The organism is Bradyrhizobium sp. STM 3561 (assembly GCF_045571455.1).
GTDB lineage: Bacteria > Pseudomonadota > Alphaproteobacteria > Rhizobiales > Xanthobacteraceae > Bradyrhizobium > Bradyrhizobium vignae.
On sequence record NZ_CP120695.1, the window covers coordinates 4,649,292 to 4,761,936 of the forward strand.

The window sequence follows — 112,645 nt, forward strand, 5'->3', positions numbered from 1 at the left end:
CGTTCAGCGCCCTCCAACCCCAACGCATTCGAAGGTGACGAAATTGCGACCCACGATCGCGCAGCGGTTTTGATTCCGCCCCTCGCAACCGACACCGGACCAGACTAACCTTCCGCTGCGGCCGGGCATGCGCGGGTGACCTGGAAAAGTCCTCCTCGGAACGAGGACCGTAAGGCTGGGATGAATGGGCAATATCTTCATCAGTCACTCGAGCAGCGATGGTGACCGGGCTAGGGAGGTTTTGGACTGGCTGACAGCGAATGGCTGGGACGATGTCTTTCTCGATCTTGACCCAGAACGTGGCATCGGGGCTGGCCAGCGTTGGAAAGATGCGCTTCAGAAGGCTGCGCAGAGGTGCGAGGTGGTGCTTGCGCTCATCTCCAACCAATGGCTTGCCTCGCGTTGGTGCCGGGCGGAGATCGACACCGCCCGTCTGATGGGTAAGAAGATCATCATCGCTCTGATCGGGGCCGACAAGTCGGACGTGCCGCTCGACCTCACCGACGAGCAATCGATCTCAATGCTGGTGCTCATGAATACAAGCGCCTGGCGCTAGGGCTAAAGCTTGCTGGGCTCGATCCATCGACTTTCGAGCTTCAGCCCGGACGCCGCCCTTATCCCGGGTTTGCGTATTTTGATGAGCAGGATGCGGCGATCTTCTTCGGGCGCGATGGGCAGATCGTGCGCGCGCTCGACAGAATGCGTGTCATTGCGCGGGTCGGTGTCGATCGCATGCTCGTGATTCTCGGAGCATCGGGATCAGGAAAGTCGTCGTTTCTGCGTGCTGGACTTCTACCGCGCCTCAATCGAGACGACCGGACCTGGTTGCCGCTTCCTACGATCCGACCGGAGCGTGCCGCTATCTCGGGCGATTTCGGACTTGCACAGGCCCTCCTGAGCAAGATCAGCGAGGAACGATTTGCCGGAGAATTCCGCAAGCGCGGCCTGCCGCGCAGCCGCGCCGCTATTCAGGAATTCATCGAGACGGACGAAGCCGGTCTTCTCAAGCTTTTTGACGCATTGCGGGACATCGCGCATCAACCTGATTTGTATGGCACGAACGCGTTGCCACCGACCATCGTTCTCGCCATTGATCAAGGTGAGGAGCTGTTTGGAGAGGATGGCCGCGCGGAAGCCAAGCGCTTCATCGACATCCTGACCCGAACGCTGACGTCCGATTCCGCTCATGCCTTAGCGCTGGTCGCCATGCGCTCGGACGCACTTCCCCGCCTGCAGGCGGAGGCGAAGTTCGCCGAGTTTCCGAAGGACACTTTTCCTCTGGAAGCCATGTTGGAGAGCTCATACCGCGCGGTGATCGAAGGGCCGGCAAGGCTGCTCGAGCCAAAGCCCCTCAAGCTTGATCCGAGGCTGACCGATGAATTGCTGAGGGACGTGTCCGGCCAGGATGCGCTGCCGCTTCTCGCTTTCACGCTTGCGCACCTTTACGAAAATTACAGCGCCGACAACGAACTCAATCTGGTCGATTACGAAACGCTCGGCCACCTCAGGGGCGTCATAGCAACGGTTGTGAAGGGAGCCTTTGCCGACGGAGTCGCAAGGGGTGAACTACCGAAGGACGAGAACGATCAATTGATGCTGTGGCGGGAGGCCTTCATACCTCATCTGGTGCAGGTCAACGACGCGGGGCAGTTCGTCCGACGCGTGGCCAAACGTGACGATCTTCCGCCCAGGACGTTGCCCCTCATCGATCGGTTTGCAGAACGCCGCTTGCTGATCAGGGATCGACGGACGGATGCGGGAGCCGAGGTCGAAGTTATCGAGGTCGCACACGAAGCGCTCCTGCGACAGCCGCCGCTCAGTAAATTGCTGGCAGAAGACCGGGAGTTCATGATCTGGCGGCAGCGGCTGGGTCGCATGTTCGAACTATTCACAGCCAATGAGAGGGGCCTGTTGGTCGGCCGCGAACTTCAGCGGGCCCGGGAATGGCTGCAAGCGCGTCCAGACGCAAATTTGCCGGCACCAGAGCGAGCATTCATTGCCGACAGTATCACCGAGTCCGAAAAACAATTGGCTGCGCAGGCAGAGCGAGAACGTAGAGATCAGGAAGACCAGCTCGAGAAGGCGCAGGCGCGCACGCGACTGCGCCGCCAAGGCATCGCATTGGCGGTGGCAGCGCTTCTCGTGCTCGTCGTCGGCGGAGGCTGGATGTATGCCTATGTCCAACAACGCGAAGCCAATGCACAGCGAACCCTCGCGGAGAATGCCAGGGCTGACGCGGAGAGGCAAAGGGCACTTGCGGACCAACAAAGGATCATCGCGGAGCGCCTCGCGGCACAAAATGCCGTGCTGCTCGAAATGCTTCAGCTCTTCGTGACCAGCTCAATTCCGCCAGATATAGAGGCTCAGGTCGAAAGCGCAACTAAAACGCTATTGGCTGGGCGCAAGCGATATGAAGATGTCGGCAATAAGCTGAACGTGCCTTGGTATTTTATAGGCATCTTGCATGGTGTTGAGAGTAATTTCGATTTCGGAAGACACCTGCACAACGGAGATCCACTGACTGCGAGAACGGTGCATGTGCCCGCAGGCCGCCCGCGCAGCGGCAATCCACCTTTTTCATGGGAGGAAAGTGCGACTGACTATCTTGAGCTGGGCGGATTCACGAAGTCGACCAGCTGGAGGCGGGCGAAATGCTGTACCAGTTGGAAAAAAGCAACGGCCTCGGCTACCGCAAACATAAAATCAATTCACCATTTCTCTGGGCGTGCACGAATCACTACACCAAGGGAAAGTTCGTGGGCGATCACGTTTTCGATCCTGAAGCGGCCGTCAAGTACTGCGGCGCCGCGCCCATTCTCAAGAAATTGGTCGAACAGGGGCTGGTGAAGTTCGACTGATCTGTCCGTTCGTGATCGAAGCAAGCGTAGTATGGGCTCGCGCCACGGCTCCCGGATGGTGGACCACGCGTCCGGCGACAATAAGTATGGCGCTGCGACACGCATTGTACCGCGCGAAGAATTGGCTCGCCGCCCTCGCAACTGGCCGCAAAGCTCTACATTGCCTCTACCGGCAAAGGGCCGGGCGACACCGGTCCCGGCGGCAAGGGCGAGATCTTCGTGTTCGATGTCGGCAGCGACAACAAGCTCTCCAATCTCACGAAGTTCAGCGATTGCGTGATCGACGGCGTGAAGTGCGGACCGGATGGCCTGCGCTGCGACGTCAATGGCAATATCTGGGCCTCCAGCAATGCCGGCCGCGCGGTCGGCTACAATGGCGTGACGGTGTGGTCGCCGGAAGGCAAGCTGCTCGGCCGCATCCGCCTGCCGGAAGTGTGCGGCAACATCACCTTCGGTGGACCCAAGCGCAACCGCCTGTTCGTGGCCGCGAGCCAGTCACCGTATGCGGTGTTTACGGCGACGCAGGGCGCAGGTCCGGGCTGAGCGATGCAAGCTCCAGTACGACGAGGCGCCGGCCTTCCTCGCCGGCGCCAAATTGACTTGATGTTCCTTCGGCGCCTGCGCATTTCGAGGAACAAGCCATGCGCATCGTGATCTGTGGCGGCGTGATCGGCGCTTGCACCGCTGAGTTCCTGGGCCGCCACGACATCGATGTCGTTGTCGTCGAGCGGACCGAGGTCGCCGCCGCCTCCGGCTTCGTTGCTTCCGATGGCGTCCGCCTCGGAATGCACCACCTGATGCTCACGCATGCCCCTCGACGGAATCTGCATGCCTGCGTGCGATGAGGGTCCCGCAGGTATCCTGCCCGCAATTGCGCAGCGCTAGACTTTAGTCCTCTCCCACGATCCTGAACGCAGTTTCACTTGCCGAGAAGGTCTCGGCCGGTATAGTCGCGGCCCAATGGCTCACAAGAGGCCTGTTCAAGGGAGAGAACAACATATGAAAAAACCACTCTCTATTGCATTGCGAATACCGCTCGCTGCGGCCGCGGTCGGTGCGCTGATCACGGTGTCAGGCGCAGCGCTTGCAGCGGATCCGATCCGAATCGGCGTGATCGCGGAAGCGCAGGCGATCGCGGGCGCATCGATCCCGCAGGCGGCGCAACTTGCAGCGGACGAGATCAACGCACGCGGCGGCGTCGACGGCCGCAAGATCGAGATCGTCTCTTACGACAACCACTCCTCTTCGGCAGACTCGGTGCGCGCGTTCCAGCGCGCGGTGAACGAGGACAAGGTCAACGCGGTCATCGCGAGCTACATCAGCGAGGTGGTCCTGGCGCTGGAGCCCTGGGCCTCACGGCTGAAGACGCCGTTCGTCACACCGGGCGCGGCGTCCAACGAGATCAGTAAGAGCGTCCATGCCGACTACGAGAAGAACAAATATACCTTCCACGGCTACCTGACCTCCGCGGCGCTGGCGCTGTCGGTCTGCGACGCCGCCAAGGATCTGCTCGTGGACAAGATGCACATGAAGTCGGCTGTCATCATGAGCGAAGATGCCGCGTGGACCAAGCCGCTCGACGTCGGTTACGAGGAATGCCTGCCCAAGATCGGGCTGAAGGTGCTCGATCACATTCGCTTCTCACCTGACACCACCGACTTCACGCCGATCTTCAACAAGATCGAGGGCGCCAGGCCCGACGTGATCATCACCGGCATCTCGCACGTGGGCGTGCAGCCGACGGTGCAGTGGAAGAACCAGCAGGTGCCGATCCCGATGTTCGGCATCTCCTCGCAGGCGACCAACGAGACCTTCGGCAAGGACACCAACCAGGCCGCGGAAGGCGTGCTCTACCAGGGCGTCTCCGGTCCCGGCGTGGCGGTGACACCGAAGTCGGTGCCGTTCGCGGAGAACTTCAGGAAGAAGTTCGGCAACTTTCCGTCCTATGCCGGCTACACCGCCTATGACGAGGTCTACTACATCGCAGACGCAGTGAAGCGCGCCGGCTCGACCGACGCCGACAAGCTGGTCACCGCGCTGGAGAAGACCGACTGGGAAGGCACGATCGGCCGGGTCCAGTTCTACGGCAAGGACGATCCGTTCACCCACTCGCTCAAATACGGCAAGGGCCTGATCACCGGCCTGATGCTCCAGTGGCAGGACGGCAAGCAGGTTGCGGTCTGGCCCAAGGAGGTCGCCAAAGCCGACGTCAAGTTTCCGAGCTTCATCAAGCTCGGCAATTAGGCAGGGACATGCTCCCGGGATCACCTCCCGGGAGCTTCCATTTGCGACCCTCGCAGCACCTTCCCTCAAAGCGGCAGTTTGACTGCCACGCGGCCAATCATCAATGCGAGTTTTCCAGATTCTGATAGATGGCTTTGCCATCAGCGCTCTCTACGCTCTCGGCGCCACCGGCTTCACGCTGATCTTCGGCGTCTCCGGCGTCCTCAACCTCTCCCATGGCGCCATCATGGTGGCGGCCGCGGTGGCGGCCTGGGCTGCCGCGAGCATCCTCGGCGTCGGCACCTATGCCGGCGCGCTGATCGGTGTGGGCGTTGCGCTCCTGACCGCCTTTGCTACTTACTTTGCGGTGGTGAAACCGATCCAGGATTCCCGGCGCATCCCGAACGAGGAAAAGGAGATCTTCGTCCTCACCGGCACGCTGCTGTGGGGCATCATGATCCAGGAGCTGATCGCCTACTTCTTCACCAACAACGCCAAAACCGTGCTGCCGATCGTCGAGGGCGTGGTCGAGATTCTCGGCGTCCGCACGCCGACGAACGAGATCTTCACCGCGATCGTATGCTGCCTCGTCATCGCGCTGTTGTGGCTCCTGGTGAACCGTACCCGGATCGGCAAGGCGGTGCTGGCGGCCTCGATGAACCCTCGCGGCGTCACCCTGCTCGGGTTCGAGCTCACCAACATCTACATCGTGGTGTGGGCGATCTACGGCACCCTCGCCGGCATCGCCGGCGTGCTGCTCGGGATGTTCTTGGGCGTCAGCTCCTACAGCGTCGGACCGCTGACGGCGAGCGCGTTCTCGATCGTCGTGCTCGGCGGCCTCGGCAGCGTCTCCGGCTCACTGATCGCGGCCTTCGTGGTCGGCTATCTCGAAACCTTCACGGCCTATCTGGTCTCGCCGGCCTACCGCACCATTCCGGCGCTGCTGCTGCTCGTCATCGTGATGTACATCCGGCCCCAGGGCCTGCTGGGGAGGCGCTGAGATGCCCACATTCTTCACCTCGCGCCTGTTCTTCGTCTCGCTGGCGCTCGTCATCATCGGTGCAACGCTGCCGCTCTACGTCTCCGGCTATGTGCTCGGACTTCTCACCGTCGCCTTCTATTTCGGTGTGTTCGCGATGGCCTGGGACCTCCTGTTCGGCTTCGCCGGCGAAGTCAATTTCGGGCCGACCTTCCTGATCGGCGTCGGCGCCTACACCGCCGGCATTCTCAACAACCAGTTCGGCTGGTCGGTCTATCTCTGCATCGTGCTGGGGGCCCTCGCCTCCGTCATCGCCGGCCTCGTGCTGGCACTCCCGGCGCTCAGAGTGCGCGGACCGTATTTCGGCCTGACCACGCTGGTCGCAGTGCTGATGCTGCAGAACTTCATCGTGGTGTTCGCCGATCTCACCGGCGGCGAGATCGGGCTCACCATCCCCGATGTCATCAGCATCAATGCCGGCGCCAACTATTGGATCGCGCTCGGCTTCATGACGATCTCGGCGGCAATCCTCTATGGCCTGTCGCAATCGCCTGTTGGACTCGTGCTGCAAGCCAGCGGCCAGGACCCGGTGCAGGCCGGCGCGCTCGGCTTCAACATCGTCAAGCACAAGCTCTTCGCCTTCGTCGTCAGCGCCTTCTTCTCCGGTCTGTCAGGCGCGCTGCTCGTGTTCTACTTCGGCACGGCCTCGGTCGGCACCGTCGTCGACGTCGCTGTCGGCGTCAACGTGATCGTCTCGGCCGTGCTCGGTGGGCGGCGCACCGTGCTTGGCGCGGCGCTGGGCGCGATCTTCCTGATCGTCGCCGGCGAATTCCTAAGACCGACAGGCGAGCTTGCGACTTTCATCGTCTCGGCGGTCGCCCTCCTCGTCGTGCTTTTCTTCCCCGGCGGCTTCCTCGGAGCGGCCCTCTCGCGTGAGGCACGTTCGTGATGGATATGAGACTATCAAACAGGGCCGTGCTCGAGGTCCGCGGCCTGACCAAGCGCTTCGGCGGCCTGACCGCCGTGAAGAATCTCGGCTTCGAGGTCAACGCCGGCGAGATCTTCGGCCTGATCGGGCCGAACGGCTCGGGCAAATCGACCGCGATGAAGAGCGTGATGGGCATCGAGCGTCCGACCGCGGGCGAAGTGATCTTCGAGGGCGAGAACGTCGCCGGTCTGCCCGCGCACAAGATCGCGCGCAAAGGCTTCGGCATGGTGTTTCAGCATTCGCGGCCGCTGAACCGGCAAACCGTGCTGGAGAACATCATGGTAGCGCTGCTGCCGGACAGCCTCTTCATGCTGTTTCCCGACAAGGCGCTGGTCGAGCACGCCAAGTGGATCGCGGACCGCGTCGGACTCGGCGCAGTCATGAACCGTCGCCCGCCGACACTGCCCTTCGCCGATCTGCGCCGACTCGAGCTTGCCAAGGCGATCGCCCGCGACCCCAAGGTGGTGCTGGTCGATGAGCCATTCGCCGGTCTGACGCGCGCCGAGGTCGACGTCTTCTCCGACCTGATCCGCAGCTTTCGCGACGAGGGCCGCGCGGTGATGCTGGTCGATCACAACGTCAAGAGCGTCGCCGCCCTCGTCGATCGTGTGCTCGCGATGTATCTCGGTGAGGAGATCGTCACCGGCAAGGCCGACGATGTGATGCGCAACGAAACCGTGCGGCGGGTCTATCTCGGCGGCGCCATCGAGACCCATGCGCGGCCGGAGACCAGCTTCAAGGACAAGGTCCCGCTGCTCCAGGTCGAGAATGTCAGCGTTTTCTATGGCAAGGCACAGGCGCTGGAGAACGTCTCGATCCACGTCCACGAGGGCGAGTTCGTGTCGATCGTCGGTCTCAACGGTGCCGGCAAGACGACGCTGTTCAACACCATCTCCGGCTTCTTGCCCTATAGCGGCGAGATCCTGCGCGGGGGCGAAAAGCTGCGCGGCACGAGCCCGGCGAAAATCGCGCGCAGCGGTCTCGTGCAATGCCCGGAATCGCGCGAGCTGTTCGGCGAGATGACGGTGCGGGAGAATCTCGACCTCGGCGGCCAGCATCTGTCCGACGACAAGCGCGCCGCGCAGCTCGCATGGCTGTTCGAGCTGTTCCCGATCCTGAAAGAGCGTCAAGGCCAGCTCGCGCAGACCCTGTCGGGCGGCGAGCAGCAGATGCTGGCGATCGGCCGCGCGCTGATGATGCAGCCGCAGATCCTGATCCTGGACGAACCGACGCTCGGCCTTGCCCCCGTCATCCTCGAACAATTGTCCAGGGCACTCGAAAAGCTGCGTCAGACCACCTCTATCACCGTGCTGCTCGGCGAGCAGAACGTGACGTTCGCTCTTCCGCATGCCGACCGTGTCTATGTGCTCGAACATGCGCGGATCGTCTGGGAGGGCGATCCCGGCCGTTTCGCCAGCGAAGCCGGCGCCGATTTTCTGTAAGTCCACGAGCATCGACAAGAAGCATAGAAAGGGAAACGACCATGCGACCATCGACGATCTTGAACCGCAGCCTGCTCGCCTCGGCGCTGGCGTTGTGCCTCGCTGCTCCCGCTTACGCGCAGTCGAACGATCCGATCAAGATCGGCGTCATCGCCGAGGTGCAGGCGATCGCGGGCGCGGCGACTCCCGGCGGCGCACAGATCGCCGCCGACGAGATCAACGCCAAGGGTGGCGTGCTCGGCCGCAAGGTCGAGATCGTCACCTACGACAACAAGAGCTCGTCGGCGGACTCGGTGCGCGCCTTCCAGCGCGCGGTGAGCGAGGACAAGGTGTCAGCAGTGATCGCAAGCTACATCAGCGAGGTCGTGCTGGCGCTCGAGCCCTGGGCGGCGCGGCTGAAGATGCCGCTGATCACACCGGGCGCCGCGTCGAACGAGATCACAAAGGCGATCCACAACGATTACGAGAAGAACAAGTACACCTTCCACGGCTATCTGACCTCGGCGGCGCAAGCTCAGCTCGTCTGCGACGCGGCCAAGGATCTCTTGGTCGAGAAGCTCAAGTTCAAGACCGTCGCGATCATGAGCGAGGACGCTGCCTGGACCAAGCCGCTCGACGTCGGCTACGAGGCCTGCCTGCCGAAGGCCGGTCTCAACGTGGTCGAGCACGTCCGCTTCTCCCCTGACACCACCGACTTCACGCCGATCTTCAACAACATCGAGAGCAAGAAGCCGGACGTGATCGTCACCGGCATTTCCCATGTCGGCGTGCAACCGACGGTGCAGTGGAAGAACCAGCAGGTGCCGATCCCGATGTTCGGCATCAGCGCGCAGGCCCTGAGCCCGACCTTCTGGAAGGACACCAATGGCGCGGCCGACGGCGTGCCGTCGCTGGCGGTCGCGACACCCGAGGTCGCCGTGACCTCCAAGACGAAGCCGTTCGCGGCGGCTTTCAAGGCCAAGTTCGGCACCCCACCGGCCTATACCGGCTACACCGCCTATGACGAGGTCTACATCATCACCGACGCGATCAAGCGGGCCGGGTCGACCGACCCCGACAAGATGGTCGCCGAGCTCGAGAAAACCGATTACGAAGGCACGATCGGCAAGATCCAGTTCTACGGCAAGAACGACGAGTTCACCCACGGCATCAAATCCGGCCCCGGCTTCGTGACGGGCCTGGTCTTCCAGTGGCAGGACGGCAAGCAGGTCGTGGTCTGGCCCGACAAGATCGCCGAAGGCAAGATGAAGTTTCCGAACTTCGTGAAGCTGTCGCAGTAATTGGCTCACGCCCGCATCAGGCCCATCGCTCCGACGGGAGCGGTGGGCTTTTCGCTGTCTTTCGCAGGTGCGTTGTGCCGCCGCCGGCGCCTATCGACCTTGGGCGCTGTTGACTTTCAATCGTCGGGCTCCCCATACTTCGCAAAAAACAACAACCAATCATAAGACGGTTTTGAGGGAGGATAGGATGCCGACTTCACGCAGGCAGCTGCTGAAGACATCGGCGGCTGCCGCCGCCGCACTCAGCCTCGATTGGACCAGGGCCCAGGCGCAAGCCGAGACCTTGCGCATCGGCCTGATCTACGACCTCACTGGCCCGTTCGCCGCCGGCGGCTCGGTCGCCTCGGCAATCGGCGCGCAGATCGCGATCGATCTCGTCAACGAGAAGGGCGGTATCGGCGGCAAGACCAAGGTTGTTCCGGTCGCCGCGGATTCCCAGAGCAAGCCCGACGTTGCGATCAACGAGGCCGAACGCCTGATCAACCAGGAGAAGATCGACGTTCTCAACGGCGTCTATGCGAGCTCGCATGCGGTGCCACTCGCGGCCAAGGTCGAGCAGCAGAAGAAGATCCTCTGGATCACGACTGCGGTCTCGACCGCCGTGTTCAAGGACAAGAACCTGCAATACGTGTTTCGCGCGCAGATCCATTCGGATCAGTACGGGCAGGCGTTTGCAAGCTTCATCACCGAACATGCGAAAGCCAAGCTCGGCATGGACCCGAAGGAGGTCAAGGTCGCGTTGATCCACGAGGACGGCCCCTATGGCGTCGGCGTTGCCTCTGCCGACGAGGCCTATGCCAAGCAGGCCGGCATCCAGGTCGTGCTGCGCGAGGGCTATTCGGCCTCGGCGCCGGACCTGTCGGTGCTCGTCACCAAGATCAAGCGTGCCAAGGCCGACGTGATCTCGCATGCCGGCTACAACCCTGACATCACCTTGTTCCTGCGTCAGGCGCGCGAGAGCGGATTGCGCTTCAAGATGCTGTTCGGGGCCGGCGCCGGCTACAGCCAGCTCGACAAGCTGCGCGCCACCTTCGGCGCCGACATCGACAATTTCTGCAACATCGATCCGGTGCCGGCGCAGCTGCTCGATCCTGCCAAGCTCGCGCCCGGCATGGGCGATCTGATCAACGCGATGGTGACGCGCTACAAGGCCAAGACCGGCGCCACCGACGTGCCGCCGCACTGCTCTATGGGCTTCAACCAGACCTGGGTTCTGCTCAACAACGTGCTGCCGGTCGCCAAGGAGAAGTATGGCAGCTTCGACCCCGAAGCCATTCGCAAGGCGGCGCTCGACGTCGACATTCCCGCCGGCGGCACCATCCAGGGCTATGGCGTGAAATTCTTCCCGCCGGGCACCCCGCTCTCCGGCCAGAACGAACGCTCGACACCGGTGGTGATGCAGAACGCCGGGGAGCACATCTCGGTGGTGTGGCCGACCAACATCAGAACGCAGGACCCGGTGTTCCCGCTTCCGAAAGGCTCGACCTACGGGGCGTAGCCGCCGCGCTGACGGTGCACCTCTCCCCTTGTTGTGGTCTTGCTGTGGGAGAGGGGGCCCGACGCGCGAGCGGCGCGCCGGGTGAGGGATCTGTCTCCGCGAGTGAACCTCTCACATGTGAAATTCGGAGAAAGTGGCCCCCTCATCCGGCGCCGTAGCCGAAGCTTCGCTTCGGCATTCTTAAGAACGGCGGAAGGCCGCCTTGCCACCTTCTCCCCACAAAAGGAGAAGGATCCGCAGCCGTGCACGCGGCCAACCAATCGCTGCTGCAACGAACCCCCCGCCGCGCTGGAGACGTTGCAGCCGATGGCGCTTGCATCCAGTGGTAGTTATTTTCGCGCTGTGGTTGGATATTCGATCGCGCCGCCACGCCCTGAAGTTGTCGGACGAAGTTTTACTGAAACACGAGCCTGCTATAATAGCCTTTAGGTAATTGACCCTGCTCCTTTTTTCGCATGTCGCAAGGCTGGCGCAGTCGGACGGGCACGCATCCAGCGGCGACCCTTATTGGGAATACGCATAATAGTGATAGTCAACGATGGGGGTGACCATGCCCGCCATGTTCGAGCTGCTCTATCGCGAATATTGCCGCGCCCGCCTTACTGAAATGCGGAAACAGCCTCTGCTCACGAGCAAACGTCCTGAGCTCTTTGAAGCGGATTGCGATGCTGCTGATCAGAGTAGCGTTGGCACGGCGGACACACAGCACGAAGTCCGCCACGGCGCACAGAGTTGAAGCGCGCCACGAAACAGGAGGCCTCCCCTCGCCGCAACAGCAATCAAGAAAGATCGTCCCGCAGGAAGCAACATTGAATGCGCCGAATTCCATACTGCGTCGATTGCTTGAGTTTCGTGCCGGACCATTTTTGACTTAATGACTGTCGGAGCTTGGCAGGCGGCCTGGAGCGCGACGGCATCAAGCTCGGTGATCGCATTGCCACCATCGCCTGGAACACTTGGCGCCATTTCGAAGAAAGGTCACGGCGGTAGCGCGCGGCTAATCAATCTGTGCCGCAATGACGTAAGCACCACATACCGCGCTGACGGTGCACCAGCCTTGTGGGAGAGGGTGTATCGCCGCACGGCGGCGAGACGGGTGAGGAGTTCTCTCGGCGAGCAAAGCTCTCGACCTTCGAACGATGCCAAGATGCGAGCTAGTTCACAATGAACCGGGTGACAGAAGCAGTCGCCTTGCTTTGGCAGCAACTACGTTGCCTATATCTGAGAGGTGTATCATGAAGACGGCACTTCTTGTTGCAGCTATTTTGGCTGTTGGTATTGTATCAGCTAATGCTGGTAGTGATCAGCGTCATCGTTCATCACTCCATAACAGACACCATACTGGATCAGCTATGATGGCTGTTGGCGTTCCAACAGGCGGTGGTGTTGACCAACGATCTGCCTCGACACTTTATAAGCAGAATCTGCGCGACTCAGGCTACAATGCTAGAGAGAACTTCGATAAAGATGGTCATATGTGCGTGTCCTGCAATTATCAGGGCAATTGACGAAGCTGGTGTGAGGACTGAAAGCGCGATCACAATGGATCGACCAGCCTGAGAAGAAGAATCGAGGGCGGGCGTCCAGATAGAGACCTCGCACGCTTTCAAATACGAGCTTCGCCGAAAAATAGCCCAAGGGATTCCCAAGTGGATTTCCTCAAGTGGATTTCCTAAAGCGCGATGAGATTTGGATGAATCGTCATCGCGCTTTAGCTTCTTGTTTACGCATGATCTTTCCGGAAAACCGCTTCGCACTTTTCCGGATCATGCTTTAGGCTTTTTTGTTTGCGCGCTCACTGCTCAGCCATGCGCGCGGCCAGCTCAGCGGCTTCATCACTAAAACACCACCCTTCGCCCCTCCTCCGCCGCCCAGTACCCCGCGTAGTTCACCTTGATCGTCTCGTACGCGAGCGCCAGGTTCGACAGCGGCTGTCGTCCGGTCGCGACGCATTCCATGAAGTCCTGGATCTCCTGCAAGTATCCGCGCGTCCATTCCTCCTCGAGGCAGACATATTGCCAGCCGGTCTTGCGGTCGACTTTCTCCGTGATGTAGACGCTGGCGAGCTTTTCCTCGGAGGTCTGATAGCTCATCAGATGCGTGTTCGGGGTGATGTTGGCGAACAGCGAGCCCCCGCTTGTGTAGGTCTCGATCAGGTTGCGCACGCCGCCCATGATCATGTCGCCTGAGAACACGGTGGCCTTGGTGCCGTCGGAGAAGGTGGCGGTGAGCGTGCCCCAGTCCTCGACATCGACGGGATTGGCCTTGATGTAAGAGCGTTCCTCGGGCTTCAGCTCGGCGGTGACGTTGCCGACGTCGCAAGTGACGCTGGCGACGCGGATGGTCTCGCCGCGCGCCTTGGCTTCCACCTGCTTCAGATACAGCACGGCCGAAAGCGGATGGCAGCCCATGCGGATCAGCGAGCCGCCGCCGGTCATCGCCCATTGCGCGGCATGTGCCGCGTGCGAGCCGGAATGGCTCTCCTCGCCTTTCATGAACAGGATCTTGTCCTTGGTCGCCTTGAGGATCTCGGCGATCTTGGTCACCGCAGGCGCGTATATCCAGTCCTCGGCATACATGAAGAGCTTGTCCGTGCGCTCGATCGCAGCACGCGTCCGGTTCATCTCTTCGATCACGCGCTCATACATCAGCGCCTTCGGCACGTGCTTGCCGATCGGCTGCGTGTCGCCCTCGCGGCCGAAATAGCCGGCGAACGGTTTTTCGCAGATGACGTGCTTGCCGGCCTGCATGCTGGCGACGATCATCCCGGCATGGAGGTTGGGTGGCGTGCAGATGTCGATGACGTCGAGCTCGCGGTCCGCGATCAGATCGGCGAAACTCCGGTAAACGCGCGGGATATTGTGATGCTGAGCGAATGCGACAACCTTGTCGCCGCGCGCAGCCACGGCCGCGACCTCGACGTCCACGCCATAGACACGCCGGAACGCATACATGTGCAGCTCCGACACGAAGCCGCAGCCGACGAGTCCCACCCTGATTCTGGCCATGGCGCCCCCTTACTTTGGGCGGCACTATAGCGTGCCTCGAGGTCTAATCCACCGAGACGCGCACCACGCCTGCGCTCATCATGCCGAGCGCGCGGGCGGCGGGCACCGAGAGATCGACGATGCGGCCGCGGATGAAGGGGCCGCGATCGTTGACGCGGCATTGGATCGTGCGCCCGCTGTAGGAGACCCTGAGCACACTGCCGAACGGGCGCGTGCGGTGGGCGCAGGTCAGCTCGCCGCCTTTGCCGGCTTTTGCGTATCCGTAATAGGAGGCAAGGCCGCTTCCGGCTTTTGCAACGGACATCAAGGCAAGAGATAAAGTCACGAGACCAAGCAATAGAGTCGTCTGCGCGTGCACGGCACCGCTCCCGGGTTGGCCTGCCCGGCGCTGCAAACGTCGCTTGTTCCCTCAGGTTCCGGGAACCCTGCCGGGGAATGCCCGGCAGGGCCATCACACTTTGTTACTGCTTGTGGAATACCAGCGTTCGGACCTCGATGCTTTCGCGCGGCGCCGCATCGGCCGGCGTGGTCGGATCGACGAATGCGGTATGCGGCCCGAAGCGGGTGCGACCATCCGTTGCGGAATCGTAGCACTTCAGCAGCAGCGCCTCGTCCGGCGTCATCTCGGGAAAATAGAACCAGCGGTGGTTCGGATTGTACTTCACCGAATAGATCTCGCCGCGGCGGTTGGGATAGATCAGGTCGGAGGCGACGAGATCGTCGGCCGCCACCGTGGTGCCGTCGGCCATGGCAAGCGGTGAATCGCGCAAGGGGCCCCGGATCGGCCGCCAGAGATTGATCACCTGCACGCGTCCCTTCAGCAGCTCCTCGGCCTCGTCAGGCAGATGCTCGCGCACGCGATTGGCGCCGGAGACCGCGGTTTGATCGACATGAACGCGCGTCGCCGGCTGACGCGGCCCGCCGCCCCGGATGTCCGGGGCGCCCTCGACGCGCTTGCGCACGGTGTGGTCGAAGATGAAGACGCGATCGGCCTTCAGGGTCGCACGCAGGAAGGCTTCGACGGCCGGATAGTACACCGTCCTCACCTCCTCGTCGTCGTAGAAATCCTTCACCTGGGTCGGATGGCGCACCAGCGCAAAGCCCTCGCGATCAAGCGAGAAGTTCTGCGCGATCAGCCGCGCGTCGAAGATCGGGACCTGATGCGGCTCCGGCAGCGGCGTGCTCTTCGGCTCGCCCGGCGGCGGATCGAAGGCATAGGTGCGCGGCTTGGCTGATGTCGGCGCGAGATAGTTGAGTTCGACAGTGACGAAGGGAAGCGATTCGATTCTTGTTTCTTGCAGGCCCATGGCCGGTCTCCCGATGTGGTCGTCGAATTGATCTTTGCGGGAGTGCACCGTGCCGCAAGAGGTGCGATGCAAATAGCAACGAGGGTGTTGTCAGCAGTGAGGAGTGAAGAATGAAAACGTCGAGAAATGCGAGTGTTATGGAAACGCCATTCTCGTCTCACAGATGCTTGAGCGGTTCGTGAGGCCTCGTGCCCCGGACGCGGCGCAGGAGCGCTTCACGCTGCAGCGCGTCCGGGACACGAGAGAGTGTACTACAACCCCGCCTTCGCAATCGCGTCCGCAAACGAGCGGTCGACGATCTCGGTTGCATCCAGCTTCTGCTTGATCAGGCCCCAGCGGAAATAGAGCTCGATCGTGCTCTGCTCGTCCGCGACCACGCCATCATCGATCGGCGCGATGCGAATCTTTGCGCGCGACAGCCAGTTCTGCGGCACGGCGGTCGGGATGTTCATCAGCCTGCCCCACGTCGCGGCGTAGCTGTCGATATTGTTCAGCGACCACGCCCGCGCCGCGGTGAGGCGCCGGACGAAATCGGTCAGCTCGGCGCGTTTGTCGCGGATGGCCTCGGGCCGCGCCACCTGGAAGCTGAGACCCGGTGTCAGGCCTTCGGAGGAGATGATGCGGCGCGATTTGAACAGTACCTCCTCCTGGCTGACATAGGGCTCCCAGGTCGACCACGCATCGACTGAGCCTTGCATGTAGGCGATCTTGGCGTCGGACGGCGCCAGGAAGGCGATCTGCACGTCGCTCGCACTCCAGCCGTTCTTCTCGAGCGCGGCGAGGATCAACTGATGGCCGATCGACCCGCGGCCGGTGGCGATCTTCTTGCCACGGAGGTCGGCAAAGGTCTTGATCGGCGAGTTCTCCGGCACGAGGATGGCGAGACCCTCGCGCGTCTGGCGGATCGCGGCGATCGCCTTCACCGGGGCGCCCGACGCGGCGGCGAAGGTGAAGGGCGCATCACCCACGAGCCCGGTCTCGATCGCTCCCGCGCTCAGCGCCTCCAGCAGTGGGGCTGCCGCTGGAAACTCCTTCCACTCGATCTTGTAGGGGACGTCCTTGAGCACGCCGGCCGCTTCCATCACGGCCTGCGAATTGCCCTTCTGATCGCCGACGCGCAGAGTGGTTTGCGCTGCCGCCAGTTCGAACCAACCGAGCAGCAGCGCGCCGGCCAGCATGAGGCGGATCATTCTGCCGCCTCGCCGCGAACGGCCTGTCGCTTGGCGATCAGCTCGCGCGTCAGCGGGATCAGCTCGCGGCCGTATTCGATCGCATCGATCAGCGGATCGAAGCCACGGATCAGGAAATGGCTGATGCCGAGGTCGTAGTAATCGCCGAAGACCTCCGCCACCTGCGCGGGCGTTCCGACCAGCGCGGTGGTGTTGCTGTTGGCACCGGTGAGCTTTGCGATCTCGGTCCAGAGCCGCTTGTCGATCCGGCTGCCCTGGTCGGCGAGCGCGAGCAGACGCCGCGCGCCTGATGTGGCGTGGCCGTCGGCCGGCCTGCGATAACCGGTCTTGTCCTGCAGCGCGGTGGCGCGCGCCAGAATTTCCTCCGCCTTTTCCCAAGCCTGCTTTTCGGTCGGGGCGATGATCGGCCGCACCGACAGGCTGAAGCGCGGCGTCGGCCGCTCGTGCCTCACCGCCGCGTTATGGACGCGCGAAGTGACATCGCGCACCTGCGCATAGGACTCGCCCCACAGTGCAAAGGTGTCGGCGTGCTTGCCGGCGACGTCGATCGCCGCGTCGGAGGCGCCGCCGAAATAGACGCGAATGCCTTCGGGACGATACGGCTTCACCTGCGAGAAGGCGTTCTCGACCTGGTAATACTTGCCCTTGTAGGTGAACGGCTTGTCGCTGGTCCATTCCAGCTTGAGCACATCGAGAAACTCGGAGGTACGGGCATAGCGTTCGTCCTTGTCGTCGATCGTATTGCCGTCCTGCCGGAGCTCGGTGGCATTGCCGCCGGTGATGACGTGGAGCGCAACGCGGCCGCGGGACAACTGGTCAAGCACCGCGAACTGCCGTGCCAGCAATGTCGGCGCGGTGAAGCCGGGCCGCTGGGCGATCAGCACGTTGAGGCGGTCGGTATGGTTGAGCACGTGCTGCGCGACCTGGAGCGCATCCGGCGATGTCGAATGGAACGCCAGCAGCGCACGATCGAAGCCGGCATTCTCATGCGCCTTCGCCACCGTCTCGATGTGGGTGGGATTGAGGACCGGACCTTCGCGGACGATGGTCTCGGACGAATTGTTGTTGCTGATGAAGCCGATGAACTCGATCGACATGATCGTCTCCCTGTTGCTTTTCCTAAAGGCCCAGTGCGGTGCGGCCGAGGCCGATGCGGGTGGAATCGTCCTGCGGCGTGTGGACGCGCCCGCACAGCACGTCGCGATAGTGCCGCTCCAGCGGATGGCTACGGGACAGGCCGTGATTGCCGGTCAGTGACAGCGCGTCCTCGACCACGGCGACGGCATTGTTGGTCACGGTCAGCTTGATCGCGTTGGATTCGCCGGGCGACAGTTGGACCCCATCATCGAAGTCGCGGGCGAACGTCTCAATCAGCCGCGCATTGACCGCGAGCCGCGCCTCGATGGCGCCGAGGATCTCCTGCGCGCGGGCCAAGGTCGCGAGCGGCGCGCCGAGGCTGGCGGGCACGCGCTGTTTCAGAAAGGAGATCAGCCAGTCGCGCGCCGCGCGGGCAACGCCGTCATAGATCGCGGCGACGAAAACGGTGTGGATGGTCGCCTGTGTGGCGTCGGGCGCACGCCAGTCCGCCGGCTTGCGCAGGTCGACTTCGGCATCCAGCGGGATCACGACGTCTTCGAAGATGACATCGTGGCTGCCGCTGGCGCGCAGGCCATGATGGTCCCAGGTCTCGACGATGCGGGTGCCCGGCAGGCCTGCCGGCACCAGGAACTGGCCGACGCGCGGCTCGGCCTCGTCGGTCCGCGCCCAGACCAGGTACCATTTCAGGATCGGCGAGCCGGTCGAATAGATCTTGTGGCCGGAGAGGCGCCAGCCGGTTTCGGTGCGGCGCGCGATCGTCGCCGGCAGGCCGCCGCGCGCCGGCGAGCCGAGCTCGGGCTCGACGCGCAGCGCGTTGACGAGCGCAAGACCTTCGACGCTCTCGCGCGCGAGCTTGCGCGACAGCCGCGCCGGCCAGGTCTGGCTGCGCGCCATGACGAGATGATTGATGTAGTGCATCGACAGCACCAGCGCGGTCGACGGATCCGCCTTGCCGAAGATGCCGATGACGCGCGCGGCGTACCGCGCGCCCGCTCCGCCGCCGCCATGGGCCGACGGCACCGTCAGCGACAACAGGCCCGCCTCGAACAGTTCACGGAAATTCTCGAACGGAAAGCTGCCGGTGCGGTCGTGCTCGGCCGCACGCGCCGCAAAGCCGGCCGCAAGCGTCTCGGCACGGGCGATGTAGTCGGATTCGCTGTGGGCCGTACGACCCTTGGCTATGGAGGTTACCATGTGGCGTCGAGCCCCAACAGGCCAAGGATCTGACGACGCAGGTCAGCCAGATACGGATCTCCACGATGGCGCGGATACGGACGATCGACGCGGATGTCGGCCTTCACGTGCGCCGGCCGCTCGCTGAAGACGATCACCCGGTTGGCGAGCACCAGCGCCTCCTCGGCATCATGCGTCACCAGCAGCGTGGTAAACGCCTTGCGCTGCCAGAGCGAGACCAGCTCGGCCTGCATGGTGATGCGAGTCAGCGAGTCGAGTTTACCCAACGGCTCGTCGAGGATCAGGATCTTGGGATCGTTGACCAGCGCCCGCGCCAGCGCGACGCGCTGCGCCATGCCGCCGGAGAGCTGGTGCGGATAGGCATTGCGGAACGACGAGAGCCCGACGAGATCGAGCGCGTCGTCCACGCGCTGCCGCTGGCTCTTGAGAATGCCCTGGGCCTCGAGGCCCAGGGCGACGTTGTCCCAGACCGACCGCCAGGGAAAAAGGGTCGGATCCTGGAACACGACCACGCGCGAAGGATGCGGATGTTTGATGCGCTCCTCGTCCTCCCGCAGCCTTCCTGCCTTGGGCTTGTCGAGGCCGGCAACGAGCCGCAGCAAGGTCGACTTGCCGCAGCCGGACGGACCGAGCAGCGCGACGAACTCGCCGGGCTCGACCGAGATGCTGACGTCGCTCAGCACCGGCAGCTCGATGCCGTCGATATCGAAGGCGTGGCTGACCTGCTCGATGTCGAGCGCAGCGCCGGCGGCCGGATGCGTCACGGCTTCGGCAAGAGCGGTGGCTACCATTTGACGGTCCCCTTCTGCCAGACCAAGAGGCGATCGCGGATCGAAAACAGCAGCGTGATTGCGCCGGAGCAGAGCAAGGACATCACGATCAGCGCCGCATACATGTTGGCGTAGGCAGCCCAGCCCTGTGCCCATTGCAGGTACCAACCGAGCCCCGCCTTGACGCCGATCATTTCGGCGACGACGAGCACGGCGAATGACGAGCCTAGTCCCATGAACAGGCCGACGAAGACGTGCGGCAGCGCCGCGCGACCTTCAGCACCAGGAAGGATGGCTTGGCGCCCAGCGTGCGCGCGACGTCGTAATAGGCGTTGCTGACGCTCGCGACGCCCGACCAGGTCAGCACGGTCACCGGAAAGCCCGTCGCCAGCGCGATCAGGAAGGTCGAAGCGCTCCAGCTCGACGGGAACGTGAAGAAGGCAATCGGCAGCCAGGCGGTCGCCGGCAGCGGACCGATGAAGCGCAGCACCGGATGCACCCAATAGCCGACCGCGCGCGACCAGCCGATCGACACGCCAGTCAAAAAGCCGACCGTGGCGCCGATCAGATAACCGCCGAGCTGGAGCTTGACCGACGCGAACACGCTGTCGAGCAGCTTCGGCAGATCGTCGGTGTAGACCTCGATGATCGCCTGCGGCGGCGGAAAGAACGGCAGCGGCAGCCACGCGAGCTTTGCGGTCGCGACTTCCCACAGCGTCAGGAAAGCACCGAGGGCGACGAGCCATGGCGCCCGCTTGCGCAAAGCCTTTCCGGCGGAGCCGAGATAATCAGCGCCGACGGTTCCGAACAGCGCCACGGCCGCGATGACGAAGGCGGCGATGCCGAGCGAGTGCGTACGTGACCAGTCGCCGACATCTTCCCACCACAGGCAGGACAGGCCGAACGCGCTCCAGGTGATGCTGGCGAGAACGCCGACGCCGGACTCCCGGATCCAGGTCGCGAGCAGCGGCGCGCGCGAGGTGCGCGGCGCGCCGGAGGCAAGACCGTCAGACAGCGAATACGTCGACATAGATGCGCTCCGCGAATTTGGCGGTGTCGGTGCTCGGCTTGAACACCTGCACGCTCTTGAGATCGTCGGCATAGGCCTTGAGCTCGCGCTTGAGCACGTCGCCGACGGGATGATGGTGATGGGTGTGGTAGCGCACCATGCCCTCGATGTCGGCGAGCGTCGCCGCCTTTGGCGCATAAGGCTGGAACGATTTTGCCGCGAGTGCCGCATTCTGCGAGCTGAACATCGCGGCATCGAGCAACGCCTGCGTGATGGCACGCGCGACCTGCGGCTCCTCGCGCACCAGGCTGCCGCGCAGGCCAAGGATGCAGCAGCTCTTCTCGCGGTATTCGCCATCGAGATTGGACGCGACTTCCTTGTACTGGGTGTCCTTGAGCCAGAGATAGGCGAGCGGGTCGGAGGACAGGAACGCCTGCACCTCGCCCTTCTCCACGGCGACGTTGAGCAGATTGCCGGGATAGGCGCGCCAGTCGACGTCCTTGACCGGATCGATGCCGAGCTTGGCGAGCTGGATCGAGAAGAAGTTCTTGTCAGGACCGGCGAGATCGCCGACTGCGACGATCTTGCCCTTGAGATCGGCAAGCTTGCTGACCCCGGAGTCGGCGCGCGACAGCACGCGCATGCAGCCGCCATGGGTGCCGGCAGCGATCTTGACGTCAAAACCCTGCTCCAGCGGCTTCAGCCAGCGCAGCGCCATGCCGAGGCCGGCATCGCTCTTGCCCGTCGCGATCGCCTCGAGCAACTGGTCGGTCGAGCCGGAATAATTGACGAGCTCAACGTCGAGATTGTGCTTCTGGAAAAAGCCGTGCTCGATGGCAACGGGCACCGGCGCGAGGCACACTGCTCCCGCGTTCCACGATAGTTTCAGCTTGCGCGGCGCGCCGGCGAGAGCGGGCACATCAGAAGCCGTGCGGCATAGCGGAAACTCCGAGAAATCGACGCCGGGCGCGATGGCGCGCGGCGCAAAAGCCTGTGCACCCAGCGCACCGAGTGGCGCCGCGAAGGCGGCGGCAAGCCCTGCCCGAAGCAGATGGCGCCGGTCGAGAGTCGATCCGCTGCGCTTGTTGTCGTTGTTCATCGGCCCCTGGCTCCTGCGCTGGCACGGCTCCGCCGCTTGCGCAACGGTTCGCGTTGCGCATGTTCCGTGCGGAGCTGCGTTGAGAGAAAGTTTTCCCGCCGGCGCTTTTTGCGCCGCGTTGATGCGATGCGCAAATCATGCGGCGCGGCCGCCACATCGTCAATGAAATGGAATTTCGAATGTGACGCGAAGCGAAGTCATTCTCTCCATCGGCGCGTGCGGGAACGATGAAAGGATTTTCGCTGCCGCATCGTCATGCAAAGCGCACCGCGATTCCCTCGCTTTGCTTCATCCGTACGCATCTTTCCGCTGCGCAAGTCGCGCGTTCTCGAAAGCCTCGCTTCGTTGAAACGTCCTTGCCGATCGCGCATGCAATACGGTTGGCCATTTCATTGACTGCGTATCGCGCGCTCATAGACTTGATCGTCTCGCTGCATCGTCCGCTCACGCCTCGTGAGCGACGCAACAAGACGGATCCAATGAGCATCAACGCCCACGACCATTCCATCACCCGCCGGCTCGCGGCCTCGCTGCTGGCCGCCGCCATCACATTGTCGACCGCTGCCGCATCGCTCGCGGCCGACACCGTCGTCCTGCGCGTCGGCGACCAGAAAGGCGGCAACCGCTCACTCCTGGAGATCTCCGGCTATGCGAAGGACCTGCCCTACAGGATCGAGTGGTCGGAATTTCCCGCGGCGGCGCCGATCCTCGAAGCGCTCAATGCCGGCGCGCTCGACGTCGGCTACACCGGCGACCTATCCTTCCTCTCGGTCTATGCGACGGGCGCGCCGATCAAGGCGATCGGCGGCACGCGATCGGACGCGAGGACGCAGGCCATCCTGGTGCGTCAGGATTCACAGATCAAATCGGCTGCAGACCTCAAGGGCAAACGGCTCGCCGGCACGCGCGGCGGCTGGGGCCAGTTCCTGATCGACGCCACGCTGGAGAAGACAGGGATCAAGCTGGAGGACGCGACCTTCGCGCCGCTCGGCCCGGTCGATGCCAAGATCGCCCTGCTAGCGGGCTCGGTCGACGCTTGGGCTGTGTGGGAGCCCTACGTCTCGTTCGCGACGCTGAAGGACAAGGCCCGCGTGATCGCCCACGGCGAAGGCCTGACACCGACCATCACCTTCATCGTCGCCTCCGACAGTGCCATCGCCACCAAGCGCGCGGCGGTGCAGGACCTGGTGCACCGGCTGAACAAGGCGCGACTGTGGTCGCTGGATCACCTCGGTGAATACGCGAAGAACACGGCCGAGCTGACCAAGCTGCCGGAAGACGTGTTGCTGTCGGCCTACACGGCACAGCGCACCAGCCCGATCGTGATCGACGAGAACGTGGTGAAGGAAATCCAGGCCGCCTCGGATCGCTCGACACGCTACGGCATCCTGCCGAAGAAGCTCGACGTGAGCCAAGCCGTCGACCGCAGCTTCACGGCTGCAGCCGCGGGATCGAACTAGGCGGAGGCGGCGGGATGCGCGCGCTTCGCCTCAAGCCCGGCCGACTGCATCTCGCCGCGATCGTGCTCATGCATTTTGCATGCATGAGCCTGATCGTATGGCTTTCGTTCTAAAGCGCGATGAAATGAGGCGTGATCGCGACACCAACGAAGCCGGGCTCCCTCTCCCGCTTGCGGGAGAGGTGAAGGATCCGCGGCCATCCATTCCGCTTTAGCCGCGCAGTGCTCACCAATATCTGTAGTAGCGACGGTGATAGACGCGGTACGGCCGGTAATAGCCATAGCTGTAATACGGACGATAGGGTCGATAATATCGCGGATAATAGGTCGGCCCGTAGCCATAACCGTAGTAGGCCGGGGCATAGCCGTAACCGTAGCCCGGATATCCATAGCCGTAATATGGACCGCCATAGTAGCCGTAAGGGCCGCCGGCCGCGATGGCGCTGCCAATGATCGCGCCGGCCGCGAGACCACCAAGACCCCAGCCCCATCCGCCGCCACGCCAATGCACCTGCGCGACGTCGTCGCCGGCTGCAGCCTTCATCGTCGCGACGTTGGTCGGCATCGGGGCCGCCGTGGCCTGGGCGGTTTGGCCCAGCACGACTACGCCGGCCAGCGAACAGGCAATTGCCGTCTTCCAGATCCTCATCGTCTTGCTCCCTGTCTGACCTTTCGCTTGGAAAAGGATCGCAGCGCCATGATCGGTCATCCTTGCGCCAAGTCAAAGCGTGGAATTTGCGTGCACCGCACAAGACGCACACTTCCGTTCGATTTACCCGTGCCCGGCGAGGATCGACGACTTCGCCGCCTGTGACACCCGTATGAAGGCGCCTGAGGCCCGATCACCCGGTAAAGCATTAAGCTTCCCGTGCATTCGCAACCAACAACCACCTTCACGATTTACTATTCGTGCCGTTACTATCGGTTCCATGTGCGCGGCCGGGAGGCTTTTTAGCGAGCGCCAGAGCTGTGGGGAGGATGACATGAGTGCCGCGAGACCCGAGCCGCTTGCCCGCCAAGCTCTGGCGTTCGTCCTGGCCGGAGGACGCGGCAGCCGGCTGCTGGAGCTGACCGACCGGCGTGCCAAGCCGGCGGTCTATTTCGGCGGCAAATCCCGCATCATCGATTTCGCGCTGTCGAATGCGGTGAACTCGGGCATCCGCCGTATCGCGGTCGCAACCCAATACAAGGCGCACAGCCTGATCCGGCACCTGCAGATGGGCTGGAACTTCTTCCGCCCCGAACGCAATGAGAGTTTTGACATCCTGCCCGCCAGCCAGCGCGTCTCCGAGACCATGTGGTATGTCGGCACGGCGGACGCGGTGTACCAGAACATCGACATCATCGAATCCCACGCCTGCCGCTTCATCGTGGTGCTGGCCGGCGACCACATCTATAAAATGGACTACGAGGTGATGCTGCGCCAGCACGTCGAGAGCGGCGCCGACGTCACCGTCGGCTGCCTCGAGATGCCGCGGACGGAATCCTCAGGCTTCGGCATCATGCACATCGACGAGAACGGCTGGATCCAGTCGTTCCTGGAGAAGCCGAAAGATCCGCCGCCGATGCCCGGCAAGCCGGACGTCTCGCTCGCCAGCATGGGCATCTACGTCTTCGACGCGAAATTCCTGTTCGACCAGCTCAAGCGCGACGCCGAGGACCCGAACTCCAATCACGATTTCGGCAAGGACATCATCCCCTACATCGTCAAGAACGGCCGCGCGATGGCGCACCAGTACTCGACCTCCTGCGTCCGCTCGGGGAGCGATCTCCGCGCCTATTGGCGCGACGTCGGCACCGTCGACGCCTACTGGGCCGCCAATGTCGATCTCACCGACGTCGTGCCGGAGCTCGACCTGTTCGACCGCGCCTGGCCGATCTGGTCCTATGCCGAAATCACGCCGCCGGCGAAATTCGTTCACGACGAGGAGAGCCGGCGCGGTCAGGCGGTGAGCTCGCTGGTCTCCGGCGGCTGCATCATCTCCGGCGCCTCGCTACGACGATCGTTGCTGTTCACCGGCGTGCGCGTCAACTCCTACGCCAATGTCGAGAATGCCGTGATCATGCCTTACGTGAATGTCGGTCGCGGTGCTCGCTTGAGGAACGTCGTGATCGACCGCGGCGTCGAGATCCCGGAGGGACTCGTCGTCGGCGAGGATCCCGAGTTCGACGGAAAGCGCTTCCGCACCACCGAGCAGGGCATCTCGCTGATCACCCAGCCGATGATCGACAGGCTCAATACATGATGCCTGTTCGCGTCCTCGCGGTCGCCTCTGAAGTCTATCCCCTCGTCAAGACCGGTGGCCTTGCGGATGTCGCCGGTGCGCTGCCGGCTGCGCTGAAGACGCATGGCGTCGAGATGCGCACCTTGATGCCCGGCTATCCCGACGTGATGCGCCTTGTGTCAGGCGCAGATGAACTCCGGCGCTGGCCGGATTATTTCGGCGGCCCCGGGCGGCTGCTGGCGGGCTCCCATGACGGGCTCGATCTGTTCGTGCTCGACGTGCCGCATCTCTACGCGCGGCCGGGCAACCCCTATGTCACTGCCGAGGGCATCGACTGGCCGGACAACGGCGTGCGCTTTGCCGCGCTGTCGCGCGTGGCCGCGGATATCGGGCACGGCCTCGTGCCGGCCTTCGTGCCCGACATCGTGCACGCCCACGACTGGCAGGCGGGGCTCGCGCCGGCCTATCTTCACTACGACAATCGTCCGCGGCCCGGCACCGTGATGACCATTCACAACATGGCCTATCAGGGCAAGTTCGCTCCCGAGTTGATCGGATCAATCGGCCTGCCTTGGGACTCGTTCAACGTTCAGGCGCTGGAATATTTCGGCGGCATCAGCTTTTTGAAGGCCGGCCTGCGATTCGCCGATCGTATCACCACGGTGTCGCCGACCTACGCGAACGAGATCCAGAGCGACGAGGGCGGCATGGGGCTCGGCGGTCTGCTTCGAGAACGTTCGGGCGTGCTGAGCGGCATTCTCAATGGCATCGACATATCGGTATGGAATCCGCAGGAGGATCCGCACATCGCCTACCGCTTCGGCGCCGAGGACCTGACGTTCCGGGCGGCGAACAAGGCGGTGCTGCAGCAGCAGTTCAACCTCGATTCCTCGGACGAGGCGCCATTGCTGGGCGTCATCAGCCGGCTGTCGTGGCAGAAGGGGCTCGATCTCCTGCTCGAGGCCATTCCGACCATCCTGCGCGAAGGCATGCAGCTCGCACTGCTCGGCAGCGGCGATCGCGATCTGCAGGACGGCTACCAGGCTGTGGCCCGCGCCAATCCCGGCCGGGTCGGCGTCGTGATCGGCTATGACGAGATTCTGGCGCATCTGATCCAGGCGGGCTCGGACGCGCTGATCGTGCCTTCGCGGTTCGAGCCGTGCGGCCTGACCCAGCTCTGCGCACTGCGCTATGGCGCCGTGCCGATCGTCTCGCGCGTCGGCGGCCTCGAAGACACCATCGTCGACATCGGCGAGGCCGACACATCCGGCCGCGATGCCACGGGATTCAAGTTCGGCCCCGTGACGGCGGATGCCCTCGCCGGCACGCTGCGCAAGGCCAACACCGTCTTCCATGACAAGCTGACCTGGCGCCGGCTGCAACGCAGCGGCCTTGCGACCGACGTCTCCTGGCGCAATCGCGCCGGCGATTATGCCGCGCTCTATCGCGGGCTGATGGAAGCGCGCCTGAAGGCATGACCATCATCGAATCCATGCTATAGAACCGGCATGGAACCCCTCGTGATCAAGCTCATCGGCTTTGCCGCCGCCACCTGCACCACCGCGGCCTACGCGCCGCAGGCCATCAAGGTGTGGAAGACCCGCTCGACCGGCGACATCTCGCTCGGCATGTTCCTGGTCATGGTGCTGGGCCTGGCGCTCTGGCTGCTCTACGGCCTGCTCTCCGGCGATGCGCCGCTGGTCGCCGCCAACGCCATCACCATGCTGCTCGCCGGCGGCATCCTGGTGATGAAGCTAAGATATGGATGAGGACTGATACCCTGGCCCTTGTGGGAGAAGGAAGAGTCACCCGCCAAACACATACGATGCCATCGCCACATCGGCGACCTCGTCGACGAAGACGCGGCGTCCGACGTCGCTGCCCGCAGCACCTGCCGCCACCATCAGCGGCAGCAGATGGTCCTCCCGCGGATGCGCCAGACGTGCGCTGGGAGCGTTCTCCCAGTCGACCAGCATCGCGTTGCGGCGCGCGGCGTCCGGGTTGCTGATCGCCTCGTTCAGATAGGCCTCGAAACCATACGAGACCGGCCTGGACTCCGGCCGGTTGAAGCCGCGCATGTTGTGATAGGTCAGCCCGCTGCCGATGATCAGAATGCCTTGGTCGCGCAAGGGCGCGATCGCCTTCCCCACCTCGACGTGCTCGGCCGCGTCATAGCTCGACTTCAGCGACAGCAGCACGATCGGCATGTCGGCGTTCGGATACATCAGGCCGAGCGGCACGAACGTGCCGTGATCGAACCCCTGATTGGGATCTTCGCGGCAATCGAAGCCCGCGTGCCTGAGCAGCGCCTTCACTTGCGCGGCGAGCTCGGGCTTGCCCGGCGCAGGATATTTGAGGTGGTAGGTATGCTCGGGGAAACCGTAATAGTCGTAGACCATCGGCGGATGCGGCGATGTGGACACGGTGAAGGCATCGGCCTCCCAATGTCCGGTGATGACGAGCACGGCCTTCGGCTTCTCCGGGAGAAGCTGCGGCAGACGGCCGAACGCCTCGGCGGTCCTGGCATATTGCACCCGCCGGTCCTCCATGAAGGGCCAGGGGCCGCCGCCATGCGACAGGAAGAGGGTCGGAAATCGCGTCATGGGGCTCGTCTCGTTGACAACAGGCGCGTGCGAGCTGTCCGCACGATCTGCGGTGAGCATAGGCAAAGCAGCATGGTTAGCAAGTCGTTAACGATTTGCCGCCCAGAATCCCGACATGGCCGAAGCAGTCGGCCTGAAGACAAGTGAGACGTGAGATGAGGAAGTTTGCGCTGGGGGACGTCGTCAACAGTGACAAGGGCCGCCGCGGTGTCGTGCGGGCCGCCTTCAAGTCCAGGGACGGCCAGCAGTTCTATGCCGTCGAGAAGGACGGCGCGATCGATTATCTGGAGGAAGACCGGCTGAGCCCGGCGCCCCGCGTCGAGCTGGCGGCTTAGATCCAGCTCATTTCCTGCCATCACCTGCGAGCCGATCGAGACGCTCCGCGAACGGATCGTCTCCGCTCGCGATGCCATCGTTCGTGATCAGCAGCAGGCGATCGCCGCTCGCGCCGTCCCAGCGCGGCAGGTCGGGACCATTGGGATCGCCGCTCCTGGCGAAATTGATCCAGTAGGCGCGGATGCGGCTTGCGACCGCGCGATCGCGTCGCGACAAGATGCCTGCACCGGGCACGCCTTCCGCACCGAAGATGAACTGCAACTCCCGTCCGTGGCCGACTTCCGGATTCGCGCGCCGCGCCTCCGGCACATAGGCGAAACGGTAGCGAAAGGTCGGCGCGCCGCTTGCCGCGTGCAGCCGGGCCAGCAGTCGCACCGGCTCCGAGAAGACCTTGTCGGTGTAGAACCTCGCCGCGAGATCCGAGGGCCTGACGAGATCGGGATAGAGCCGGCGCAGTTCACTGCTGGCAATGCCGGACGATGCAAGCTCCTCCTTGATATCGGACTCATGGTCAAAACCCGCCTCGTCTTCATTCGAGCCGATGATCAGAGCAATGCGGCTTTGATGTCCGGCCGCAAAGCCTGTGGCAAGGTCCTCGGTCACCAGACGTCCATCCATCATCGGCGCGAAGCTGCGCGGCGCTTTCCCCAGCAGATGCTTTTCGGCGGCAAGCAGGCGCCGCGGCTCGGTTGCGCGCAAATCTGTCTTCGGCCCGAGCGCGGCCACGAACTGCCGGCCCACGGCCTCCGCCTCTTGCACTGAGCGCAGGCGCGCGCGGCCGGGCAGCGATTGCAGGATGGCCTTCTGGAAGAGATCGCGCGCTTGCGCAGACAGCATCAGCAGCGCGATCGACGTCGCGCCTGCATCGCTGCCAAACAAGGTGACGTTATCAGGATCGCCGCCGAAGGCCGCGATATTGTCGCGCACCCAACGCAGCGCGGCGATCTGGTCCATCAGACCGTAATTTCCGGAGCCGTCATCCGACAGCGCGGAGTGCGTGAGCCAGCCGAGTGCGCCGAGCCGATAATTCACGGTGACCACGATGAGGCCCGCCTGCGCCAGCCTGGCGCCGTCGAACAGCGGATCGTTCGCGGTGCCCGTGACGAAGCCGCCGCCATGCACGAACACCATCACCGGCAAAGGGCCGTCGACCCCGAAAGGACGGAACACGTTCAGCGTCAGGCAATCCTCGCTCGCCTCAGGCAGCGACGGTTGTAGGCACGGCGCGCCGTAGTCGTAGGCGGTGCGCATCTCCGAACTTTCGGTCGTCGGCTGCGGCGCTTGCCAGCGCAGCGCGCCGACCGGCGGCGCCGCGTAAGCCAGTCCCTTGAACGACGCCACCTCGCCTTCCACGGCCCCGAGCATCTGCCCCTCACGCGTCAACGCGAATGGAAATTGTCCGACCGGCTGAGCCGCGGCCGACCGTGCGCAACACAGGACTGCGGAAGCCGCAACAAGTGCAAGCAAGGACCGCATCTTCGCAAGATCTCGATGAGGGGCCCGGCAGGTTATGTCCAGAGCCGTCAGCGAAGCAAGCCTCGCCCGCGCCTATCTGCCCTTGCCCTTTAGCTCCGCCAGCGCGCGGCGCGCGATGATGCCGAGCTCGCCGAGCGTGGAATGGCCGGACTGCGCCGCCTCGATCAGGCGCTCGGCGATGAACCTGCGGCTGTCGTGATCGCCGCCATGCGGCAGTTGCCGGCACGTCTCCTCGAGGACGACGTCCATGTTCGCTTTGGTGCGCTCACTCAACTCAATCATGACGCCCAGCCGGTACGCGTGGCTTGTAAGCGCAAGCATACACGCAAGGATGCGGTCTGATTACCCCGTGCTATCACGGCCATTGTGCATCGCGGTGCGTGTGGTGCCGCAACATTCGCGCGTCACGATGCCGCCGCAAACGACCACCCTAGGATTGCACTTGCTGTAATGACAAGCTGAACCTGCGGCGATAGCCTGCCGGCAAACAAAACACACCGGAGGAATGCCATGTCTGACGCGATGGTTGCCACACGTGCCTCCGACGAGCGCGGAACCGCTCAGCAGGTCGATGTCGCCGTGGTCGGCGCCGGATTTGCCGGCCTCTATCTTCTCTATCGCCTGCGCAAGGCAGGGTTCTCGGCGGTCGGCCTCGAAGAGGCCGGTGATGTCGGCGGCACCTGGTACTGGAACCGCTATCCGGGCGCGCGCTGCGACATCCAGACGATCGACTACAGCTACACCTTCGATCCGGAGCTCGAGGCTGCGTGGACATGGTCTGAGAAATACGCGACCCAACCCGAGATCCTGCGCTACCTCGGCTTCGTCGCCGACCGCTATGGCCTCAGGCGCGACATTCGCTTCAAGACCAGGGTCACCGAAGCCAGATGGGACGAAGCGTCCGAGCGCTGGCTCATCACCACCGATAGTGGCGCAGCGGTCTCCTGCCGTCACTACATCATGGCCACCGGTTGCCTCTCCGCGCCCAAGCCGCCGGAGATCGACGGCGTCAAGGACTTCAAGGGCGAGGTTTATTTCACCGGACGCTGGCCGCATGACGGCGTCAATCTCGCGGGAAAGCGCGTCGCCGTGATTGGGACGGGCTCGTCCGCGATCCAGTCGATCCCGCTGATCGCCGAGCAGGCCGCACATCTGACCGTGTTCCAGCGCACGCCGAATTTCGCGCTGCCCGCGCATAACGGCCCGCCGCCGTTGGACCGTATGAGCCTCCTGCAAAGCGACCGCGCCACCTATCGCGCACAGGCGCGCCAGTCGATGGCCGGGGTGCCCTATCCGCAACAGACCGTCGTGAGCTGGCAATTGAGCGATGCCGAGCGTCGCGAGCGGTTCGAACGCGCCTGGGCCGCCGGCGATCTCGTCCACATCCTGACGCAGCTCTGGGCCGACCAGGCCGTGGACGTCGACGGCAACAAGATCGTCCAGGACCTGATCCGCGAGAAGATCCGCGCCGCCGTCAAGGATCCCGAGACCGCCGCGGCACTCACGCCGCATGATCATCCCTTCGGCGCCAAGCGTCCCTGCCTCGACACCAATTACTACGCCACCTACAACCGGCCGAACGTCACGCTGGTCAATCTGCGCCAGGAGCCGATCAAGGCGATCACCGCGAGCGGCATCTCCACCAACGGCCGCAGCTTCGACCTCGACGTCATCGTGTTCGCGACCGGCTTCGATGCCATGACCGGCGCGATCCGCGCCGTGCATCCGATCACCGGGCGCGACGGCAAGTCGCTCTCCGACGTCTGGGCGCAGGGGCCGCAGACCTATCTCGGCCTCACGGTTGCCGGCTTCCCGAACTTCTTCATGATCACCGGCCCCGGCAGCCCGTCGGTGCTGTCGAACATGGCGGTGTCGATCGAGCAGCATGTCGACTGGGTGGTCGATCGGCTTGCTGCGTTACGCGACGCCGGCTTCACCACGATCGAGCCGACCGAGACGGCGCAGGCCGGCTGGGGCCGGCACATGGCCGACTGCTCGATGCTGACGCTGCACCGGCTCGCCAACACCTGGTACACGGGCGCCAACGTGCCCGGCAAGGTGCAGGGGCTGATGCCCTATACCGGCGGCGTCGGCCCCTATCGCAGCATCTGCGACGAGGTCGTCAGTCGCGGCATGCTCGGCTTCAGGCTCACCGGCCCTGATGGTGCCGCGCAATGCAACGATGGGGAGGTGGTGCGCCTGCAGCCCGACGTGCGGCTGGTGCTGAACCTGCTCGCAACCCTCAACCTGCCGCCGATCGAGTCGATGGGCGCAGAAGGCGCGCGCGCCTTCGTGAACGAGTTCAACAAGGGCCGTCCCGCCGGACGACCCATCGGCGAGATCGTCGACGGCACCCTGCCCGGTGCCGACGGTCCGCTGCCGTACCGTGTCTACAAGCCCGCAACGGCAGGACCGCATCCGGTCGTGGTCTATTTCCACGGCGGCGGCTGGGTGCTCGGCGACGAGCAGTCGGACGAGCCGTTCTGCCGCGACATGGCACGCAGGACCGGCATGATGTTCGTCAGCGTCGGCTATCGCCACGCGCCGGAGCATCGTTTCCCGACGGCTGCGGAAGACGGGTATGCGGCAACCCGCTGGATCGCCGAGCACGCTGCCGAGCTCGGCGGCAGACCGGGCCCGGTGCTGGTGGCAGGCTGGAGCGCCGGCGGCAACATCGCTGCCGTCACCTGCCAGCTGGCGCGCGATCGCGGCGGCCCCGACATCGCCGGCCAGCTTCTGGTCTGCCCCGTCACCGACTGCAGCTTCGATCGCCTGTCCTACAACGACAACGCGACCGGCTACTTCCTGACGCGCTCGCTGATGTACTGGTTCTGGGACCTCTACTGCTCGCCGGCGGACCGCACCGACCCGCGGGTCTCGCCATTGCGCGGCAAGGTCGAAAACTTGCCACCGGCCTTCGTCGTCACCTGCGAGTTCGATCCGTTGCGGGACGAGGGCGTCGCCTATGCCGAGGCGATGGCCGCAGCCGGCGTCCCGGTCGAGCAGCTGAGGGCGCGCGGCCATTTCCACTCGTCCTTCACCATGGTCGACGTGGTGATCACGGGCGTGTCGGGCCGGGTGCAGATGGCCGGGGCCTTGCGCCGCTTCGCCGGGCTGCCGCCGGAGATCAGCCGCGGCGAGAGCAACCAGGAGCACGACAGCCCGGGACACAGGATCGCGGCCGCCGCAAGCTGAGGAGCGCCGGGGCGGCCGGGAACCTTTTCCTGGCTGTCGCGTTGGGTGATCGTGGCTTTGAGATGCAGCGATAGGTGTGTAGGCCCCAGCACGTGGATGTGTGTGCTGGGGCCGTCCTTTGCGTGAGGCAGGCGATGGGAGACGTCCGGGATTCAAAGGTCGATTTCGGCGCGCTCGCGGTGCTGCATAAATGGCCATCGCTTGCAAACCAGCGAAGGCCGGACCGGGAGCCTTACCGGGTCCTCGAAGGCACGCTCGACGATTGCATTTCGGCGTTCATGCAGAAACCGGTGACGACCAGGCATCTCTACGAGATACGCACGGGGGCGCAGCCGCCGCTGGTCACGGAGATACTCTCACCCGAACACGTGATCGAGCTGTCGCGCTTGAGAGAATTTCTCTGACGGCCTTCACAAGCACGCGAGCAGGAACCTTCTTCCGGTTTTTCCCGTTGTCAGAGATCGGAAGCAAAGACGTGAGCACCTCACATGCTTGAAGCTGGCGTATCTTCCGTCGTGCCCTACGGCGCAGACCAGACCCTCTTCGTGGTGATCGACCGCCGCGACGAGGCGACCGAAATCCCTATCGAGCGTAGCGATCTTGAAGCCACCATCGGTGAACTCGTTGCCGGCTGCTTCAACGATCCCGTCAAGGTGATCTCGTTCAACACGCTCGAGCATTGGATGAAGGACATCTCGACCGATGTCGTCGGCGAGATAAAGGCGCGCTGCGACATGTACGGCATAGAGCTACCCGATTACCTCAGCGACTTCGTCGAGAGCCACAGCTGAGCGGGCATTGTCTCAATTGCGCAGACAGGGAAGCAAACCCGGATGGGCTTGCCGCATGGTTCGTCAGAGCTAAAGCATGATCCGGAAAAGTGCGAAGCGGTTTTCCGGAAAGATCATGCGTAAACAACAAGCTAAAGCGCGATGACGATTGATCCAAATCTCATCGCGCTTTAGGCGCGGCGATGCTTGCCGGCGATGACCTCGATCTCGCGACGGCGTTCGCCGGCAAAGGTCAGGAGCTTCTCGATCGTCAGCGCATCCGTGATCCGTTTGGCGAGCCGCTCGGCGCGCGCAGCCTGATCTTCGAGATACTGGATCGTGTTCAAGCGCCGCCTCCCCCCAAAGCCCGGAATTGTGGGCAGCCATGATGCTTGAAAAGCCGCTAACAGCCGGTTAAGCGCACCCCATCGGTCTCGACGAGTCGCGCTTTATTGCACGACCTCGAGCCTGACATTGGTGATGCCCTTGTCGACCATGCCGAGCGCCTCCGCCGCGGAAGGCGAGATGTCGACCACGCGCCCGCGAACGAAGGGCCCGCGATCGTTGACCCTGACGGTGACGAAGCGGCCGGAGGAGGTATCGGTGACGCGCAGCTTGGTGCCGAACGGCAGCGTGGGATGCGCCGCGGTCAACTCGTTCTTGTCGAACTTCTCGCCGCTCGCGGTCTCCGTATCCGAATAGAAGCTGGCGACGCCGTGCGAAGCCGTCTGCTTCGCGTCGCCGCCGACAGCGCGCGCCCGGCTGGTCGGACGCGGATGCAGCGCCGCCAGCCTATGCGGGCGCTCCACCACGGCCTGCCGGCCGGGAGCAGCCAGATCGGCCTTCTGGCGACCGACCGGCGACTGCGCGCAAGCGGCGAGCGAGGCGGCGCCGGCGACGGCAAGCAGCAGCCGGCATGGGGTTGCGAGGGAAATCCGGGCAGTTTCGGCACGTGCAATGCGAGACATGGTACGCCCCTCCGAACAGCCCGGATTTTCGGTGGGCAATGAGGGCAGAACCTTGTCGGAACAAAAGCGGCCCTGGGGCCGCGTCCGTTTCGCGCCAGCTGTGACGATTCCACCACAGTGACCTGTTCTGAATCGGGACAGACGGCCCCTAGGGCGCAATGAAATGAGGCTCGATCGCTCAACGACGGAGGTGCGGCCCCTCTCCCACTTCCCAGGCGGGAGAGGTGAACGAGCCAGCGCCTGACCGGATTTTGGTTCTGGCGTCGATCAACCGTCGGCCCGGTGGCTCAGTAATGCGGCTCGTATATCTGGGATTGGACCAGGGCCTTCACGTCGTTGGGTGCAGGTCCGTCGGCGAGCCCACGTTGGTAGGCAACGTCCGCAACGGCCGCCGCGATGCGGACCGAGACCTCGCGGATGCGCGGCAGTGCCGGATAGAGACTGCCTTGCGCGAGATCCTCCTTGCCGACGCAGTCGGCGAGCGAGTGGGCCGCCGCCATGAACATCTCGTCGGTCACCAGCTTCGAGCCGCTGGCGATGACCCCGAGGCCGACGCCGGGGAAGATGTAGGAGTTGTTGCCCTGGCGCGGCACGAAGCTGCGGCCGTTGAGCGTCACTGGATCATACGGACTGCCGCAGGCGAACAGCGCGCGGCCCTCGGTGTAGCGATAGGCGTCCTCCGCCGAGCATTCCGCCTTCGAGGTCGGGTTGGAGAGCGCGAACACGATCGGCTTCTCGTTGAGCTCGGCCATGGTCTTGAGCACTTCGGGCGTGAAGGCGCCGCCGACCGCGGCGACGCCGATGATCGCCGTGGGCTTCAGCGTCTTGATCGCGGTGAGGAAATCGGCGATCGGCGCCTGGCCGGTGTGGGCATAGCGGAGCTTGTGGCCAGAGAGGCCTTCGCGACCGCTGACGACGAGACCGCGGGAATCCACCAGCCAGTTGCGCCGGAGCGCATCCGCCTCGGAAGCGCCCTCCGCCATCATGGCGGAGACCACGAGATCGGCGATGCCGGTCGCCGCCTCGCCCGCGCCGAGGAACAGGATGCGCTGATCCCTGAGCTTGCCGCCGGAGACGCGCAGGGCCGAGAACAGGCCGGCGAGCGCCACGGCCGCCGTGCCCTGGATGTCGTCGTTGAAGACGCAGGCTTCATCCCGGTACTTGTGCAGCAGCTTGAACGCCGAATGGTTGGCGAAATCCTCGAACTGGATCAGCACGCCCGGGAACGTTTTTCGCGCGGCCTGCATGAACTCGTCGACGAAGCTGTCATAGGCCTCGCCCGTGAGCCGCCGCTCGCGCAGGCCGATATAATAGGGATCGTTCAAGAGCTCTTCGTTGTTGGTGCCGACATCGAGCACGATCGGCAGGCACAGTTCCGGATGCACGCCGGCGCAGGCCGAATAGAGCGACAGTTTTCCGACCGGAATGCCCATGCCGTTGGCGCCGAGATCGCCGAGACCAAGAATGCGCTCGCCGTCGGTGACGACGATCAGCTTGGCAGGGTAAGGCCAGTTCTTCAGAATCTCCGCGATCTGGCCGCAATCGCGCGAGGAGATGAACATGCCGCGCGGCCGCTGGAAGATCAGGCCGTATTTCTGGCAGGCGAGCCCGACGGTCGGCGTGTAGATGATCGGCTGGATCTCGTCGATATTGTCGACGACGACGCGGAAGAACAGCGCCTCGTTGCGGTCATGCAGCGCGTTCAGCGCGACGTATTTTTCGAGGTCCGTCGGTAGCGTGCGCAGATTGGTGAGCACGCGCTGCGCCTGTGTCTCCATCGTCAGCACGCATGGCGGCAAGAGACCTCGCAGGCCCAGTGCCTCGCGCTCCGCTTCAGTGAAAGCGGTGCCCTTGTTGAGCAAGGGATCGCGCAGCAGCGTCATGCCTTGCTGCGAATTGGACGACGTCGATTGGGCAACGACCCGGGCAGGTCTATTCACGAATTCCCCCAAGGAGCTTCACATTGAACCGCACACATTGTCGGCCAGCGCGCCATCCAGATCAAGGACGGAGAGACTCGGGCACCGATTGTGATCTCGCACCGCAGCGAGATTTTCGCGAACGCCTGGCAGGCGCGCGAGAAAAGGTTAACGGCGCTATTCCGGCTTGATATCGGCCGCCTTCACGATCGGCCACCATTTTGCGGTCTCGGCCTTCTGGAAAGCGGCGAGTGGTGCGGGGCTCTGCTGCTCCGGTGGCGGAATCTCCTGCCCCAGCTCGGCAAAGCGCTGCTTGACGGACGCATCGGCCAGCACGGCGATGATGGCCGCGTTGAGCTTCGTGACAATGTCCTTCGGTGTGTTCTTTGGTGCCCAGATGCCGTGCCAGTAGGAAATGTAGAGACCGGGCAGACCCGCCTCGTCGACGGTCGGCACGTCGGGCGCAGACGCAAGCCTTGTCGGCGACGTCACCGCGAACGCCTTGATCGCACCGCTCTTGACGTGCGGCAGCGAGTTCGACGCCTGGTCGAACATGAGATCGATCTGCCCGGCCACGAGATCGATCATGGCGGGCCCTGCGCCGCGATACGGCACGAACTGGATGTCGGTGCCGGTCTTGTCCTTGAAGAAGACACCGGCGACGTGCGCGCCCGTGCCGGCCCCGGCCGTGCCGGCGGTGGCCTTACCGGGGTTGGCCTGCAGCCACGCGATCAGCTCTTTCAGACTGTTTGCCTCCAGCGACTTGCGACCGACGATGAGCTGCGTCCCCATCGCGATCATTGCCACCGGCTCGAAATCGGCGACTACGTCATAGGGCAGCTTGAGGATCGCACCGTTCAGCACATGGGTACCCCAATGGCCGATCGTGATCGTGGTACCGTCAGGTGTCGCGCGCGCGACGCGGGCGCCGGCGATGCTGCCGGAAGCACCCGCCACGTTCTCGACAACCACTGTCGTGTGCAGTTCGCCCGCGATGCGCTCGGACAGGATCCGCGCCAGCGTATCGGTCGGGCCACCCGCCGCAAAGGGCACGACGAGGGTGACCGGGCGCGACGGAGACGACCCGGCGAACGCAGCAAATCCGACCAATGCGCAAACGACCATCACATGGCCGCGCAATCCGGCCCAGAGTCCTCGGTTCATCCCGCCCACCCTTCTTTCTTCGCCCGCATGTCGTTCGCGGGCTGGGGCCAGAGTGAACGCGGGCGGATCGATAGAGGCAAGCCGGAAATTTTGGGATTGCTTATGCGGTCACTCGCCGCGGCGTCGGAGTGGCGGCGCTATCGGCCGGTGGCGCGATGTGCATCAGGATAGTCTGGGTGGCGGATGCGACCTCGATGCCGTTCTGCTGGAAGCGCAGCTTCATGCGCCGGTTGAACTCGCGCTGGACCGGCCAGCGCCCGGTCTCGGTGCAGCGGATCTGACCGACGATCGACACCATCGCGCCGTCCACCTTGTCGACGCCCCACAGCTCGAGGTCGCCGCGGATCAATGCGCGGAATTCCGGTTCGCGGCGCATCTCGTCGACGATGTCCTTGAGGATCTGGCCGGCGCGGTCGGTGTCTTCCTTGTAGGCGACGTTGACGCTGACCGAGGCGTTGCCGGCGCCGCGGCTGGCATTGGTGATGGTCGTGACCGCGCTGAACGGCACGATGTGCACGGCGCCGTCGCCGGCGCGTAGGCGAATGGTGCGGATCGAGACGTTCTCCACCACGCCCGCGAGCCCTGACAAGCTGACATTGTCGCCGACCTGGACCGTGTTCTCCAGCAGCAGGAACAGGCCGGTGATGAGGTCCTGCACCAGCTTCTGCGAGCCGAAGCCGATCGCGATGCCGACAATGCCGGCGCCCGCGAGCAGCGGCGCGACATTGACGCCGATCTCGCTCAGCGCCGTGAGGCCGACGACGGTTGCGATCAGGCAGAGCAGCGCGGTGCGGAGCATCGGCTGGAAGGTGCGCAGGCGCGCCGCACGGGCATAATGCCCATCGCGTGACAGTGCATTGATCTGGCGGTCCAGCAACGCATTGCTGATTTCCCAGATGGCCGCAGCGATAAACACGGCGATGCCGATCGTCACCACGGCGGAGATCAGCCGGCCGCCGATCTGGCCGCCATAGAACCAGACGATGGCGTCCACACCCCAGACTTCGAGCACCGCCACGAAGCCGATGAAGGCGATCACGCTGGATACGATCCGGCGCAACAGCGGTAGATAGCGGTTGGCGCGGATCTCGAGGCCGGGAAAGCGCTGGAGGATTTCCGGCTTGATGCGGAAACCACGGTCGATCAGGCTCAGCGTCACCATGATGGCCACACGCGTGACCAGCGCCACCGCGATGGTGCCCACGAAATATTGCAGCAGCAGCGAATAACCGTTGCGGATGTTCAGCGCCCAGACGGCCCACAGCGCCAGATCAAGTGCGATGGCAAGATAATGCCAGCCGCCGGCGATACGGTTACGCAAACGGGCTGCAATCCCCTGCCGCTCGGCCGGCGCGCGGATGGCGTCGGCGACCTGGCGGCGGCATTGCAGGATGATGACGACGATGAAGAGATGCACGACCAGCATCACCATGCGCAGCAGTGCGGCGTAGCCGGCGCGGTGCAGGCCGAGCAATAGCGCCACATTGGCAAAGGCGATGCCGGTGACGCCGACACCGACGATGCGGCGCGCCCAGATCTCGATATAGGCCGCAGTCTCGGCCCGCAGCGGAAACAGGCCAAACGGCCCGGCCAGCGCCCTGACCACGCAGATGAGCCCGCGCGAAAACGCGTAGGCGTTGACGACCGCGAGGATCACGAGGCGAACGGTCGTGGGCTCGCCGATCACCGTCCCGAGCAGCGCCGTGGCGACACCAACGAAGACCACCACCGGCAGCAGTTCGAGCACAAGGCGCCCCAGCACGAAGGGCAGCCGTGACAGGACCTGCCAGACCCGCGCAAGACTGTGGCGGCGCTTGTTCAACTCGGGTGCGGGAGTGACATCGGCCACCGATGACGGCGGGTCGGCTACGGGCAGCACCTGTGCCGGCAGGTGCGCGGTTTGTGGCACGCGTCCTTCCAGGAACGCGACCGGACGGCGGATCAGGCGAAAGATCACCCACTCGGCAGCGAGGGCGCACCCGAGCACCAGCGCCAGCTTCCAGGCGATCTCGATCAGGAGGTGATAGGCCGCGGGATCGTTCGCGGTCCGCATGATCCAGTAATAGAACGCCGGAAAGTGCGTGAGCGTCCGTGCCATGCCGGCGATCTCGCTCGAGATCTCGCCGATCTCCTCCGACACCGTGAGCAAGAGCTGCGCACCGAGGCCGTCGGCCGAGAGCGGGATCGGCGATTTTTGCTCCGGCGCCGCCTGCTGCGGACCGGACGCGTTGGCGATCACGCGGAGCGTATCGATCATCTGCGCGCGCTTCTTGTCGTCCTGAAGGGTTTCCAGCGCGCGTTTCGCCTCGTCAGGCGACAGTGTGGCGGCGCTGTTTGCCGCGGGCGGAGGCGGCTCGGCGCGGGCACCGGAGAGAGATGGAATCGTGAGGAAGAGAGCGGCGAGGAGCGCCGCGGCCAGCTTATGCGACACGAGGATTCCCTGGAAAAAAATGAATGCACCGGCGGCGTCGGGACCGTCACCGCCGAAGCACATGCGTCATGTCGGATTGCCGTTATTCGCCCCGGCCCTGTGTCGGAAGTTGGCCTTTGAGGCGACATTCTCTTGGCATTTGCCGCAATGCAGGATCGGGAGCCGCGGCATCACCGACGTGCTGTGATGCGCCAAAGACCTCTTGCGCCAATGCGGAGCGACGGCGGGGAGAATGGGAACAGCGGATGTCAGAGAAACTCGTTGCGGCAGCCCGTCACGGCCATCCGACACGATCGATGTGATGTAATGCAAATTACAGCGCCGGGAAGGTAGGGGCCTTGCCTCACTGATGCGGCCCGCTAAACCTTGACCCGGCGTGCCGTTCGCGGTTTTCGCCGCTATGCGATAGTCCGAACGAGCTCCATCGCACTCAGCGGCTGGATTTGCGGAGGTGGCGTCATAGACCTCCCCTTGCTCATGAGGTGGACGTTGCGCGTCGCTTGTTTGCGACCGCCACGATGCTCGTCCTAGGACACAAAACTGTCAAGCAAGATCAACGATCTAGAGATCACATTTGAAGGCGCGAGTTCCCTGGAAGCAGCCCGCCGATGCAAAGCGCTTGCGCGCGGGTCGCAGCTGTCGAGGGGCAGCGGGCATGTTGACATCATGCCCCTGTTTTGCCCGACGAGTCAAATGAGTTTCGTAAAATCCGCAGCAACGATGACGGAGCTGCAAGCGGTTGATTCTGCTGCGCTCGGCTACTGTGCATGGGGTTGTTTTCGCGTTTTTGTGCATGGCCGGCTCAGCCGGCTAGAGAAACATGTCTGCCAGGTCGACGGTCGAGGACTTTCCGATCTGGTCGAAGTTCCGCGCCAGCCAGCTTCGCGCCGCCTCGCGGCCCTCATCGCGCAGGCGGCACAACAGGCTCCATTCGGGGTGGAACTGCGTGGCCGTGCCGAGCTGCGACATCAACTGGTCGTTGCCGATCCAATGCATGTACATGCGGCTATGCTTGTCGCTGTCGAGCTCGCCGTCGTCGATCAGCCGCGTGGCGAAGGCGACCGCGCGCATCTCGCGCATCAAGGACGAATTGAAGCTGATCTCGTTGATGCGGTGGAGGACATCGGCCGCACTGGTCGGCAGCTCGTCGCGCCTGATCGCCGTGACTTGCACGATGATGACGTCGTGACTGCCCTTGCGGTAGATCAGCGGATAGATCGCGGGATTGCCGAGATAGCCGCCGTCCCAATAATGCTCGCCGTCGACCTCGACGGCCTGGAAATAGGGCGGCAGGCAGGCCGAGGCGAGCACGGTTTCCGCCGTGAGAAGCGGGCTCTGGAACACCTTGATCTTGCCGGTGCGGACGTTGGTGGCGTTGAGAAACAGCTGCGGCGCCTCGGGCGAGGAATTGAGCCGGTCGAAATCGACCACGCGCTGCAGCAGCGCGCGGAGCGGATTGAAATGAAAGGGATTGAGCAGGTTCGGCGGCAGGGTGTGCGTCAGCGTGTGGATGACGGCGTGCACCGGATGATATTCCGGCGGCAGCTTCAGGGCCTGGATCCACTGGTTCAGCGGCGACATCAAATCGTACGCCATGTCCATGCGCGACACCTCGTACCAGAATGCGTGCAGGTTCTCCCGCGCACCCTCCGCGCCTCCGTTCGCCATGCCGGAGGCCATCGCCACCGCATTCATGGCACCGGCACTGGTGGCGCTGACCGCCTCGATCGCGAGCCTGCCGTCCTCGAGCACCTGGTCGAGCACGCCCCAGACGAAGGCGCCGTGCGCGCCGCCCCCCTGGAGCGCGAAGTTGACGGTCTTGCGATCGGCGATCTCCTTGGCTGTCACTTTGCCTGCTTCTTGCCTCCCGTCCCCTCTTTCTCCAGTGCCTTGCGCACTTGCTCGAATTCCTCCAGCGAGGCCTTGTCGGCGCGGGGGAAGCGCAGGTCGAGCTTTTCGAGCGCTGCATTGATCACCGAGCCGATCACGACGCGGGCGAACCATTTGTGATCGGCGGGCACGACGTACCACGGCGCATGAGGCGTTGCCGTGTGGCGGACGATGTCCTGGTAGACCGCCTGGTAGCGCGGCCACAGCGCGCGCTCCTTGATGTCGTCCATGGAGAACTTCCACTGCTTGGCCGGCTCCTCCAACCGGTCGAGGAAGCGCTGGCGCTGCTCCTCCTTGGAGACGTTGAGGAAGAACTTCAGCACCAGGGTTCCGTTGCGGCAGAGATAGCGTTCGAAGGCGGAGATGTCCTCGAACCGCTCCTTCCATATGTGCTTGGTGACGAGCTTTGGCGGCAGCTTCTCCTTGGCGAGGATTTCCGGATGCACGCGCGTCACCAGGCATTCTTCGTAATGCGAGCGGTTGAAGATGCCGATATGGCCGCGCTCCGGCAGCGCGACCACGTGGCGCCAGAGGAAGTCGTGGTCGAGCTCCTTGCTGCTTGGCGCCTTGAAGGCCGTGACTTCGCAGCCCTGCGGATTGATGCCCTCGAAGATCGCCTTGATCGCACTGTCCTTGCCGCCGGCGTCCATTGCCTGGAGCACGATCAGCACGGACCAGCGGTCCTGGGCGTAGAGCTTCTCCTGAAACCCGACGAGGCGCTTCTTGTTGGCGTCGAGAAGCGCCTGCGCTTTCTCCTTGTCGAGGTCGCCCTTCTCGTCGGTCTTATGGTCCTTGAGATGAAACTTGCCCGAGCCATCGTAACGGAATGGCGTGATGTAGCGGTCAAGCTCCTGGGCGAGCGATCTGGACGGCTTCTTGCTCATGAGCGCGGGGCACCTTGCGTTGCGGCTTCAGTCGGTCGAGGACGCTACCAAGGATGCCCTTGGGAAGGAATATGATGAAAACCACGAGCAGCACGCCGTAGACGAGGTTGTCCCAGCCGACCGCCTTGGTGCCGAAGCCGATGCGCAAGCTCTCGGCCAGCAAAATGGTGATGATGGCGCCAAAGGTCGGGCCGAGCGAAACGAACAGGCCGCCCACGATGGCCGCGAACACCATCTGCAGCGAAACCGCGATGCCGCTGACGGTGTCGGGTGTGATGAACATCTGATACTGGCAGTAGATCGCGCCGGCCAGTGCCGTCATCAGCGCGCTGAGCAGCGTGATCTTCAGCTTCTCGGCGGTGACGTTGACGCCGGCCGCAGCCGCGGCGTCCTCGTCCTCCGAGATCGCCTCCAGCGCATAGCGCGCCATGCTGCGGTCGACCCAGTGCCAGACCACGATACCGAACAGCCAGACCGCAAGCGCGATCAGATACCAGGTGGTTTTGTCGTCGAACTGCAGCGCCAGGAGCTTGTTGCCGGACGCGCGGTTCGGGGTATAGCCGAGCGAGCCGCCGGTGTAGTCGCGCGTCGCGGTGATGACCTGGAGCACGATGCCCGACAGCGCCAGCGTCACCAGCACGAAATAATGCCCGGTGATGCGGAAGCGGAAGCAGGGATAGCCGACGATCAGCGCCAGCGCACCGGCCGCGATCATGCTGACGGGAATGCCGATCCAGGGCGACAGGCCCAGGTGATTCCACAAGAGCGCGGTGACGTAAGCACCGATGCCCATGAAGCCGCCATGCCCGAGCGAGACCAGTCCGAACCGCCCCATCATCGACCAGGAGGTATAGGCGAACGACCAGATCAGGATCAGCACGAGGATGTGCAGATGATAGGGATCGCGATAGACGAAAGGCAGCGCGACCAGCACCGCCAGCCCCACGCCCCATGCTGCAAGCCGCCCCTGCCCCTTCATCGCCGCCTCGCCAGCAGGCCCGCGGGCCGGATGAACATCATGACGATGAAAAAGGCGAAGGCGAGCACATAGCCCCATTCGAGGTCGGAGAACAGGCCGCCAAGCGAGATGATCTCCGCGAACAGGAAGGAGGCGATGAAGCCGCCGATGAAATTGCCGAGGCCCCCGAGCACGCAGATCAGGAAGGTGATCGGCCCGAAGGAGAGGCCGACGAACGGATGCACGTCATATTGCAGCACCAGGAGGCAGGCCGCGAGCCCGGCCAGCGCACCGCCGAGCGCGGACGTGATGAGATAGATCCGCTTCGTATCGACGCCCATCAGCGCCATGATCTGACGGTCCTGCGCGATGGCGCGGATCGCGGTGCCGGTGAAGGTGCGCGTCATGAACAGATAGACCGCGACCATGCCGACCAGTGCCGCCAGGAAGGACAAAAGCCGCGCGTAGCTGAAATTCATGTCGCCGAAGGCGAGCACCGGCAGGCGGATGCCGAGATTGCGGAAGTCGATGCCGAAGGCGACAGTGGCAAAGCTCTGCAGCACGAACAGCACGCCGCCGGTCGCGAGCAGCTGATTGATCGGCGGCGCGGTCAACAGCGGCGCGATCACGAGGTAATGCAAGAGGGCGCCGAGCGCCGCCACCAGCAGGATGGTGAATGGCGCAGCGATGAAATAGCTGACGCCGTAATACTGCACCATGAAATACATGGCGTACATGCCGATCATCACGAGCTCGGCGTAACAGATCCAGGTCACGTCGATGACGCCGAAGATCAGGTTGAGGCCGAGCGCGAGCAGCGCCAGCACGCCGCCGAGCAGGATGCCGTTGATGACGGCCTCCAGCAGATAGATGTCGAAAATGTCCAGGAACGCCTGCATGCCCATCACACCCCGAGATAAGCTTCCTTGACCGTGTCGCTTGCCAGCATCTCGGACGAGGTGCCGGAGGCGCGGATCGTGCCCGCTTCGATCAGGTAGGCACGGTCGACCACTTTCAGGACCTGCTGCACGTTCTGCTCGACGATCAGCACCGTCAGCCCGCTGGCGCGAATCCGCTTCACCAGCTCGAACACCTGCTGCACCACGACCGGCGCGAGCCCCGCCGAGGGTTCGTCGAGCAGCAGCAGCTTCGGGCTGGACATCAGGGCGCGGCCGATCGCGCACATCTGCTGCTCGCCGCCGGACATGGTGCCGGCCATCTGATGCCGCCGCTCCTTCAGGCGCGGGAACAGGTCGAACACGACGTCCAGCCGTTCGGCATAGTGTCCGCGCGCCTCCTTCATGAACGCGCCCATCTTGAGATTGTCGTCGACCGTGAGCTGCGGAAACAGCCGCCGGTTCTCCGGCACATGCGCAATGCCGAGGCTGACGATCTTGTGCGCCGGCGTCGCCACGACATCGACGCCTTCCATCTTGATCGATCCGCGCGAGGGACGGATCAGGCCGGAAATGACGCGCATCAAGGTGGTCTTGCCGGCGCCGTTGGGACCGATGACGCCGACGGCCTCGCCGGCCTTGACGTCGAGATTGATGTCGAACAGCGCCTGGAACGTGCCATAGCCGGCATTGACGCCGCGGAGCTCCAGCATGGGCTAACCTCCCGCCCGGCGGCGCGCTTCGGCGGCCGCGGCCTGCGTGGTCTCTGCATCGGTGCCGAGATAGACTTCGATGACGCGCGGATCGCCGGCGACCGCGCTCGGCAGCCCTTCCGAGATCTTCTCGCCGTGATCGAGCACCATGACGCGATCGACGACGCGCATCAGCACGCCCATGATGTGCTCGACCCAGATGATGGTGATGCCGAGCTCGTCGCGGATATTGCGCAGCATGTCGGCCGCCTGGTCCATCTCGGCCTCGTCGAGACCGCCGAGGCTCTCGTCGGCGAGCAGCAGCTTCGGCGAAGTGGCAAGGGCCTTCGCCAGCTCGAGCTTCTTCAGGCCGGCCGCCCCCAGGCCGTCGACGCTGGCGTGGCGATCGGTCGGCAGGCCCACCATCGCCAGCGACCGCTCGGCTGCCTCCTCGGCCTTGATGCGACTGTGGCGGCCCTGGCCGTAGAATCCGGCGAGCGCGACGTTCTCGAAGATGGTCAGGCGGCGGAAGGGTCGCGGAATCTGGAAGGTGCGGCCGATGCCGCGGTTGATGATCCGGTGCGGCGCAAGGCCTGCGATCTCGTGCCCGGCAAACAGGATCGATCCGGAGGTCGGCGCCAGCGTGCCGGAGAGCATGTTGAAGATCGTGCTCTTGCCCGAGCCGTTGGGCCCGATCAGGCCGAGGATCTCGCCCTGGTCGACCCTGAACGAGACGTTGTTCACGGCGGTGAAGCCGCCGAACCGCTTCACCAATCCGTTCACCTCCAGCACCGCCGTTCTCCGCCGCTACTGGTTGCTGTCGGTGGTGCCCTTCGGCAGTGGCAGCACGGCCTCGCGCATCAAAACCTCCCGGACGATTGTGCGTTGCATTCTTGTCGTTCTTGTTTTCGCCCATCACACGGGCTGCGCGAAGCGATGTCAAGCCTCGCGCGTCAGCGAGAGGCGAACTGCTGCGCAATAAAGGCCGTGACAAATCGCGGCATGGTCGGCGTAAGATCGCTCATCCCGCGCACGAGATGAATGGCCGACAACTCGGGCTCGGCCTCGCGCGCGAGATTGGCTTCGATCCGGGCGCGGGCTTCATCGCCCGGCATGTCCAGATTGAGGACCTGAATCATCGCAATCGCACGACCGGAGACGACGCAATGCCAGTCGGCTTCCGGCGCGTAATCGTCGGCGGTGAGCCCGGTCTCCTCCGCGATCTCGCGGACCACGCTGCCGGGAAGGTCGAGGGCGCCGTCCCTGATGTCGTCAAGGTCGGGCGTGCCCGAAGGGAAATAGATGCGGCCCGCATTGGCCGTGTGCTGCGCCATCTCGCCCATCACGAAGGCGCCATCGGAGGTGCGCAGCGCGCCCATGCCGAAACCGTTGAATACGGCAGGATCAGGAAAACCCCAGTCGCGCCAGGCGAGGAAGCTGGCGAAATCGGTTTCGAAATAGGTCGCAGCGAGATGGCCGTCCGTGAACGCGGCATCGCGCCCGAGCAGGACGCGACCGTTCCAGATCTTCGGCCGCTCGCGCTGCTTCTCGGCAAAATGCGCCGCGATCTCGGCGCGGCGCTCCTCGGCGAACGGCCACACGATCGGCCGCACGGCAAGATCAAGCGTCGTGACGCGATGAATGACAAGTGACGTCATGACGCCTGGTTACTACGCCTTCGCGTCAGCTATTTGGCGGTCCCCGTCGTCTTCTTGGCCTGGTCGAAGAATTTGTTGGTGAAGGTCTTGCTGACCTCGATCTTGGCGTTCGCGACCTCGGGCGAACCGACGCTGAACACGGCGAGCACGGCATCGGCGCCCTTGGGGTCCATCTTGCCGGTTTCGGAGTACATCGGGATCGTGTTCTTCAGCGCGGCAAGATAGAGATCCTTGTTCTTGCCGACCGTCTCCTCCGGCATCTTCGCCATGATCTCCTCGGGCGAATGCGAATGGATCCAGGCGAGCGTGGCGAGGATCGCATTGGTGAGCGCCTGCGTTTCCTTCTCGTGGCCGTTGACCCAGGCTGCCGTCGAGTAAAGCGCGCCGCCCGGATATTCGCCGCCGAACGTCTCGAGTGTATCCTTCTGGGTGCGGGTATCCGAGAGGATGCGCAGATCCTTGTGGCTGCCCTGAAGCACGGTCACCGAAGGATCGAGCATCACGGCAGCATCGATCTGCCCCTGCTCCATGGCGGCGACCGCGGTGGCGCCGAGGCCGACGCCGATCACGGCGGCGCTGGTGGGATCAAGCCCGTTTTTCTTGAGCATATATTTGAGGAAGAAGTCGGTGGAGGAGCCGGGCGCACTCACACCCACCTTCTTGCCGGCAAGGTCCTTGACCGACTTGATGTCATTGGTGCGCGAGGGCGCGACGACCAGCACGAGGCCGGGATAGCGGTCATAGACCACGAAGGACTGCAGCTCCTGCTTCTTGGCCGCGAGATTGACGCAATGGTCGAAATAGCCGGAGACGACGTCGGCACTGCCGCCGAGCACGGCTTTCAGCGCATCCGAGCCGCCCTTGAGGTCGACCAGCTCGACATTGAGGCCGGCCTTCTCATATTCGCCAAGTTGCTTGGCCAGCACTGTCGGCAGATAGCACAGGCAGGAGCCGCCGCCGACCGCAATGGTGACCTTGCTTTGCGCCGCGGCAAATCCGGTGGTGACCGTCAGCGCAAGCAGCGCGCCGGCGAGCCTGGCAATCGTGTTCTTCATTGGTTTCCTCCGTTCGGCCGGCGGCACCATAGAGCAGCGGGGCGGGCTTGAGAAGCACTGCCGAAGTGGGCTGGCCATCGGTCTTTCGGCGCAATAGCATGCGCAGACAATAACAATTCCTAATGGGAAGGATCGTCCATGAATCGCCTTACAGCCAGCCTGTCGATCGCCGCCGCCTTTGCCGCCGGCTGCGGCGCAACTTACCTGCTCGGGCCGGCACTCGCCGCCGAGAGCATCACCGCGCAGATCATTCATACCGGCGAGATGGAAGGCGACGCGCTAGGCCCCGCCAACAAGGTTGGCTACCGCTCGAAGACGTTCATGACCGCCGACGGCGCCACTGTGTCAATCCAGGTCGGCAATGTGCCCAAGCACCTGCATCCCAACACCAACGAGATCCAGTACATCCTGGACGGGACCGGGACGATCTGGCTCGGCGACAAGGAGGTCACGGTGAAGCCAGGCGATCTCGTCATCATTCCGAAGGGCACGCCGCATGGCGGCACCAAGCCGATCAGCGGCCAGGTCAAGGCCATCGCGATCAAGACGCCGCCGCAGGCCCCCGATGACATCAAGCTGCTGGATTGATGGCTCTGCGCTCCCTCCCCCGCCTGCCAAGCGGGAGAGGGTTGGGGAGAGGGTGTCCCCGCGATGGGAGAATCGCCCGAAGGAGAAAACCCTCACCCGACGCTACGCCATAGCCGAGGCTTTGCCTCGGCGTGTTTTGAGATGACGGCCGCCAGAGGCGGCCTACGCCTCTCCCGCAAGCAAGCGGGAGAGGTGAACTTGGGCCCTACCCCCGCCCGTCCGACGCCATCGGCCGCCACACCAGCAGCCGCCGCTCCACCAGCGTCACGCCGAAGTCGATCAGGATGACGAAGGCCGACAGCACGAACATGCCGGCGAACACACCGGCAACGTCGAACACGCCTTCGGCCTGCTGAATGAGATAACCGAGGCCCGCCGCCGATCCCAGATATTCCCCGACGACCGCGCCGACCACGGCGAAGCCGACCGAGGTGTGCAGCGAGGAGAACATCCACGACAGGGCCGACGGCCAATAGACGTGCTGCATCAACTGCCGCTCGCTCATGCCGAGCATTCGGCCGTTGTCGAGCACGGTGCGGCTGACCTCCTTGACGCCCTGATAGACGTTGAAGAACACGATGAAGAACACCAGCGTGACGCCTAGCGCGACCTTCGACCAGATGCCGAGGCCGAGCCACAGCGCGAAGATCGGTGCCAGCACGACGCGCGGCAGCGCATTGACCATCTTGACGTAGGGGTCGAACACCGCGGCGACCAGCGGTTGGCGCGCGAACCAGAAGCCGACCAGCACGCCGCCGAGGGATCCGATCACGAAAGCCAGGATCGATTCCGCCAGTGTGATGCCGAGATGCTTCCAGATGACGCCGGAGGCGAACCATTTCACGATCTGGCTGAACACGTCGAAAGGGTTGGAGAAGAAGAACGGCGGCAGCAGGATCTTGCCGAACACGGGGATGGTCGACAGCACCTGCCACAGCACGATGCAGACGACCGCGACCAGGACCTGCAGCGCAAACAGCGTCGGGCGCGACATCAGACCGCCTCCACTGCCTGAGTGGATTGCACGTATCCCTTCATCACCTCGTCCTTCAGCACGCTCCAGATCTCGCGATGGAGCGCATGGAACTCCTTGTCGAGGCGCACCTCGAAGATGTCGCGCGGGCGCGGCAAGCTGACGCGCCAGTCGCCGATGATGCGCGAGGACGGCCCCGCGGACATGATCACCACGCGGTCGGCGAGCGCGATCGCCTCTTCCAGATCGTGCGTCACGAACAGCACGGCCTTGCGGTCGGCATTCCAGAGATCAAGCAGCAGATTGCCCATGACCTGGCGCGTCTGCGCGTCCAGCGGCCCGAACGGCTCGTCCATGAGGAGGATTTTCGGATCGCGGATCAGCACCTGCGCTAGCGCCACGCGCTTACGCTGGCCGCCGGAGAGCATGTGCGGATAGCGGCTGGCAAACGCGCCGAGACCGACGGAGGTCAGCCATTTCTGCGCCCGCGGCAGCGCCTCTGCGCGCGCCGTGCCCTTGATCTCGAGCCCGATCGCGACATTGTCGAGCGCGGTCTTCCAAGGGAACAGCGCGTCGGCCTGGAACAGGTAGCCGGCATCCTGGTTCAGTCCCGTCAGCTGCCGGTCGAATATCCTGACGCTGCCCGCCGCCGGCTTGAGCAGGCCGGCCGCGACATTGAGCAGCGTCGATTTCCCACAGCCGGTCGGGCCGACGATGGCGACGAACTCGCCCTGCGCGACCGCGAGATGCGCCTTCTCCACCGCCGTATAGACCCGGCCGTCCCCCAGCCGGAACGCGACCTTGGCATCTTCCAGCGCCACTGCCGTGGGCGTCGTCATGTGCTTCCTCCGAACTCAGGCCGATGCCTTAGCCGCTCGCGCGGCCAAGTTCAATCAAGGCGCCAAGCGTGCTACGCATGGGGACTTGCCGTGCTCTTACCCTCCCCTGGAGGGGCAGGGTAAGAGAAAAGCGAGCCCATCCGCGATGCCTTCCAAGCTGGCGATCAGCTACCAAGAGGTCACCAAGAGATTCGGCTTCCTCGCAGCCGTCGACGATGTGTCGCTCGACATTGCCGAGGGCGAGTTTCTGGCCATCGTGGGCGGGTCCGGCTCAGGCAAGACCACGCTGCTGCGGCTCACCAACCGGCTGATCGAGGCCGATGGCGGCACGGTCATGGTTGAGGGGGAAGACGTGCGGAGCGTCGATCCGGTCGCGCTGCGGCGCCGGATCGGCTACGTCTTCCAGAGCGGCGGGCTGTTTCCTCACTTAAGCGTCGCCGACAATATCGGGATCACGCCAAAGCTGCTGGGCGAGCCGGCAGTGGCGATCGCGGGGCGCATCGACGAACTGCTGGAGCTCGTGCAGCTCGACGGCGCATCGCATCGCGACCGTCTGCCAGAGGCACTCTCCGGCGGCCAGCGCCAGCGTGTCGGCGTGGCGCGGGCGCTCGCCGCAAAGCCCCGCATCGTGCTGATGGACGAGCCGTTTGGCGCACTCGATCCCCTCACCCGCGATGCGCTAGGCGAGGACTATCGCGCGCTACACCGCAAGCTCGGCCTGACCACCGTGATGATCACGCATGACATGACCGAGGCGATCCTGCTCGCCGACCGCATCGCAGTGATGCGCGGCGGACGATTGCTCGCGCAGGGTACGCCCGCGGAGCTCTCGAGCAGCAGCGACGACTACGTGCTGGAGCTGTTGAGCACGCCGCGGCGCCAGGTCGGGCGGCTGAATGCGCTGCTGCCGCAGAGCGGTGCGGCATGAGCCTCTTCACCGATCCGCGTTGGGGCGAGGCGCTGGGGCATCTGCCCGATTATCTCGGCAACCATGTGCGGGTAAGCCTCGCCGCGCTCGCACTTGGCCTCGCCGTCAGCCTGCCGTTGGCGATCCTGACCCGCAACCGTCCGGCGCCGCGCGGCATCCTGCTCGCGTTCGCCAGCATCGTGCAGACGGTACCGGGGCTGGCGCTGCTTGCGCTGTTCTATCCGCTGCTGCTGCTGGCTGCTTCCGTCACGCTGGCCTGGTTCGGCGTTTCCTTCTCCGCGTTCGGCTTCCTGCCGGCGATGCTGGCGCTGGCGCTCTATTCGATGCTGCCGGTCCTGCGCAACGGCATCACGGGCCTCAACGGCATCGATCCCGCGCTGATCGAAGCCGCAAAGGGTGTCGGCATGACGGCACGGCAATCGCTGCTCATCGTCGAGCTGCCGTTGGCGCTGCCGGTGATGATGGCGGGCATCCGCACCGCCGCTGTGTGGGTGATCGGCACAGCCACGCTGTCCACGCCGATCGGGCAGACCAGCCTCGGCAATTACATCTTTGCCGGGCTCCAGACCCAGAACTGGGTGTTCGTGCTGTTCGGCTGCCTGGCCTCGGCGCTGCTCGCGCTCGCCGTCGATCAGTTGCTTGGCCTGATCGAAAACGGCTTGCGCCACCGCAGCCGCTTGCGCAGCGGTCTCGGCGCGATCGGAATCGCGGCGCTGGTCGCCGCAACGCTGGTGCCGACCATGGGACGCCCGTCGTCAGGCTATGTGGTCGGCGCAAAAACCTTCGCCGAGCAATATGTGCTGTCGGCGCTGATGAGGGACCGCCTCCAGGCGGCAGGCCTCTCGGCCACCGCGCGGTCGGGCCTCGGCTCGAGCGTGATCTTCCAGGCGCTGAAGGCGGGGGACATCGATCTCTATGTCGACTATTCCGGCACGCTCTGGGCCAACCAGCTCCACCGCACCGACATCAAGCCGCGCGCCGAGCTGGTCGCCGAGCTGAAGACGGCGCTCGCGAAGGACAACATCACGCTGCTCGGCGAGCTCGGCTTCGAGAACGCTTATGCGCTGGTGATGCCGAGACGGCGCGCCGAGGCGCTCGGCATCCGCACCATTGCCGACCTCAGCGGACATGCCTCGACACTGTCGATTGCCGGCGACTACGAATTCTTCTCCCGCCCCGAATGGGCGGCGCTGCAAAAGGCCTATGGACTCCCGTTCCGCGCCCAGCGCCAGATGCAGCCGGATTTCATGTATGCGGCCGTCGCCAGCGGCGAGGTCGACGTCATCGCCGGCTACACCAGCGACGGTTTGATCGCGAAATACGACCTCGTCACGCTCGACGATCCCCGCCACGCGATTCCGCCCTACGACGCGATCCTGCTGCTGGCGCCGAAACGCGCCGGCGACGAACGGCTCAAGGCTGCGCTGCAGCCGCTGCTCGGCAAGATCGACATCGCCATCATGCGCGAGGCGAACTTGCGCGCCAGCGGCAATGATGCGAACTCCTCGCCCGATGCGGTCGCCCGATGGCTGTGGGAGCAGATCGCGCGACGCTAGGGCAGAATTCGTCTAGCTGACCGCGATCGGTTCACGCCCGCACCTCCTGGCGCTGGAACAGCACGTAGCCGAAAGCGAACAGCACGATGGTGCCCGCGATCAGGCCGACCGTTTGCGGCCAGGCGATCATGACGCTCTCGCCGAATGGGAGCGGTGATCCCATGACGGCGCCGCGAAGCTGGTCGAGGAACACCGGGCCGAGCGTGCGCGTGGTCGGCGAGAGCACGGCGAGCATCGCCTCTCCGAACAGGTCGTTGGGCGACAGCCGCAGCAGCTCCTGCGTCCAGATCGCGGTGGCCGGATCATTGAGCCCGAGCAGCGCGTAGCGCGGATCGGCCGGAGCGATTGCCTGCGCGAGCGCCGGGGCCAGCATCGGCCAGAGCACGGCCAGGAACAGCCAGATGCCAAGCGAAACCAGCGCCGCAGTCGCCGGCGAGCGGAACACGATCGATAACAGCATGGCCAGCGAGAGCCAGACACCGGCATAGAAGATCGCCACGACCAGGAACACCATCGAGCGTGCGATCTCCTCGCCGCCGGGCGGCACCCCGAGAAAGATCAGGCCGAGACCGATCACCAGCAACCACAAGGCAGCGAGGCTGATGCCGATGGTGGCGAGGGCTGCGAGGAATTTTCCCATCAGCAGCGCATCGCGATAGATCGGCTGCGCCAGGATGCGCGACAACGTCCGCCGGTTGTGCTCGCTGTTGATGGCATCGAAGCCGAGCCCGATCGCCATCAGCGGGATGAGGAATCCGAGGATGGCGACGAAGGACGGCAGGGGCGCCTTGTCGATGGTGAAGAGGCGGAGCAGCAGGAACGGATCTTCGGCCGTGTTCTGCCTGAGGCTGCTGATCGCCCCGTAGAGCGCGGCGAGCGCCGTGAAGACGATCAGGAGCTCCAGCATCAGCATGCGGATGCTGGAGAGATGATCGGCGAGCTCCTTGACGAAGACGGTGGACAGCCCGCGGAACGGTGAACCCTCACGCCGCATGGCGAACATCTCCCCTGGGCCTGATCTGGAAATGGCGCGCGTAGATCGCCTCGAGACTTGGCTCGTCGATCGACAATCTGCGCAAGTCACCACCGACCGTGACCACGGCGCGTGCCGCGTCCGGCCGCACGTCGCGCTCGGCAGTCATGCGGAAGCGATCGACGCCCAGGGTGTCGACCTGGGTCACACCGGGGATCATTGCGAGCCGCCGGGCTATACCGAGTCCGTCGGCCTTGACTTCCACGACGAAGCCGGCACCGAGCACCTTGACTGCGAGCTCCGGCACCGCACCCATCAACACGATGCGTCCGCCCTGGAACAGCGCGACCCGGTCGCAGATGCGTTGCACCTGGTCGAGCATGTGGGACGACAGCAGCACCGTGATGCCCTCGGCCTTCAATTCTCCGATCAATCCCAGGAACTCCTGCGTCGCCTGCGGGTCGAGGCCCGACGTCGGTTCGTCCAGGATGGCGATCTCGGCCCGCTTCACGATGATCTCGGCCAGACCCAGCCGCTGCCGCATGCCACGCGAGAAGGTCGCGACCCGCTTTGAGGCGACTTCCGCGAGGCCCACCCGCGCCAGCGCCGCCTCGATCCGCCGCGCGCGCTCAGCGCGCGCCAGTCCCATCAGTTTCGCCGTATAGGCGAGGTTTTCCGCGGCGGTGAGATGATCGTAGAAGCCGACCGCATCGGGCAGATAGCCGACGCGCTGCTTGACCTTCAGCGGCTCGCGGGCTGGATTGAAGCCGAGCACGCTGACCTCGCCCGATGATATCTCGGTTAATCCCAGCATCATCAGGATGGTCGTGGTCTTGCCCGCGCCGTTCGGGCCGAGCAGGCCGAACACCTCGCCGCGCGCGATGTCGAAGTCGATGCCGTCGACGACGGCCGTAGCGCCGTAGCGCCGCGTCAGTCCGCGCGCGGCGATGACGGGATCCGGTGCCGTCCCTCGGCTGTCCGTTGATTGATTCCTCATCGCCGTCCGAACCTCGCGACTGCACCCAACATCAGCAGGAGCGCGACACCGATGACGCCGGCACCTGCCATGCCCCATACGGTCGAAGTGCCGACGGTGATGCGGAACTGGCCGGAGGCGTTCTCGCCGCGCGATGTGGCGCGGATCGTGGCTTGGTAATCACCGGCCAGCGACTTGTCGCTGGGCGTGATCAACGCCTGCACCTCACCGTCCTTGCCCGGCACGAGCCGCTCGATGGTCGCCGGCTCGAATGTCACCTTCCATCCACTCGGCGCCGTTCCGGCCAGCGTGATATTCTCCGCCGGAGCAGTGCCGGAATTGGTCACGACGATCGGGATCGAGCTCTGCTTGCCGGCGACCGCACGCGCACTCAACAGACCGTCGCGGCCGGAGATCTGGAGCTGCGGCTGGCCGACGATGTCGAGCGCAAGCTCGGTGGAGGCAGAGGCATCCTCCGCCTTCACGGTCACCTTGACCGGGAAGTGACCGGCGTCGATCGTCGTGGGCGGGCGCACCTTCAGCTTGATGTCTTTGGACTGACCCGCATCGATCGGAATCGACGAGAGCTCCTGGGTGCCGTAAGCCTCGGTGAACGATGTCTCGAAATTGACGGGAGCCTCTGCTGCAAAACTGGCGACGAGATTGCGGCCGGAATCATTCTTGATCGAGAGCGTATAATCGAAATTGGATTTCGGGCTGCCGCGCAGCGACGGCAGGCTGGACTTCACGCTGAGCTTGGCCGGCAGCTCCTTGGCGAGCGAGACCGCAACCGGGAGTTCGGCCGTTGTGCCCTGCCCTTCGGCCTTGACCGTGAGCGTATGCGGGGCGAGATCGTTGCCTGCGGGCACGTCGAGCCTGAGCTGCAGCGCGACACTGCCGTCGGGGGCCGGCATCGCGGCGCCGACCGGCTGACCGCCGCCGAGTAGCGTCGCGGTCCAGCCGCTCGGCACGCCCGCCACCGAAAGCTGGTAGCGCTGCGGCGCGAGACCATAGTTCTGCAGACGCAGGGAGATGTTGGTCGTGGTCCCCGGCCGTACCGTGACCGCCGGATAGTCGGTCATGAGATAAAGCCCCTTGATGTCGTGCGCAGCTTCGGCCGCATGGGCAGCCGGACTCAGCAGCACGAGGGCAAATGCAAGACGCGCAGCATCAAGCGCTCGCATGGACGACACTCCTGCAAGGAAGGATGGATCAGGGATGGGCTTCGCACCGCCGGAAAGACCATTTGGCGGCGTGTCGGATGATGGAAGCAATCGTGACGAAGTTTTGGAAGCGAAGCGCCCTGCCAGTTACAAGTCTGTGATTGCAGGCATTTTTGCCTCAGACTTTAGTTCGAAGTCGGCGTGCAGGCGCGAGAGATGACGATGTCGCAGTGCAACGGATCGCCGCTCGGCCGGACCCGGGGCGGCGATGATGCTCGAAGGACATCGTGCCGCTAAAGCTCTCTGATCATCCCGGCGTCGATCAGCAGCCGATTGAGCCGACGCGCCTCGGCGCCATCCTTGCAGCCGTAGAAGATGCCCTTGCAGCGGAGCATGATCTCCTTCTGCTCGGCGAAGGACGGATCGAGCGGGATGCCGGCAGCTTCCTGGATCACCAGCGGCAGATAGGGGCCGTCGATCGTGTCCATCACGGCCGCGCTTCTGACCGGCTCGAAGTTGACGGCGTCGATGGCGTAATAGGTCGCGTAGAGGCGCGGATCGTAGACATCGAGCTTCTTGCCGATCGCCCCCTCATCGAGCCCGGGCTCGAGCAGGTGCGGCGCAAACTCGGGCTGGTGATCGCCATAGCGCACGATCAGGAAGGGCTCACCCGGAAAGCTCTTCTTCAGGCCCGCGACGAATGCCTTGTATTGCTCGGCGCTCATGGCCTGACGACGCAGATATTCGTCGATGGACGGCGCATTGCCCGGCGCGCGCCAGTTCGGCAGCAGGTCGGGACGGAAACGGGTCTCCCAGGGAAAATGATTGGCACCGAGATAGATGAAGGTGAACAGCGGCTTGTTCGGCGGCTGCTGCCCCATCAGCTGAAGCGCCTTGTCGTAGAAGAAGCTGTCGGGCTCCACATCCTTGGCGCCGAGATCCTTGGAGTCGAGGAAACGCTCGATGCCGGTCGTCATCTGGAAGCTACGCGCGCCCATGAAGCCGCCATGGGCGGGATAGAGCGACAGCGTATCATAGCCGCAACGGCGTAGCGACAGCGGCAGGCCGCGCTCGACCCGGTTCGAGGCGATGCGCGTCACGAAATAGGCGAAGCGGCCGAACGAGCGCGAGGAGAGTCCCGCGAGCACATTGTATTCGGTGAACCAGCTCGGCCCGCCATTGCTCTCGGCGAGGAACGTGCGCTGCCTGCCGTCCCAGGATTTGAAGTGGCCGCCATAGCCCTGGGGCACCTTGACGCCCTGCGCGGCGCGGATGTCGAAGCTCGACTCATCATGGATCATGATGATGTTCGGCCGCCGGCCGGCGGGATGGCAGGAATCGACCAGCGGCATGTTGAGCCGCTCGTCGGTCGAGGCAGCCGATTCCATGAAGCCGTACTGCGCGAAGTCGGAGACGGCGGTGACGGCGGAGCGGAAGAATTTCGAGAGATAGCCGTCATCGTAGTAGCCGCGCCAGGCCTCCTCCGGGTGAGAGAGCGAATAGGCGACCAGGGCGGCAAGACAGGCAAGCTTGCAAGCGAGTGCCGGCAGGCGGCGGATGCGGAACGGGTCGAGCCACCACAGCGCATACATCAGCGGCAGCGTGACGAGACCGGCTGATATCACCGACCAGCGCAAATTCGGGAAGATCGTGAACAGGAACGCGACGGTGTCGCGATCGATCATCATCAGGTCGATGAAGTTGGCCGTCATCTGCACGACGTCGTGCTTGAGCCGCGACAGCAGCACCAGCACCACAACCAGGGTCAGCGACAGCGCCCCCGACAGCGCCGGCCGGCGCAGGAGGGTGATCCAGAAGAAGTTGAGGATGCCCCAGGCCAGCGCGAAGGACAGGCGCGAGCCGAAATCCGTCTCAGTCTCGTACATCAGCGCGAGCGCCGCCAGATGCGGCGCGGCAACGGCGAGCAGCCGCCAGATGCCGAGCGCGGCGACGCTCGCCAGCACGGTGGTCGCGGCAGAAGGACCTGGATTGGGCGCGGACGCCATCGACGACACGCAACTCTGGTCCGGCGCAGTGATGCCAAGCCGTCTGGCCGGCCTGAAAACGGCCAGGGCGTCCGGGGCAGCCGGCTGCACCGTTTCATAAAACTGTAGTGGAACTGTCGCGGACAGGCAACGTGCGGCGCGATCCGACCTTGGCTTAATGTTAGCGGCCGGCGAACGAAAGCCGTAGACCAAGGCCCGGCGGAGATGGCCTTGCGCACGCTCGCGATGGGCCGCCGCCCGCGCGGGCAAACCGTCGCGGCGGGCTGAACGGCCGCCTTACTGCGCCAGCAGCCCGAGCCGCTTGGCGATGATGCGCCCGATCAGAAACTTCGCGACGGCCCAGCCGATGCCTGTGGACGCACCGGTGATGACACAGATCGCATGGTCCCCCGCCCTCCAGTTCCGGCGATCATGTCGGAGAAAGGTGCCAGGACGCAATCGTGGTTCGCGATACGCGTGATGAGACTGTAGATGAAGAGCCGAATGCTTGCCTCTGAAGAGGCAGGCGTTTTGGTGCTGCAGTAGCAGCGACGAGAATCCGAGAACCGACGCGAGGTCAAGAAAGTGGTTTAAGCGTCAGTTCTTCGCGTTAAGGCTGTACTTCAGCTCGCGAAGAATTTGAATGAAGCAGCAATACTTGGCGCGGGAAATGAAAGAGCGAACGCTCTTTGTGAGCCAACACTAATCGCGAAGGCTTAAGATTTGGTTCGACGCGCGATGCTCGTGTCTTCGCTCGTGTCCCGGACAAGCGCAGCGAAGCAGAGCGCAGAGCCGGGACCCGGAAGCCGCAATGGGCCCGGCTCGGCAGCGCACCACTTGCGTGATGCGCTGCGTCCGAGGAACGGTGACTTAAAGCGCGATGAGATTTGGATGAATCGTCATCGCGCTTTAGCTTGTTGTTCACGCATGATCTTTCCGGAAAACCGCTTCGCACTTTTCCGGATCATGCTTTAGTTCTTGCTCTTGTCGACCAGCGCGCCCTTCTTGATCCAGGGCATCATGTCGCGCAGCTTTGCGCCAACTTCCTCGATCGGGTGCGCGGCGAGCTTGGCGCGGGTCGCCTTGAACGAGGTCTGGTTGACCTTGTTCTCGAGCATCCAGTCGCGCGAGAATTTGCCGGACTGGATGTCGTTGAGAACCCGCTTCATCTCCTTCTTGGTCTCTTCGGTGATGATGCGCGGACCGGTGACATACTCGCCGTACTCGGCGGTGTTGGAGATCGAGTAGTTCATGTTGGCGATGCCGCCTTCATAGATCAGGTCGACGATCAGCTTCACTTCGTGCAGGCACTCGAAATAGGCCATCTCCGGAGCGTAGCCGGCTTCGACCAGGGTCTCGTAGCCACCCTTGATCAGCTCGACCAGGCCGCCGCAGAGCACGACCTGCTCGCCGAACAGGTCGGTCTCGCACTCTTCCTTGAAGGTGGTCTCGATGATGCCGGCACGGCCGCCGCCGATCGCGGAGGCGTAGGACAGGCCGAGGTCATGGGCGTTGCCCGAGACGTCCTTGGCGATCGCGATCAGGCAGGGTACGCCGCCGCCGCGCTGATACTCCGAGCGCACGGTGTGGCCGGGGCCCTTCGGCGCGATCATCAGCACGTCGAGGTCGGCGCGAGGATCGAGCAGGTTGAAGTGGACGTTGAGGCCGTGCGCGAACACGAGGGCAGCGCCCTTCTTCATGTTGTCGTGCAGGTGCTCGCGATAGATGTCGCCCTGAAGCTCGTCCGGGGTCAGCATCATCACGAGGTCGGCCCATTTGGCAGCTTCCGCAACTTCCAGCACCTTAAAGCCGGCAGCTTCCGCCTTCTTGGCCGAGGCCGAGCCCTTGCGCAGCGCAATGGCGACTTCCTTGACGCCGGAATCCTTCAGGTTGAGCGCATGGGCGTGGCCCTGGCTGCCATAGCCGACGATGGCGACCTTCTTGCCCTTGATCAGGTTCAGGTCGGCGTCGCGATCGTAATAAACACGCATAGTCGTTTCCTCGTTCAGGGCCAAAAATCGGCCAATGGTCAGTGTCCGAAGGGTGAAATTTGCGGATTTCGGGGGCTGTCTAGAGCATTTTCAGCCCCGAGGGAAACCCGTTTCTGCATGGAAATCCGCGACATCATGCATCCATGAAAACGGGGTAGAGGGAAGCGAGCAGCAGGATAGCCATCAGGATATTGAAGGCGCGGACCAGCCGCTCAGAGGTCAGGATCGGCCGCAACGCGGTGCCGAACAACGCCCAGACCACGGTCGAGACCGTGCCGACGACGAGGCTGATTACGGTCTGGATAGCGATATTGAGCGGGAATTGGGCGATCGCAGCATAGGCGGTGATGGTACCGATCACGATCACCCAGCCCTTGGCATTGATCCACTGGAACATGGCCGCGCCCCAGAAGGTCATCGGGCCACGGGCCTTCTCCTCGCCCGACTTGGCCGGACCGGACATCGCGATCACGGCGGCCAGGTAGATCAGGTAAGCGGCGCCGGCATATTTCAGGACGGTCTGGAGGATCGGATAGGCCACGAACACGGTGCCGAGCCCGAGACCGACGGTCGCGACCATGAAGGCAAAGCCGATGACGATACCGACGATGTGCGGAATGGTGCGGCGGAAGCCATAGGTCAGACCGGAGGACAGCAGCATGATGTTGTTCGGCCCGGGCGTGAAGTACATCACCACCATGAAGGCCAGGAACGCATAGAATAGCGAGAAGGCCATGTTCACCTCACGCGGTCTTCGGCAGGACTTGCGGGCGCTTCGCCAGCACCATCACGGCGATACCACCGATCACGGTCAGCATGCCGGCGAGCCGCAACGGTCCGAACCGCTCGCCGAATACGATGCTGGAGGCAGCCGAGCCGACGAACGGCACCAGCAGCGCGAACGGCACCACTTGCGCGGCCGGATAGTCACGCAGCAGGCGGCCCCACAGCCAATAGGCGATGCAGGTGGAGATACCGCCGAGCATCAGCATGCAGAGAATCGATGTCAGCGATATGTGCGTCAGCGAAGTCCAGGTCGGCGCCGGCCCGTTGGCGATCAGTGCCAGCACGAACAGCGGCACCGCCGAAGCGAGGCACAGCCACGCGAACAGATCGAACATCGGCACGCCGCGCGCGCCGCGCAGCAGGAGATTGCCGACGGCAAAGCTGAGCGGCGATATCATCAGCACCGCGAAGGCCGCGACGCTGAAATCATAGCCGACTGTGCCGCAGATCATCAGCAGGCCCGCCGCTGCAATGACGATGCCCAGCGTCTGCACCGGCGTCGGCCGCTCGCCGAACGCGAGCGCTGCGAAGCCGATCGTGAACAGCGCCTGGCTCTGCACGACGACGCTGGTCAGTCCCACCGGCACGCCGTGAGCGATGCCGTAGGCCTGAGACAGGAACTGGCCGAGGAACAGCGTGAAGCTGATCGCGATCAGCCGCGACCAGGCGACCTTCGGCTTGGGAATGAACAGGCACGGCACCGCGGCGATCGTAAAGCGCAATGCCGTCATCAGCTCCGGCGAAAGCTCGTCGAGCGCGATCCGGCTCGCCACGAACGCAAACCCCCAGATGATCGCCACCATGACGGCGATGAGGATGTCGGCCGGCTTCATTGTTGTTTCCGGTTCTGCTTGCCGTGCAGCCCTGTCTATTGTTCTGGTCTAGCCTTGCTCGCCGGCTTTCGGTTTCCGCAGCAGATACGTGCCATGCATGGGGGCGTGGTAGTCGGCCGAGACCAGCACGAAGCCGACGTCGGTCAGCATCCGCTCCATCACCCAGCCGAAGGTGGAATATTCGTCGCGCATATGCGTCACCACGCTCTCCCGCGCGAAATCGTGATTCTTGATCTGGAAATCGGCCCATTGCTCGACGTCGCGTTCGACCGCGTCGGGCATCGCGGTATAGACGATGTCGCGAAGATAGAAGCTCGCACCCGGCTTCAGGGCGCGATAGATCCGCGACATCGCCACCGCCTTCCAGAAATCGGGCAGATGGTGCAGCGTGAACTCGCTGACGATCAGGTCGTAGGACTCCGGACAGTAGGCGAAGCTGAGCAGGCCTGCGGACTGGGTGCGAACCGGCGCCTTGCGGTCGCGCGCGTAGATCTCAGCGAGCGCCAGCATCGCGGGCGATATGTCGATGGCGTCGACCTCGGCGCCCATCAGCGCGGCTTCGGTCGCCAGCACGCCGTTGCCGCAGCCGATATCGGCGATGCGCCAGCTGCGCTGGACCCCGAGCATTTTCAGCGCGGCGCGCGCCCGCAGATCGGCATCGTCATGATTGTCGTAGATCGAGGCCACGGCGGGCTCGATCCCCATCCGATTCCGCTCGTTATAGTACCAGTCGCGCGCCAGCATGGTTCACATCCCTTCAGGCCCGCGGCCGATCGCGGCAACACCGGTGCGCGACACTTCGACAAGGCCGAGCGGGCGCATCAAGTCGATAAACTGGTTGATCTTGTCCGTATTGCCAGTGATCTCGAACACAAAGCTCTCGGTGGTGGCGTCGATCACCCGGGCGCGGAACGCGTCCGCCAGCCTGAGCGCCTCGACCCGATGCTCGCCCTGGCCGCGCACCTTCACCATCGCCAGCTCGCGCTCGATCGAGCGCTTGGTCAGGGTCATGTCGACGACGCGGTACACCGGGATCATGCGGTCGAGCTGGTGCTTGATCTGCTCGATCACCATCGGCGTGCCCGTGGTGACGATGGTGATGCGCGACAGATGCTTCTGAGCCTCGGTCTCCGAGACCGTGAGGCTCTCGATGTTGTAGCCGCGGCCCGAGAACAGGCCGATGACGCGCGCGAGCACGCCCGGCTCGTTCTGCACGAGCACAGCGAGCGTATGTGTCTCGTTGGGATCGTGACGGTCCTCGATGAAATAGGCGGATGCGGGCTGGTTCATTGTCGTCCCCTCTATTCTTCGTCGTCATGTCCCGTGAAGGCGAAGGGGCATCCAGTAACCACCAGCGTCGAGGCCCCCAAATCTGTCGCGGCGTGCTGGATCGCCCGGTCAAGCCGGGCGATGACAGCGGAGTTTGTGACCATCGCGCTCACACCAGCGCCTTGCCGCCGGCGAACGCCTTGGCCGTGGCCTCGTCATTTGCCTGCTCCGGCAGCAGCATCTCGTTATGCGCCTTGCCCGAGGGGATCATCGGGAAGCAGTTTTCGAGCGCGGCGACGCGGCAGTCGAACAGCACCGGACGCTTGACCGAGATCATCTCCTTGATGGCGCCATCGAGATCGGCCGGCTTGTGCACCTGGAGGCCGACGGCGCCATAGGCTTCCGCGAGCTTGACGAAGTCGGGCAGCGCTTCGGAGTAGGAATGCGACAGGCGGTTGCCATGCAGCAGCTGCTGCCACTGACGCACCATCCCCATGTACTGGTTGTTGAGGATGAAGATCTTGATCGGCAGCTCATACTGAACCGCCGTCGACATCTCCTGCATGGTCATCTGCACCGAGGCGTCGCCCGCGATGTCGATGACGAGGCTGTCCGGATGCGCGACCTGCACGCCGACCGCAGCCGGCAGGCCGTAGCCCATGGTGCCGAGACCGCCCGAGGTCATCCAGCGATGCGGCTCCTCGAAGCCGTAGAACTGCGCCGCCCACATCTGATGCTGGCCGACCTCGGTCGTGATGTAGGTATCCTTGCCGCGCGTCTGTTCGAACAGGCTCTGGATCGCGTGCTGCGGCAGGATGACGTCGTTGCTCTTCTTGTAATAGAGCGAGTTGCGGGCGCGCCATTGCGCGATCTGCTGCCACCACGACTTGATGTCGGGCTTCTTCGCCTCGGCCTTGAACACCTGGAGGATGTCGCCGAGGATATTGCCGCAATCGCCGATGATCGGCACGTCGACCCGGATGTTCTTGTTGATCGAGGACGGGTCGATGTCGATGTGGATCTTCTTCGAGCCCGGCGAGAACGCATCGACACGGCCGGTGATGCGGTCGTCGAAGCGCGCGCCGACGCACAGCATGACGTCGCAATCATGCATGGTCATGTTGGCTTCGTAAGTGCCGTGCATGCCGAGCATGCCGAGCCAGTTCTTGCCCGATGCCGGATAGGCGCCCAGACCCATCAGCGTCGAAGTGATCGGAAAACCGGTAACCTCGACCAGCTCGCGCAAGAGCTTGGTCGCCTCGGGGCCGGAATTGATCACGCCACCGCCGCTGTAGATCACAGGACGCTTGGCACTGGCCAGCAGCGCCACGGCTTTACGGATCTGCGTCGCATCGCCCTTCAGGCGCGGCGCGTAAGAGCGGTGCACATCGGACTTGCGCGGCGGGTGATAGGTGCCGGTCGCGAACTGCACGTCCTTGGGAACGTCGACCAGAACCGGGCCCGGACGGCCGGAGGTTGCGACATAGAAGGCCTCATGCAGCACCTTGGCGAGATCATTGACGTCGCGCACCAGCCAGTTGTGCTTGGTGCAGGGCCGCGTGATGCCGACGGTGTCGCATTCCTGGAACGCGTCGTTGCCGATCAGATGCGTCGGCACCTGGCCGGAGATGCAGACCAGCGGGATCGAGTCCATCAGCGCGTCGGTGAGCGGCGTCACCATGTTGGTGGCGCCGGGACCGGAGGTCACCAGCGCAACGCCGGGCTTGCCGGTGGAACGCGCATAGCCCTCGGCGGCATGGCCCGCGCCCTGCTCATGGCGGACCAGGATGTGCTGGATGTGGCTCTGCTGAAAGATCTCGTCATAGATCGGAAGCACCGCGCCGCCGGGATAACCGAAAATGTCGGTCACGCCGTGATCGATGAGCGCACGGACGATCATTGCGGCGCCGGTCATCTGGTTCGGATCGTGGCTCTTGTCGCTCATTGGCTTGCTCCGGATGCGCTGTTGCCAGCGGCTTCATTCGTGTCGGGTTCGGGAAATAAAAAAGGCCCCGAAGAGGGCCCACGCACACCGCCTGTCTTGTGGATGGCAGCTAGCCACCCCCGGCGGTGTGCCTGGGTACGACGGCGATAAGGAGTTTGGTAATAATGTTACGCATGGCAGGCGCTCGGCTTCCCAAAGGTTGCGCGAAACATAGCGGCCAAACCCTGGATGTCAAGGCAATGCGGCCGTTCCTGCGCGATTTCTGGAGTGTAGCGGTGTTCCCGGAGTTCGGCGAGAGGTAAATTCGGGAACCCGGGCACAAACGCGTGTCAGCCAGGGTCCTCAGTCGCGCTCACCATCGTCGCCAGCCACCCCCTCGCCTCATTCGGCCTCACCCACTCGAATTCCGGCAATTGGTGCCGGAACCAGGTGAACTGGCGCTTGGCATAATGGCGGGTATCGGCCCGGCCGATCCCAGCGGCCTCCTCCAGGCTCAGCCCGCCGCGCAGATGCCGGATCAAGGCCGGCACCCCATGGGCCTTCATCGCCGGCAGCAGCGGATCGAGGTGTCGGGCGGCGAGCCGCTCGACTTCCCTGAGCGCACCGGCACCCAGCATAGCATCGAAGCGGGCATCGATGCGGGCATACAGCTCGTCGCGTTCGGGGGCGAGAAACACCGCGCGAAAACTGTCTTTCGGCAGCAGCGGTGGCTGCCCCTCCTGCTGCCAGTCGAGCAGCGAACGCCGGGTTGCCTCGATCACCTCAAGCGCGCGCGCAATCCGGGTGCGGTCGCGCAGGTTCAACCGCTCGGCCGCGGGCGGATCGCGGCGCGCGAGTTCCGCGTGCAGCGCCTCGACGCCGTTCCGTTCCAACCGCGCGCGTACATCGTCGCGCACCTCGGCAGGGATCGGCGGCACCACGGAGAGACCGGCCGTCAACGCCTTGAAATAGAGCCCGGTCCCGCCGATGAAGATCGGCAGACGCCCCTGAGCCCTTGCTCCATCGAGCGCCTTCGCCGCGTCGCTTACCCAGGCACCAGCCGAGAAGTTCACGGCGGCATCGACATGGCCATAAAGGCGATGCGGCACGAGCGCCTCATCCGCCGCTGTCGGCCGCGCCGTGATGATGCGCAGGTCGCGGTAGACCTGCATGGAATCGGCATTGATGACGACGCCATCGGTGGCGAGCGCAAGCTCGAGCGCCAGCGCCGACTTGCCGCTGGCGGTCGGGCCTGCGATAAGCACGGCCTTGCCTGAATGCCCCTCGCTCACGAAAACCTCAAATGTCCCTCGTTGCCACGCTGATCTGCAACCCTGACAATCCCGCGCTCGACTCGACCATCGTCGACGGCGCCCGCGCCGTGCTGCCTCAGGCAGCTCCCGCGCACTGGCTGTTCGACGGGGTTGCGGTCGACATTCCCTTCGGCGTCGACAGTAACCTCGAAGGCGACCGCCACGCCATCGAGCAGCGGTTGCGCGAGCTCCGCGGCGACCTGCCCATCGACATCGTCGTGCAGCCAGTCGGCTTCCGGCGCAAGAAGCTTTTTCTCGCCGACATGGATTCCACCATGATCGGCCAGGAGTGTATCGACGAGCTCGCCGATTTCGTCGGGGTGAAGGCGCATGTCGCAGGCATCACCGAGCGTGCGATGCGCGGCGAGATCGAGTTCGAGCCAGCGCTGCGCGAGCGCGTCGCGCTGCTCAAGGACCTGCCGGCCAGCGCGGTCGACGAGGTGCTGGCCAAGCGCATCACGCTGACGCCGGGTGGTAGGACACTGGTCGCGACCATGCGCGCCCATGGCGCCTACACCTGCCTCGTCTCGGGCGGTTTCACGCTATTCACGACCGCGATCGCCGCCAAGCTCGGCTTTCAGGAGAACCGCGCCAACGAGCTCGTCGTGCGCGACGGCAAGTTCACCGGCGAGGTGAAGGAGCCGATCCTCGGCCGCGCCGCAAAGCTTGCGACGCTGGTGGACCTGATGGAGTCGTTCGATCTCGACGACATCGACTCGGTCGTGGTCGGCGACGGTGCCAATGATCTCGGGATGATCCAGGCGGCGGGGCTCGGCGTCGCCTATCACGCCAAGCCTGCGGTGGCCGCTGCCGCGGGCGCGCGGATCGATCATGGCGATCTCACCGCGCTGCTCTATGCGCAGGGGTATCGGCGCGACGAGTTCGTGGAGGGGTAGCCTCGCCGTCGTCAGCCCTTGTTGCTGGCTCAGCAGCCGTAGGATGGGCAAAGGCGCGCTTGCGCCGTGCCCACCACTCTTGCCGCGATGTTGGAAAGGTGGTGGGCACGCTTTGCTTTGCCCACCCTGTACGAGACCGTACTGCGACTACTGCACGCTCAGCGCGACAAACCGCAGCTCGCCGTCGGCGTTGGAGACCAGCAGCAGCACCGATTTCTTGCCGTCCTTCTTGAGCTGATCGACCCGCTTCTGAATGTCGGCCCCGCTCGACACTGCCTCCTGCGCCACCTCGACGATGACATCGCCGGCGGACAGGCGCTTCTCGGCCGCGTCCGAATTGGCGTCGACGCTGGTGACCACCACGCCTTTGACGCTGTCCTTGATCTTGTAGCGCGTGCGCAGATCCTTGTTCAGCGTTGCGAGATCAAGGCCGAGCGCCTTCTGCGTCACGGGCTTCTCCGGCGCCGGCTCGTCGGTCTTCACCGCAGCCTGCACCTTTTCGGGATCCTGGAGGCGGCCCAGCGTGACCTTCTTGGTCTCTTCCTGACCTTTGCGGATGATGACGACATCGACCTCCTTGCCGACCGCGGTGTCCGCGACGACGCGGGACAGGTCCTTCGGGTCCTTGACGTCCTTGCCGTCGAACTTGACGACCACATCGCCGGGCTCGATGCCGGCGGGCTTGGCCGGGCCCTTATCGTCGACGCCGGCGACCAGCGCACCGCGCGCCGGCTTGATGTTGAGACTCTCGGCGATCTCGTCGGTGACGCTCTGGATGCGCACGCCAAGCCAGCCACGGCGCAGCTCGCCGAACTGGCGGAGCTGGTCGACGACGCCCACCACCGTCTTCGACGGCACGGCGAAGCCGATGCCGATGGAACCGCCGGAGGGGGAAATGATCAGCGTGTTGACGCCAATGACGTCGCCGTCGAGGTTGAACAGCGGGCCGCCGGAATTGCCGCGGTTGATGGAGGCGTCGGTCTGGATGTAGCTGTCATATGGCCCTGAGGAGATGTCGCGGTTCTTGGCCGAGACGATGCCGGCGGTCACCGTGCCCCCGAGGCTGAAGGGATTGCCGATCGCGATCACCCAGTCGCCGAGGCGCAGCTTGTCGGAGTCGCCGAACTTCACCGCGACCAGCGGCTTCGGCGGCTTGATCTTGAGCACGGCGAGATCGGTCTTCTTGTCGACCCCGACCAGCTCGGCCTTGATCTTGGTGCCGTCGTTGAGGATGACGTGGATCTCATCGGCGTCCGCAATGACGTGGTTGTTGGTGACGACGACGCCCGATGCGTCGATGATGAAGCCGCTTCCGAGCGAGTTGGTTTTGCGCGGCGGGTTGTTGTCACCGCCCTTGCTGCCACCACCGGGGCCCCGACGGTTCTTGAAGAAGTCGTCGAAGAACTCCTCGAACGGCGAGCCGGGCGGCAATTGCGGCATGGTGTTGCTGCCGCCGCCCTTGGCGTCGACCGTCTGCGAGGTCGAGATGTTGACGACCGCGTCGATCACCTTCTCGGCGACGTCGGCGATGCCATCCGGTCCGCGCGCATAGGCTGGCGTGCCGAACGCGCTGAAAGCACCGACGGCGAGCGCGGCCAGCCCAATTCGCACACCAAGTCGCACGCGACGGCGCGAGTGGGACGGGGCAGTGGTGGCAGCGGTCATTGTGATCTCCAGACAAAGGGATTCGGCGCCAGACTGCGCTCGAACGGGGGCACGGCGCAAGCGCGGAGCTTAACGGGCTTCAAGAGCCCGATAATAGGGCGAAAACCAGTCCGGCGCCTTCACTTTGGCGTTGGCTTGATAGCTAAATTGGGCGCCGCATAACCCAGATCAGGACCAGGCCGGCCACGGCCGAGCCGATCCCGACCGCCCGCAGGATGTTGTCCGGCGTGGCGATGGCGCTCTTCATGGCTTTGCGCATCCAGTTGGGACTGGCCGCGAACATCAAGCCTTCCAGCACGAACAGGATGCCTAGGCCGATGAGGAAGTCGGCGAACGCAATGGACCTCATCGGAATGGAACCTCCCGTTATGCTGTTCTTGTCCGGGCAAAGCGCGGCGAGATCCGCCGCCCTTGTCTAGCTTACGGCTTAGCCGGCGTCTCGGTTGCCGTCTTGCCGGACGGGTGACCGAAGTACCGGAAGAAATCCGATTCCGGCCGCAGCAGGAAGCGGGTGTCGCTCGCACGCAGCCCGTTCTCGTAGGCCGTCATCGACCGGTAAAAGGCGAAGAAGTCGGCGTCCTTGCCGTAGGCTTCCGCAAACAGGCGGTTGCGCTCGGCATCGCCCGCGCCGCGGGTCTGCTCGGCCTGCGAATTGGCTTCCGCGATGATGACTGTCGCCTCACGGTCGGCCTTGGACTTGATCTCCTGAGCCTTCTGTCCACCCTGTGCACGGAACTCGGCCGCCTCGCGCTCGCGCTCGGTCTTCATGCGCTGGTAGACCGCCTGGCTGTTCTGCTCCGGCAGGTCGGCGCGGCGGATCCGGACGTCGACCACCTGAATGCCATAGCCGTCGGCCTCGTGGTCGAGCTGGTCGCGGATGCGCAGCATCAGCTTCTCGCGGTCGTCGCGAACCACGTTGATGAAGGTGACCTCGCCGAGCACGCGGCGCAGCGCCGCGTTGAGGAGCGTGGTGAGCTGGATGTTGGCGGCCTGGATCGAGCCGACGCTCTGATAGAAGCGCAGCGCGTCCTTGATGCGATAGCGCGCGAAGGCGTCGACCACGAGCCGCTTCTGGTCGGACGCGATCGCTTCCTGCGACGGGTTCTCGAGGTCGAGGATCCGCTTGTCGATGTTGATCACCGAATTCCACGGTGCCTTGAAATGCAGGCCGGGAGCGGTGACGACGTCGACGGGCCTGCCGAACTGGAGCACGATGGTCTGCTCGGTCTGCTGCACCGTGAACAGTGACATGTAGGCCACGATCAGGACCAGGAGCAGCCCGAGCAGCGTGGCGAAACCTGTAACCGGAGACCTCATCGGCTGCCTCCGCTCGACTGCGGACCGGTCATAGGTGTCCGCTTGGGCGCCAGTTCGGGAAGCGGCAGATAGGGCACGACGCCTTGGCCTGAGGGGCCGCCGTCATAGACGAGCTTGTCGGCGCCGCCGAGCACGCGCTCCATCGTCTCCAGATAAATCCGTTCTCGGGTCACGTCGGGCGCCTTCTTGTATTCGTCGTAAATCTTCAGGAAGCGCGCGCTCTGGCCCTTGGCCTCGGCAACCGCCTGCTCCTTGTAGCCTTCGGCATCCTGCAGGATCTTGGCCGCGCGTCCGCGCGCCTGCGGCACCACTTGGTTGGCGTAGGTCTGCGCTTCGTTCTGCAACTGCTCCTGATTGGCGCGCGCCGCCTGCACGTCGCGGAAGGCATCGATCACTTGGGCGGGCGGATCGACCTTCTGCATCTGCACCTGGGTGATCTGAATGCCCGCTCCGTAGCTGTCCAGAGTTCTCTGGATCAGTTCCTGCACCCCCTGCTCGGTGACGTTGCGTGCTCCGGTCAGGATCGGCTGGATCTGCGAGCGGCCGATCACCTCGCGCATCGCGCTCTCGGCGACCGCTTTCACGGTGCCTTCGGGATTCTGGATGTTGAAGAGGAAGTCGCCGACGCCGTCCGGCTTGATGCGCCAGAGCACCGTGAAGTCGACGTCGACGATGTTTTCGTCGCCTGTCAGCATCAGGCTCTCTTCCGGGACGTCACGTATGGAGCGGCCGCGACGCGCCGGATCTTCGATCAGCGTCATACCGATGGAGATGGTGTTGACGCGCAGCGCCTTGGGCAGCAGCACTGTCTCGATCGGATAAGGCAGATGATAGTTCAGGCCGGGCTGCACGGTGCGGACATGCTTGCCGAAGCGCAGCACGACGCCGAGTTCTTCGGACTGCACGCGGAAGAAGCCCGACAGCAGCCAGAATGCGACGATCAGCAGGATGATCAGCGTGATACCGATGCCGGAGAAATAACCACCCGGCATGATCTGCTGGAGGCGGTCCTGGCCGCGCCGCAGAAGATCCTCCAGATCCGGCGGTCTCGGCCCGACCGGTTGCGGACCTGAGCCCCATGGTCCCTTTGGACCCGAGCCCCATGGGCCACCGCCCTGATTCTTCCACGGCATTCGACGCTCTCCTCGGCAGGGTGGAATTGCCCCCGCCCGCTTTGTCCGGTCCGGCTTTATAGGGGACAGGCAGGTCCCTTACAACGCGGCCTGGGCCGTCCTCCGAGCTATGCTTGGGCACGAAAAAGTCAATGTAAACATTGACGAATGCGGTTAATGGCGGGGGCGCCGACGATATGTCACATAGGAGAAGTCAGCGCTGTCGTCGGGGCCGGCAGGATGGCGGATGCGCTCAATCTCGTCCCAATCAGCCTTGTCGATGTCGAAATGCGTGTCGCCTTCCGGCCGCGCATGCACTTCGGTGATTTCGAGGCGATCGGCGCGATCGAGCCATTGCCGGTAGATCTCGGCGCCGCCGATCACCGCGATCTCAGTGACCGAACGCCGCAGGGCATCGCCGAGCGCAACCGCAGCCGCAGCCGCTCCCGACGTCGTAACAATGGCGCCACTGGCGCGATAGGCCGCATCGCGCGTGATCACGATGTTGGTGCGGTCCGGCAGCGGCCGGCGCAGGGATTCGAAAGTCTTGCGGCCCATGATCACCGGCTTGCCGATCGTGAGCGCCTTGAAGCGGGCCATGTCGGATTTCAATCGCCACGGAATGGCGTTGCCCGCGCCGATGACGCCGTTCTCCGCGATGGCGACGACAAAGACGATCTCCATCAGGGCGCGCTCCCGGCAAGCCGCGTCAGCGCAGGCCCGGTGACGCGGCACAGCGTCCAGTCGTCCATCATGACCGCACCGAGCGATTTGTAGAACGCGATCGACGGTGCGTTCCAGTCCAGCACCGCCCATTGCAGGCGCGACCAGCCGTTCTCGACGCACTCCCTCGCGAGATAGACCAGCAGCGCCTTGCCGAGCCCCCTGCCCCGATGCGACGGCCGCACGTAAAGATCTTCGAGATAGATGCCGTGGCGGCCGCTGAAGGTGGAGAAATTTGCAAACCACACCGCGAAGCCGACCGGCTCGCCGTTCCACTCGGCGATCGCGCAATAGAGCTGCGGCCTCTCGCCGAACAGCGCCTCCGCGATGTCAGCCTCGGTCGCCTCGACCTCGTGCGAAAGCTTTTCGTACTCGGCGAGCTCGCGGATGAAAGCAAGAACGAGCCCGGCTTCGCCGGCGCGCGCGCGGCGGATGTTGACCGACATCTGCGCTAGACCGCGACGTCCGCCTTGATATGCGGATGCGGGTCGTAGCCGACGAGCTCGAAATCCTCGTAGCGGAACGAGAAGATGTCCTTCACATCGGGGTTGATCCGCATCACCGGCAGCGCGCGCGGCGCACGGGTGAGCTGAAGCCGCGCCTGCTCCAGATGGTTGGAGTAGAGGTGGGTGTCGCCGAGCGAGTGCACGAAGTCGCCCGGCTTCAGGCCGGTGACCTGCGCGACCATCATGGTGAGCAGCGCGTAGGAGGCGATATTGAAGGGCACGCCGAGGAAGACGTCGGCCGAGCGCTGATAGAGCTGGCACGACAGCTTGCCGTTCGCGACATAGAACTGGAACAGCAGGTGGCAAGGCGGCAGCGCCATCTTCTCGACGTCGGCCGGATTCCAGGCGGTGACGATCAGCCGGCGGGAATCTGGAGTGCGCTTGATCATATCGATGACATTGGCGATCTGGTCGATGCTGCGCCCGTCGGCCGTGGGCCAGGAGCGCCATTGATGACCGTACACCGGGCCGAGATCACCATTGGCATCCGCCCATTCGTCCCAGATGGTGACGCCGTTGTCGCGCAGATACTTGATGTTGGTGTCGCCCTTCAGGAACCAGAGCAGCTCGTGCACGATCGCCTTCAGCGGCAGCCGCTTGGTGGTCAGCATCGGGAAGCCGGCGGACAGATTGAAGCGCATCTGGTGGCCGAACACCGAGAGCGTGCCGGTGCCCGTTCGGTCGGTCTTCTCGGCGCCGTCTGAAAGAATCCGCTCGAGCAGGTCCTGATACTGGTGCATGTGCCAAAAACCTCAAGAAGACGGCAGCCTTTGGGGAGGCGGCGAACTTAACGGCCACCCCGGTGCTGCGACAGCGGCGATTCGCTACTCCCATCGATTATACCCGGAAAAATGAGTGTTCCCGGCACAAACGACAAGGACGGAACTGACGTCCCGCCCTTCTGCCTATCAGCTTGATTGCGTTGCCTAAGTCGCCGGCTTGAGCACCGGGGTCCACTTCGCGATCTCGTTCTTGACCAGGGTGGCCAGCGCTTCCGGCGTCCGTTCGGCGGGACCCGGGATGACGCTGCCGAGTTCGAGCAGGCGCTTGCGCACGGTCTCGTCATCGAGCGCCTTGGCGGCCGCTGCGTTCAGACTCGCCACGATCGCAGGCGAGGTTCCCTTCGGGGCGAACATCGCATTCCAAGCCTGGGCCTGGAACTTCGGCAAGCCCGCTTCCACCGTCGTCGGCACGTTCGGCAGCGACGGATTGCGCTCCGGTGTTGCGATCGCATAGGCCTTGATGGTGCCGGCATTGATCTGCGGCACCGCGTTGACGATCTGGTCGCACATGTAGTCGACCTGGCCCGCCACCAGCGCATTCATCGCAGGGCCCGTACCGTTGAAGGGCACGCCGACCGGCTTGATGTCGAGGATCGAGTGCAGAAGCTCGCATGAGACGTGCGAGACCGATCCGACACCGGCATGCGCGGCATTCAACTTCTCTGTGTTCGCCTTCACATAGGTAACGAACTCGTTCAGATCCTTCGGCGGAAAGTCCCTGCGTGCGAGGATCAGGATCGGTGTGCCCGCGAGCAGCGCGATCGGCTCGAAATCCTTCTCGGGATGATAGGCGAGCTTCGGATAGAGCGGCACCGATGCCGCATGGGTGCCCATGTGGCCGGTGATCAGCGTATAGCCATCATTGGCCGCGCGCGCAGCGCGCGTCGTCGCGGTGGTGCCGCCGGCACCGACGACGTTCTCGATGATGATGCTTTGTCCCAGCGTCTGCGCCATGTGCGCGGTGATGATGCGCGCGACGACATCGGTCGGGCCACCGGCCGCAAACGGCACGATCGTGGTGATGCTGCGCGTCGGATAGGTCTGCGCCTCAGCCGGTGCAACAAGGCCCAACGAGGCGAGCGCTACGGCACATGCGCCCGTGAGCGCGCGAATGAAGGTCATGGTATCGGTCCCTTGAACACAAACAAAGATGCCGGCCCAAAGGCCGGCATTTTCATTTCACGAAGCCGTCACACAAGTCGATTCGACTTCCGAATGCGGCGCGTCGACGCAGGCGAGCACGGCTTTCATATGAGCATGATGTTTCCGGAAAACCGCTTCGCGCTTTTCCGGATCATGTTTCAGTTCTCGGATTCGGTGAACACCTCGTCGCGCTTCGATCGCAACGCAGGCAGCACCGTAAGGACGAGAAGGCCCGCCGCGACCGCCAGCAGCACCGCCGACAACGGACGCATCACGAACACGCTCCAGTCGCCGCGCGAGATCAGCAGCGCACGGCGGAGGTTCTCCTCCATCAGCGGTCCCAGCACCATGCCGAGCAGCAGCGGGGCAGGCTCGAAATCGTGCTTGATCAGCCAGTAGCCGACGAGACCGAACACACCGGCAAGGATGACGTCGACCGGCGCGTTGTTCACCGAATAGATGCCGATCGCGCAGAAGATCACGATCGAGGGGAACATCAGCCGGTACGGCACGCGCAGGAGGCGGACCCAGATTCCCACCAGCGGCAGGTTGATGATGATCAGCATCAGATTGCCGATCCACATCGAGGCGATCATGCCCCAGACGAGGTCGGGTTGCTTCTGCATCACCTGCGGGCCCGGCACGATGCCGTGGATGGTCATCGCGCCCACCATCAGCGCCATCACCGCGTTCGGCGGGATGCCGAGCGTGAGCAGCGGGATGAAGGAGGTCTGCGCGGCGGCGTTGTTGGCGCTCTCCGGCCCCGCGACGCCCTCGATCGCGCCGCGGCCGAACCGCGACGGGTTCCTGGCGAGCTTCTTCTCGAGCGTATAGGACCCGAATGATGCAATCGTCGCACCGCCGCCGGGCAGGATGCCGAGGATCGAGCCGAGCACGGTCCCGCGCAGGATCGCGGGAGTCGAATCGACCAGATCCTTTCTGGTCGGCATCAGACCGGTGATCTTCTGCTGCACGAGATCGCGGCTCATCTCGGCGCCGGCGTCGAGATTGCGGATGATCTCGGCAAAGCCGAATACGCCCATCGCGACCGTCGCAAAGCCGAGGCCGTCGGCGAGTTCCGGAATGTTGAAGGCCATGCGGGAGGCGCCGGTCTCGATATCCGAGCCGACCATCGACAGCAAAAGGCCGAACACGATCATCGCGATCGCCTTGAGCACCGAGCCCTTGGCCAACACGACCGCAAAGATCAGGCCGAGCACCATCAGCGAGAAATACTCCGCCGGACCGAACGCCAGCGCGAGCTTGGTCAAGGGCGCGCCGAGCACGGCGATGAGCACGGTCGCGACGCAGCCGGCGAAGAACGAGCCGATCGCGGCGATCGCCAGCGCCGGGCCGGCGCGGCCCTGCCTGGCCATCTGGTGGCCGTCGATGGCAGTGACAACCGACGTCGCCTCACCGGGTATGTTGACCAGGATCGACGTGGTCGAGCCACCATATTGCGCGCCGTAATAGATGCCGGCGAGCATGATCAGTGCGCCGACCGGCGGCAGGCCGAAGGTGATCGGCAGCAGCATCGCGACGGTGGCGATGGTGCCGATGCCCGGGAGCACGCCGACCAGCGTGCCGACCAGCGCACCGATCAGGCACATCAACAGGTTGATCGGAGAGAAGGCGACGACAAAACCGTGAGCGAGATTGGCAAAAAGCTCCATCACAGCCTCACTGAGCCAGGAAACGCGGGAACATCGGCATCGGCAGCCCGAGCACGTATGGAAACAGGATTGCGCAACCCAGCGTCAGGCAGGCGCCGACGATGGCCGCTTCAAGCCAGCGCGTCTCCTGCGAGCCCGCCGCCGCGATCATGAAGCTGATAAAGCCCGTGACCACGAGGCCGAGCGGCCGGATTGCCAGCGCGAAGAACAGGATCCCGGCCATCACGAACAGCGGCCCGCGCCAGGAATAATGGGCCATTGGCGGCCCATCGGTCAGAAGACCGGTCAAGGCGATTCCGGCCGATAACGCGACCAGGAGTCCGCCGAACATGCGTGGCGCCGTACCCGCCCCGAAAGAGAAGCCCCGCATGCCCTGCAGGTCGCTCCCTGCCCACAGCGCGAACAGCGCAACCGCCATGAGGACGACGCCTCCGACATAATCCTGAGCCGACCGGATCGTCATGAAAAACGTGAGGATCGCCACCACGAACAGCGGGTAGGAATAGATCAGCGCGAGCAGCACCTCGGACGATACCTTCTTGGTGTCACCGCTGGCCGCTCCAATCAAGGCTCCAGGCGCGCCGGCAAGCAACGCCGTGGCGTGGCTGATCACCACAGCGGTCGGGCCGCGGCCGGTGCCCCAGCCGAAGATCGTCCCGATCGACCAGATCAATTCGAATATCTGCGGCGCAATCGCCAGCAGACAAAAGCCGAGCGCCACCTTGGTATTTCGGGTGGCCGTCGCTGAGTGGCCCATCGTGTCGGCCATGCTTGTCTCCTCCGCGACCCTTAAGTCACGAGCACTGTTGTTCTAAATCGGCTGGAACTGGATACCCCGCCCGGATCACTGCCTAGCGATTTTCATCACACAATGCCAGCAAAACCCAACACGCCTCCAGCAGGGGCCAGAGTGGATTGATGCGCGAAATGGACGCAACCACCGCAACAATCGCGGTCAGAAGCAATGCAGCAATTGAGCGATCGGTCGACTGGGCCAGGATCAAGGCGCTCGCTGCCATCAGAGCCATCGAGAGCGGAACCAGTGCAGCCTGGATCAGGCCGGGCCAGCGCGATTGGCTGGGGCGGTTCAGGAGCCGACTGACATAACAGGCAAGCAGCGCCGTCGGCAGGCACATCGCCAGCGTTGCGGCCAGCGCGGCGGGGATGCCCGCGACGGCATAGCCGATTAACGTCACGATAAGCACGTTTGGACCTGGCGAGAGCTGCGCGATCGCATAGGCGTCAGTGAACTGCTTGTCGGTCATCCAGTGATTCACCTCGACCGCGATGCGGTGCATCTCGGGCACCGCCGCCGCGGCTCCGCCGACGGCGAACAGCGACATCGTGGCGAAGGCCAGGAACAGGGCGACCAGGCCGAGCGGTGCGGCGGCGAGATCCGGCTCTTCGACGGCCGGTGCTGAATCCGAGGACAGGACGGTCCGGAACCTATCCAAAGGGAACCACAGGATCGCCCTTCCAAGCCTCTGTTTTTTGTGACCTTTACCCCCTATATTGGGGGTGCCGGTTCGCCGGCTATGGAAATAAACGGTCGTCGTAATAAACCATTCGGACCCGGGGGCGGTACCCGGCGCCTCCACCAAAGCCCAGTATCGGGCGTGTTCTGAAGCTGAGCTTTGGCGGGGGCGAAATAGGATCGACGAGGGCGTAAAGGGCGTACTTTTTCCCGGTATTGTTCCGCCGTTATCGGGCTACTGCAATAGTTGCCAACGACAACTTTGCTCCGGTTGCTCAGGCTGCGTAACGCAGTTTGAAAGACCACTCTAAAGTCCTAGTGGGTTAAGCTCCGCTAGGCGGGGTTCGGAGGCACCTGGCAACAGAAGCCTCCACTTTACTCTTTTGATTTCTTCCCCGGCGGGGACTCCTGCTCATCCGTCAGGCGCGGTACTATTGCGGCTTGGCGAGTCGGGCCGGCAGGGTCCGGCTTCGGGGATGCAACAGGACCACCATGGCGACCGATCATATCCGATACGATGTGCTGGCCCGCGACGCGCTGCGCGGCGTGCTGCGGAAGGTGCTGACCGATGCCGCGGCCCATGGCCTGCCGGGCGAGCACCATTTCTTCATCACCTTCGTATCGAAGGCCGAAGGCGTGAAGTTGTCGCCGCGGCTGCTCGCGCAATATCCGGACGAGATGACGATCATCCTCCAGCACCAGTTCTGGGACCTGACCGTGCTCGAGGACCGTTTCGAGGTCGGCTTGTCCTTCGGCGGCATTCCGGAGCGGCTGGTGGTGCCGTTCAGTGCCATCAAGAGCTTCCTCGATCCATCCGTGAAGTTCGGCCTCCAGTTCGACACCTCGGACGTCGCCGAGGTCGCACCCGAGAATTTGCCGGCAGCGCCCGCGCCATCGGCCGTGTCGGTCCCGGCACCTGCCACGGAAAAAGCAGAAGCTGCCGATGAACCGCCCCCGCCGAGCCAGGGCGGCGCCGAAGTCGTGCGGCTCGATCGTTTCCGCAAGAAATGATCTAGGTTGGGCCCGCGCCCGTCGCACACGGTCAAACTGCCTATATAGAGAAGCACACGAAAAGGCCGTGCGGCATTTCGCGCGGCAGAATGGATGTGCTCATGGCCAAAACGACCCGCGCTTCACGCCCCGCAACCCGCACCGAGACCGACAGCTTCGGTCCCATCGAGGTGCCCGCCGATCGTTATTGGGGGGCGCAGACCGAGCGTTCGCGCCAGAACTTTCGCATCGGCACCGATCGTATGCCGATCTCGCTGGTGCATGCGCTCGGCATCGTCAAACTGGCCGCCGCGCAGTCCAATCTCGAGCTCGGCCTGCTCGACCAGCGCCGCGCCAATGCCATCATCCGCGCCGCGCGCGAGGTGATCGAGGGCAAGCTCGACGATCATTTCCCGCTTGTGGTGTGGCAGACCGGCTCGGGCACGCAGAGCAACATGAATCTCAACGAGGTGATCGCCAACCGCGCCAATGAGCTGCTCGGCGGCGACCTCGGCGCCAAGAAGCCGGTGCACCCCAACGACCACGTCAACATGAGCCAGTCGTCGAACGACTCCTTCCCGACCGCGATGCACATCGCGGCCGCAAGCCGCATCAATGCCGATCTCGTCCCCGCCCTCGGCGAGCTGCTGCGCGCGCTGCGCAAGAAGGAGAAGGAGTTTTCGAAGATCGTGAAGATCGGCCGCACGCATACGCAGGATGCGACGCCCTTGACGCTCGGCCAGGAATTTTCCGGCTATGCCGCGCAAGTCGAAAGCGGCATCGCCCGGCTCAAGGTCGCGGTGAAGGACCTCTATCCGCTGGCGCAGGGCGGCACTGCCGTCGGCACCGGCCTCAACTCGAAGCCGCGCTTTGCAAAACTGTTCGCAAAGCACGTTGCCGGGATCACGAAGCTCCCCTTCACAAGCGCCGCCAACAAATTCGAGGCACTGGCCTCGAACGACGCCTATGTGCTGGCGCACGGCGCCATCAATTCGGTCGCGACCGGCCTGTTCAAGATCGCCAACGACATCCGCCTGCTCGGCTCTGGCCCGCGTTCGGGCCTCGGCGAATTGATCCTGCCGGAGAACGAGCCGGGCTCCTCGATCATGCCGGGCAAGGTTAATCCGACGCAGTGCGAGGCGATGACCATGGTGTGCTGCCAGGTATTCGGCAATCACACCGCCATTACCGTCGCCGGCAGCCAGGGCCATTTCGAGCTCAACGTCTACAAGCCCGTGCTGGCCTACAACATGCTGCACTCGATCCGCCTGCTGGCCGATGCCGCGCGCTCCTTCACCGAGCATTGCGTCAGCGGCATCCGCGCCGACGAAAAGCGCATCAAAGACCTGATGGAGCGCTCGCTGATGCTGGTGACGGCGCTGGCCCCGAAGATCGGCTACGACAACGCCGCCAAGGTGGCCAAGACCGCGCATGCCAACGGCACCACGCTGAAGGAGGAGGCGCTGCGGCTCGGCTTCGTCTCGGCGGAGGAGTTCGACCGCCTGGTGCGCCCGGAGAAGATGACCAGCCCGGGATAGATTCCGATAGTCCTCCGTAATGATACGGACGCTCGGCGCTCAAAAATATGCGGTTTTGCGGGCGGGATTTGATTACCGTCAATGTCGCGGCGGGGCGGCGTGCTACGCAGCCCTTCCGCCCCTCGACCGGGCGAAATTTATCGTTTGGTGGCCCGAGGGGCCGATTGACGAGGACGAGCGAATGGCGATCAACTCTTGTGGGGCGCAACGCGGCACCCTGTTTCTGAATGTTTCATCCTGCCTGAAGAGGAGCGGATGATGGAGACGCGGCATGGGGAACGTCATCAACCTGAATCGTTTCAGGAAGCGCGCCGAGCGGGAAGCCTCGGCGAAACAGGCGGACGCCAACCGGGCGAAATTCGGGCGCACGAAGGCGGAACGGTCGGCGGAGGAGAAGCGGGGGGACCAGGCCAAGCAGCATCTGGACCAGCACCGGATCGATCGCGAGGAGCAGCCATGAAGTCGCCGGTCGTGAAACGGTCGATCGTCGTCGCCGGTCACAAGACCAGCGTCAGCCTGGAAGAGGCGTTCTGGAACGGCATGAAGGAAATCTCCGGCCTGCGCAACATGACGTTGTCCGAGCTGGTCGGCGAGATCGACAACAACCGCCAGCAGGGCAATCTGTCGTCGGCGATCCGTCTCTTCGTCCTGGATTACTTCAAGAGCCGGGCCATGGCCGCCCAGCCGGACAAGGTCCCGGCGCAATAGCCCGTCAGGGGGCGCCCTCGACGGCGCCCCGGCCTCTGCAGTTTAAAATCACTCTAAGATGCAGCTTCGGCGGGCGCGCGCGCTTGACCTCAATGCCCTGCGTTGAAAATACAGGGCATGACCGACACCACCGACACGCGTTCGCATATGCCGCTGGGCCTGGCCCAGCGTGGCTATACCGGCGTCATCCAGCACCTTGCCGCCAAGCAGGCGGGCTCGGCGCTCTCGGATGTCGAGCTCGAGAGCCGCCTGATCGAACTCGGCTTCGTCGAGGGCGCCCGGGTCGAGATCTTGCATGAGGGGCTGGTCGGGGGCGACCCGATCGCCGTGCGAGTCGACAGCATCACCATCGCGGTCCGCCGTCGCGAAGCCATGGCCATCATCGTCGCTTAGATAGCGACGGGACGCCTCATCCCGGGCCCTTGATACATGGAATTACCCCTGCTGCATCTCGCCCTGGTGGGCACGCCAAACAGCGGCAAGACCTCGCTGTTCAACGCCCTGACCGGCAGCCGGCAGAAGGTCGCGAATTATCCCGGCGTCACCGTCGAGCGCAAGGAAGGCTTCTTCGTCACCCCCTTGGGACGCCAGGTCTCGGTGGTCGACCTGCCCGGCACCTACTCGCTGCGCGGCCGCAGCCCGGACGAGGAGATCACCCGCGACTTCGTGCTCGGCAAGGCCACCGGCGAGACGGTGCCCGATCTCGTGCTGTGCGTCGCCGATTCCACCAATCTGCGCCTGACCATCCGCCTGCTGCTCGAGCTCAAGCGCACCGGACGGCCGATGATCCTCGTGCTCAACATGTTCGACATCGCGAGCCGCCGCGGCATCACTGTCGACGTCGAGCGGCTCGCCAAGGAGCTCGGCGTGCCCGTGGTCACCTCGATCGCGGTGCGCAGGGGCGGCACGGCCGACCTGCTCGCGCTGACCGACGAGATCTCGGCCAAGCTTGCCGCCGAGCCACAGGAGAACAGCTGGCGCGCGCTCAGCGTCAGCGAATTGCGCGCCACCCAGCGCGAGGCCGACCGCATCATCGCCGACTGCGTCAGCCTGCCTGCTAGCCCCGACACCTGGACCGCGCGGATCGACGCCGTGGTGCTGCATCCGGTCGCCGGCCTCATCGTGCTCGCGCTGATCCTGTTCGTGATGTTCCAGGCGGTGTTCGCCTGGGCGAAGCCGCTGATGGAGCTGCTGCAGTCCGGCTTCGATGTACTCGGCGAGTTCGTCCACGCCACCCTCCCCGACGGTCTGTTGCAGAGCTTCCTTCAGAACGGCGTGATAGCGGGCGTCGGCAGCGTCATCGTGTTCCTGCCGCAGATCATCATCATCTTCCTGTTCATCCTGCTCCTGGAAGATTTCGGCTACATGGCGCGCGCCGCGTTCCTGATGGACCGCATCATGGGCGGCGCCGGCCTGCACGGCCGCGCCTTCATTCCGCTCTTGTCGAGCTTTGCCTGCGCCATTCCCGGCATCATGGCGACGCGCGTGATCGACAACAAGCGCGACCGGCTGACCACGATCCTGATCGCGCCGCTGATGACCTGCTCGGCGCGCATTCCGGTCTACACGCTGATCATCTCCGCCTTCATTCCGGCCAGGGACGTCTGGGGCTTCATCAATCTCCAGGGCCTCGTGATGTTCGGCCTTTATGCGGCCGGCATCACCAGCGCGCTCGTCGTCTCGTTCCTGATCAAGTTTTTCATGCTGCGCGACTTTGCGCCGGCACCGTTCATGCTGGAGCTGCCGGACTACAAAATGCCGCGGCTGAAATCGATCGCGATCGGCATCTACACCCGCGCCAAGATGTTCCTGGTGCGCGCCGGCACCACGATCTTCTCGATGATGGTGCTGATCTGGTTCCTGGCCTCGTTCCCGCAGCCGCCGGCAGGCAGCACCGAGCCCGCCATCGATTTCAGCCTGGCGGCGATGATCGGCAAGGCGCTTGCGCCGCTGCTCGCGCCGGTCGGCTTCAACTGGCAGATCGCGGTTGCGCTGATCCCCGGCATGGCGGCCCGCGAGGTCGCGGTCGCAGCCCTCGGCACCGTCTATGCGATCGAAGGCGGCAAGGAGGCGGCCGAGCAGATCGGCCAGGTGCTGGCGACCAAATGGTCGCTCGCAACCGCCCTGTCGATGCTGGCCTGGTACATCTTCGCCCCGCAATGCGCCTCCACGCTCGCCGTGATCCGGCGCGAAACCGGAAGCTGGGGATGGATGGGCGTGACCTTCACCTACATGCTGGTGCTGGCCTATGCCGCGAGCCTCGTGACGTACAACGTCGCCGTCGCGCTTGCGGCGGGCTAGCCCCTCCCAAAACAAAAACGGCGAAAACAACCCCATGCACAGTAGACGGGGATTGTGAAATCAAGGGCTTACGCCTGTGCAAGGAACCATCCGGCCGTCGCCCGGATGGCGCGCCGCAAAACCCGGCATTTCCTCGCATAACGCATCGCTGGACCCCCTCCGCGCTCACATGCCTTGATCCCGACGTACCTGTTGCTCCGTCGGGCGAAACACGGGCACCATGGCATGGTCGAACAATGACCCACGCGGTGCTGGAGATTTCTTCGCGCGCTTGATTTGAATCAAGCCGGCTCTCGCAGCAAATCCAAGGATGACGCAAGGTCGTCGCAAGCTGGGCCCATTGTGGGGGGCACGGAGCGACCGAGATGCCGTTGCTGGCGTACTTCTGGAAGATCGGCGCAGCATTGCTCGCGCTCCTCTTCGGGGCGGAATTTTGTGTGCCCAAGGCGCCGTCACCGAGAGGACGGCCGTGGAGCGGCCGGCCATACGCATTCACTCGGACCGAAAATGGCCCGAGCGCGTGATCCTCGACACGACCTTGCCGGCGGTCGCTGCGGAGACATCCGCGCCTTCGATCACTGAGCCTGCACCCCGCGCCCCTGCGGAGCTGCCGGTCGTTCGAGCGGAGACAACCGCGGTTGCCAATGCACTTGCGATGGTGCGCGCGGACTCGCCGCCGCGCGAAGCCATCCAGCACAAGCGGCCGACTTGTCGCTGCGGTGCGGGCGCGACCGCCACGCTTGATGCAGATCAAATCGAACGGCTCGTCGAATTTGGGGTGAGGACGGCAATCGACGTCGCGGGGCGATACTCGCGATCCCGTCGGAACTGCGACCTTTGATTTTAGTCAATGGCGGAGGTCATCGGCCTGTCAGGCTAGCTCGTCGTCCTGCAAAGGGAGAGAGTACATGGCTGGACATGCCAAGCTGATCGGATTGTTCGTCACCGCCGCGCTGTTCACGGCAGCGCCCCTGTCGCTCCGCTACTCGCCGGCGGATGCACTCGCCGTATCCGTCGATACCGCCGAAGCCCGCGTCGGGCGTCCCCTGACGCCGATGAGCGTTGCAGGCGTCAACCGCAGGGTCCATCGGCGGGCGTATTACGGCGCGGCAGCGGCGGGAGCTGCGGCCTATGGGGCCTATGGCTATCGCCGGGCTTGCGGATATTACCCCTATCCGCCCTGCTATTGAGACGCGCGCGAGCGCATCAACAATCGATCCAATCAACCGGAGGCAACTTGAGCCGCCTCCGGTCTCGATACTTGGGCCGGTTGACCCGTCGGGAAAAATACTGGCAGGATGGCATCGTCGGCCTTCAAGCAGTCGGGATCGCAGCCAACCCAATCGCCATCAGAATTCATGGATCGCTTCAGCACGGAATGGCTGATCGCCGAGCGACTCCACGCAGATCATCTCCCGGACCTCGTCGTACTGCATCTCGATGCCGAGGTGTCGCGTTATCTCGGCGGAGTGCGCTCGGCGGTGGCGGCGAAGACCTCTCGACGTCAACATGGCCCATTGGGACCAGCACGGCTTTGGCCTGTGGGCGCTCCGAACGAAAGACGGCGCGTTCGCCGGGCGATCGGGCATCAGGGACATCCTCGTGGATGACGTGGACGAGATCGAGATCGCCCATACGTTCAAGCGCGAATTCTGGGTGGCCGGACTTGCAAGCGAGATCGCGTCCGCGCTGACCGACATCGGGCTGGCGCAACTCGAGCTGCCATCCCTCATCGGCCTCGTCTTCGTCGGCCATGTCGCATCCCGCCGCGTGTTGGAGAAGGCGAACTATGTTCTCGAGAAGAGCACGATTCATCACAGCGAGGACGTCGTGATCTATCGCATCAAACGGTGAGAACGCAGCAACCTTAGCATCGTAGGATGGCGACACAGTCGAAGGCCGAACCGCTCTCACACATTCTGCCCCATATGCGACAGCCCGTTCAATGTCTCGTGTCATTGGGGACCAATTGGAACAGCGGGACTCGCCTAGCGCAGTTCCATCGGGCTGCTTCGATGAAGTTCTTGAACGCAACCCACCTGAACAGCCATTCAAGAAAGTTTCCTGCCCGTTCCTGCAACAGACGATGGTGGCGATCGTTGACTCGCGACGGACGCAAACCAAGGAGGAACAGATGAAGAAGCTGACTTACGCTCTCGCAGCGCTAGCGACGCTTGCAATCGGTACCCCCACCATCGCCAACGCGGGCGGCTTCGGCGTCTATGTCGGCGGCGACAGGGACTATTATGACGGCCCCCGCGCGCGCGTATACGAGCATGACCGCGGCTGGCATCGTGGCTGGTACTATCACGACCGCGACTACGACCGCGGCGTCGTGATCCGTCGTTATCATCATTGGGACGATTAGTGCGAGCCACACGATCGAACAAGGGGCCCCGCTTCGGCGGGGCCTTTTTGTGTTTTCCTCTTTGTGTTTTGCGTCGGACGCAACGGCTTGGTTGGTCGGCCCGCTACCCCATCTACGGACTACGCCCGTTGACCCGTCGGGCAAAACAGGGGCATGATGCCATGATCAGCCCGCAGCGATAGCGGCATGAACGACCCGCCAACGGAAGCGGCGATCTGTCTCCATGAACCATTTCAGGACCGACCGACTCACCGCCGAGAGGCTGAACGAAAGTCACCTTGCCGATCTCGTCGCGCTCCATCTGGATCCCGAGGTGTCACGCTATCTCGGCGGGGTGCGTTCGGCGGAGACAACGAAGGCCTATCTCGCCACCAACATGGCCCATTGGGACCAGCACGGCTTCGGGCTCTGGACACTGCAAACGAAAGATGGAGCCTTCGCCGGACGAGCGGGCCTCCGGCACATCCTCGTGGACGACATCGACGAGATCGAGATTCTCTACGCGTTAAAGCGCGAGTTCTGGGGCCGGGGATTTGCCAGCGAAACGGCGACCGCGCTGACGGACATCGGGCTGTCCCACCTGAAGCTGCCGTCCCTCATCGGCATCGTCAATGTCGCCAACGCTGCATCCCGCCGCGTGCTGGAAAGATCAAACTATCTCCTCGAGCGGAGCACGAACCGCAAAGGCGAGGACGTCGTGATCTATCGAAAGCGGCGATGAGCGAGACAACCGTCGGTCATTGCGAGCGCGGCGAAGCAATCCAGACTGTCCCAGGCAAGGATTCTGGATTGCTTCGTTTCACTCGCAATGACGGTCTTGGTGCGGTCGCGAGGGACGCGCCCTACCTGAAATACCCCAGCACCAGATCGACGTCCGAGCTGCGCGCTGCCGTGCCGTTCAGCTCGGCGTCGATGACGCGCCGGCAGGCGTCCACCGCGGCGTGGTCGCCGAGGTCGTTGGCGGCTTCCAGCACGAGCCAGGCGGCATCCACCGAGGCCTTGTCCGGAGCTGCGCCGCCGAGATCGGCGGTGACGGCATTGCCGAGATTCTTCTTGCGAACGGCGGTGCCGAATTGAGGCAACATTGCAGATACTCCCCTCTCGATTCCCGCTGAATGAACCCGCTCAGTGTATTTGCAGCTCGGGCTGACGGCCCGTCGCGGTTTCGGCACCCGCGCCGGTCTTGCGCGACTGGTAGAACTTCAGGATGCTGCGCGAGGTCTCGATCTTGAGCCGGCCGAACTCGCGCTCGTTGTCCTGGAGGTCGCGCGCCGTGATCAGGTGATCCTTGGCGCCCAGGAACAGGAGCGACATCGTCGTGTCCCAGGAGAAGTCGAGCGCCTTGCACAAGACCAGGATCATCTCGCGGTTGCGGTCCATCAGCGCGCGCTCGATCACGTCCACAGGCAGTGACGAGAGCAGCGACAGGCCGATCTGCACCTCGTCGAAACGGTGCTGACGCGCATAGTTCGAGATGGAGTCCTGATTGAGGTTGCCCTGCCGGTACTGGGTCGTGACCACGCGCTTGGCGACGAAATAGCTGCGCGAGGACGGGCCGAACTTGGACTGGAGATCGCCGGTGACCCCGGTCACCGAGCTCTGGATCTGCGCCATCATCTCGGGCCGCTCGGTCTCGAGGCGGCGGCGGACGTCTTCCGACGCCTTCGCGATCAGCTGCTGGAAGATGTGGCGCGGCACGTCCTTGCGCAGGCCGAGCTGTTCGGCAAGGATCGAATCGCCCTCGGCGCGGCGGACCATGTGCAGCAGGCCAGATCCGGAGAAACGCGCCCCCTCGTTCTTGGCAACCGACGTCACGACCTCCTGGTTGCCGCGCTTGACCAGCACGTCGGTCACGGCCTCGCCGAGCGACTGGCGCTGGGAAATCGCGAGCAGATGCGCCTGGCCCTTGGTCATGGCGCTCTCGACCAGCATCTTCTCGTCGATACGCGTGGAGTCGCGCAGCACGGGGCCTGCGACCTCGATCTCGTCGTCGAGGGCGAGCTTTTCGATGACGTTGAGCGGGGCGTGATCGCACGCCGACATGACTTCGGAGAGCTGCGCGCGCGCAGCAACCTCGATCTCGTCGGCGAGCCGGCCGATGACCTCGCCGAACATGCTGATCTCATCGTCGCTGTAGCGGCCGGTGATCAGAATATCGGTCGCATGCCACAACGCCTTCGCCCTGCTTTCGTCGGTGCCGCGCGCGATCGCGTCGTCCAGATCCTGTAGAAGCGATTTCGCCCCGTTCATCTCGATCACCCCAGTTCTTGGTAGCCCTTTGGCACGCCGTCCCGCCGCTCGCGGCGAGACGCCAAATTCCTCTGGGAACCGACGCTAGAGATGAAACGCGAGAATTCAGTAAAATCGGCAAATCAGTTTTGCCGACGAAAATTCCTTCAAATGCGAGGGAATGGGTTAACCGGCGGGCAAGGTGCTTCACCTCTCCCGTAGCGAGAGGTGAATCGAGCCCAGCCGCCAACGCTGTCGCCTCACGGATTCTGCGGCGTCAGCACCAGCGGCGGCTTTGGCCTGGGCTTGGGAGGTGGCGGGCCGGGGGCAGGCTTCACGTCGATCGGCGGCGGCAGCGGCGCGGCCTGCTGGCTTGCGAGCGGCGGGCTCGTGAGTGGAGGGCTTGTGAGTTGAGGGCTTGTGAGTTGATGGCTTGGCGCGGCGGGAGCGGCCTGCGGCGCCTTCGGCGTCGGCGCGGCCTTCGGCTTGGGCGGCGCGCGGCGCGGATCGCGGCCGGGCAGCGGCACATCCAGCAGCGGGGGCTCCGGATCGGGCGAGACCAGCGTCGGCAGCGCGGCAGTGGCCGGCGGCGGCTCGCCGCGCTCGATGGCATCGAGCCGCCGCGTCTCCCGATCGATCGTGCGCACCGCAAGCCATGACGACAGCGGCGCGAGGTCGATGGTGCGGCTCAGCTTGTCGGGAGGCCCTGCCGCGAACAGCTGGATCTCGGGCGGTGCGCCGGAGAGGCCGGTCATGATCGGCGTCAGGCTGGCGCGAATGTCGGCCTGGTCGGCGGGAATGTCGTAGCCGCCGGAGACGATGGCGCGGGCGTTCTTCGCTTCCAACGGCGTCGCGCCGACGCGCAGGCGGCCGTCGCGGATCGTGAACGGAATCTGCGCCGAGGGCACCGCAATGGGACCCGCCGACAGCGCGGGCTCGACCAGCTGCCGCAGCCGGTTGTCGTCACTGACCTGGCCGCCGTCGCTGGCGCGGATGGCGATCTCGAAGGCACGGGGATTGAGGCCGGTGATCTCGGCGGACTCGAGCGTCACCGTGCCGTTGCCGGCGAGCGCACCGGTCAAGGCCGCGACGCTGCGACCCTGGCTGGTCAGCGCCATCTGCACCGTGGCGCGCCCCTTGGGCAGCGCAAGGTCGCGATAGCGCAGCGCCGCCGCGTCGACATTGCTGAGCTCGACGCGCGCGTTCAGCGCAAGACCAGCCGCGCCATTGCGCGCGTCAAGGCTCGCGGACATCTCGCCGCCGCCGAGGCCGCCCTTGAGCGCATCGAGCGCGAGCGACTGGCTGTCGCTCCGGATCACGCCGCCGAAGGGGCGCAGCTCGATGCCGCCGGGCAACGTTGCGCGCAACGCCTGGAAGGCGATGCGGCCGCGCCAGCCGCTGACGAGTCCTGCACTGAGCGGCTCGCCGGACTCATGTCCGGCCGCGCCGATGGCGATTGCGAGCGCCGGCGCCAGATCGAGCGAGTCGAGACCGACCTCGCCGTCGACGTTCTTGTCCTGATCGAGCGTCACCGCGAAACGCCCGCGCAGATGCGCGCCAGCCGCGCTGCCGTCGAGATCGTTGAAGGTGAGGCGGTTGCCGGAGAGCGTGAGGCGCGAGGACAGGCTGACGCCCTGCATCGACTTGTCGGTCGTGCCGGTCCCGAACAGCGGCGCGAGGTTGACGTTGCGCACGCGCAAATTCACGCTGCCTTTGGGCTCCGACAGGTCGACGCTGCCCTGCGCGTCCGCATCAAGGCCGCCGCCGCTGAGCTTTGCGTTCAATTGCATTGGACGGTGCCAGGCGCCGCTCAGCCGGCCTTCGAATTGCGAAGCGCCCTCGCCCGCGGCCGCCATGCGATCGAGCCCGAGCAGCGCCAACAGCACGCCGGCCTGCGGCGCAGAAACTTTCGAGTCCAGCGTGAAGTCGCTGTTGCGCAGGCGGTCGAGGTCGAGGCCGCCGATGGCGGCGGCCGGTGTCTGCGCCGCCAGCGTCGCCGTGGCCTTCAGCTGCGGTGCGTCGAGCTCGAGCGCGACGCGGGCATTGCTGCGATCCGTATGCTCGGCGTTCTTGTCGAGGCTGAGATCGAGCTTGATGCGGGTCGCGCCAGGCAATGACGGAAGGGCATCGAAGCGCGCGCGCACCGCGGGCGCGAACGGCTCGATCAGCGCGGTGAGCTCACGCAGCGAATTGGCCGAGGATTTCAGCGCGAGCTTGCCGGTGGCGTTGGTGCGGTCGAAGCTGCCGCTCGCCTCGGTGGTCACGCCGCCGGGCTGGCCGAAGCGCAACTGCTCCAGCGACAGCGATGCTGGGCTGTAAGAGAGCTTGGCTGCGAACGGCCGCAGCTCCTGGCCGGCGGAGATCGCGCGGCCGATGTCGAGCGAGAGCTTTGCCTCCTCCGGCCACTCGCCCTGCGGGCCGGCGAGCGCGCGCACGAAGCTCGCGGCGGCATCGAGATCGAGCCGGTCGGCCCTGAGCGCCGCATCGATCCCCGAGCCCTTGCTCGCGCCTGTCTGCACGAAGGCGATGCGGCCTTCCACCGCCCCGCCGTCGATGTCGGCCTTCAGCCTGTCTATGGCGAAATGATTGGCGGCGATGGTCACGTCGCCGGCGAGGCGCAGCGGCCGCGTGCTGCGGCGGTTGATCTCGCTGCGGCCCTGCAGCCAGGCCACCAGCGTGTCGGGGTCTGAGGACTCGACGCTGAGCCGGCCGCTGAAACTGTCGGCGCCGGGAGCTGCGCCGTTGAGCGAGAGCTGCGTCATGCCGGGCGCGCGCAGCTCGAGCCGCCGGAAGGTCCAGGACCTGCCGTCGGTCGCAAGCTCGGTCGCGATGTTCTGGAGCGGACGGCCACCGAGCATGATCTGATCGGCATTGAACTCGATCTGCGCCGGGATCGGCACCTGCGGGATCGCCGCGAGCCCAGCGCGTAGCGCCGCCACGACGCGCTGCGGATCGGCATCGTCCTTGGCGGTCAGCCTGTCGGCATCGACCTGCCGCGCCGACAGCACCGCGCGCAGCAGCGGCGAGGCGCCGAACCTGAGATCGCCGACGCCGCCGAGCTTCAGCGCAGTGTCCTCCGTGCCGAAGCTCGCGTCGATCTGATCGAATTTCGCGCCGGCCGGATCGGCCTTGAGCCTGGTCGCGAGCTTCCAGGGCGTCGGCCCCACCTCGCCCGCCTTCTTGGTCGCGGGCACCGCGAGCGTCAGCGCGCCGTCGAATTTCGGCTGGCGGTTGTCGAAGGCTAGCACGCCTTCGAGATCGGCGAGGATGGCGCGCTCGCCGGGATCGACGTTGAGGTGGAGACGGGTCGCGCTGCCGTCGGCGCTGGGGCCGGAGGAGACGCGGAACGGGTAGCGCACTCCACGAGTCGTGAAACTGCCGTCGCCCCGCACCGAGCCTGCGAGCGAGCGCACGTCGCCTGAGAAGGCAATGTCGTTCAATTCCAGCGTCGAGCGGCTGGCGGCATCATGCAAGGCGATGCGGCCGCTGAGGTTCAGCCGCTCGATGGCGAGGGACGCCAGATTGAAGGTGCCGCTCGCGGTGGACGGCAAATCGACCCGCCCGCGCGCATCGAGGCCAACATCGACCGCCATGCCGCCCAAGGAAAGCTCGGTGGCACGCCATTCGCCGCGCATCAGGGAGCCCAGGCTGAACTCGACGTCGAGCTTGTCGGCGCGCAGGCGGCCGAGATCGTTGTTGCCGCCGAAGGTGACGGCGCGCAGCCGCAGCGTCGGCGTCGGCAACAGCCGCGCGTCGAGCTCACCCCCCACCCGCACCGGCACGCCGATGATCTTGCCAGCCTCCGCCTCGAACTGGGGCCTGAACTGGTTCCAGTCGATGTAGTAAGGCCCGATCAACGCTGCCAGCAGCGCAATGATGAAGGCAATCGCCAATCCGAGCAGCGTCGTCTGCACGGGTCTCCCCTCGGCCAAACCGGCCCGGGCCGAACCTGAGGGCCTCAGGAGCGCCGGAACAGCCCCTTATATAGGGGGAAGTGTGGCGAAGTCACAGCGACTGTTGCACGCGGAGGTTAACGCGCGGCCCTCACCAGCTCGCCGGCAGCCGCTTCAGCCCGCGCAGCACGAAGGTCGGCCGCCATTCCGGGTTTTCGACGTCATCGATGCGCAAGTCCGGAAGCCGCCGGAGCAGCGTGGCGATGGCGATCTCGGCCTCGATGCGCGCCAGCTGGGCACCCAGACAGAAATGGATGCCGCCGCCGAACGACAGCGGCTTGACGTTCGTCCGCGTGACATCCAGCCGGTCGGGCCGATCAGGGTAGACCGCGGGATCGCGGTTGGCCGAGCCGAGCAGGCACAGCACGGTCTCGCCCTTGGGAATCTTCACGCCGCCGAGATCGTCGATGTCCTCCAGCGTGACGCGCCCGGTCATCTGCACCGAGGAATCGTAGCGCAGGAATTCCTCGATCGCACCTTCGATCAGCTCCGGCCGCGCCTTGAGCAGCGCAAGCTGATCCGGATTGCGGTGGAGCGCGAGCAGGCCGTTGCCGATCAGGTTGACCGTGGTCTCATGGCCGGCGCCGAACAGGAGGATGATGTTGGCGGTCAGCTCGTCGTTGGTGAGCTTGTGGCCGTCCTCCTCGGCCTGCACCAGCTGGGTGATGAGATCGTCGCCGGGACTGCGGCGGCGCAGCTCGAACAGCTGCTGGAAATACATCTGGGCCATCAGGTTGCCGGCGTTGCCTTGGCTGATCTCCTCCGGAGACAGGGGCACAGGGTCGAGCAGCCGCCCGCCGTCGCGCGAGCTCTTGTAGAACACCTCGCGATGTTCCTCGGGGATGCCGAGCATGTCGCAGATGATGGTGACAGGCAGGCGGAAGGCGAAATCCTCGATCAGGTCCATGTGGCCGCGGTCAATCACGGCATCGATGGCCTGGTCGACGATCTCCTGGATCCGCCGCCGCATGTCCTCGACGCGGCGGGCGGTGAAGGCCTTGACCACGAGGCCGCGCAGGCGGGTGTGGTCCGGCGGATCGGCTTGCAGCATCCAGTAGCTCATGCTGCGAAACACCGGCTCCTTCATGATCTCAGGACCGTAGCGGCGCGTGGTGCGCTCGACGAAATCCTTGCCGAAGCGCTTGTCGCGCAACACGAGACTCACTTCGGCGTGGCGGCTGGCGACGAACTGGCCGAACGGCGTCACATGGATCGGATCGATCGTGCGCAGCCGTTCATAGTGCGGATAAGGATCGCGGATGAAATCCGGCGCGAGCGGGTTGAACAGCGGTCCGCCGGCGGGTTGCACGTGCTCGTTCATGGTGACCTCAGATCGGTTGCCGCATGACACGAATACGCAAGGCTGCCCTCAATCGCCCGGCGTAACCATCCCTGAAATTATCAACTCGATACATTGTTGTATCGAGTTGCAGTCTGCCCTAATCTGCGCCGATGTCAAGGGTGAGAACCAGACCGACCAGGGACGACACGCGCGACAAGCTGTTCGAAGCGGCCGCCCGCGTGTTTGAAGAAGACGGCATCGGCGGCGCCAGCATCGAGGCGATCGCGGCGGCGGCGGGCTTTACCCGCGGCGCGTTCTATTCGAACTTCAAGAGCAAGGACGAACTGATCATCGCCATGCTCGAGGACCACGTCGAGCAGTCGATCCGGCGCAACCTGGACATCCTCGCGCAGCACGACAATCTCGACGACTTCATCGCGGCGCTGAAGGCGATGGATCGCAGCCGACAGGATCCACTCGGCCGCTCGCCCCTCCTCCACATGGAGATGATCCTGTTCGTCGCGCGCGCCGAGAAGCGCCGGCCCGAACTGGCCAAACGCCTGCGGGCGCGACGCAAGCTGGTCGCCGACATCGTCGAGGCGACATTGAAGAGCAACGGGCGCAACGACAATCTGAATCCGCCCTGGATCGCCTCCGTCGTGCTCGCGCTGGAGGATGGCTTTCGCCTGCACCGGCTGATCGATCCGGAGACGACGCCGGCCGACAGTTTTCTGCGCGCCATCACGGATCTCAGGCGCAGGACGGGGCTGGCTTCCGCCTAGCAGGCGGGCTGCGGGATTTGTCGCAGGATCGGACAAGCCATGCTCGCTTTGGGAAAGACGCTTCGATCCGCGCCGCGCCACAAACAAGACCCCATCGTTCGAAGCCAGGGTTCCGTCCTGCCAGAGTTCCCGAGCGGCGCAGCCACGCCGACATCCCTTGTCGAGGCCCTGCGGGCGGTCGTGATAACAGGCGCTGAATCAAACAAGGCGTGCGACGCGGCTCTGTTCAATCTAGCCAACCTTGCCGAAGGCATCGGCCATCCGCCGGACGAGATGTTTGCGGCGCGGCGCGCTGCCTACGCCATCTCCCGGACCAGGCGCCGCTGAGCGGAAGCTCAGGTTTCGCTGTCCAGCGCGCCCTGCGCCTCACGGCGCCACATTCCCGGGCTGATGCCGACCACCGAGGAAAACACGCGCGTGAAGTGGCTTTGATTGGCGAACCCGGCCGATATCGCAATCTCCGCCAGCGACAGCTCGCGCGCCCTCATCAATTGCTTGGCCGTGTCCACGCGCTGACGCAGCAGCCATTGGTGCGGCGACAGGCCGGTCGAGACGCGAAATGCGCGGGAAAAATGACTGACGGAGAGATCGAACTCGGCTGCGATCTTCTCCAGCGAGAGCTTGCCGCGGAGATCGGACTCCAGCCTTTCACAAGCTCGCTTCACCTGCCAGGCGGCAAGGCCGCCGCGCGCCGGCTCGGCGGCGCGCCGCAAACCGCCATAGGTCGTCGCAACATGTGCGGTGAGCGCAAGCATCATGTGGTCGATGAAGAGCTGGTTGGCCTCTTCAGGCTGCCGCAACGCCGCCAGGAACGATGCGCCGAGATGGCGGACCGTCACATCGTCATGGCCGACGCCGGGCTGATAGGCGAGCTCACCGATGCGCGGTGCGCCGGCTTGCCTCGCCATGTCGTCCAACGCCGACCGGGGCAGATGGAAGAACAGGGAATGGAAGGGCTTGTCGATCACGTAGCGCGGATCACGTTTCAGATCGTACAGATAGGTGGCGCCGGCGCGGATATCGCTCTTGACCACGCATCGGCCGCGCTCCCAGCACTCGCAATCGGCGAAATCGCGGAATTTGAGGCTGACGAGATAGGCGTCCTCCGCGGGCATCGACTCGGAAAGACGCGTCATGGGATGATCATCGCGGGTTTCGGTGACGGCGAGCTCGGCGCTGCGCAGCGAACGCGTGACCAGCGTCGGCGGCGCATCCTTCAAATGCAAAAATCGTTCGAGCTTCTGCGCGAAGGCGCCCTGTGCCATGGGATGCATCTCTTATGTGAGGAGATTGGGGAGCGCAGCGCCACCGCCAAATCAGATTCAATTATCCGACATCGGCAAACGACGGTCCAGACCTGCGCGTTGGAACCGTAGCCGAGTGACTGCTGCCGCATCCCTTGTCACAAGGCGTTTTCACAAGAGATTTCAACGGATCTCGCGGGATCTCCGTTCAATGCTTCGACAGCTCGTCGTCTGTCGATCGTGCGCTTGTGAAAGCGCGTCGGCGTCTACTTGGACCGAATGCCGGCCAGCGGTGAATTTCCCCGACGCCCGAGCGTGAGCATCGAGCGCCGGGTTCGCCGTGAGCGTGGACTTCTTGCTGGCTTCATTGCATCTTGATGCGCACGCAACCTATTCGGATCCTGCTTCGAGCTCGTGCAGCCGGCCGGCCACGGCCCGCACCTTGCGCGGCGCGGCCTGCCAGATCGCGAACGCCGACAATCCGCTCACGACCATTGCGACGGCGAAAGCCAGCGTGTAGTCACCGGCGCGATCATAGAGGAAGCCCGTCACCCACGGTCCAGCCGCACCACCCGCCAGCGCCGCCAGCATGATCGTGCCGAAGATGCTGCCCTGATGCCTGCCTTGAAAAATCTCGAACACCACCGCGCCCATGATCGAGGTGAGGCCGTAGCCGAGCGCGCCTTGCGTGAACACCATGAGATAAACCAGCCAGAACGAAGATTGATACTTCAGCGCGATCAGCGCAGCGAAGCAGACGACAAAGCCTGCGCAGCTGATCGCCCAGACCCATTCCCGGCCAATGCGATCGGAGACATGCCCCAGCGCGATCTGGCCGGGAATGCCGAGCAGGCTGACGATGCCGAGTGCCCACACCGCAACGCTGGGACTGAAGCCGATGTCGAGCAGGAATTTGGTCTGGTGCACCTGCACCGCGTACCAGATGTAAAGGCCGCAGAAATAGCCGAGCGCGATCCACCAGAAACGCGCGGTCGTGACGGCGCGTTGCAGCGTCCATTCGGTGCCGGCCCAGACCGGATCGACGATGTTGGAGACGGATTTCGTCGCGCCTGCGGCCGGCGCGGCATCGCCGTCCGGCTGAAGGCCGATGTCCTCGGGGCGCTTGCGCAGCAGCAGATTGATCGGCGCCAGCGCGATCAGGACGAGCAGTCCCATCGCCGTGCAGGCGGTGCGCCAGCCGGTCTGTTCGATCATGTGCTGCACCCACGGCAGCAGCGTCACGGAGCCGATGCCGACGCCGGCGAAAGCGATACCGATGGCGAAGCCGCGCTTGCGGATGAACCAGTTCGGCAGAAACAGCGACTGGCCGGAATAACCGAGACAGACGCTGCCGGCGCCGACCATGACGCCGATGGTCACATAGAGATGCCAGGGCTGGCTGGTCAGCGGTGCGAGCAGCAGCCCGCCGCCCATCAGCACGACGCCGAGCTCCATCACCGCGCGCGGACCAGCGCGATCCATCAGGCGGCCGATCAGCGGGCTGACCACGCCCGACACCACGAAGCCGAAGGAGAAGGCGCCCGCGGTGACGCCGCGCTCCCAGCCGAATTCGGAGATGATCGGCGGAAAGAACAATGAAAAGGCGGTGCGCGCGTTGACGCCGATGGCCATGGTGACGAAGGTCACGGCGACCACGACCCAGCCGTAGAAGAACGGAAGCCGCATGGTGTGCTTATTTCATCCCTAGACGGTACTCTCGGACCATCTTGGGATATTGCGGTCAAGCGCTTTTCGCGCATGCCCGCTGCGCGACGTGACGTCAAAGTTTGGGCGCCAAAGCTTGCACAACGTCATGGCCGGGCTTGACCCGGCCATCCACGCCTTGCCCCAGCACAGAGAACGTTGGCGTCAATTTGTCGCCAATCCAGTTCAGAAGGACGGGACGTTCAAGACGGTGGACCGGCTGTAGGGCAGCTCAGGGCCGGCGCGTCCAGCGCTCGGCGTTGACGGCGCCTTGCGGCACCTCGCCCCGCACGATCGCTTCCACCTGCCGCACGGTTTCGAGCGACTGGTATTCGATGGCCTGCGGCGTCAGTCCGCCGACATGCGGGGTGGCGATGACGTTGGGAAGCCTCGCCAGCTCGGGTGTCGGCATCTGGTCGGGAGCGCGGCCGACATCCATCGCCGCGCCGGCGATGCGGTTTTCGCGCAGAGCGCGGGCCAGCGCCGCTTCGTCGACGAGATTGCCACGGGAGAGATTGATGAAGACGGCATGCTTCTGCATGCGTGCCAGCGCCGCTTCGCCGATCAGGTTCTCGGTCTGCTCGTTGGCGATAGCGAGGCAGACGACATAGTCCGATGCGGCGAGCAGCTCGTCGAGGCCGACTTGCCGGATTGCGCTGTCGCGGACGGCCGCAAAGGGATCGGAGACCAGCACCTCCATGCGCAGCACCTTTGCGATCTCGGCGAGATAGCGCCCGATACTGCCATAGCCGATGATGCCGATCCGGCTGCCGGCGAGCTGGCGGCCCATCCGCGTCTCGGGCTTTCGCCCGGCCCGATAGTCCGCCGTGGTCCGCGACACGCCGCGGGAGAGGTCGACCATGAAGCCGAGCGCGAGCTCGGCCACCGCTTGCACGAAGCCGGGACCGGCGCGGGTCACGAGCACGCCAGCTTGTGAAGCCGCGTCCACGTCGACGTTGCGGATGTCGACGGCGCAGCGGACGAACGCGCGTAGGCGCGGCAGTTGCGCAAAGATCTCGCCGCGTCCTTCCGTCATGCGATCGGCGACGATGATGTCGACGTCTTTGGCGGCGCGCACGAGGCCGGTTGCGTCCAGCGGATCATCGCCCTCGTGCAGGACCACCTCGGCGGCCGCGCGCAGGCCGTTCAGGCTACGATCGCCGTAATAATTGCGCCGCATCTCCGGGGTGTGCGCGAGCAGGACCTTCACGACAAAACTCCTTCAGTAGCCGAATGCCCGCGGCAGCGCGGTCGAGAGCCATGGCACGAAGGCGATGACGAGCAGGCAGAGGAACAGCAAGCCGAGATAGCCCATGATCGGCTTCACCGTCTGCTCGATCGACACGTTGCCGATCAGGCAGGCGCCGTAGAGGCCGAGCCCGAGAGGAGGCGCGAACAGGCCGATGCCCATGGCGATGACGAGAACGACACCGAAATGCAGGGGATCGACGCCGAGCTGCACGGCGACCGGCAGCAGCAACGGCCCGAAGATGATCAGCGCGGCCGCGCCCTCCAGCACCGACCCCATCACGATCAGCACGGCGATCGCGAGCAGGATGAACAGCCAGACACCCGAGGTCTTCGACAATCCCAGCATGAAATCGCCGACCGCGTGCGGCACCTGCTGCAAGGTCAGCGTGAACGCGAGCGACTGCGCAGCAGCGACGATGAACAGCACGAGACCCGCGCGCGTCGCCGCCTGGACGAAGCTATGCGCGGCCGATTTGAAGCCGAGCTCGCGGAACACGGCGCTGCCGACGACCAGCGCATAGGCCACGGCGAAGGCCGAGATCTCGGTCGCGGTGGCGAAGCCGGTCTTGAAGCCGAAGAAGATCATGAAGATCAGGCCGAACGCGGCGATCGCACCGCTCCAGAGCCCGGACACCGGCGCCTGTGGCGCAACGTCCTCGGCCTCCGCCGGCCGCTTGCCGAACATGATGGACACCGCGATCAGGACCAGCGCCATCAGCGCCGCCGGCAGCAGCCCGGCCATGAACAGGCCGCCGATCGACAGGTTCGCCACGAAGCCGAGAATGATCAGGTTGATGCAGGGCGGGATGGTCTCCGCCATCACCGCGGAGGCCGCCAGCAGCGCCACCGCGCCGCCGGGGTTCTGCCTGGAACGGCGTGCGGCCGGGATCAGCACCGAGCCGACCGCGGCGACATCCGCCATCTTGGAGCCTGATATTCCCGAGAACAGCACCATCGAGGCCACCATCACGACGTTGAGGCCGCCGCGCATACGCCCTACCGCGCGCTGCAGCAGCTCGATCAGCCGCAACGACATGCCGTTGGCTTCCATGAGATAGCCGACGAGGATGAAGAAGGGAATCGCGAGCAGCACGAAATTGTCGATGCCGCGCGCCATCTGCTGGGCGAAGATGACGCCGGGCAGCGCGCCCTCGACCCAGATGAAGATCAGCGCGGCGAGCGCCAGCGCGAAGCCGATCGGCAAACCGCCGAACAGGGTTGCAAAGAAGCCGATCAGCATCAAGGTGCCCGCCGACGGCACCGAGGCTGGCGACAGATAGTCCCAGGCGAGATAGAGGCCGGTCACGACGATGATCGCAGCGAGGCCCCTGAAAATGTCTGGGAACGGCCGCGCGCAGAGATGATCGATTGCGAACACCGTCATGAACAGCGCGCCGATGCCCATCGGATAAAAGGTCAGCTCCAGCGGCAGGCCGGAACCGGTGGTCTGGCCGGCGGTGAGCGAACCCAGCTTGATGGCGTTATAGGCGACGTAGCCGGAGATCAGCACGATCAGCAGCGCGCTGGCGGCATCGACCAGCGTCTGCAGCCGCAGCGGCAAGAGATCACGGAAGAAGGAGACGCCGACATTCTCGCCGCGCGCGAGTGCGCTCGCCGCACCGAAGAAGGCCGAGCCGACCATCAATCCGCGCGCGACGTCGTCGGACCATTCGACCGGTGCGTTGAAGAAGAAGCGCAGCAGCACGGAGGCGCACACCACGACGAGATCGGCGGCCAGCAGGACGGCCGCGATCGCATCGCTGACGCGAAGCAGCAGGGTGATGCTTCCGTGGCGGCCGTCCGAGACGGGCACGGCGGCCGACATTGCCACGTCGGATTTGGTCATCTCAGGCTTGCGTCGCGCGGATGATGTCGATGACGGCCTTGGACTCCGGCCGCGCCTTGATGAAGTTCTCGGTCTGCGGTGCGACGCGCTTCTTGAAGGCCTCGCGGTCGCATTCGGCCACCGTCACGCCTTTCTCGGCCAAGGCCGCGAGCGCCTCCTTCTCGACTGCGAGTCCATGGGCACGGGTGTCGGCTGCGGCCTTCTTTGCAGCATCGAGAAAGCCCTCGCGCAGCTTCGGATCCATGCGGTTGTAGGTCATGTCGCTGAAATAGATCGCGAGCGGCGAGAAATTGTGCTGCGTCAGCGCGTAGAATTTCGCGGTCTCGAAGAACTTGCTGGCGAGGATCGTCGGCGGATCGTGCTCCAGGCCATCCAGTACGCCGGCCTGCAACGCCGTGTAGATTTCGCCGAACGCCAGCGGCGTGGCGGCCGCGCCCATCAGGCGCAGACATTCGGTGATGACGGGATTTGGCAGGGTGCGGATCTTGAGCCCGGCGAGATCCTCCGGCGTCTTCACCGCCTTCTTCGCCAGCACGCTGCGCGAGCCGAAATTATACGCCCAGGCGATGATGCGGATGTTGCCGCCCCTAAGCAGCGCGTCCTCGATCGGCTTGGCGGCGCCGGCGTCGAACGCCTTGGTCTGCTGCGGGAAGCTCGAGAACAGGAAGCCGAGATCGAAGGTGCCGACCAGCGGCACCAGATTGGCCGAGATCGACGAGCCCGACACCATGAGGTCGATGACACCGAGCTTCACCGAATTGATGACGTCGATCTCCTGGCCGAGTTGGTTGTCGGGAAAGAAGGCGACCTCGACTTGCTCGCCCAGCCCGTTCGCCTTCAGGTTTTTGACGAGATTGTCATAGTAGACGCGGCCGTTGGCATATTTTGGATCGTTCGGCAGCGACGAGGAGCATTTCAGCTTCAGGGTCGCAGCTTCGGCGCGCCCGATGATGGCGGGAGAGAGCACGAGGCCGGCGGTGACCGCCGCCGATGACTTGATGAACGCGCGACGGTTCACGGGCACGATGGTCATGGTGCGGTCTCTCCCCGATTCTTTTTGTTCGCTGCGGTCGTTGCCGCAGGCTGTTGCGGGACTGTATGGTCAAAGCGACGGCACAGGCAAGCGTGGCGGCTAGCCGTCGCGGAGCAGTGCGTGGTGATCATCGGCAGTGCGGCCACACGGTGAAACGACGGGATTTTTCCGGAAATCATCGCTGAGGATCGGCTTGCCGGCCGATGTCCGAGCAGGACGCCGTCGCGCACGTTGGGTATCGATCCAATTGGAGCATGGATCGATGCGCAATTCACATGGATTGCCCCGAAACGATGCTGCGCCTTCGGCAGACTCCCTGCCCCATTTTGCCGCGGCCCCTGCGTGATCCAGCGCACAGACGGCTTCATGGCGCAGACCTACAAAAAGTGACATCATCGTGCGCATTGCCGATGGAGGTGACATCATGCGCCATCCAGTCCTTTGCAATTTGTTCCTTGCCTCCGGTCTTCTCGCACTCGCCCAATTGATGACGCCAACGGAGGCCGCCGCGGAAGCGCGGCTTGCACTGGTGATCGGCCAATCCGCCTATCGCACCGTGCCGGAACTGCCCAACGCCGCCAATGACTCCAAGGCGATGACGGAGCTGCTTGGCAGTGCCGGCTTCACCGTCACCACCGCCGCCAACCTGGCGCAGACCGAGATGCGCGCGGCGATCTCGGACTTCGCCGGCAAGGTCGGCGCCAGCGGCGCCGACACAGTCGCGCTGGTGTTCTATGCCGGCCACGGGCTGCAGATCGACGGCGAGAACTATCTGGTGCCCGTCGACCTCGACCCCAAGCGCGAGGCCGACATTCCGCTCCAGGGCGTGCGGCTGAACGATCTGCTCAACACGCTCGGCGCACTGCCGACGCGGGCGCGCATCTTCATGCTCGATGCCTGCCGCAACAACCCGTTCCCCGCACTCAGCGGCGCCGGCCACGGCCTTGCGATCGTCGACACCAAGGCCGGCGCGCCCGGCTCCTTCATCTCCTATTCGACCTCGCCCGGCGCCGAGGCCGAGGACGGCAACGGCATCGACAGCCCCTACACCACTGCTGCGTTGAGCATCGCCAAGCAGCCCAATCTGCCGATCGAGGAAGTCTTCAAGCGCATCCGCGTCGCCGTGGCGCAATCGACCGACGGCCGGCAGATCCCCTGGGAGAGCTCGTCACTGACCACCGACTTCAAGTTCTTCGGCGACAGCAGCGGCAGTCAGCCTGCTATTCCCGGCGCATCCGCGATGGCGTTCGCCAGCGGCACGCGCAGCGTCGCGGACTGGCGCAAGGATTTGCAGGGCAAGGATGCCAAAGCCGCCTATGAGCTCGTGATCGCGGATGACACCGTCGAAGCGTATCAGGCCTATATCGAGCTCTACGCGCAGGCTTCCTACACGCCGCGCCTGCGCACGGTCCTGGAGCGCCGGCGCCAGATGCTGGCCTGGGAGCGCGCGGTCGCCGTCAACACCCGCGCCTCGTTCGAGGCTTACCTCGCGAACTGGGACAACAGCGATCTCGCGGCAACCGCGCGCCGGCTGCTGCTGCGCGTACAGAACCGCAACTATGCCTTGCCGGTTGCCGCCGCGGCGACGCCTGTCGCGGTCGCGATGGCTCCGACCTGTCCGTGCTCGGCGCCCACGACACCGGCAACGCCGGTCAACCCGGCGGTCGCTCCCGTCATCAAGAAGCGCGTCGACGACACGCTGCCGAAGCGCAAGGTGGTCGAGACGCCACCCAAGCGACGACCGCCGTCCGACCAGGTGGTCTACGAGCGCGCGCCGCCGCCGGATCGCGGTCCGCCGCCCGAGGCTGTCATGCAAGGCATCGGCATCGGTGTTGGTATCGGCCTCGGCATGGGAATGGGCGGCCGCGGCGGAGACTATCACGATCGCGGCCGGTACTGAGGGTACCACCCGCGCGGACCTTGCCGTCGATGGCCAGCGACGAACTCTCGTGCCCCGGACGCAGCGCAAAAACGCCACGCGTTGCAGCGCGTCCGGGACACGGATCCCAAAGGCTATTCGTGGCCCTGCACTTTCACTGCACCAATGTCGGATGATCCCGCGCTAACGCCTCCCGGATCCAGGCCGCCTGGATTGCACGTGAGAGGATCTGTGCGGTCTTGATGTCCTCAGCCTTCATGCAGAGGTCGACGATGCGGCGCACCGCATCGTCGCGCATCAGATCGTCGGCGATCTTCATCGCGATTTCCATCGCGACACGGGCCGCCCGTTCGTAGCGCTCGCGCTTGCCGGTCTGCGCGGAACCTGCGACAGCTTCGGCGCTCGCCCCCGCCGCCTGGCAGATGTTGCGAATTCGCGCGACCGCGTCGATGTCGCCGACGGGTCCCTCGACCGGCTCATCCCAGATGTCGGCCGGCTGCCGCGTTGCGAACCACTTCATTGCCCCACCCTTGATCTGATTGCTCGCGACGTTCAGGACATGCGACGCGACCCGATCGCCTCGAACTGCGCCTTCTGCTCGTCGCTCAGCGTGGCATAGAAATCGTCGAGCGCCGCGCGCACCGACTTGATCCCGTCCAGCATGACATCGAGGCGCTTGCGGATCGCGGCCATGCGGGCGGGCGGTGTCATCACATCATTGGGCTCGCAGGCCGCCTTGAGCGATGCGCTGACTTTGGCGCTGGTGTCCTGGAGCACCTGGAGCGCCGCGCGCTGAGTATCGTTGGGCCGAACTCTTTCCTCGATCGTGGCGCCGGGCCAATCGAACGCGGCGGACACGCTGCAATTCTGTACCGGCGATCCGCTCGCATTGTTCGATGCCGTGGCACGACGCTGATCCTCGGCCAGCGCGTTGAAACGTGCCTTCTGCTCGTCGTTAAGCGAACCATAGAACGTCTCGAGCGCGGGCTGGACCAGATCGACCCCCTTCTCCATTGCCTCGACACGCTGCTGCATCGCCGCGAGCCGACCCGGCGCAGTCGCTGCGGCCTGGGTCGGACAGGACGCGCGGATCAGCGCTGCCGCGTCGATCGAGGCGTTGCCGAGCGCATCGAGAGCGGCGCCCTGCGCATCCGTCGGCTGCACCGCGGCTGCAATCTGATCGATCGGCACACCGACGATGGCACGGCGATCGCTGCCGCAGAGCTGATCGAGCGGCGCGCTGCGCGCCCGCCGTCGTCCCTGCGGCTGCTGCGGCAGATAGGCCGACAGGCGATCATAGCCGTAGGGGCCGAAAATGCCGGCATAGATGTCCGGATAGCCGTAGCCCCAGAAGCCGAGCCCGTCGCCCCAGATCGTGTAATCGTAGAGGTCGTTATAGGCGAACGGCCAGAACAGCGGTCCGACCCAGCCATAGCCGCCGCCCGCATGCTGCCACCATCCACTGCTCGCGCCGCTCCAGCCAGCGAGCGCGGCTGCCGCAGCGATCTGTGCGCGGGCCGCCGGATTGCTGATCAGCCGCCCGTTCCGGAATGCGCTGGCGTTCAGGGCCTTGCGGAAGTTCGCCGGCCGTATGGCGGCATTTCGGATCTGACCGAAATTCGGGCCGCCACGCCGGGCGCCGGTTGTGAACCGCATTCCACGATAATGCCCGCCGCCGTGCGCGTGCCCGCCGGCATGCCCACGGAAATGGCCGCCGCCGTGATGCCCACCGCCGTGCCCGCCGCCATGCCCACCGCCATGCCCGCCGCCATGGCCACCGCCATGGCCGCCGCCATGTCCGCCGCCATGTCCGCCACCATGTCCGCCCTTGGCCAGCGCCGCACCCGCCAGCATGCAGGCAAAGGCCACCGCGGCAATTCGAATGACCGGTCGCACCATCGCACCCTCCCGCGCACAGCCCTGCCATTGAGGCATCGGAACTTGGCGGGAATTGGAACCGGGAAGAATGCCTAAAGTTCCCGGGTCGTGCGGCGCGGTGCTACGCCTCCGGCACGATCTTGCCGGGGTTGAAGATGTTGAGCGGATCAAGCGCCTTCTTCAGCGCCCGCATCGCATCGAGCGCCTCGGGGCCGAGCTCGGCCTTGAGATATTTCTGCTTGCCCTGGCCAATGCCGTGCTCGCCAGTGCAGGTGCCGTCCATCGCCTGCGCGCGTTCGACCAGGCGATGCATGAACTCCTCGCCGCGCGCCATCTCGGCGGCATCGTTGGTGTCGCAAACCAGCGAACAGTGGAAATTGCCGTCACCGACATGGCCGACGATCGGCGACAGCAAATTGAGGCGCTTGAGATCCTCCTCGGTCTCGCTGACACAATCGGCGAGCCGCGAGATCGGCACGCAGACGTCGGTCGCAACCACGCCGATGCTGTCGCCGGGCCGCAGCGCCTTCACTGACCAGTATGCGTCGTGCCGCGCCTGCCACAGTTTTGTGCGGTCCTCCGGCTTGGTGGTCCAGGAGAAATCGCCGCCGCCGCATTCCTTCGCAATCTCGCCGAACGCCTTGGACTGCTCGGCGACCTCGATCTCGCTACCGTGGAATTCCAGCAAGAGCAGCGGCGTCTCGGGCAGCGTCAGCTTCGAGTACGCGTTGCAGGCCTTCACCTGTGCGGCATTGAGCAGCTCGATGCGCGCCACGGGGATGCCGGTCTGGATCGCCAGGATCACCGCCTGACAGGCGCCGTGCACGGTTTCGAACGACACCGCGCCGGCTGCGATGGTCTCGGGGATACCGCGCAGGCGAATGGTGAGTTCCGAGATGATGCCGAGCGTGCCCTCGGCGCCGACGAACAGATGGGTCAGATCGTAGCCGGCGGAAGACTTCTTCGCGCGCGTGCCTGTGGTGATGATCTCGCCATCGCCGCGTACCACCTTCAGTGCCAGCACGCTGTCGCGCATGGTGCCGTAGCGCACCGCATTGGTGCCGGAGGCGCGGGTCGAGGCCATGCCGCCGAGCGAAGCATCCGCGCCGGGATCGATCGGGAAGAACAGGCCCTGGTCGCGCAGATGCTCGTTCAGCGCCTTGCGAGTGACGCCGGGCTGGATCACGCAGTCGAGGTCCTCGGCATGCACCGCGAGCACCTTGTTCATGTCGCGCAGGTCGATCGAGATGCCGCCGGCGGGCGCGTTGACCTGGCCTTCGAGCGAGGTGCCGGTGCCGAAGGGAATGACGGGCACGCGATGTTTCGCGCAGATCCGCACCACATCCTGGATGTCGGCAGTTTCCTGCGCCATCACCACGCCATCCGGCGGCTGGTTGGGGATCCATGTGGTGGTATGGCCGTGCTGCTCGCGCACGGCCTGCGAGGTGATGAGGCGGTTGCCGAAACGTGCGGCAAGCTGCTCCAGCGCGCTTGCGAGGGCTTTCGGCTCCGGCCGCGGCGGATTATTGGTGATGGTCGTACCCACGGAATTCCTCCCGACAGAAGAACCGTGGCAAAGGACATAAAACCGGTCAAGTCAAGCGACCGGACGCATAGCTGGAAGGAACAATGCCGGAGACCGCCGCCTCAGCACCCAAAGCCGAGCCGTTTCGCACCTCGATCATGCAGATCGAGCCGCAGTGGATCGACTATAACGGCCATCTCAACATGGCCTACTACAATGTGATGTTCGACCGCGCGATCGACCAGCTCTGGCTCGAGCTCGGGATCGGGCCGACTTACATGAAGGAGCGAGGCGGCTCGACCTTCACCGCCGAATGCCACGTCCGGTACTTGCGCGAGATCCACCTCGGCGACCCCGTACAGATTTTCGTCTGGCTGCTGGAGGCCGACGACAAGCGGCTGCACACGTTCGAGGAGATGCGGCACGCAACCGAAGGCTGGCTGTCGGCAACATCCGAGAACATGTCGCTGCACATGGACATGACCGCGCGACGTGTTGCGCCATTTCCGTCCGATATCCGCGAGCGCATCGCTGCGGTCACAAAGGCCCACAGCGCCGTGCCGCGGCCTGAGGGCATCGGCCGAAGCGTGGCGATGCCGTCGAAGCGGTGACACCTAGCCCGCGTCGTAGTTCACCTCTCCCCGACGGGGAGAGGTGAAGATAGCCGCTATATCCTGTTGCGGCCGCGGGCGAGGCCGACCACGGCCGAGACCAGGAACAGGACAACTGCGATGAAGAAAATGATCTTGGCGATCTCGATCGAAGCGCCGGCGATGCCGCCAAAGCCCAGGATGCCGGCGATCAGTGCGATAACCAGGAACGTCACAACCCAGCCAAGCATGGTCAAACCCTCGTCTTGATGTCGTCTGCGTCGACGCGGCTCGCCGCGCCACCTGCCTGACAATCTCGACGCCGGAACGATAGTTCCGGCCCAGGCGGGAGCGAAATTCGCCGCCGGCGCTGGAACAAATCGGCCTGCCACGCACGTGGAAAACCCTTCCTGGCGCCCCCATATAGGCACCAATCCCTGTTAAGAAGGCTCCCTTCCGTCACCCCGCGGTGCCATCGTGGGGCCAATGATTCGCATGACCGAGCCGAGCAAGATCACAGGCGTACCCGACCACCAGCCCGCAGCCGGCGGCATCGCCGCGCGTGCGCGCGCCTCGGTGGGCCCGAAATACCTTTCCGGGCTCAATCCGGAGCAGCGCGAGGCGGTGGAGACGCTGGACGGCCCGGTCCTGGTGCTGGCCGGCGCCGGCACCGGCAAGACGCGCGTCTTGACCACGCGCATCGCCCATATCCTGAGCCAGGGCCGCGCCCGCCCTTCCGAGATCCTGTCGGTGACCTTCACCAACAAGGCCGCGCGCGAGATGAAGCACCGGCTCGGCCAGATGCTCGGCCACGCCGTCGAGGGCATGCCGTGGCTCGGCACCTTCCACTCCATCGGCGGCCGCATCCTGCGCACCCATGCCGAGCTGGCGCAGCTCAAGTCGAACTTCACCGTGCTCGATGTCGACGACCAGGTCCGGCTGCTCAAGCAGCTGCTCCAGGCCGAGAACATCGACGAAAAACGCTGGCCCGCGCGGATGCTGGCCGGCCTGATCGACGGCTGGAAGAACCGCGGCCTGATGCCGTCGCAGGTGCCCTCGGGCGAGGCCGCAATGTTCGCCAACGGCAAAGGCGGCAAGCTCTATGCGAGCTACCAGGAGCGGCTGAAGATTTTGAACGCGGCCGATTTCGGCGATCTCCTGCTGGAGAACATCCGTATCTTCCGCGAGCACCCCGACATTCTCAGGCAGTACCAGCAGCGCTTCAAATTCATCCTGGTCGACGAGTACCAGGACACCAACGTCGCGCAATATTTGTGGCTGCGTCTGCTGTCGCAGGCGCCGGCGGCGCGGCCTTCGCAACATGCCGTCATTCCGGGGCAGGCCGAAGGCCCGAACGCGGAATCTGGAGATGAGTCATCAGTTCGAGATTCCGGGTCTGCGCCTTCGGCGCATCCCGGAATGACGGTGGCTGCTGCGCCCCACACCAAGAACATCTGCTGCGTCGGTGACGACGACCAGTCGATCTATGGCTGGCGCGGTGCCGAGGTCGACAACATCCTGCGCTTCGAGCACGATTTCCCCGGCGCCAAGGTCATTCGCCTCGAGCGCAATTACCGCTCGACCGGCCACATCCTCGCCGCCGCCTCGCATCTGATCGCGCACAACGAAGGCCGGCTCGGCAAGACGCTGCGCACCGAGGACCAGGACGGCGAGAAGGTCACGGTCACGGGCTCCTGGGATTCGGAAGAGGAAGCGCGCGGCATTGGCGAGGAGATCGAGCAGCTGCAGCGCCAGGGCGAGAAGCTCAACGAGATCGCGATCTTGGTGCGCGCCTCCTACCAGATGCGCGAGTTCGAAGACCGTTTCGTCACGCTCGGCCTGCCCTACCGCGTCATCGGCGGCCCCCGCTTCTACGAGCGCGCCGAGATCCGCGACGCGCTGGCCTATTTGCGCGTCATCAATTCGCCGGCCGACGATCTCGCCTTCGAGCGCATCGTCAATACGCCCAAGCGGGGCTTAGGCGATGCCACCGTGCAGATGCTGCACGACCACGCCCGCAAGCGCCGCATCCCATTGTTCGAGGCGGCGCGCGCGGTGGTCGAGACCGACGAGCTGAAGCCGAAGGCGCGCGGCTCGCTTCGCGATCTCATCAGCCAGTTCGACCGCTGGCGCGCCCAGCGCGAGGTCACCGCGCATACCGACCTCGCCCAGATCGTGCTCGACGAGAGCGGCTATACCGAGATGTGGCAGAAGGACCGTTCGGCGGACGCCGCGGGCCGGCTGGAGAACCTGAAAGAGCTCGTACGCTCGATGGAGGAGTTCGAGAACCTGCAAGGATTCCTCGAGCACATCTCCCTGGTGATGGACCGCGAGGGCGGCGCCGAGGACGATGCGGTGTCGCTGATGACGCTGCATTCGGCCAAGGGGCTCGAATTCGACAACGTGTTCCTGCCGGGCTGGGAGGAAGGGCTATTCCCGAGCCAGCGCACGCTGGACGAACAGGGCCGCGCCGGCCTGGAAGAAGAGCGCCGGCTCGGCCATGTCGGCCTGACCCGGGCGCGCCGCCGCGCAAAGATCTACTTTGCGACCAACCGCCGAATCCATGGCACCTGGTCGACCACGATTCCATCGCGCTTCCTCGATGAATTGCCCGCGGCCAATGTCGAGATCACGGAATCCAAGGGCGGCTCGGCCTGGGGCGGCACCGGCGGCTACGGCGCCTCGCGCTTCGACGACATGGAGGCGTTCGGCTCCAGCTACACGACGCCGGGCTGGCAGCGCGCGCAGGCCAACCGCAACCGCGGTGGCGGACGCGGCGGCTTCGAGGAAGAAGCTGCGACGTTCTCATCCTCCTCATCGGCCGGCCCCGATTTCGGCAGCTTCTCCTCGCGCCGCCGCGGGCCCCTGACCATCGAGGGCGAGCTGGTGGCCAAGTCGACCGGCACCACCTCGGAATTCTCGTTGTCCGACCGCGTCTTCCACCAGAAATTCGGCTACGGCCGTGTCACCAAGATCGACGGCAACAAGCTCACCATCGCCTTCGACAAGGCCGGCGAGAAGAAGGTCGTGGACAGTTTTGTGCAGCGGGCGTGAGGCCCGATATGGCTCAGTACGTCGCCATCATCGAGGAAGCAGATCCGGACGCCGTCAGCCTGTGGTTTCCGGACCTGCCCGGCTGCATCTCCGGCGGCGACGATGTCGACGAGGCCCTCGAGAATGCGCCCGAGGCGCTCGCGCTCTATGCGCAGGACCTGATCGAGGACGGCCGCCAGCTTCCTTCGCCGCGGACGCTGGCTGAGCTCGAGGCCGATCCGAAATTGGCCGACGACCTCCGAAACCACACGGCCGTCCTGATCGAGTGGCCTCCCGTGAACGAGACCACGGAGTGAGGACTGTTCGCCGCACCTGTCGAACTCTCGACAGTTCTCGCCCGAACGCCCCTTGACCACCGCGAACTTCCCCGTATCAGATAAACCCATGGTCCGGGGCTCCATCACATTGATCGTGCTTGCATTGGTTATGCCGTCGCTTGCGGCGGCGGAGACCATGAGCTTTGGCGATTCGATCGGGAAGCTGGCGACAAGCTGCGGCGCGGAAATCGTCGCCAATTGCCGCGGCGTCAACCCGGATTCGACCCGGCTGAAGGAGTGCCTGTCGCGCAACCGCGACGTACTCTCCCCGCAATGCGCGAGCGACTATCTCGGCGTCTTCGACGCCATCCAGAAGCGCATCGCCGCGCGCGTCACGGTGGCCAATGCCTGCCAGCGCGAGATCGTGAGGGTCTGCGGCGGCTCGACCAAGGAGACCAGCAAGTCGATCCCCTGCCTGGTCTCGACGCCCAAGGGCATCAGCAACAACTGCCTCAAGGCCGTCGACGACGCGGGGTATCGCTGATGCGCGCGAACAGGCTCTTCATTGCCGAAACGATTGTTGCGCTGGGGCTCGCTTTGTTTGCGGGCACCGCCGGCGCACAAACGGAGGCGCCGACCCGCGACGACATCGTCGGCAAGCTGAACCATTTCGAAGAAGCCGCCGAGGTCGATCTGCCCGCGCTGAAGCAGCAGGTGATGGAGCGCGCCAAGACCAGGATCAAGAACGATCCGGGACCGGTGAACCGGCCGCTGATCGCGCCTGATCTCGCCAAGCTGCCGGCCTTCAATGCGCAGATCCAGTTCGACGCCGATACGCCGATCATCCAGCCGGCGTCCTACCAGACCGTCGGCCGCATCGCGGACGCGCTGGTTCACTCCTCGCTGCTGCCCTACACCTTCCTGATCGTCGGCCATGTCGAATCCAATTCGAAGACGCGCGAGGCCAATGCGATCCTGAGCCAGCGCCGGGCCGATGCGATCCGCGACGTCCTGGTGAACACGTTCAAGATCTCGACCAAGCGGCTGCATCCGATCGGTCTCGGTGAGGAGCAATTTCTCGACCGGGCCAAGCCGACATCGGCCGTCAACGGCCAGTTGCAGATCCTGACCTATGCCAAGCTGCCCGAGGAGGCGCCGCGTCCGGCTGCGGCTCCTGCGCCTGCGGCGAAAAAACCCGCCAAGAAGCGCTGAGCGAACGCGATCTCGCAGCTGAGGAACCCCTTGAAGTGCTGACCATTTTGCAGCCTGTCCCCGGCGCGCGAATGCGGTTTCACGCGACAAAAGCGCCGGTTTGTGCACCGCCCGGTCCAGTGCTATAGCCAATGTTCGCCCTTCCCGACCCTGTGCTGCATGAGACCGAAATGGGTGGCTTTTTCCAGCGCCAACTTGCCGTGTATGTCGAGTACCATCGTGATCCCCGGAATACGGCGATGCATGTGGTCGGCATTCTGCTGCTGTTCACCGGCGCCGTACTGCCGCTGACGCTGGTCAAGTTTCCGCTGCTCGGGTTCAACGTCAGCCTGGCTGTGATCCTGGCCTTGCCGGTATTGATCTATTGGCTGCTGCTCGACGCGGCGCTCGGGCTCGGTATTCTGGCCGTCTCCGTCGTGCTGTTTTCGGTTGCGGCGACCATTGCGGCGCAAGTCAGCACCGCGTCGATGTGGGCGATTTTCGCCACGCTGGTGGTGCTCGGCCTCGCCGCGCAGGCCATCGGCCACAAGGTTTTCGAAGGCCGTGAGGCCTCCTTATTCACTTTTCCCTCGCATCTTTTGCTGGGGCCGATGTTCGTGATGGCAAAATTATTCATTGCATTGGGCTTCCGTCGCGACCTTGCCGCGATTCTGGCGCCTCTTCCGGCCAATTCCCTTTCAACCCGATAACTCCAAAAGCGAAACAGCAACCTTCTGCATGGCTCTCGTCCTGGTTACCGGTGGCAGTGGCTTCATCGGACATCACCTCGTAGAAGCGCTCCGCGCCCGTGGGCAGCGGGTCCGTGTTCTCGATGTCCGTGCGCCGACCGCGGCGAACGCGGACGTTGAACACGTCCACGGCTCGGTGCTGGACGGCGCCGCGGTCGACGCTGCGATCGCCGGTGTCGATCAGGTCTATCACCTCGCCGGCCTGCCCGGCATGTGGGTCGCCAACAAGCAGGACTTTCACGACGTGAATTGCCGCGGCACCGAAATCGTGCTCGCGGCGGCAATGAAGCGCGGCGTGTCGCGCTTCCTGCACTGCTCGACCGAATCGATCCTGTTTCCATATTCCGACCTCAAAGGTGTTCCCGCCGAAGAAGCGCTGCAGC

General features: G+C 64.4%; 103 protein-coding genes, 1 other RNA gene and 4 pseudogenes (1 of these 108 running past the window's edge). 45 read left to right on the forward strand and 63 right to left on the reverse strand.

The window, feature by feature from the left end:
* The first annotated feature begins 184 nt into the window (after positions 1 to 184).
* From P6U28_RS22110 to P6U28_RS22165, 12 genes and pseudogenes are all read left to right on the forward strand, one after another.
* Positions 185 to 556: a toll/interleukin-1 receptor domain-containing protein gene (locus tag P6U28_RS22110; RefSeq protein ID WP_407119894.1), complete on the forward strand. Its 372-nt coding sequence runs from the start codon at positions 185 to 187 to the stop codon at positions 554 to 556.
* Positions 547 to 2,847, forward strand: coding sequence for a hypothetical protein (locus tag P6U28_RS22115; protein ID WP_407123097.1), 2,301 nt, complete (start codon positions 547 to 549; stop codon positions 2,845 to 2,847). Before P6U28_RS22110 ends, P6U28_RS22115 begins: the two co-directional genes overlap by 10 nt.
* A gap of 161 nt (positions 2,848 to 3,008) precedes the next feature.
* Positions 3,009 to 3,401: pseudogene (locus P6U28_RS22120) on the forward strand (SMP-30/gluconolactonase/LRE family protein); the annotation flags it as partial.
* 98 nt (positions 3,402 to 3,499) lie between these two features.
* Entirely contained in the window at positions 3,500 to 3,703 is a 204-nt protein-coding gene (locus P6U28_RS22125) for a hypothetical protein (protein WP_245509538.1), read from the forward strand.
* A gap of 154 nt (positions 3,704 to 3,857) precedes the next feature.
* Positions 3,858 to 5,102 carry an ABC transporter substrate-binding protein gene (locus P6U28_RS22130; protein WP_122402081.1) on the forward strand — a complete coding sequence of 415 codons (1,245 nt, stop codon included), beginning with the start codon at positions 3,858 to 3,860 and terminating at the stop codon, positions 5,100 to 5,102.
* 103 nt (positions 5,103 to 5,205) lie between these two features.
* Positions 5,206 to 6,081 (forward strand): branched-chain amino acid ABC transporter permease, encoded by an 876-nt coding sequence (locus tag P6U28_RS22135; RefSeq protein WP_129143961.1) that lies wholly within the window; start codon positions 5,206 to 5,208, stop codon positions 6,079 to 6,081.
* Between the two features lies 1 nt (position 6,082).
* Positions 6,083 to 7,009 carry a branched-chain amino acid ABC transporter permease gene (locus P6U28_RS22140; RefSeq protein ID WP_407119896.1) on the forward strand — a complete coding sequence of 309 codons (927 nt, stop codon included), beginning with the start codon at positions 6,083 to 6,085 and terminating at the stop codon, positions 7,007 to 7,009.
* The gene (locus P6U28_RS22145; RefSeq protein ID WP_162500562.1) at positions 7,009 to 8,490 is read left to right on the forward strand and encodes an ATP-binding cassette domain-containing protein; all 1,482 of its coding nucleotides are present in this window, start codon (positions 7,009 to 7,011) and stop codon (positions 8,488 to 8,490) included. The genes P6U28_RS22140 and P6U28_RS22145 overlap by 1 nt, the downstream gene beginning before the upstream one ends.
* 41 nt (positions 8,491 to 8,531) lie before the next feature.
* Entirely contained in the window at positions 8,532 to 9,770 is a 1,239-nt protein-coding gene (locus tag P6U28_RS22150; RefSeq protein ID WP_407119898.1) for an ABC transporter substrate-binding protein, read from the forward strand.
* 187 nt (positions 9,771 to 9,957) lie between these two features.
* Positions 9,958 to 11,268, forward strand: coding sequence for an ABC transporter substrate-binding protein (locus P6U28_RS22155; RefSeq protein ID WP_407119899.1), 1,311 nt, complete (start codon positions 9,958 to 9,960; stop codon positions 11,266 to 11,268).
* A gap of 550 nt (positions 11,269 to 11,818) precedes the next feature.
* A complete protein-coding gene (locus P6U28_RS22160; RefSeq protein WP_245509539.1) occupies positions 11,819 to 12,004 on the forward strand; it encodes a hypothetical protein in 186 nt (61 codons plus the stop codon).
* 499 nt (positions 12,005 to 12,503) lie between these two features.
* Entirely contained in the window at positions 12,504 to 12,776 is a 273-nt protein-coding gene (locus P6U28_RS22165; RefSeq protein ID WP_407119900.1) for a hypothetical protein, read from the forward strand.
* 330 nt (positions 12,777 to 13,106) lie between these two features.
* Here P6U28_RS22165 and P6U28_RS22170 read toward each other — a convergent pair whose 3' ends face one another.
* From P6U28_RS22170 to P6U28_RS22210, 9 genes and pseudogenes are all read right to left on the reverse strand, one after another.
* Positions 13,107 to 14,276 (reverse strand): Gfo/Idh/MocA family protein, encoded by a 1,170-nt coding sequence (locus P6U28_RS22170; protein ID WP_407119901.1) that lies wholly within the window; start codon positions 14,274 to 14,276, stop codon positions 13,107 to 13,109.
* A gap of 43 nt (positions 14,277 to 14,319) precedes the next feature.
* The gene (locus P6U28_RS22175; RefSeq protein WP_407119902.1) at positions 14,320 to 14,634 is read right to left on the reverse strand and encodes a septal ring lytic transglycosylase RlpA family protein; all 315 of its coding nucleotides are present in this window, start codon (positions 14,632 to 14,634) and stop codon (positions 14,320 to 14,322) included.
* Between the two features lie 103 nt (positions 14,635 to 14,737).
* Entirely contained in the window at positions 14,738 to 15,583 is an 846-nt protein-coding gene (locus P6U28_RS22180; RefSeq protein WP_407119903.1) for a CmcJ/NvfI family oxidoreductase, read from the reverse strand.
* A 251-nt stretch (positions 15,584 to 15,834) separates the two neighbouring features.
* On the reverse strand, positions 15,835 to 16,773 hold the full coding sequence (locus tag P6U28_RS22185) for an ABC transporter substrate-binding protein (protein ID WP_122402071.1): 939 nt from the start codon (positions 16,771 to 16,773) through the stop codon (positions 15,835 to 15,837).
* Complete coding sequence (locus P6U28_RS22190; protein WP_407119904.1) at positions 16,770 to 17,870, reverse strand: LLM class flavin-dependent oxidoreductase; 1,101 nt, start codon at positions 17,868 to 17,870, stop codon at positions 16,770 to 16,772. Before P6U28_RS22190 ends, P6U28_RS22185 begins: the two co-directional genes overlap by 4 nt.
* Positions 17,871 to 17,892: 22 nt before the next feature.
* A complete protein-coding gene (locus P6U28_RS22195) occupies positions 17,893 to 19,065 on the reverse strand; it encodes an acyl-CoA dehydrogenase family protein (protein WP_407119905.1) in 1,173 nt (390 codons plus the stop codon).
* Positions 19,059 to 19,856, reverse strand: coding sequence for an ABC transporter ATP-binding protein (locus tag P6U28_RS22200; protein WP_129143970.1), 798 nt, complete (start codon positions 19,854 to 19,856; stop codon positions 19,059 to 19,061). The genes P6U28_RS22195 and P6U28_RS22200 overlap by 7 nt, the downstream gene beginning before the upstream one ends.
* Positions 19,850 to 20,865 (reverse strand): annotated as a pseudogene (locus tag P6U28_RS22205) (ABC transporter permease). Before P6U28_RS22205 ends, P6U28_RS22200 begins: the two are co-directional and overlap by 7 nt.
* The gene (locus tag P6U28_RS22210) at positions 20,843 to 21,943 is read right to left on the reverse strand and encodes an ABC transporter substrate-binding protein (protein WP_122402066.1); all 1,101 of its coding nucleotides are present in this window, start codon (positions 21,941 to 21,943) and stop codon (positions 20,843 to 20,845) included. The pseudogene P6U28_RS22205 and the gene P6U28_RS22210 overlap by 23 nt, the downstream one beginning before the upstream one ends.
* Positions 21,944 to 22,422: 479 nt before the next feature.
* On the opposite strand from P6U28_RS22210, the gene P6U28_RS22215 reads away from it, so the two are divergent.
* Positions 22,423 to 23,403, forward strand: coding sequence for an ABC transporter substrate-binding protein (locus tag P6U28_RS22215; protein WP_129143971.1), 981 nt, complete (start codon positions 22,423 to 22,425; stop codon positions 23,401 to 23,403).
* Between the two features lie 225 nt (positions 23,404 to 23,628).
* Here P6U28_RS22215 and P6U28_RS22220 read toward each other — a convergent pair whose 3' ends face one another.
* Positions 23,629 to 24,051, reverse strand: a complete 423-nt coding sequence (locus P6U28_RS22220; protein ID WP_129143972.1) for a hypothetical protein — start codon at positions 24,049 to 24,051, stop codon at positions 23,629 to 23,631.
* Between the two features lie 334 nt (positions 24,052 to 24,385).
* Between P6U28_RS22220 and glgC the strand changes: the two genes are divergently transcribed.
* From glgC to P6U28_RS22235, 3 genes are read left to right on the forward strand one after another with little or no spacing between them, the layout of a single operon-like run.
* Complete coding sequence (gene glgC, locus P6U28_RS22225; RefSeq protein WP_122402065.1) at positions 24,386 to 25,648, forward strand: glucose-1-phosphate adenylyltransferase; 1,263 nt, start codon at positions 24,386 to 24,388, stop codon at positions 25,646 to 25,648.
* Complete coding sequence (glgA, locus tag P6U28_RS22230; protein ID WP_129143973.1) at positions 25,645 to 27,105, forward strand: glycogen synthase GlgA; 1,461 nt, start codon at positions 25,645 to 25,647, stop codon at positions 27,103 to 27,105. The genes glgC and glgA overlap by 4 nt, the downstream gene beginning before the upstream one ends.
* A 30-nt stretch (positions 27,106 to 27,135) precedes the next feature.
* Positions 27,136 to 27,396 (forward strand): SemiSWEET transporter, encoded by a 261-nt coding sequence (locus P6U28_RS22235; RefSeq protein ID WP_129143974.1) that lies wholly within the window; start codon positions 27,136 to 27,138, stop codon positions 27,394 to 27,396.
* Between the two features lie 36 nt (positions 27,397 to 27,432).
* On the opposite strand, the gene P6U28_RS22240 is transcribed toward P6U28_RS22235, so the two are convergent.
* Complete coding sequence (locus P6U28_RS22240; protein WP_407119906.1) at positions 27,433 to 28,230, reverse strand: DODA-type extradiol aromatic ring-opening family dioxygenase; 798 nt, start codon at positions 28,228 to 28,230, stop codon at positions 27,433 to 27,435.
* Positions 28,231 to 28,385: 155 nt separating this feature from the next.
* Between P6U28_RS22240 and P6U28_RS22245 the strand changes: the two genes are divergently transcribed.
* Entirely contained in the window at positions 28,386 to 28,565 is a 180-nt protein-coding gene (locus P6U28_RS22245; protein WP_024339659.1) for a hypothetical protein, read from the forward strand.
* A gap of 7 nt (positions 28,566 to 28,572) precedes the next feature.
* Here P6U28_RS22245 and P6U28_RS22250 read toward each other — a convergent pair whose 3' ends face one another.
* Positions 28,573 to 30,042 carry a carboxylesterase/lipase family protein gene (locus tag P6U28_RS22250; RefSeq protein ID WP_407119907.1) on the reverse strand — a complete coding sequence of 490 codons (1,470 nt, stop codon included), beginning with the start codon at positions 30,040 to 30,042 and terminating at the stop codon, positions 28,573 to 28,575.
* 72 nt (positions 30,043 to 30,114) lie between these two features.
* Positions 30,115 to 30,363: a hypothetical protein gene (locus tag P6U28_RS22255; protein WP_122402061.1), complete on the reverse strand. Its 249-nt coding sequence runs from the start codon at positions 30,361 to 30,363 to the stop codon at positions 30,115 to 30,117.
* 189 nt (positions 30,364 to 30,552) lie between these two features.
* On the opposite strand from P6U28_RS22255, the gene P6U28_RS22260 reads away from it, so the two are divergent.
* From P6U28_RS22260 to P6U28_RS22270, 3 genes are all read left to right on the forward strand, one after another.
* Positions 30,553 to 33,237, forward strand: a complete 2,685-nt coding sequence (locus P6U28_RS22260; protein ID WP_407119908.1) for a flavin-containing monooxygenase — start codon at positions 30,553 to 30,555, stop codon at positions 33,235 to 33,237.
* 134 nt (positions 33,238 to 33,371) lie between these two features.
* Positions 33,372 to 33,641, forward strand: coding sequence for a hypothetical protein (locus P6U28_RS22265; RefSeq protein WP_407119909.1), 270 nt, complete (start codon positions 33,372 to 33,374; stop codon positions 33,639 to 33,641).
* A gap of 84 nt (positions 33,642 to 33,725) precedes the next feature.
* Positions 33,726 to 34,028 carry a hypothetical protein gene (locus P6U28_RS22270; RefSeq protein ID WP_122402059.1) on the forward strand — a complete coding sequence of 101 codons (303 nt, stop codon included), beginning with the start codon at positions 33,726 to 33,728 and terminating at the stop codon, positions 34,026 to 34,028.
* Between the two features lie 170 nt (positions 34,029 to 34,198).
* Here P6U28_RS22270 and P6U28_RS22275 read toward each other — a convergent pair whose 3' ends face one another.
* From P6U28_RS22275 to P6U28_RS22335, 13 genes are all read right to left on the reverse strand, one after another.
* Positions 34,199 to 34,354, reverse strand: coding sequence for a hypothetical protein (locus tag P6U28_RS22275; RefSeq protein ID WP_212434480.1), 156 nt, complete (start codon positions 34,352 to 34,354; stop codon positions 34,199 to 34,201).
* Between the two features lie 102 nt (positions 34,355 to 34,456).
* Positions 34,457 to 34,975, reverse strand: coding sequence for a septal ring lytic transglycosylase RlpA family protein (locus P6U28_RS22280; protein WP_407119910.1), 519 nt, complete (start codon positions 34,973 to 34,975; stop codon positions 34,457 to 34,459).
* A 287-nt stretch (positions 34,976 to 35,262) separates the two neighbouring features.
* Positions 35,263 to 36,915 carry an NAD-dependent malic enzyme gene (locus P6U28_RS22285; protein WP_407119911.1) on the reverse strand — a complete coding sequence of 551 codons (1,653 nt, stop codon included), beginning with the start codon at positions 36,913 to 36,915 and terminating at the stop codon, positions 35,263 to 35,265.
* A 156-nt stretch (positions 36,916 to 37,071) separates the two neighbouring features.
* Complete coding sequence (locus tag P6U28_RS22290; RefSeq protein ID WP_407119912.1) at positions 37,072 to 38,058, reverse strand: tripartite tricarboxylate transporter substrate-binding protein; 987 nt, start codon at positions 38,056 to 38,058, stop codon at positions 37,072 to 37,074.
* Between the two features lie 100 nt (positions 38,059 to 38,158).
* Positions 38,159 to 40,489, reverse strand: a complete 2,331-nt coding sequence (locus P6U28_RS22295; RefSeq protein ID WP_407119913.1) for a mechanosensitive ion channel domain-containing protein — start codon at positions 40,487 to 40,489, stop codon at positions 38,159 to 38,161.
* A gap of 810 nt (positions 40,490 to 41,299) precedes the next feature.
* Positions 41,300 to 42,337 (reverse strand): patatin-like phospholipase family protein, encoded by a 1,038-nt coding sequence (locus P6U28_RS22300; RefSeq protein ID WP_122402056.1) that lies wholly within the window; start codon positions 42,335 to 42,337, stop codon positions 41,300 to 41,302.
* A complete protein-coding gene (locus P6U28_RS22305) occupies positions 42,334 to 43,263 on the reverse strand; it encodes a polyphosphate kinase 2 family protein (protein WP_129143983.1) in 930 nt (309 codons plus the stop codon). Before P6U28_RS22305 ends, P6U28_RS22300 begins: the two co-directional genes overlap by 4 nt.
* Positions 43,223 to 44,242 carry a branched-chain amino acid ABC transporter permease gene (locus P6U28_RS22310; protein ID WP_122402054.1) on the reverse strand — a complete coding sequence of 340 codons (1,020 nt, stop codon included), beginning with the start codon at positions 44,240 to 44,242 and terminating at the stop codon, positions 43,223 to 43,225. The genes P6U28_RS22305 and P6U28_RS22310 overlap by 41 nt, the downstream gene beginning before the upstream one ends.
* A complete protein-coding gene (locus tag P6U28_RS22315; RefSeq protein ID WP_122406512.1) occupies positions 44,239 to 45,120 on the reverse strand; it encodes a branched-chain amino acid ABC transporter permease in 882 nt (293 codons plus the stop codon). The genes P6U28_RS22310 and P6U28_RS22315 overlap by 4 nt, the downstream gene beginning before the upstream one ends.
* A 5-nt stretch (positions 45,121 to 45,125) precedes the next feature.
* Entirely contained in the window at positions 45,126 to 45,830 is a 705-nt protein-coding gene (locus P6U28_RS22320) for an ABC transporter ATP-binding protein (RefSeq protein WP_407119914.1), read from the reverse strand.
* A gap of 3 nt (positions 45,831 to 45,833) precedes the next feature.
* Positions 45,834 to 46,601, reverse strand: a complete 768-nt coding sequence (locus P6U28_RS22325) for an ABC transporter ATP-binding protein (RefSeq protein ID WP_209295774.1) — start codon at positions 46,599 to 46,601, stop codon at positions 45,834 to 45,836.
* Between the two features lie 161 nt (positions 46,602 to 46,762).
* Positions 46,763 to 47,467: an NUDIX hydrolase gene (locus P6U28_RS22330; RefSeq protein ID WP_122402051.1), complete on the reverse strand. Its 705-nt coding sequence runs from the start codon at positions 47,465 to 47,467 to the stop codon at positions 46,763 to 46,765.
* A gap of 29 nt (positions 47,468 to 47,496) precedes the next feature.
* Positions 47,497 to 48,522: an ABC transporter substrate-binding protein gene (locus tag P6U28_RS22335; protein WP_407119915.1), complete on the reverse strand. Its 1,026-nt coding sequence runs from the start codon at positions 48,520 to 48,522 to the stop codon at positions 47,497 to 47,499.
* Between the two features lie 138 nt (positions 48,523 to 48,660).
* Between P6U28_RS22335 and P6U28_RS22340 the strand changes: the two genes are divergently transcribed.
* A complete protein-coding gene (locus tag P6U28_RS22340) occupies positions 48,661 to 49,110 on the forward strand; it encodes a cupin domain-containing protein (protein WP_407119916.1) in 450 nt (149 codons plus the stop codon).
* Positions 49,111 to 49,315: 205 nt separating this feature from the next.
* On the opposite strand, the gene P6U28_RS22345 is transcribed toward P6U28_RS22340, so the two are convergent.
* Positions 49,316 to 50,104, reverse strand: coding sequence for an ABC transporter permease (locus tag P6U28_RS22345; RefSeq protein WP_122402048.1), 789 nt, complete (start codon positions 50,102 to 50,104; stop codon positions 49,316 to 49,318).
* Positions 50,104 to 50,922 carry an ABC transporter ATP-binding protein gene (locus P6U28_RS22350; RefSeq protein WP_122402047.1) on the reverse strand — a complete coding sequence of 273 codons (819 nt, stop codon included), beginning with the start codon at positions 50,920 to 50,922 and terminating at the stop codon, positions 50,104 to 50,106. Before P6U28_RS22350 ends, P6U28_RS22345 begins: the two co-directional genes overlap by 1 nt.
* A 145-nt stretch (positions 50,923 to 51,067) precedes the next feature.
* On the opposite strand from P6U28_RS22350, the gene P6U28_RS22355 reads away from it, so the two are divergent.
* Together P6U28_RS22355 and P6U28_RS22360 are read left to right on the forward strand one after the other, a co-directional pair.
* On the forward strand, positions 51,068 to 51,850 hold the full coding sequence (locus P6U28_RS22355; RefSeq protein WP_122402046.1) for an ATP-binding cassette domain-containing protein: 783 nt from the start codon (positions 51,068 to 51,070) through the stop codon (positions 51,848 to 51,850).
* Positions 51,847 to 53,406: a glycine betaine ABC transporter substrate-binding protein gene (locus tag P6U28_RS22360; protein WP_407119917.1), complete on the forward strand. Its 1,560-nt coding sequence runs from the start codon at positions 51,847 to 51,849 to the stop codon at positions 53,404 to 53,406. The genes P6U28_RS22355 and P6U28_RS22360 overlap by 4 nt, the downstream gene beginning before the upstream one ends.
* A 31-nt stretch (positions 53,407 to 53,437) precedes the next feature.
* Here P6U28_RS22360 and P6U28_RS22365 read toward each other — a convergent pair whose 3' ends face one another.
* The 11 genes from P6U28_RS22365 to miaA all read right to left on the reverse strand — a co-directional run bounded on the left by P6U28_RS22365 (position 53,438) and on the right by miaA (position 66,598).
* Positions 53,438 to 54,400: an ABC transporter permease gene (locus tag P6U28_RS22365; protein WP_129143989.1), complete on the reverse strand. Its 963-nt coding sequence runs from the start codon at positions 54,398 to 54,400 to the stop codon at positions 53,438 to 53,440.
* A complete protein-coding gene (locus tag P6U28_RS22370) occupies positions 54,390 to 55,376 on the reverse strand; it encodes an ABC transporter ATP-binding protein (RefSeq protein ID WP_407119918.1) in 987 nt (328 codons plus the stop codon). The genes P6U28_RS22365 and P6U28_RS22370 overlap by 11 nt, the downstream gene beginning before the upstream one ends.
* Complete coding sequence (locus P6U28_RS22375) at positions 55,373 to 56,539, reverse strand: NEW3 domain-containing protein (protein ID WP_129143991.1); 1,167 nt, start codon at positions 56,537 to 56,539, stop codon at positions 55,373 to 55,375. The genes P6U28_RS22370 and P6U28_RS22375 overlap by 4 nt, the downstream gene beginning before the upstream one ends.
* 272 nt (positions 56,540 to 56,811) lie before the next feature.
* Positions 56,812 to 58,524: a sulfatase-like hydrolase/transferase gene (locus tag P6U28_RS22380; RefSeq protein WP_407119919.1), complete on the reverse strand. Its 1,713-nt coding sequence runs from the start codon at positions 58,522 to 58,524 to the stop codon at positions 56,812 to 56,814.
* 950 nt (positions 58,525 to 59,474) lie between these two features.
* Positions 59,475 to 60,494 carry a ketol-acid reductoisomerase gene (gene ilvC / locus P6U28_RS22385; protein WP_122402041.1) on the reverse strand — a complete coding sequence of 340 codons (1,020 nt, stop codon included), beginning with the start codon at positions 60,492 to 60,494 and terminating at the stop codon, positions 59,475 to 59,477.
* Between the two features lie 133 nt (positions 60,495 to 60,627).
* Positions 60,628 to 61,230, reverse strand: coding sequence for a LysE family translocator (locus P6U28_RS22390; RefSeq protein WP_164936965.1), 603 nt, complete (start codon positions 61,228 to 61,230; stop codon positions 60,628 to 60,630).
* 7 nt (positions 61,231 to 61,237) lie between these two features.
* Entirely contained in the window at positions 61,238 to 62,113 is an 876-nt protein-coding gene (locus tag P6U28_RS22395; RefSeq protein WP_129143994.1) for an EamA family transporter, read from the reverse strand.
* A 48-nt stretch (positions 62,114 to 62,161) separates the two neighbouring features.
* Complete coding sequence (locus P6U28_RS22400) at positions 62,162 to 62,857, reverse strand: class I SAM-dependent methyltransferase (protein ID WP_129143995.1); 696 nt, start codon at positions 62,855 to 62,857, stop codon at positions 62,162 to 62,164.
* Between the two features lie 3 nt (positions 62,858 to 62,860).
* The gene (gene ilvN, locus P6U28_RS22405; RefSeq protein ID WP_061879307.1) at positions 62,861 to 63,403 is read right to left on the reverse strand and encodes an acetolactate synthase small subunit; all 543 of its coding nucleotides are present in this window, start codon (positions 63,401 to 63,403) and stop codon (positions 62,861 to 62,863) included.
* Positions 63,404 to 63,551: 148 nt separating this feature from the next.
* Positions 63,552 to 65,327 carry an acetolactate synthase 3 large subunit gene (locus P6U28_RS22410; protein ID WP_129143996.1) on the reverse strand — a complete coding sequence of 592 codons (1,776 nt, stop codon included), beginning with the start codon at positions 65,325 to 65,327 and terminating at the stop codon, positions 63,552 to 63,554.
* Between the two features lie 329 nt (positions 65,328 to 65,656).
* Complete coding sequence (gene miaA / locus P6U28_RS22415; protein ID WP_407119920.1) at positions 65,657 to 66,598, reverse strand: tRNA (adenosine(37)-N6)-dimethylallyltransferase MiaA; 942 nt, start codon at positions 66,596 to 66,598, stop codon at positions 65,657 to 65,659.
* 11 nt (positions 66,599 to 66,609) lie between these two features.
* Here miaA and serB point away from each other — a divergent pair, with 11 nt between their 5' ends.
* Complete coding sequence (serB, locus tag P6U28_RS22420) at positions 66,610 to 67,515, forward strand: phosphoserine phosphatase SerB (protein WP_129143998.1); 906 nt, start codon at positions 66,610 to 66,612, stop codon at positions 67,513 to 67,515.
* 147 nt (positions 67,516 to 67,662) lie between these two features.
* On the opposite strand, the gene P6U28_RS22425 is transcribed toward serB, so the two are convergent.
* The 11 genes and pseudogenes from P6U28_RS22425 to P6U28_RS22475 form a co-directional block, all read right to left on the reverse strand.
* Positions 67,663 to 69,180 carry a Do family serine endopeptidase gene (locus P6U28_RS22425; RefSeq protein ID WP_129143999.1) on the reverse strand — a complete coding sequence of 506 codons (1,518 nt, stop codon included), beginning with the start codon at positions 69,178 to 69,180 and terminating at the stop codon, positions 67,663 to 67,665.
* 142 nt (positions 69,181 to 69,322) lie between these two features.
* The gene (locus P6U28_RS22430; RefSeq protein ID WP_025038031.1) at positions 69,323 to 69,529 is read right to left on the reverse strand and encodes a DUF2065 domain-containing protein; all 207 of its coding nucleotides are present in this window, start codon (positions 69,527 to 69,529) and stop codon (positions 69,323 to 69,325) included.
* Positions 69,530 to 69,600: 71 nt separating this feature from the next.
* Positions 69,601 to 70,497 carry a protease modulator HflC gene (hflC, locus tag P6U28_RS22435; RefSeq protein WP_122402033.1) on the reverse strand — a complete coding sequence of 299 codons (897 nt, stop codon included), beginning with the start codon at positions 70,495 to 70,497 and terminating at the stop codon, positions 69,601 to 69,603.
* Entirely contained in the window at positions 70,494 to 71,630 is a 1,137-nt protein-coding gene (gene hflK / locus P6U28_RS22440; RefSeq protein ID WP_129144000.1) for an FtsH protease activity modulator HflK, read from the reverse strand. The genes hflC and hflK overlap by 4 nt, the downstream gene beginning before the upstream one ends.
* A gap of 153 nt (positions 71,631 to 71,783) precedes the next feature.
* A complete protein-coding gene (locus P6U28_RS22445; protein WP_129144001.1) occupies positions 71,784 to 72,293 on the reverse strand; it encodes a dihydrofolate reductase in 510 nt (169 codons plus the stop codon).
* Positions 72,293 to 72,778: a GNAT family N-acetyltransferase gene (locus P6U28_RS22450; RefSeq protein ID WP_129144002.1), complete on the reverse strand. Its 486-nt coding sequence runs from the start codon at positions 72,776 to 72,778 to the stop codon at positions 72,293 to 72,295. Before P6U28_RS22450 ends, P6U28_RS22445 begins: the two co-directional genes overlap by 1 nt.
* A gap of 5 nt (positions 72,779 to 72,783) precedes the next feature.
* Complete coding sequence (locus P6U28_RS22455) at positions 72,784 to 73,578, reverse strand: thymidylate synthase (RefSeq protein ID WP_122402029.1); 795 nt, start codon at positions 73,576 to 73,578, stop codon at positions 72,784 to 72,786.
* Between the two features lie 186 nt (positions 73,579 to 73,764).
* A complete protein-coding gene (locus P6U28_RS22460) occupies positions 73,765 to 74,742 on the reverse strand; it encodes a tripartite tricarboxylate transporter substrate-binding protein (protein ID WP_129144003.1) in 978 nt (325 codons plus the stop codon).
* Positions 74,743 to 74,921: 179 nt separating this feature from the next.
* Positions 74,922 to 76,436 (reverse strand): tripartite tricarboxylate transporter permease, encoded by a 1,515-nt coding sequence (locus tag P6U28_RS22465; RefSeq protein ID WP_162500176.1) that lies wholly within the window; start codon positions 76,434 to 76,436, stop codon positions 74,922 to 74,924.
* Positions 76,437 to 76,443: 7 nt separating this feature from the next.
* Positions 76,444 to 77,205, reverse strand: a complete 762-nt coding sequence (locus tag P6U28_RS22470; RefSeq protein WP_129144004.1) for a tripartite tricarboxylate transporter TctB family protein — start codon at positions 77,203 to 77,205, stop codon at positions 76,444 to 76,446.
* Positions 77,206 to 77,300: 95 nt separating this feature from the next.
* Positions 77,301 to 77,779: pseudogene (locus tag P6U28_RS22475) on the reverse strand (chromate transporter).
* 138 nt (positions 77,780 to 77,917) lie between these two features.
* On the opposite strand from P6U28_RS22475, the gene ssrA reads away from it, so the two are divergent.
* From ssrA to P6U28_RS22530, 11 genes and pseudogenes are all read left to right on the forward strand, one after another.
* Positions 77,918 to 78,285: a transfer-messenger RNA gene (gene ssrA, locus P6U28_RS22480) on the forward strand.
* Positions 78,286 to 78,402: 117 nt separating this feature from the next.
* Positions 78,403 to 78,921 (forward strand): SspB family protein, encoded by a 519-nt coding sequence (locus P6U28_RS22485; RefSeq protein WP_122402025.1) that lies wholly within the window; start codon positions 78,403 to 78,405, stop codon positions 78,919 to 78,921.
* Positions 78,922 to 79,010: 89 nt separating this feature from the next.
* Positions 79,011 to 80,438 (forward strand): class II fumarate hydratase, encoded by a 1,428-nt coding sequence (gene fumC, locus P6U28_RS22490; RefSeq protein WP_129144005.1) that lies wholly within the window; start codon positions 79,011 to 79,013, stop codon positions 80,436 to 80,438.
* Positions 80,439 to 80,709: 271 nt separating this feature from the next.
* Positions 80,710 to 80,898 carry a DUF4169 family protein gene (locus P6U28_RS22495; protein ID WP_122402023.1) on the forward strand — a complete coding sequence of 63 codons (189 nt, stop codon included), beginning with the start codon at positions 80,710 to 80,712 and terminating at the stop codon, positions 80,896 to 80,898.
* Entirely contained in the window at positions 80,895 to 81,146 is a 252-nt protein-coding gene (locus tag P6U28_RS22500; protein WP_025038043.1) for a ribbon-helix-helix domain-containing protein, read from the forward strand. The genes P6U28_RS22495 and P6U28_RS22500 overlap by 4 nt, the downstream gene beginning before the upstream one ends.
* Positions 81,147 to 81,263: 117 nt before the next feature.
* Complete coding sequence (locus P6U28_RS22505) at positions 81,264 to 81,539, forward strand: FeoA family protein (protein WP_122402022.1); 276 nt, start codon at positions 81,264 to 81,266, stop codon at positions 81,537 to 81,539.
* Between the two features lie 36 nt (positions 81,540 to 81,575).
* The gene (locus tag P6U28_RS22510) at positions 81,576 to 83,447 is read left to right on the forward strand and encodes a ferrous iron transporter B (protein WP_407119921.1); all 1,872 of its coding nucleotides are present in this window, start codon (positions 81,576 to 81,578) and stop codon (positions 83,445 to 83,447) included.
* A 908-nt stretch (positions 83,448 to 84,355) separates the two neighbouring features.
* Positions 84,356 to 84,637 (forward strand): hypothetical protein, encoded by a 282-nt coding sequence (locus P6U28_RS22515; RefSeq protein ID WP_122402019.1) that lies wholly within the window; start codon positions 84,356 to 84,358, stop codon positions 84,635 to 84,637.
* 168 nt (positions 84,638 to 84,805) lie between these two features.
* Positions 84,806 to 85,301: pseudogene (locus P6U28_RS22520) on the forward strand (GNAT family N-acetyltransferase).
* Positions 85,302 to 85,581: 280 nt separating this feature from the next.
* Positions 85,582 to 85,815 (forward strand): hypothetical protein, encoded by a 234-nt coding sequence (locus P6U28_RS22525; protein ID WP_122406510.1) that lies wholly within the window; start codon positions 85,582 to 85,584, stop codon positions 85,813 to 85,815.
* A 223-nt stretch (positions 85,816 to 86,038) separates the two neighbouring features.
* Entirely contained in the window at positions 86,039 to 86,536 is a 498-nt protein-coding gene (locus tag P6U28_RS22530) for a GNAT family N-acetyltransferase (RefSeq protein ID WP_129144007.1), read from the forward strand.
* Positions 86,537 to 86,657: 121 nt separating this feature from the next.
* On the opposite strand, the gene P6U28_RS22535 is transcribed toward P6U28_RS22530, so the two are convergent.
* From P6U28_RS22535 to P6U28_RS22550, 4 genes are all read right to left on the reverse strand, one after another.
* Positions 86,658 to 86,900: a hypothetical protein gene (locus P6U28_RS22535; RefSeq protein ID WP_122402016.1), complete on the reverse strand. Its 243-nt coding sequence runs from the start codon at positions 86,898 to 86,900 to the stop codon at positions 86,658 to 86,660.
* A gap of 40 nt (positions 86,901 to 86,940) precedes the next feature.
* Positions 86,941 to 88,065: a DUF2336 domain-containing protein gene (locus P6U28_RS22540; RefSeq protein ID WP_129144008.1), complete on the reverse strand. Its 1,125-nt coding sequence runs from the start codon at positions 88,063 to 88,065 to the stop codon at positions 86,941 to 86,943.
* Between the two features lie 239 nt (positions 88,066 to 88,304).
* Positions 88,305 to 91,958, reverse strand: coding sequence for an AsmA-like C-terminal region-containing protein (locus tag P6U28_RS22545; protein WP_407119922.1), 3,654 nt, complete (start codon positions 91,956 to 91,958; stop codon positions 88,305 to 88,307).
* A 130-nt stretch (positions 91,959 to 92,088) separates the two neighbouring features.
* Positions 92,089 to 93,318, reverse strand: a complete 1,230-nt coding sequence (locus P6U28_RS22550; RefSeq protein ID WP_129144010.1) for a cytochrome P450 — start codon at positions 93,316 to 93,318, stop codon at positions 92,089 to 92,091.
* Between the two features lie 131 nt (positions 93,319 to 93,449).
* On the opposite strand from P6U28_RS22550, the gene P6U28_RS22555 reads away from it, so the two are divergent.
* Positions 93,450 to 94,061, forward strand: a complete 612-nt coding sequence (locus tag P6U28_RS22555) for a TetR/AcrR family transcriptional regulator (protein ID WP_129144011.1) — start codon at positions 93,450 to 93,452, stop codon at positions 94,059 to 94,061.
* A 39-nt stretch (positions 94,062 to 94,100) separates the two neighbouring features.
* Positions 94,101 to 94,388, forward strand: a complete 288-nt coding sequence (locus P6U28_RS22560) for a hypothetical protein (RefSeq protein ID WP_245509541.1) — start codon at positions 94,101 to 94,103, stop codon at positions 94,386 to 94,388.
* Between the two features lie 8 nt (positions 94,389 to 94,396).
* Here the strand turns inward: P6U28_RS22560 and P6U28_RS22565 are convergent, their stop codons facing one another.
* From P6U28_RS22565 to P6U28_RS22585, 5 genes are all read right to left on the reverse strand, one after another.
* Entirely contained in the window at positions 94,397 to 95,326 is a 930-nt protein-coding gene (locus P6U28_RS22565; protein WP_407119923.1) for a helix-turn-helix transcriptional regulator, read from the reverse strand.
* Between the two features lie 369 nt (positions 95,327 to 95,695).
* Complete coding sequence (locus P6U28_RS22570; protein ID WP_122402011.1) at positions 95,696 to 96,991, reverse strand: MFS transporter; 1,296 nt, start codon at positions 96,989 to 96,991, stop codon at positions 95,696 to 95,698.
* Between the two features lie 250 nt (positions 96,992 to 97,241).
* Positions 97,242 to 98,219: a hydroxyacid dehydrogenase gene (locus P6U28_RS22575; protein WP_407119924.1), complete on the reverse strand. Its 978-nt coding sequence runs from the start codon at positions 98,217 to 98,219 to the stop codon at positions 97,242 to 97,244.
* 12 nt (positions 98,220 to 98,231) lie between these two features.
* Positions 98,232 to 100,085 (reverse strand): TRAP transporter large permease subunit, encoded by a 1,854-nt coding sequence (locus P6U28_RS22580; protein ID WP_162500561.1) that lies wholly within the window; start codon positions 100,083 to 100,085, stop codon positions 98,232 to 98,234.
* Positions 100,086 to 100,107: 22 nt separating this feature from the next.
* Positions 100,108 to 101,139, reverse strand: a complete 1,032-nt coding sequence (locus tag P6U28_RS22585; protein ID WP_407119925.1) for a TRAP transporter substrate-binding protein — start codon at positions 101,137 to 101,139, stop codon at positions 100,108 to 100,110.
* Between the two features lie 424 nt (positions 101,140 to 101,563).
* On the opposite strand from P6U28_RS22585, the gene P6U28_RS22590 reads away from it, so the two are divergent.
* A complete protein-coding gene (locus P6U28_RS22590; protein ID WP_407119926.1) occupies positions 101,564 to 103,039 on the forward strand; it encodes a caspase domain-containing protein in 1,476 nt (491 codons plus the stop codon).
* Between the two features lie 133 nt (positions 103,040 to 103,172).
* Here P6U28_RS22590 and P6U28_RS22595 read toward each other — a convergent pair whose 3' ends face one another.
* The 3 genes from P6U28_RS22595 to P6U28_RS22605 form a co-directional block, all read right to left on the reverse strand.
* Complete coding sequence (locus P6U28_RS22595) at positions 103,173 to 103,538, reverse strand: hypothetical protein (RefSeq protein WP_122402008.1); 366 nt, start codon at positions 103,536 to 103,538, stop codon at positions 103,173 to 103,175.
* Between the two features lie 32 nt (positions 103,539 to 103,570).
* On the reverse strand, positions 103,571 to 104,917 hold the full coding sequence (locus tag P6U28_RS22600; RefSeq protein WP_407119927.1) for a Spy/CpxP family protein refolding chaperone: 1,347 nt from the start codon (positions 104,915 to 104,917) through the stop codon (positions 103,571 to 103,573).
* Positions 104,918 to 105,017: 100 nt separating this feature from the next.
* A complete protein-coding gene (locus tag P6U28_RS22605; protein ID WP_122402006.1) occupies positions 105,018 to 106,442 on the reverse strand; it encodes an FAD-binding oxidoreductase in 1,425 nt (474 codons plus the stop codon).
* An 83-nt stretch (positions 106,443 to 106,525) separates the two neighbouring features.
* Here P6U28_RS22605 and P6U28_RS22610 point away from each other — a divergent pair, with 83 nt between their 5' ends.
* Positions 106,526 to 107,032: a thioesterase family protein gene (locus P6U28_RS22610; protein ID WP_122402005.1), complete on the forward strand. Its 507-nt coding sequence runs from the start codon at positions 106,526 to 106,528 to the stop codon at positions 107,030 to 107,032.
* 56 nt (positions 107,033 to 107,088) lie between these two features.
* Here P6U28_RS22610 and P6U28_RS22615 read toward each other — a convergent pair whose 3' ends face one another.
* Positions 107,089 to 107,262, reverse strand: a complete 174-nt coding sequence (locus tag P6U28_RS22615; RefSeq protein ID WP_008556598.1) for a DUF1328 domain-containing protein — start codon at positions 107,260 to 107,262, stop codon at positions 107,089 to 107,091.
* Positions 107,263 to 107,497: 235 nt separating this feature from the next.
* Between P6U28_RS22615 and P6U28_RS22620 the strand changes: the two genes are divergently transcribed.
* From P6U28_RS22620 to P6U28_RS22645, 6 genes are all read left to right on the forward strand, one after another.
* Positions 107,498 to 110,065 (forward strand): ATP-dependent helicase, encoded by a 2,568-nt coding sequence (locus P6U28_RS22620; RefSeq protein ID WP_407119928.1) that lies wholly within the window; start codon positions 107,498 to 107,500, stop codon positions 110,063 to 110,065.
* Between the two features lie 8 nt (positions 110,066 to 110,073).
* Positions 110,074 to 110,361: a type II toxin-antitoxin system HicB family antitoxin gene (locus tag P6U28_RS22625; protein ID WP_407119929.1), complete on the forward strand. Its 288-nt coding sequence runs from the start codon at positions 110,074 to 110,076 to the stop codon at positions 110,359 to 110,361.
* A gap of 88 nt (positions 110,362 to 110,449) precedes the next feature.
* Positions 110,450 to 110,866: a hypothetical protein gene (locus P6U28_RS22630; RefSeq protein WP_407119930.1), complete on the forward strand. Its 417-nt coding sequence runs from the start codon at positions 110,450 to 110,452 to the stop codon at positions 110,864 to 110,866.
* The gene (locus P6U28_RS22635; protein ID WP_129144021.1) at positions 110,866 to 111,534 is read left to right on the forward strand and encodes an OmpA family protein; all 669 of its coding nucleotides are present in this window, start codon (positions 110,866 to 110,868) and stop codon (positions 111,532 to 111,534) included. The genes P6U28_RS22630 and P6U28_RS22635 overlap by 1 nt, the downstream gene beginning before the upstream one ends.
* A 170-nt stretch (positions 111,535 to 111,704) precedes the next feature.
* Positions 111,705 to 112,223, forward strand: coding sequence for a DUF962 domain-containing protein (locus tag P6U28_RS22640; RefSeq protein WP_407123098.1), 519 nt, complete (start codon positions 111,705 to 111,707; stop codon positions 112,221 to 112,223).
* Positions 112,224 to 112,251: 28 nt separating this feature from the next.
* On the forward strand, positions 112,252 to 112,645 hold the start of the coding sequence (locus P6U28_RS22645; protein ID WP_129144022.1) for an NAD-dependent epimerase/dehydratase family protein. 638 nt of this gene lie beyond the right edge of the window; the window shows 394 of its 1,032 coding nt (coding positions 1-394); the start codon lies at positions 112,252 to 112,254; its stop codon lies beyond the right edge, outside the window.

What these genes read in the sequence shown, in the direction of transcription:
- P6U28_RS22110 (WP_407119894.1), top strand. Translation starts at nt 185, where the DNA reads ATGGGCAATATCTTCATCAGTCACTCGAGCAGCGATGGTGACCGGGCT.
- P6U28_RS22125 (WP_245509538.1), top strand. Translation starts at nt 3,500, where the DNA reads ATGCGCATCGTGATCTGTGGCGGCGTGATCGGCGCTTGCACCGCTGAG.
- P6U28_RS22130 (WP_122402081.1), top strand. Translation starts at nt 3,858, where the DNA reads ATGAAAAAACCACTCTCTATTGCATTGCGAATACCGCTCGCTGCGGCC.
- P6U28_RS22135 (WP_129143961.1), top strand. Translation starts at nt 5,206, where the DNA reads ATGCGAGTTTTCCAGATTCTGATAGATGGCTTTGCCATCAGCGCTCTC.
- P6U28_RS22140 (WP_407119896.1), top strand. Translation starts at nt 6,083, where the DNA reads ATGCCCACATTCTTCACCTCGCGCCTGTTCTTCGTCTCGCTGGCGCTC.
- P6U28_RS22145 (WP_162500562.1), top strand. Translation starts at nt 7,009, where the DNA reads ATGGATATGAGACTATCAAACAGGGCCGTGCTCGAGGTCCGCGGCCTG.
- P6U28_RS22150 (WP_407119898.1), top strand. Translation starts at nt 8,532, where the DNA reads ATGCGACCATCGACGATCTTGAACCGCAGCCTGCTCGCCTCGGCGCTG.
- P6U28_RS22155 (WP_407119899.1), top strand. Translation starts at nt 9,958, where the DNA reads ATGCCGACTTCACGCAGGCAGCTGCTGAAGACATCGGCGGCTGCCGCC.
- P6U28_RS22160 (WP_245509539.1), top strand. Translation starts at nt 11,819, where the DNA reads ATGCCCGCCATGTTCGAGCTGCTCTATCGCGAATATTGCCGCGCCCGC.
- P6U28_RS22165 (WP_407119900.1), top strand. Translation starts at nt 12,504, where the DNA reads ATGAAGACGGCACTTCTTGTTGCAGCTATTTTGGCTGTTGGTATTGTA.
- P6U28_RS22170 (WP_407119901.1), bottom strand. Translation starts at nt 14,276, where the DNA reads ATGGCCAGAATCAGGGTGGGACTCGTCGGCTGCGGCTTCGTGTCGGAG.
- P6U28_RS22180 (WP_407119903.1), bottom strand. Translation starts at nt 15,583, where the DNA reads ATGGGCCTGCAAGAAACAAGAATCGAATCGCTTCCCTTCGTCACTGTC.
- P6U28_RS22185 (WP_122402071.1), bottom strand. Translation starts at nt 16,773, where the DNA reads ATGATCCGCCTCATGCTGGCCGGCGCGCTGCTGCTCGGTTGGTTCGAA.
- P6U28_RS22190 (WP_407119904.1), bottom strand. Translation starts at nt 17,870, where the DNA reads ATGTCGATCGAGTTCATCGGCTTCATCAGCAACAACAATTCGTCCGAG.
- P6U28_RS22195 (WP_407119905.1), bottom strand. Translation starts at nt 19,065, where the DNA reads ATGGTAACCTCCATAGCCAAGGGTCGTACGGCCCACAGCGAATCCGAC.
- P6U28_RS22200 (WP_129143970.1), bottom strand. Translation starts at nt 19,856, where the DNA reads ATGGTAGCCACCGCTCTTGCCGAAGCCGTGACGCATCCGGCCGCCGGC.
- P6U28_RS22210 (WP_122402066.1), bottom strand. Translation starts at nt 21,943, where the DNA reads ATGAACAACGACAACAAGCGCAGCGGATCGACTCTCGACCGGCGCCAT.
- P6U28_RS22215 (WP_129143971.1), top strand. Translation starts at nt 22,423, where the DNA reads ATGAGCATCAACGCCCACGACCATTCCATCACCCGCCGGCTCGCGGCC.
- P6U28_RS22220 (WP_129143972.1), bottom strand. Translation starts at nt 24,051, where the DNA reads ATGAGGATCTGGAAGACGGCAATTGCCTGTTCGCTGGCCGGCGTAGTC.
- glgC (WP_122402065.1), top strand. Translation starts at nt 24,386, where the DNA reads ATGAGTGCCGCGAGACCCGAGCCGCTTGCCCGCCAAGCTCTGGCGTTC.
- glgA (WP_129143973.1), top strand. Translation starts at nt 25,645, where the DNA reads ATGATGCCTGTTCGCGTCCTCGCGGTCGCCTCTGAAGTCTATCCCCTC.
- P6U28_RS22235 (WP_129143974.1), top strand. Translation starts at nt 27,136, where the DNA reads ATGGAACCCCTCGTGATCAAGCTCATCGGCTTTGCCGCCGCCACCTGC.
- P6U28_RS22240 (WP_407119906.1), bottom strand. Translation starts at nt 28,230, where the DNA reads ATGACGCGATTTCCGACCCTCTTCCTGTCGCATGGCGGCGGCCCCTGG.
- P6U28_RS22245 (WP_024339659.1), top strand. Translation starts at nt 28,386, where the DNA reads ATGAGGAAGTTTGCGCTGGGGGACGTCGTCAACAGTGACAAGGGCCGC.
- P6U28_RS22250 (WP_407119907.1), bottom strand. Translation starts at nt 30,042, where the DNA reads ATGCGGTCCTTGCTTGCACTTGTTGCGGCTTCCGCAGTCCTGTGTTGC.
- P6U28_RS22255 (WP_122402061.1), bottom strand. Translation starts at nt 30,363, where the DNA reads ATGCTTGCGCTTACAAGCCACGCGTACCGGCTGGGCGTCATGATTGAG.
- P6U28_RS22260 (WP_407119908.1), top strand. Translation starts at nt 30,553, where the DNA reads ATGTCTGACGCGATGGTTGCCACACGTGCCTCCGACGAGCGCGGAACC.
- P6U28_RS22265 (WP_407119909.1), top strand. Translation starts at nt 33,372, where the DNA reads ATGGGAGACGTCCGGGATTCAAAGGTCGATTTCGGCGCGCTCGCGGTG.
- P6U28_RS22270 (WP_122402059.1), top strand. Translation starts at nt 33,726, where the DNA reads ATGCTTGAAGCTGGCGTATCTTCCGTCGTGCCCTACGGCGCAGACCAG.
- P6U28_RS22280 (WP_407119910.1), bottom strand. Translation starts at nt 34,975, where the DNA reads ATGTCTCGCATTGCACGTGCCGAAACTGCCCGGATTTCCCTCGCAACC.
- P6U28_RS22290 (WP_407119912.1), bottom strand. Translation starts at nt 38,058, where the DNA reads ATGAACCGAGGACTCTGGGCCGGATTGCGCGGCCATGTGATGGTCGTT.
- P6U28_RS22305 (WP_129143983.1), bottom strand. Translation starts at nt 43,263, where the DNA reads ATGAGCAAGAAGCCGTCCAGATCGCTCGCCCAGGAGCTTGACCGCTAC.
- P6U28_RS22310 (WP_122402054.1), bottom strand. Translation starts at nt 44,242, where the DNA reads ATGAAGGGGCAGGGGCGGCTTGCAGCATGGGGCGTGGGGCTGGCGGTG.
- P6U28_RS22315 (WP_122406512.1), bottom strand. Translation starts at nt 45,120, where the DNA reads ATGCAGGCGTTCCTGGACATTTTCGACATCTATCTGCTGGAGGCCGTC.
- P6U28_RS22320 (WP_407119914.1), bottom strand. Translation starts at nt 45,830, where the DNA reads ATGCTGGAGCTCCGCGGCGTCAATGCCGGCTATGGCACGTTCCAGGCG.
- P6U28_RS22330 (WP_122402051.1), bottom strand. Translation starts at nt 47,467, where the DNA reads ATGACGTCACTTGTCATTCATCGCGTCACGACGCTTGATCTTGCCGTG.
- P6U28_RS22335 (WP_407119915.1), bottom strand. Translation starts at nt 48,522, where the DNA reads ATGAAGAACACGATTGCCAGGCTCGCCGGCGCGCTGCTTGCGCTGACG.
- P6U28_RS22340 (WP_407119916.1), top strand. Translation starts at nt 48,661, where the DNA reads ATGAATCGCCTTACAGCCAGCCTGTCGATCGCCGCCGCCTTTGCCGCC.
- P6U28_RS22345 (WP_122402048.1), bottom strand. Translation starts at nt 50,104, where the DNA reads ATGTCGCGCCCGACGCTGTTTGCGCTGCAGGTCCTGGTCGCGGTCGTC.
- P6U28_RS22350 (WP_122402047.1), bottom strand. Translation starts at nt 50,922, where the DNA reads ATGACGACGCCCACGGCAGTGGCGCTGGAAGATGCCAAGGTCGCGTTC.
- P6U28_RS22355 (WP_122402046.1), top strand. Translation starts at nt 51,068, where the DNA reads ATGCCTTCCAAGCTGGCGATCAGCTACCAAGAGGTCACCAAGAGATTC.
- P6U28_RS22360 (WP_407119917.1), top strand. Translation starts at nt 51,847, where the DNA reads ATGAGCCTCTTCACCGATCCGCGTTGGGGCGAGGCGCTGGGGCATCTG.
- P6U28_RS22365 (WP_129143989.1), bottom strand. Translation starts at nt 54,400, where the DNA reads ATGCGGCGTGAGGGTTCACCGTTCCGCGGGCTGTCCACCGTCTTCGTC.
- P6U28_RS22370 (WP_407119918.1), bottom strand. Translation starts at nt 55,376, where the DNA reads ATGAGGAATCAATCAACGGACAGCCGAGGGACGGCACCGGATCCCGTC.
- P6U28_RS22375 (WP_129143991.1), bottom strand. Translation starts at nt 56,539, where the DNA reads ATGCGAGCGCTTGATGCTGCGCGTCTTGCATTTGCCCTCGTGCTGCTG.
- P6U28_RS22380 (WP_407119919.1), bottom strand. Translation starts at nt 58,524, where the DNA reads ATGGCGTCCGCGCCCAATCCAGGTCCTTCTGCCGCGACCACCGTGCTG.
- ilvC (WP_122402041.1), bottom strand. Translation starts at nt 60,494, where the DNA reads ATGCGTGTTTATTACGATCGCGACGCCGACCTGAACCTGATCAAGGGC.
- P6U28_RS22390 (WP_164936965.1), bottom strand. Translation starts at nt 61,230, where the DNA reads ATGGCCTTCTCGCTATTCTATGCGTTCCTGGCCTTCATGGTGGTGATG.
- P6U28_RS22395 (WP_129143994.1), bottom strand. Translation starts at nt 62,113, where the DNA reads ATGAAGCCGGCCGACATCCTCATCGCCGTCATGGTGGCGATCATCTGG.
- P6U28_RS22400 (WP_129143995.1), bottom strand. Translation starts at nt 62,857, where the DNA reads ATGCTGGCGCGCGACTGGTACTATAACGAGCGGAATCGGATGGGGATC.
- ilvN (WP_061879307.1), bottom strand. Translation starts at nt 63,403, where the DNA reads ATGAACCAGCCCGCATCCGCCTATTTCATCGAGGACCGTCACGATCCC.
- P6U28_RS22410 (WP_129143996.1), bottom strand. Translation starts at nt 65,327, where the DNA reads ATGAGCGACAAGAGCCACGATCCGAACCAGATGACCGGCGCCGCAATG.
- serB (WP_129143998.1), top strand. Translation starts at nt 66,610, where the DNA reads ATGTCCCTCGTTGCCACGCTGATCTGCAACCCTGACAATCCCGCGCTC.
- P6U28_RS22425 (WP_129143999.1), bottom strand. Translation starts at nt 69,180, where the DNA reads ATGACCGCTGCCACCACTGCCCCGTCCCACTCGCGCCGTCGCGTGCGA.
- P6U28_RS22430 (WP_025038031.1), bottom strand. Translation starts at nt 69,529, where the DNA reads ATGAGGTCCATTGCGTTCGCCGACTTCCTCATCGGCCTAGGCATCCTG.
- hflC (WP_122402033.1), bottom strand. Translation starts at nt 70,497, where the DNA reads ATGAGGTCTCCGGTTACAGGTTTCGCCACGCTGCTCGGGCTGCTCCTG.
- hflK (WP_129144000.1), bottom strand. Translation starts at nt 71,630, where the DNA reads ATGCCGTGGAAGAATCAGGGCGGTGGCCCATGGGGCTCGGGTCCAAAG.
- P6U28_RS22445 (WP_129144001.1), bottom strand. Translation starts at nt 72,293, where the DNA reads ATGGAGATCGTCTTTGTCGTCGCCATCGCGGAGAACGGCGTCATCGGC.
- P6U28_RS22450 (WP_129144002.1), bottom strand. Translation starts at nt 72,778, where the DNA reads ATGTCGGTCAACATCCGCCGCGCGCGCGCCGGCGAAGCCGGGCTCGTT.
- P6U28_RS22455 (WP_122402029.1), bottom strand. Translation starts at nt 73,578, where the DNA reads ATGCACCAGTATCAGGACCTGCTCGAGCGGATTCTTTCAGACGGCGCC.
- P6U28_RS22460 (WP_129144003.1), bottom strand. Translation starts at nt 74,742, where the DNA reads ATGACCTTCATTCGCGCGCTCACGGGCGCATGTGCCGTAGCGCTCGCC.
- P6U28_RS22465 (WP_162500176.1), bottom strand. Translation starts at nt 76,436, where the DNA reads ATGGAGCTTTTTGCCAATCTCGCTCACGGTTTTGTCGTCGCCTTCTCT.
- P6U28_RS22470 (WP_129144004.1), bottom strand. Translation starts at nt 77,205, where the DNA reads ATGGCCGACACGATGGGCCACTCAGCGACGGCCACCCGAAATACCAAG.
- P6U28_RS22485 (WP_122402025.1), top strand. Translation starts at nt 78,403, where the DNA reads ATGGCGACCGATCATATCCGATACGATGTGCTGGCCCGCGACGCGCTG.
- fumC (WP_129144005.1), top strand. Translation starts at nt 79,011, where the DNA reads ATGGATGTGCTCATGGCCAAAACGACCCGCGCTTCACGCCCCGCAACC.
- P6U28_RS22495 (WP_122402023.1), top strand. Translation starts at nt 80,710, where the DNA reads ATGGGGAACGTCATCAACCTGAATCGTTTCAGGAAGCGCGCCGAGCGG.
- P6U28_RS22500 (WP_025038043.1), top strand. Translation starts at nt 80,895, where the DNA reads ATGAAGTCGCCGGTCGTGAAACGGTCGATCGTCGTCGCCGGTCACAAG.
- P6U28_RS22505 (WP_122402022.1), top strand. Translation starts at nt 81,264, where the DNA reads ATGACCGACACCACCGACACGCGTTCGCATATGCCGCTGGGCCTGGCC.
- P6U28_RS22510 (WP_407119921.1), top strand. Translation starts at nt 81,576, where the DNA reads ATGGAATTACCCCTGCTGCATCTCGCCCTGGTGGGCACGCCAAACAGC.
- P6U28_RS22515 (WP_122402019.1), top strand. Translation starts at nt 84,356, where the DNA reads ATGGCTGGACATGCCAAGCTGATCGGATTGTTCGTCACCGCCGCGCTG.
- P6U28_RS22525 (WP_122406510.1), top strand. Translation starts at nt 85,582, where the DNA reads ATGAAGAAGCTGACTTACGCTCTCGCAGCGCTAGCGACGCTTGCAATC.
- P6U28_RS22530 (WP_129144007.1), top strand. Translation starts at nt 86,039, where the DNA reads ATGAACCATTTCAGGACCGACCGACTCACCGCCGAGAGGCTGAACGAA.
- P6U28_RS22535 (WP_122402016.1), bottom strand. Translation starts at nt 86,900, where the DNA reads ATGTTGCCTCAATTCGGCACCGCCGTTCGCAAGAAGAATCTCGGCAAT.
- P6U28_RS22540 (WP_129144008.1), bottom strand. Translation starts at nt 88,065, where the DNA reads ATGAACGGGGCGAAATCGCTTCTACAGGATCTGGACGACGCGATCGCG.
- P6U28_RS22550 (WP_129144010.1), bottom strand. Translation starts at nt 93,318, where the DNA reads ATGAACGAGCACGTGCAACCCGCCGGCGGACCGCTGTTCAACCCGCTC.
- P6U28_RS22555 (WP_129144011.1), top strand. Translation starts at nt 93,450, where the DNA reads ATGTCAAGGGTGAGAACCAGACCGACCAGGGACGACACGCGCGACAAG.
- P6U28_RS22560 (WP_245509541.1), top strand. Translation starts at nt 94,101, where the DNA reads ATGCTCGCTTTGGGAAAGACGCTTCGATCCGCGCCGCGCCACAAACAA.
- P6U28_RS22565 (WP_407119923.1), bottom strand. Translation starts at nt 95,326, where the DNA reads ATGGCACAGGGCGCCTTCGCGCAGAAGCTCGAACGATTTTTGCATTTG.
- P6U28_RS22570 (WP_122402011.1), bottom strand. Translation starts at nt 96,991, where the DNA reads ATGCGGCTTCCGTTCTTCTACGGCTGGGTCGTGGTCGCCGTGACCTTC.
- P6U28_RS22580 (WP_162500561.1), bottom strand. Translation starts at nt 100,085, where the DNA reads ATGTCGGCCGCCGTGCCCGTCTCGGACGGCCGCCACGGAAGCATCACC.
- P6U28_RS22585 (WP_407119925.1), bottom strand. Translation starts at nt 101,139, where the DNA reads ATGACCATCGTGCCCGTGAACCGTCGCGCGTTCATCAAGTCATCGGCG.
- P6U28_RS22590 (WP_407119926.1), top strand. Translation starts at nt 101,564, where the DNA reads ATGCGCCATCCAGTCCTTTGCAATTTGTTCCTTGCCTCCGGTCTTCTC.
- P6U28_RS22595 (WP_122402008.1), bottom strand. Translation starts at nt 103,538, where the DNA reads ATGAAGTGGTTCGCAACGCGGCAGCCGGCCGACATCTGGGATGAGCCG.
- P6U28_RS22600 (WP_407119927.1), bottom strand. Translation starts at nt 104,917, where the DNA reads ATGGTGCGACCGGTCATTCGAATTGCCGCGGTGGCCTTTGCCTGCATG.
- P6U28_RS22610 (WP_122402005.1), top strand. Translation starts at nt 106,526, where the DNA reads ATGCCGGAGACCGCCGCCTCAGCACCCAAAGCCGAGCCGTTTCGCACC.
- P6U28_RS22615 (WP_008556598.1), bottom strand. Translation starts at nt 107,262, where the DNA reads ATGCTTGGCTGGGTTGTGACGTTCCTGGTTATCGCACTGATCGCCGGC.
- P6U28_RS22620 (WP_407119928.1), top strand. Translation starts at nt 107,498, where the DNA reads ATGATTCGCATGACCGAGCCGAGCAAGATCACAGGCGTACCCGACCAC.
- P6U28_RS22625 (WP_407119929.1), top strand. Translation starts at nt 110,074, where the DNA reads ATGGCTCAGTACGTCGCCATCATCGAGGAAGCAGATCCGGACGCCGTC.
- P6U28_RS22630 (WP_407119930.1), top strand. Translation starts at nt 110,450, where the DNA reads ATGGTCCGGGGCTCCATCACATTGATCGTGCTTGCATTGGTTATGCCG.
- P6U28_RS22635 (WP_129144021.1), top strand. Translation starts at nt 110,866, where the DNA reads ATGCGCGCGAACAGGCTCTTCATTGCCGAAACGATTGTTGCGCTGGGG.
- P6U28_RS22640 (WP_407123098.1), top strand. Translation starts at nt 111,705, where the DNA reads ATGGGTGGCTTTTTCCAGCGCCAACTTGCCGTGTATGTCGAGTACCAT.